The organism is Halorubrum sp. Atlit-28R (assembly GCF_003665955.1).
Taxonomy (GTDB): Archaea; Halobacteriota; Halobacteria; order Halobacteriales; family Haloferacaceae; genus Halorubrum; species Halorubrum tropicale.
On record NZ_QPLS01000013.1, the window covers coordinates 1 to 102,160 of the forward strand.

The 102,160-nt window shown below is 69.9% G+C and carries 112 protein-coding genes, 2 tRNA genes and 1 pseudogene; 55 read left to right on the plus strand and 60 right to left on the minus strand.

The genetic code is table 11. From position 1 onward, the window contains the following. The first annotated feature begins 247 nt into the window (after positions 1-247). A complete protein-coding gene (locus tag DVK06_RS19065) occupies positions 248-3,718 on the plus strand; it encodes a hypothetical protein (protein ID WP_199718723.1) in 3,471 nt (1,156 codons plus the stop codon). Between the two features lie 8 nt (positions 3,719-3,726). Here the strand turns inward: DVK06_RS19065 and DVK06_RS15210 are convergent, their stop codons facing one another. The 5 genes from DVK06_RS15210 to DVK06_RS15225 all read right to left on the minus strand — a co-directional run bounded on the left by DVK06_RS15210 (position 3,727) and on the right by DVK06_RS15225 (position 6,483). After that, positions 3,727-5,115 (minus strand): transposase, encoded by a 1,389-nt coding sequence (locus DVK06_RS15210; protein ID WP_199718724.1) that lies wholly within the window; start codon positions 5,113-5,115, stop codon positions 3,727-3,729. Between the two features lie 249 nt (positions 5,116-5,364). Further along, the gene (locus DVK06_RS19070) at positions 5,365-5,607 is read right to left on the minus strand and encodes a hypothetical protein (RefSeq protein ID WP_199718725.1); all 243 of its coding nucleotides are present in this window, start codon (positions 5,605-5,607) and stop codon (positions 5,365-5,367) included. Between the two features lie 13 nt (positions 5,608-5,620). Beyond that, positions 5,621-5,920: a type II toxin-antitoxin system RelE/ParE family toxin gene (locus DVK06_RS15215; RefSeq protein WP_121600915.1), complete on the minus strand. Its 300-nt coding sequence runs from the start codon at positions 5,918-5,920 to the stop codon at positions 5,621-5,623. Positions 5,921-5,930: 10 nt separating this feature from the next. Further along, positions 5,931-6,203, minus strand: a complete 273-nt coding sequence (locus tag DVK06_RS15220) for a ribbon-helix-helix domain-containing protein (RefSeq protein WP_121600916.1) — start codon at positions 6,201-6,203, stop codon at positions 5,931-5,933. Positions 6,204-6,261: 58 nt separating this feature from the next. Then, on the minus strand, positions 6,262-6,483 hold the full coding sequence (locus DVK06_RS15225) for a hypothetical protein (protein ID WP_233561761.1): 222 nt from the start codon (positions 6,481-6,483) through the stop codon (positions 6,262-6,264). A 175-nt stretch (positions 6,484-6,658) separates the two neighbouring features. On the opposite strand from DVK06_RS15225, the gene DVK06_RS18495 reads away from it, so the two are divergent. The 4 genes from DVK06_RS18495 (at position 6,659) to DVK06_RS15245 (ending at position 9,646) form a co-directional block, all read left to right on the plus strand. Next, positions 6,659-7,009, plus strand: coding sequence for a hypothetical protein (locus tag DVK06_RS18495; protein ID WP_147438123.1), 351 nt, complete (start codon positions 6,659-6,661; stop codon positions 7,007-7,009). A gap of 134 nt (positions 7,010-7,143) precedes the next feature. Further along, positions 7,144-8,001 carry a hypothetical protein gene (locus DVK06_RS15235; protein ID WP_121600919.1) on the plus strand — a complete coding sequence of 286 codons (858 nt, stop codon included), beginning with the start codon at positions 7,144-7,146 and terminating at the stop codon, positions 7,999-8,001. After that, on the plus strand, positions 7,998-8,738 hold the full coding sequence (locus tag DVK06_RS15240; RefSeq protein ID WP_121600920.1) for a hypothetical protein: 741 nt from the start codon (positions 7,998-8,000) through the stop codon (positions 8,736-8,738). Before DVK06_RS15235 ends, DVK06_RS15240 begins: the two co-directional genes overlap by 4 nt. Continuing rightward, the gene (locus DVK06_RS15245; RefSeq protein ID WP_199718726.1) at positions 8,735-9,646 is read left to right on the plus strand and encodes a hypothetical protein; all 912 of its coding nucleotides are present in this window, start codon (positions 8,735-8,737) and stop codon (positions 9,644-9,646) included. Before DVK06_RS15240 ends, DVK06_RS15245 begins: the two co-directional genes overlap by 4 nt. 112 nt (positions 9,647-9,758) lie before the next feature. Here the strand turns inward: DVK06_RS15245 and DVK06_RS19630 are convergent, their stop codons facing one another. Both DVK06_RS19630 and DVK06_RS15250 read right to left on the minus strand, forming a co-directional pair. Next, positions 9,759-9,884 (minus strand): hypothetical protein, encoded by a 126-nt coding sequence (locus DVK06_RS19630; protein ID WP_255410381.1) that lies wholly within the window; start codon positions 9,882-9,884, stop codon positions 9,759-9,761. Next, positions 9,871-10,101, minus strand: a complete 231-nt coding sequence (locus DVK06_RS15250) for a ribbon-helix-helix domain-containing protein (protein WP_233561762.1) — start codon at positions 10,099-10,101, stop codon at positions 9,871-9,873. The genes DVK06_RS19630 and DVK06_RS15250 overlap by 14 nt, the downstream gene beginning before the upstream one ends. Positions 10,102-10,303: 202 nt before the next feature. Here DVK06_RS15250 and DVK06_RS15255 point away from each other — a divergent pair, with 202 nt between their 5' ends. Together DVK06_RS15255 and DVK06_RS15260 are read left to right on the plus strand one after the other, a co-directional pair. Beyond that, complete coding sequence (locus tag DVK06_RS15255) at positions 10,304-10,594, plus strand: UPF0175 family protein (protein WP_121600923.1); 291 nt, start codon at positions 10,304-10,306, stop codon at positions 10,592-10,594. Next, positions 10,591-11,096, plus strand: a pseudogene (locus DVK06_RS15260) (DUF3368 domain-containing protein). Before DVK06_RS15255 ends, DVK06_RS15260 begins: the two are co-directional and overlap by 4 nt. A gap of 160 nt (positions 11,097-11,256) precedes the next feature. Here DVK06_RS15260 and DVK06_RS15265 read toward each other — a convergent pair. From DVK06_RS15265 to DVK06_RS15275, 3 genes are all read right to left on the minus strand, one after another. Further along, complete coding sequence (locus DVK06_RS15265; RefSeq protein ID WP_121600924.1) at positions 11,257-11,535, minus strand: hypothetical protein; 279 nt, start codon at positions 11,533-11,535, stop codon at positions 11,257-11,259. Then, on the minus strand, positions 11,513-12,115 hold the full coding sequence (locus tag DVK06_RS15270) for a hypothetical protein (protein WP_121600925.1): 603 nt from the start codon (positions 12,113-12,115) through the stop codon (positions 11,513-11,515). The genes DVK06_RS15265 and DVK06_RS15270 overlap by 23 nt, the downstream gene beginning before the upstream one ends. A gap of 99 nt (positions 12,116-12,214) precedes the next feature. Continuing rightward, entirely contained in the window at positions 12,215-13,927 is a 1,713-nt protein-coding gene (locus DVK06_RS15275) for an L-lactate permease (protein WP_121600926.1), read from the minus strand. Positions 13,928-14,169: 242 nt separating this feature from the next. Here DVK06_RS15275 and DVK06_RS19075 point away from each other — a divergent pair, with 242 nt between their 5' ends. After that, complete coding sequence (locus tag DVK06_RS19075; protein WP_167551902.1) at positions 14,170-14,319, plus strand: hypothetical protein; 150 nt, start codon at positions 14,170-14,172, stop codon at positions 14,317-14,319. A 58-nt stretch (positions 14,320-14,377) separates the two neighbouring features. On the opposite strand, the gene DVK06_RS15280 is transcribed toward DVK06_RS19075, so the two are convergent. The 3 genes from DVK06_RS15280 to DVK06_RS15290 all read right to left on the minus strand — a co-directional run bounded on the left by DVK06_RS15280 (position 14,378) and on the right by DVK06_RS15290 (position 18,736). Beyond that, on the minus strand, positions 14,378-15,544 hold the full coding sequence (locus tag DVK06_RS15280) for an ABC transporter ATP-binding protein (RefSeq protein WP_121600927.1): 1,167 nt from the start codon (positions 15,542-15,544) through the stop codon (positions 14,378-14,380). Between the two features lie 161 nt (positions 15,545-15,705). After that, positions 15,706-17,967 carry a phosphoribosylformylglycinamidine synthase subunit PurL gene (gene purL, locus DVK06_RS15285; protein ID WP_121600928.1) on the minus strand — a complete coding sequence of 754 codons (2,262 nt, stop codon included), beginning with the start codon at positions 17,965-17,967 and terminating at the stop codon, positions 15,706-15,708. 391 nt (positions 17,968-18,358) lie between these two features. Next, the gene (locus DVK06_RS15290) at positions 18,359-18,736 is read right to left on the minus strand and encodes a hypothetical protein (protein ID WP_121600929.1); all 378 of its coding nucleotides are present in this window, start codon (positions 18,734-18,736) and stop codon (positions 18,359-18,361) included. 127 nt (positions 18,737-18,863) lie between these two features. On the opposite strand from DVK06_RS15290, the gene DVK06_RS15295 reads away from it, so the two are divergent. The 8 genes from DVK06_RS15295 (at position 18,864) to DVK06_RS15330 (ending at position 26,630) form a co-directional block, all read left to right on the plus strand. Beyond that, positions 18,864-19,913: an MBL fold metallo-hydrolase gene (locus DVK06_RS15295; protein WP_121600930.1), complete on the plus strand. Its 1,050-nt coding sequence runs from the start codon at positions 18,864-18,866 to the stop codon at positions 19,911-19,913. 164 nt (positions 19,914-20,077) lie between these two features. After that, positions 20,078-21,025 (plus strand): DUF4129 domain-containing protein, encoded by a 948-nt coding sequence (locus DVK06_RS15300; protein ID WP_121600931.1) that lies wholly within the window; start codon positions 20,078-20,080, stop codon positions 21,023-21,025. A gap of 52 nt (positions 21,026-21,077) precedes the next feature. After that, positions 21,078-21,629: a hypothetical protein gene (locus DVK06_RS15305; protein WP_053771788.1), complete on the plus strand. Its 552-nt coding sequence runs from the start codon at positions 21,078-21,080 to the stop codon at positions 21,627-21,629. Then, complete coding sequence (locus tag DVK06_RS15310; protein ID WP_121600932.1) at positions 21,626-23,131, plus strand: DUF58 domain-containing protein; 1,506 nt, start codon at positions 21,626-21,628, stop codon at positions 23,129-23,131. The genes DVK06_RS15305 and DVK06_RS15310 overlap by 4 nt, the downstream gene beginning before the upstream one ends. Further along, positions 23,071-23,676 (plus strand): hypothetical protein, encoded by a 606-nt coding sequence (locus DVK06_RS15315; RefSeq protein WP_121600933.1) that lies wholly within the window; start codon positions 23,071-23,073, stop codon positions 23,674-23,676. The genes DVK06_RS15310 and DVK06_RS15315 overlap by 61 nt, the downstream gene beginning before the upstream one ends. A gap of 56 nt (positions 23,677-23,732) precedes the next feature. Further along, entirely contained in the window at positions 23,733-24,428 is a 696-nt protein-coding gene (locus tag DVK06_RS15320) for a phosphoribosyltransferase (RefSeq protein WP_053771791.1), read from the plus strand. 12 nt (positions 24,429-24,440) lie between these two features. Further along, positions 24,441-25,079: an HD domain-containing protein gene (locus DVK06_RS15325; protein WP_121600934.1), complete on the plus strand. Its 639-nt coding sequence runs from the start codon at positions 24,441-24,443 to the stop codon at positions 25,077-25,079. A 153-nt stretch (positions 25,080-25,232) separates the two neighbouring features. Further along, a complete protein-coding gene (locus tag DVK06_RS15330; protein ID WP_121600935.1) occupies positions 25,233-26,630 on the plus strand; it encodes an FAD-dependent oxidoreductase in 1,398 nt (465 codons plus the stop codon). Positions 26,631-26,679: 49 nt separating this feature from the next. On the opposite strand, the gene DVK06_RS15335 is transcribed toward DVK06_RS15330, so the two are convergent. Beyond that, positions 26,680-28,104 carry an HD domain-containing protein gene (locus tag DVK06_RS15335; protein WP_121600936.1) on the minus strand — a complete coding sequence of 475 codons (1,425 nt, stop codon included), beginning with the start codon at positions 28,102-28,104 and terminating at the stop codon, positions 26,680-26,682. A 131-nt stretch (positions 28,105-28,235) separates the two neighbouring features. On the opposite strand from DVK06_RS15335, the gene DVK06_RS19080 reads away from it, so the two are divergent. From DVK06_RS19080 to mtnP, 3 genes are all read left to right on the plus strand, one after another. Then, positions 28,236-28,397 (plus strand): hypothetical protein, encoded by a 162-nt coding sequence (locus DVK06_RS19080; RefSeq protein ID WP_199241335.1) that lies wholly within the window; start codon positions 28,236-28,238, stop codon positions 28,395-28,397. Then, complete coding sequence (locus DVK06_RS15340; RefSeq protein ID WP_053771795.1) at positions 28,394-29,392, plus strand: YeiH family protein; 999 nt, start codon at positions 28,394-28,396, stop codon at positions 29,390-29,392. The genes DVK06_RS19080 and DVK06_RS15340 overlap by 4 nt, the downstream gene beginning before the upstream one ends. A gap of 67 nt (positions 29,393-29,459) precedes the next feature. After that, on the plus strand, positions 29,460-30,326 hold the full coding sequence (gene mtnP / locus DVK06_RS15345) for an S-methyl-5'-thioadenosine phosphorylase (RefSeq protein WP_121600937.1): 867 nt from the start codon (positions 29,460-29,462) through the stop codon (positions 30,324-30,326). Positions 30,327-30,380: 54 nt separating this feature from the next. Here mtnP and DVK06_RS15350 read toward each other — a convergent pair whose 3' ends face one another. Genes DVK06_RS15350 through DVK06_RS15360 form a run of 3 tightly spaced genes read right to left on the minus strand, consistent with a single transcriptional unit; the run spans position 30,381 to position 35,430 of the window. Continuing rightward, positions 30,381-31,385, minus strand: coding sequence for a ScpA family protein (locus tag DVK06_RS15350; protein ID WP_121600938.1), 1,005 nt, complete (start codon positions 31,383-31,385; stop codon positions 30,381-30,383). Further along, positions 31,378-34,962 (minus strand): chromosome segregation protein SMC, encoded by a 3,585-nt coding sequence (gene smc, locus DVK06_RS15355; protein ID WP_121600939.1) that lies wholly within the window; start codon positions 34,960-34,962, stop codon positions 31,378-31,380. Before smc ends, DVK06_RS15350 begins: the two co-directional genes overlap by 8 nt. 18 nt (positions 34,963-34,980) lie before the next feature. Next, a complete protein-coding gene (locus DVK06_RS15360) occupies positions 34,981-35,430 on the minus strand; it encodes a bZIP transcription factor (RefSeq protein WP_121600940.1) in 450 nt (149 codons plus the stop codon). A 178-nt stretch (positions 35,431-35,608) separates the two neighbouring features. Here DVK06_RS15360 and DVK06_RS15365 point away from each other — a divergent pair, with 178 nt between their 5' ends. The 3 genes from DVK06_RS15365 (at position 35,609) to ftsZ (ending at position 37,821) form a co-directional block, all read left to right on the plus strand. After that, positions 35,609-36,187 carry a zinc ribbon domain-containing protein gene (locus DVK06_RS15365; protein WP_121600941.1) on the plus strand — a complete coding sequence of 193 codons (579 nt, stop codon included), beginning with the start codon at positions 35,609-35,611 and terminating at the stop codon, positions 36,185-36,187. A 214-nt stretch (positions 36,188-36,401) separates the two neighbouring features. Next, positions 36,402-36,581, plus strand: coding sequence for a ribbon-helix-helix domain-containing protein (locus DVK06_RS15370; protein ID WP_006111915.1), 180 nt, complete (start codon positions 36,402-36,404; stop codon positions 36,579-36,581). A 4-nt stretch (positions 36,582-36,585) separates the two neighbouring features. After that, complete coding sequence (ftsZ, locus tag DVK06_RS15375) at positions 36,586-37,821, plus strand: cell division protein FtsZ (protein ID WP_053771802.1); 1,236 nt, start codon at positions 36,586-36,588, stop codon at positions 37,819-37,821. A 65-nt stretch (positions 37,822-37,886) separates the two neighbouring features. Here the strand turns inward: ftsZ and DVK06_RS15380 are convergent, their stop codons facing one another. Next, on the minus strand, positions 37,887-38,864 hold the full coding sequence (locus DVK06_RS15380) for a TIGR00269 family protein (protein ID WP_121600942.1): 978 nt from the start codon (positions 38,862-38,864) through the stop codon (positions 37,887-37,889). A gap of 201 nt (positions 38,865-39,065) precedes the next feature. Here DVK06_RS15380 and DVK06_RS15385 point away from each other — a divergent pair, with 201 nt between their 5' ends. Next, the gene (locus DVK06_RS15385; RefSeq protein ID WP_121600943.1) at positions 39,066-39,584 is read left to right on the plus strand and encodes a DUF4442 domain-containing protein; all 519 of its coding nucleotides are present in this window, start codon (positions 39,066-39,068) and stop codon (positions 39,582-39,584) included. 21 nt (positions 39,585-39,605) lie between these two features. Here DVK06_RS15385 and DVK06_RS15390 read toward each other — a convergent pair whose 3' ends face one another. From DVK06_RS15390 to DVK06_RS15405, 4 genes are all read right to left on the minus strand, one after another. Then, positions 39,606-40,556, minus strand: coding sequence for an alpha/beta fold hydrolase (locus tag DVK06_RS15390; protein WP_121600944.1), 951 nt, complete (start codon positions 40,554-40,556; stop codon positions 39,606-39,608). 81 nt (positions 40,557-40,637) lie between these two features. Next, positions 40,638-41,804, minus strand: coding sequence for a methylmalonyl Co-A mutase-associated GTPase MeaB (gene meaB / locus DVK06_RS15395; protein WP_121600945.1), 1,167 nt, complete (start codon positions 41,802-41,804; stop codon positions 40,638-40,640). Continuing rightward, a complete protein-coding gene (locus DVK06_RS15400) occupies positions 41,805-42,224 on the minus strand; it encodes a cobalamin B12-binding domain-containing protein (RefSeq protein WP_121600946.1) in 420 nt (139 codons plus the stop codon). It lies immediately after the preceding gene. A gap of 90 nt (positions 42,225-42,314) precedes the next feature. Continuing rightward, complete coding sequence (locus DVK06_RS15405) at positions 42,315-43,367, minus strand: sodium:calcium antiporter (RefSeq protein WP_121600947.1); 1,053 nt, start codon at positions 43,365-43,367, stop codon at positions 42,315-42,317. Positions 43,368-43,512: 145 nt separating this feature from the next. Here DVK06_RS15405 and DVK06_RS15410 point away from each other — a divergent pair, with 145 nt between their 5' ends. Next, on the plus strand, positions 43,513-43,806 hold the full coding sequence (locus DVK06_RS15410) for a hypothetical protein (protein WP_121600948.1): 294 nt from the start codon (positions 43,513-43,515) through the stop codon (positions 43,804-43,806). Between the two features lie 30 nt (positions 43,807-43,836). Here DVK06_RS15410 and DVK06_RS15415 read toward each other — a convergent pair whose 3' ends face one another. From DVK06_RS15415 to DVK06_RS15430, 4 genes are all read right to left on the minus strand, one after another. Further along, positions 43,837-46,017 (minus strand): (Fe-S)-binding protein, encoded by a 2,181-nt coding sequence (locus DVK06_RS15415; RefSeq protein ID WP_121600949.1) that lies wholly within the window; start codon positions 46,015-46,017, stop codon positions 43,837-43,839. A 110-nt stretch (positions 46,018-46,127) separates the two neighbouring features. Continuing rightward, positions 46,128-46,841 carry an energy-coupling factor transporter transmembrane protein EcfT gene (locus DVK06_RS15420; RefSeq protein WP_121600950.1) on the minus strand — a complete coding sequence of 238 codons (714 nt, stop codon included), beginning with the start codon at positions 46,839-46,841 and terminating at the stop codon, positions 46,128-46,130. Further along, a complete protein-coding gene (locus DVK06_RS15425; protein ID WP_121600951.1) occupies positions 46,838-47,590 on the minus strand; it encodes an energy-coupling factor ABC transporter ATP-binding protein in 753 nt (250 codons plus the stop codon). Before DVK06_RS15425 ends, DVK06_RS15420 begins: the two co-directional genes overlap by 4 nt. A gap of 10 nt (positions 47,591-47,600) precedes the next feature. Beyond that, positions 47,601-48,182 (minus strand): biotin transporter BioY, encoded by a 582-nt coding sequence (locus tag DVK06_RS15430; protein WP_053771813.1) that lies wholly within the window; start codon positions 48,180-48,182, stop codon positions 47,601-47,603. 146 nt (positions 48,183-48,328) lie between these two features. Here DVK06_RS15430 and DVK06_RS15435 point away from each other — a divergent pair, with 146 nt between their 5' ends. Together DVK06_RS15435 and DVK06_RS15440 are read left to right on the plus strand one after the other, a co-directional pair. Then, positions 48,329-48,544, plus strand: coding sequence for a type II toxin-antitoxin system ParD family antitoxin (locus DVK06_RS15435; protein ID WP_121600952.1), 216 nt, complete (start codon positions 48,329-48,331; stop codon positions 48,542-48,544). Further along, complete coding sequence (locus tag DVK06_RS15440; RefSeq protein WP_121600953.1) at positions 48,537-49,256, plus strand: queuosine precursor transporter; 720 nt, start codon at positions 48,537-48,539, stop codon at positions 49,254-49,256. The genes DVK06_RS15435 and DVK06_RS15440 overlap by 8 nt, the downstream gene beginning before the upstream one ends. A gap of 39 nt (positions 49,257-49,295) precedes the next feature. Here DVK06_RS15440 and DVK06_RS15445 read toward each other — a convergent pair whose 3' ends face one another. After that, positions 49,296-50,342, minus strand: a complete 1,047-nt coding sequence (locus tag DVK06_RS15445; protein ID WP_121600954.1) for a hypothetical protein — start codon at positions 50,340-50,342, stop codon at positions 49,296-49,298. Positions 50,343-50,487: 145 nt separating this feature from the next. On the opposite strand from DVK06_RS15445, the gene DVK06_RS15450 reads away from it, so the two are divergent. Beyond that, entirely contained in the window at positions 50,488-51,219 is a 732-nt protein-coding gene (locus DVK06_RS15450; RefSeq protein ID WP_121600955.1) for a DUF5781 family protein, read from the plus strand. 102 nt (positions 51,220-51,321) lie between these two features. Here the strand turns inward: DVK06_RS15450 and DVK06_RS15455 are convergent, their stop codons facing one another. Beyond that, entirely contained in the window at positions 51,322-52,749 is a 1,428-nt protein-coding gene (locus DVK06_RS15455; protein WP_121600956.1) for a hemolysin family protein, read from the minus strand. Positions 52,750-52,933: 184 nt separating this feature from the next. Between DVK06_RS15455 and DVK06_RS15460 the strand changes: the two genes are divergently transcribed. From DVK06_RS15460 to DVK06_RS15470, 3 genes are all read left to right on the plus strand, one after another. Then, complete coding sequence (locus tag DVK06_RS15460; RefSeq protein WP_121600957.1) at positions 52,934-53,194, plus strand: glutathione S-transferase N-terminal domain-containing protein; 261 nt, start codon at positions 52,934-52,936, stop codon at positions 53,192-53,194. A gap of 1 nt (position 53,195) precedes the next feature. Next, positions 53,196-53,705, plus strand: coding sequence for a redoxin domain-containing protein (locus DVK06_RS15465; RefSeq protein ID WP_053771820.1), 510 nt, complete (start codon positions 53,196-53,198; stop codon positions 53,703-53,705). A 79-nt stretch (positions 53,706-53,784) separates the two neighbouring features. Beyond that, positions 53,785-54,414 carry an L-threonylcarbamoyladenylate synthase gene (locus DVK06_RS15470; RefSeq protein WP_199718734.1) on the plus strand — a complete coding sequence of 210 codons (630 nt, stop codon included), beginning with the start codon at positions 53,785-53,787 and terminating at the stop codon, positions 54,412-54,414. 27 nt (positions 54,415-54,441) lie between these two features. Here DVK06_RS15470 and DVK06_RS15475 read toward each other — a convergent pair whose 3' ends face one another. The 4 genes from DVK06_RS15475 to DVK06_RS15490 all read right to left on the minus strand — a co-directional run bounded on the left by DVK06_RS15475 (position 54,442) and on the right by DVK06_RS15490 (position 57,747). After that, complete coding sequence (locus tag DVK06_RS15475) at positions 54,442-54,708, minus strand: HAH_0734 family protein (RefSeq protein WP_053771822.1); 267 nt, start codon at positions 54,706-54,708, stop codon at positions 54,442-54,444. An 89-nt stretch (positions 54,709-54,797) separates the two neighbouring features. Next, a complete protein-coding gene (locus DVK06_RS15480) occupies positions 54,798-55,541 on the minus strand; it encodes a creatininase family protein (protein WP_121600958.1) in 744 nt (247 codons plus the stop codon). Between the two features lie 75 nt (positions 55,542-55,616). Then, positions 55,617-57,437 (minus strand): ribosome biogenesis/translation initiation ATPase RLI, encoded by a 1,821-nt coding sequence (locus DVK06_RS15485; protein WP_121600959.1) that lies wholly within the window; start codon positions 57,435-57,437, stop codon positions 55,617-55,619. 1 nt (position 57,438) lies between these two features. Continuing rightward, positions 57,439-57,747 carry a hypothetical protein gene (locus DVK06_RS15490; RefSeq protein WP_053771825.1) on the minus strand — a complete coding sequence of 103 codons (309 nt, stop codon included), beginning with the start codon at positions 57,745-57,747 and terminating at the stop codon, positions 57,439-57,441. Between the two features lie 282 nt (positions 57,748-58,029). On the opposite strand from DVK06_RS15490, the gene DVK06_RS15495 reads away from it, so the two are divergent. Beyond that, positions 58,030-58,311, plus strand: coding sequence for a helix-turn-helix domain-containing protein (locus DVK06_RS15495; protein ID WP_008443026.1), 282 nt, complete (start codon positions 58,030-58,032; stop codon positions 58,309-58,311). A gap of 104 nt (positions 58,312-58,415) precedes the next feature. On the opposite strand, the gene DVK06_RS15500 is transcribed toward DVK06_RS15495, so the two are convergent. After that, positions 58,416-58,694 (minus strand): hypothetical protein, encoded by a 279-nt coding sequence (locus tag DVK06_RS15500; RefSeq protein WP_053771968.1) that lies wholly within the window; start codon positions 58,692-58,694, stop codon positions 58,416-58,418. 169 nt (positions 58,695-58,863) lie between these two features. Here DVK06_RS15500 and DVK06_RS15505 point away from each other — a divergent pair, with 169 nt between their 5' ends. Next, complete coding sequence (locus DVK06_RS15505) at positions 58,864-59,838, plus strand: C-terminal binding protein (protein ID WP_121600960.1); 975 nt, start codon at positions 58,864-58,866, stop codon at positions 59,836-59,838. A 30-nt stretch (positions 59,839-59,868) separates the two neighbouring features. Here the strand turns inward: DVK06_RS15505 and DVK06_RS15510 are convergent, their stop codons facing one another. Continuing rightward, a complete protein-coding gene (locus tag DVK06_RS15510; RefSeq protein ID WP_121600961.1) occupies positions 59,869-60,708 on the minus strand; it encodes a DUF6663 family protein in 840 nt (279 codons plus the stop codon). A gap of 120 nt (positions 60,709-60,828) precedes the next feature. Between DVK06_RS15510 and DVK06_RS15515 the strand changes: the two genes are divergently transcribed. Then, on the plus strand, positions 60,829-61,518 hold the full coding sequence (locus tag DVK06_RS15515; protein WP_121600962.1) for a methyltransferase domain-containing protein: 690 nt from the start codon (positions 60,829-60,831) through the stop codon (positions 61,516-61,518). Between the two features lie 67 nt (positions 61,519-61,585). On the opposite strand, the gene DVK06_RS15520 is transcribed toward DVK06_RS15515, so the two are convergent. After that, positions 61,586-62,032 (minus strand): type IV pilin, encoded by a 447-nt coding sequence (locus tag DVK06_RS15520; RefSeq protein ID WP_053771829.1) that lies wholly within the window; start codon positions 62,030-62,032, stop codon positions 61,586-61,588. A gap of 75 nt (positions 62,033-62,107) precedes the next feature. Beyond that, positions 62,108-63,448: a hypothetical protein gene (locus DVK06_RS15525; RefSeq protein ID WP_121600963.1), complete on the minus strand. Its 1,341-nt coding sequence runs from the start codon at positions 63,446-63,448 to the stop codon at positions 62,108-62,110. Between the two features lie 178 nt (positions 63,449-63,626). Here DVK06_RS15525 and DVK06_RS15530 point away from each other — a divergent pair, with 178 nt between their 5' ends. The 8 genes from DVK06_RS15530 (at position 63,627) to DVK06_RS15560 (ending at position 71,244) form a co-directional block, all read left to right on the plus strand. Continuing rightward, on the plus strand, positions 63,627-64,925 hold the full coding sequence (locus DVK06_RS15530) for a hypothetical protein (RefSeq protein WP_121600964.1): 1,299 nt from the start codon (positions 63,627-63,629) through the stop codon (positions 64,923-64,925). Positions 64,926-65,071: 146 nt separating this feature from the next. Further along, on the plus strand, positions 65,072-65,860 hold the full coding sequence (locus DVK06_RS15535) for an electron transfer flavoprotein subunit beta/FixA family protein (RefSeq protein ID WP_053771832.1): 789 nt from the start codon (positions 65,072-65,074) through the stop codon (positions 65,858-65,860). Continuing rightward, complete coding sequence (locus DVK06_RS15540) at positions 65,857-66,804, plus strand: electron transfer flavoprotein subunit alpha/FixB family protein (protein WP_121600965.1); 948 nt, start codon at positions 65,857-65,859, stop codon at positions 66,802-66,804. Before DVK06_RS15535 ends, DVK06_RS15540 begins: the two co-directional genes overlap by 4 nt. Before the next feature lie 81 nt (positions 66,805-66,885). Then, positions 66,886-67,809 carry a DUF5995 family protein gene (locus tag DVK06_RS15545; RefSeq protein WP_121600966.1) on the plus strand — a complete coding sequence of 308 codons (924 nt, stop codon included), beginning with the start codon at positions 66,886-66,888 and terminating at the stop codon, positions 67,807-67,809. Positions 67,810-67,905: 96 nt separating this feature from the next. After that, positions 67,906-68,889, plus strand: coding sequence for a replication factor C small subunit (locus DVK06_RS15550; RefSeq protein ID WP_053771835.1), 984 nt, complete (start codon positions 67,906-67,908; stop codon positions 68,887-68,889). 124 nt (positions 68,890-69,013) lie between these two features. Then, the gene (locus DVK06_RS15555) at positions 69,014-69,547 is read left to right on the plus strand and encodes a metallophosphoesterase (protein ID WP_121600967.1); all 534 of its coding nucleotides are present in this window, start codon (positions 69,014-69,016) and stop codon (positions 69,545-69,547) included. A gap of 393 nt (positions 69,548-69,940) precedes the next feature. Then, the gene (locus tag DVK06_RS19635; RefSeq protein WP_255410387.1) at positions 69,941-70,069 is read left to right on the plus strand and encodes a hypothetical protein; all 129 of its coding nucleotides are present in this window, start codon (positions 69,941-69,943) and stop codon (positions 70,067-70,069) included. Next, entirely contained in the window at positions 70,069-71,244 is a 1,176-nt protein-coding gene (locus DVK06_RS15560) for an inorganic phosphate transporter (RefSeq protein ID WP_053771839.1), read from the plus strand. The genes DVK06_RS19635 and DVK06_RS15560 overlap by 1 nt, the downstream gene beginning before the upstream one ends. 28 nt (positions 71,245-71,272) lie before the next feature. On the opposite strand, the gene DVK06_RS15565 is transcribed toward DVK06_RS15560, so the two are convergent. The 3 genes from DVK06_RS15565 to DVK06_RS15575 form a co-directional block, all read right to left on the minus strand. Next, complete coding sequence (locus DVK06_RS15565; RefSeq protein ID WP_121600968.1) at positions 71,273-72,430, minus strand: aminomethyltransferase family protein; 1,158 nt, start codon at positions 72,428-72,430, stop codon at positions 71,273-71,275. 47 nt (positions 72,431-72,477) lie between these two features. Beyond that, positions 72,478-72,777, minus strand: coding sequence for a DUF6432 family protein (locus tag DVK06_RS15570; RefSeq protein WP_121600969.1), 300 nt, complete (start codon positions 72,775-72,777; stop codon positions 72,478-72,480). A gap of 67 nt (positions 72,778-72,844) precedes the next feature. Beyond that, positions 72,845-73,366, minus strand: a complete 522-nt coding sequence (locus DVK06_RS15575) for an archaemetzincin family Zn-dependent metalloprotease (RefSeq protein WP_053771842.1) — start codon at positions 73,364-73,366, stop codon at positions 72,845-72,847. Positions 73,367-73,405: 39 nt separating this feature from the next. On the opposite strand from DVK06_RS15575, the gene DVK06_RS15580 reads away from it, so the two are divergent. The 3 genes from DVK06_RS15580 (at position 73,406) to DVK06_RS15590 (ending at position 75,555) form a co-directional block, all read left to right on the plus strand. After that, the gene (locus DVK06_RS15580) at positions 73,406-73,873 is read left to right on the plus strand and encodes a UPF0146 family protein (protein ID WP_053771843.1); all 468 of its coding nucleotides are present in this window, start codon (positions 73,406-73,408) and stop codon (positions 73,871-73,873) included. A 119-nt stretch (positions 73,874-73,992) separates the two neighbouring features. Continuing rightward, positions 73,993-74,856 (plus strand): TIGR01548 family HAD-type hydrolase, encoded by an 864-nt coding sequence (locus DVK06_RS15585; RefSeq protein WP_121600970.1) that lies wholly within the window; start codon positions 73,993-73,995, stop codon positions 74,854-74,856. Positions 74,857-75,096: 240 nt separating this feature from the next. Next, a complete protein-coding gene (locus DVK06_RS15590; protein ID WP_121600971.1) occupies positions 75,097-75,555 on the plus strand; it encodes an OsmC family protein in 459 nt (152 codons plus the stop codon). 72 nt (positions 75,556-75,627) lie between these two features. On the opposite strand, the gene DVK06_RS15595 is transcribed toward DVK06_RS15590, so the two are convergent. The 3 genes from DVK06_RS15595 to DVK06_RS15605 form a co-directional block, all read right to left on the minus strand. Beyond that, a tRNA-Ile gene (locus tag DVK06_RS15595) sits at positions 75,628-75,703 on the minus strand. 44 nt (positions 75,704-75,747) lie between these two features. Then, entirely contained in the window at positions 75,748-76,212 is a 465-nt protein-coding gene (locus DVK06_RS15600) for a group I intron-associated PD-(D/E)XK endonuclease (RefSeq protein WP_121600972.1), read from the minus strand. 49 nt (positions 76,213-76,261) lie between these two features. Next, positions 76,262-76,370: transfer RNA gene (locus tag DVK06_RS15605), tRNA-Asn, on the minus strand. Positions 76,371-76,530: 160 nt separating this feature from the next. Between DVK06_RS15605 and cca the strand changes: the two genes are divergently transcribed. Then, positions 76,531-77,961 carry a CCA tRNA nucleotidyltransferase gene (cca, locus tag DVK06_RS15610; protein ID WP_121600973.1) on the plus strand — a complete coding sequence of 477 codons (1,431 nt, stop codon included), beginning with the start codon at positions 76,531-76,533 and terminating at the stop codon, positions 77,959-77,961. A 58-nt stretch (positions 77,962-78,019) separates the two neighbouring features. On the opposite strand, the gene DVK06_RS15615 is transcribed toward cca, so the two are convergent. The 4 genes from DVK06_RS15615 to DVK06_RS15630 all read right to left on the minus strand — a co-directional run bounded on the left by DVK06_RS15615 (position 78,020) and on the right by DVK06_RS15630 (position 80,349). After that, complete coding sequence (locus tag DVK06_RS15615) at positions 78,020-78,334, minus strand: hypothetical protein (RefSeq protein ID WP_121600974.1); 315 nt, start codon at positions 78,332-78,334, stop codon at positions 78,020-78,022. Positions 78,335-78,402: 68 nt separating this feature from the next. Continuing rightward, positions 78,403-78,762, minus strand: coding sequence for a CrcB family protein (locus DVK06_RS15620; protein WP_121600975.1), 360 nt, complete (start codon positions 78,760-78,762; stop codon positions 78,403-78,405). After that, a complete protein-coding gene (locus DVK06_RS15625; protein ID WP_121600976.1) occupies positions 78,759-79,151 on the minus strand; it encodes a CrcB family protein in 393 nt (130 codons plus the stop codon). Before DVK06_RS15625 ends, DVK06_RS15620 begins: the two co-directional genes overlap by 4 nt. A 49-nt stretch (positions 79,152-79,200) precedes the next feature. Next, a complete protein-coding gene (locus DVK06_RS15630; protein ID WP_394345526.1) occupies positions 79,201-80,349 on the minus strand; it encodes an ATP-binding protein in 1,149 nt (382 codons plus the stop codon). An 80-nt stretch (positions 80,350-80,429) separates the two neighbouring features. Here DVK06_RS15630 and DVK06_RS15635 point away from each other — a divergent pair, with 80 nt between their 5' ends. Then, a complete protein-coding gene (locus DVK06_RS15635; RefSeq protein ID WP_121600993.1) occupies positions 80,430-80,906 on the plus strand; it encodes a carboxypeptidase regulatory-like domain-containing protein in 477 nt (158 codons plus the stop codon). A gap of 28 nt (positions 80,907-80,934) precedes the next feature. On the opposite strand, the gene DVK06_RS15640 is transcribed toward DVK06_RS15635, so the two are convergent. The 4 genes from DVK06_RS15640 to DVK06_RS15655 all read right to left on the minus strand — a co-directional run bounded on the left by DVK06_RS15640 (position 80,935) and on the right by DVK06_RS15655 (position 83,530). Continuing rightward, positions 80,935-81,702 (minus strand): protein-L-isoaspartate O-methyltransferase, encoded by a 768-nt coding sequence (locus DVK06_RS15640; RefSeq protein ID WP_053771849.1) that lies wholly within the window; start codon positions 81,700-81,702, stop codon positions 80,935-80,937. Positions 81,703-81,751: 49 nt separating this feature from the next. Next, positions 81,752-82,384: a protein-L-isoaspartate(D-aspartate) O-methyltransferase gene (locus DVK06_RS15645; RefSeq protein ID WP_121600977.1), complete on the minus strand. Its 633-nt coding sequence runs from the start codon at positions 82,382-82,384 to the stop codon at positions 81,752-81,754. A 145-nt stretch (positions 82,385-82,529) separates the two neighbouring features. Further along, positions 82,530-82,943, minus strand: a complete 414-nt coding sequence (gene hsp14 / locus DVK06_RS15650) for an archaeal heat shock protein Hsp14 (RefSeq protein ID WP_121600978.1) — start codon at positions 82,941-82,943, stop codon at positions 82,530-82,532. Positions 82,944-83,041: 98 nt separating this feature from the next. Beyond that, positions 83,042-83,530 (minus strand): Hsp20/alpha crystallin family protein, encoded by a 489-nt coding sequence (locus DVK06_RS15655; protein ID WP_053771852.1) that lies wholly within the window; start codon positions 83,528-83,530, stop codon positions 83,042-83,044. 95 nt (positions 83,531-83,625) lie between these two features. On the opposite strand from DVK06_RS15655, the gene DVK06_RS15660 reads away from it, so the two are divergent. The 3 genes from DVK06_RS15660 (at position 83,626) to cysS (ending at position 88,239) form a co-directional block, all read left to right on the plus strand. Then, on the plus strand, positions 83,626-85,011 hold the full coding sequence (locus tag DVK06_RS15660) for a deoxyribodipyrimidine photo-lyase (RefSeq protein WP_121600979.1): 1,386 nt from the start codon (positions 83,626-83,628) through the stop codon (positions 85,009-85,011). 69 nt (positions 85,012-85,080) lie between these two features. Continuing rightward, the gene (gene ilvA, locus DVK06_RS15665) at positions 85,081-86,343 is read left to right on the plus strand and encodes a threonine ammonia-lyase (RefSeq protein WP_121600980.1); all 1,263 of its coding nucleotides are present in this window, start codon (positions 85,081-85,083) and stop codon (positions 86,341-86,343) included. Between the two features lie 408 nt (positions 86,344-86,751). Beyond that, the gene (gene cysS, locus DVK06_RS15670; protein ID WP_121600981.1) at positions 86,752-88,239 is read left to right on the plus strand and encodes a cysteine--tRNA ligase; all 1,488 of its coding nucleotides are present in this window, start codon (positions 86,752-86,754) and stop codon (positions 88,237-88,239) included. A gap of 32 nt (positions 88,240-88,271) precedes the next feature. On the opposite strand, the gene DVK06_RS15675 is transcribed toward cysS, so the two are convergent. The 6 genes from DVK06_RS15675 to DVK06_RS15700 form a co-directional block, all read right to left on the minus strand. After that, positions 88,272-88,553 (minus strand): hypothetical protein, encoded by a 282-nt coding sequence (locus DVK06_RS15675; RefSeq protein WP_053771856.1) that lies wholly within the window; start codon positions 88,551-88,553, stop codon positions 88,272-88,274. A 55-nt stretch (positions 88,554-88,608) separates the two neighbouring features. Beyond that, a complete protein-coding gene (locus DVK06_RS15680) occupies positions 88,609-88,884 on the minus strand; it encodes a winged helix-turn-helix domain-containing protein (protein ID WP_053771857.1) in 276 nt (91 codons plus the stop codon). A 103-nt stretch (positions 88,885-88,987) separates the two neighbouring features. Next, a complete protein-coding gene (locus DVK06_RS15685) occupies positions 88,988-89,476 on the minus strand; it encodes a fasciclin domain-containing protein (protein ID WP_121600982.1) in 489 nt (162 codons plus the stop codon). Positions 89,477-89,689: 213 nt separating this feature from the next. Further along, positions 89,690-90,496, minus strand: a complete 807-nt coding sequence (gene pheA, locus DVK06_RS15690; protein WP_053771859.1) for a prephenate dehydratase — start codon at positions 90,494-90,496, stop codon at positions 89,690-89,692. 89 nt (positions 90,497-90,585) lie between these two features. Continuing rightward, on the minus strand, positions 90,586-91,797 hold the full coding sequence (locus tag DVK06_RS15695) for a DR2241 family protein (protein ID WP_053771860.1): 1,212 nt from the start codon (positions 91,795-91,797) through the stop codon (positions 90,586-90,588). 2 nt (positions 91,798-91,799) lie between these two features. Further along, positions 91,800-92,669, minus strand: a complete 870-nt coding sequence (locus DVK06_RS15700) for a CbiX/SirB N-terminal domain-containing protein (protein WP_121600983.1) — start codon at positions 92,667-92,669, stop codon at positions 91,800-91,802. A gap of 127 nt (positions 92,670-92,796) precedes the next feature. Here DVK06_RS15700 and DVK06_RS15705 point away from each other — a divergent pair, with 127 nt between their 5' ends. The 5 genes from DVK06_RS15705 to DVK06_RS15725 all read left to right on the plus strand — a co-directional run bounded on the left by DVK06_RS15705 (position 92,797) and on the right by DVK06_RS15725 (position 96,812). After that, a complete protein-coding gene (locus tag DVK06_RS15705) occupies positions 92,797-93,339 on the plus strand; it encodes a hypothetical protein (RefSeq protein WP_121600984.1) in 543 nt (180 codons plus the stop codon). 132 nt (positions 93,340-93,471) lie between these two features. Beyond that, entirely contained in the window at positions 93,472-93,996 is a 525-nt protein-coding gene (locus DVK06_RS15710) for a copper resistance protein CopD (RefSeq protein ID WP_121600985.1), read from the plus strand. A 215-nt stretch (positions 93,997-94,211) separates the two neighbouring features. Beyond that, the gene (gene thsB, locus DVK06_RS15715; RefSeq protein ID WP_121600994.1) at positions 94,212-95,858 is read left to right on the plus strand and encodes a thermosome subunit beta; all 1,647 of its coding nucleotides are present in this window, start codon (positions 94,212-94,214) and stop codon (positions 95,856-95,858) included. A gap of 261 nt (positions 95,859-96,119) precedes the next feature. Further along, positions 96,120-96,374 (plus strand): glutathione S-transferase N-terminal domain-containing protein, encoded by a 255-nt coding sequence (locus DVK06_RS15720; protein ID WP_053771866.1) that lies wholly within the window; start codon positions 96,120-96,122, stop codon positions 96,372-96,374. A gap of 78 nt (positions 96,375-96,452) precedes the next feature. After that, positions 96,453-96,812 carry a DUF192 domain-containing protein gene (locus tag DVK06_RS15725; protein WP_121600986.1) on the plus strand — a complete coding sequence of 120 codons (360 nt, stop codon included), beginning with the start codon at positions 96,453-96,455 and terminating at the stop codon, positions 96,810-96,812. Between the two features lie 18 nt (positions 96,813-96,830). Here the strand turns inward: DVK06_RS15725 and DVK06_RS15730 are convergent, their stop codons facing one another. The 3 genes from DVK06_RS15730 to DVK06_RS19085 form a co-directional block, all read right to left on the minus strand. Then, a complete protein-coding gene (locus DVK06_RS15730) occupies positions 96,831-98,357 on the minus strand; it encodes an ATP-binding protein (protein ID WP_121600987.1) in 1,527 nt (508 codons plus the stop codon). 87 nt (positions 98,358-98,444) lie between these two features. Continuing rightward, positions 98,445-101,042, minus strand: coding sequence for a DNA topoisomerase (locus DVK06_RS15735; protein ID WP_121600988.1), 2,598 nt, complete (start codon positions 101,040-101,042; stop codon positions 98,445-98,447). Between the two features lie 103 nt (positions 101,043-101,145). Next, the gene (locus tag DVK06_RS19085) at positions 101,146-101,313 is read right to left on the minus strand and encodes a hypothetical protein (RefSeq protein WP_199718736.1); all 168 of its coding nucleotides are present in this window, start codon (positions 101,311-101,313) and stop codon (positions 101,146-101,148) included. A gap of 341 nt (positions 101,314-101,654) precedes the next feature. Here DVK06_RS19085 and DVK06_RS18500 point away from each other — a divergent pair, with 341 nt between their 5' ends. Beyond that, positions 101,655-101,906 (plus strand): hypothetical protein, encoded by a 252-nt coding sequence (locus DVK06_RS18500; protein ID WP_147438124.1) that lies wholly within the window; start codon positions 101,655-101,657, stop codon positions 101,904-101,906. A gap of 11 nt (positions 101,907-101,917) precedes the next feature. Here DVK06_RS18500 and DVK06_RS15745 read toward each other — a convergent pair. Next, positions 101,918-102,160: zinc ribbon domain-containing protein (locus DVK06_RS15745; protein WP_147438125.1), on the minus strand; the 243-nt coding region annotated here is incomplete at its 5' end.

The following is a 102,160-nucleotide window of genomic DNA, read 5'->3' on the forward strand; positions in this document are numbered from 1 at the left end:
CGTTGAGTCGGCTTGTTTCCATCAACATTGTCAAGCGCCTCTTGGAGTTCTTCGACGGAGATCTCGTTGAGGTGATCCATTACAGGCAACATATCTCTCTGAGTAAAAAGTTCTACCGACTACTATAGACTCTGAGACCCTGCCTGCCCTTTTCGACTCTGAAGATCTCGCAGAACGAGTTAATGATTTTCAGGATGGTGGGGATTTCCTTGATTCGGATGACGTACTTACATCGATTGATAGTGATATGCTGGATCCGGACCTCGACATCTCTGAGGAGGAGCTGGCCAATCAGTTTCTGAATATACTCCAGCAGAAAATAGCCGAAGATGATGACTTGGCATTCAAACTTCTCATTGCATACAATCAGAGAATATTCGATTACGCCCTTCGGCTTGAGGAAACCCAAGAAGAAATCCTATTTTCTCTTGAGAAAGTAGCAGGTCGAAATCAAAATGAGCGGTCATATACTGCTTTCACACCAATCGAGAAAAGATTTGGGCGTGGTACCACTGGAGGGCGAAAACACACTAGTTCATTTTACAACAGGGAGGATGAATTTGAGAAGATAACTAACTTTGTAAATTCAGAATATCAAGCACTGATTGTCGGTGGCTCATCTGGAATTGGAAAAACACGGTTAGCCTTTGAGGCGGCGTTGCGGATACAATCCTCAAAACCGAGTTGGACTATTTACGCGGTAAACCCACTAGCTGATATCGAACGCGGTCTGTCTGAGATTGATTTTGACGAGGAAGAGAATCTTTTGTTCTTACTGGATGATGCTCGGGATTCGGAAAAGATAGAGCTTCTGTGCCGTATTGTGGAGGAAAAAGAGAACGAGATCAAGCTACTCTTTACAGAACAGCCTTGGTTCGTAGCAACCAGGCAGAAGGAGACTACGCGCTCTGGCTTAGCAACAGAACAGATGAACTTGGGGCCAATGAGTGCGAATGCCATCCAAGACCTCCTACAAAACGAATACGGAATTCGAAATCCCAATACTTGGCGCTGGGTCACTAGTAACAGTGAGGGAAACGCTCTACTCGTACATCAATTAGCCAAATGGCTGCTCTCTGAGGAATCGGATGGTTCCGGCCCCTCGTCGCAAGAGGACATATTTTCACTAGCCTTTGACCAAAACTTTGACGACCTAGAGCGATACGCATCACACACCAGTCTTGACCGATCTACTCTGGAGCAGTATATCGGCTACCTTGCCGCTGTTGGACAACTCAACACGAATAATGATGGCCTCATGGAGGAGTTCGTTGATGTACTGCCACTAAATGAATCCGAAGAGAAACGATACCGCCGAATTGTGAGCTCTGCCGGTGTCGTTGAAGAGAAGAATGGTCGCCTACAGATTCAGCCGCTTGCCCTTAGAACACATATATCCTATAAGACATTCTTTAGCGGACCCGCATTTGATTTCAAAGAGGACATCTATAATCCGTTCTCTAATTACTTTGAAAAACCGTTAGTCGATACTCTAATTCGAATAGCAGGGAGATATGACTGCCGAGAAGCCGAACAGATTCTAGATGGAGTTGTAGGAGAGTATATTGAATCTACAGATGAAATTCCAATCACGGAGAGAGCTCAGATCTTATCCTACTTTGAGAATATAGGTCATAATCAGCCCGATCTCGCTCTGGAGCTTGTCACTGCATTTTTAGATGAAGAAGTTTCTGACGACGCAGACCAGACAGATGGGATTTGGATGCCAGGTCTGCTAGAGGATCCAACTCCAGCGGGGAATTTCCTACTTCGGTGTACGAAAATACTATGGAATACCTTGTTGAGAAGGCCAGAAGATAGCGTCTCCCTCCTAATGGTGATTGCCCGAGATTATCCTGGCTCAGCGGTTAGAAACAAAGTTTTCCAATATATACGGCAGGAAATTGAACCAAGTAGAGAGAAACATCCTGAAGCTCAGCTTGAATTGCTCTCTGTACTCGAAGATCATCTACAATCAGATTTGGATGTTGAACTCAAGAATGAGCTAGTTGATGTTATTGGTAACCTTTCGCGCGAGCAAACGGAAGACCATTTCCAAGATCCAGCAGAGAGTGACAGGTTCTTGTTCCAACGAGGCCCAGTACCTCTTTCCGAACAACGGAAGCAGATTCGAGTTGAAGCAGTCAAGATTCTGTTCAAACTTGTCTGGGATTCAGATTCACAGCATCTCAGGAAGAATGCAGCTGGAAAGGTATCTCGTTTCTGCACTTCTCAAGCTCGATATAAGGGGAGAACTGGAGAGCTGATTAACCGCGACGAGCTGGTTCTTATCTACCGCTACGCCACGGCTTATGCTTCGTTCAGTAGAGACTTAGATAGCCTCCAGCAGCTCGACTCCCTAACCACTCGAAATATAGAAGACTTAGAGGTTGAAGCAAGCGCAGTTGCGCTCCAAGAAGCATATTTGAAAAATGAACTTTACCAGCAAATGCGGCGGATGAATCCACGAGTTCGTGGATTGCAGGAACAAGAAGCTCGTATAACAGGGTATATTGAAACGATTGACTCGCCGTGGGATGCCGAAATTGAGCTGTTTGAGGAGGTATTAACTCATTCGAGTTCGACATATAATCAGTTCTTCCGATTGCTTGGCAAGCTGAAGCCCGAGATGGGCGATCAAATTCTTGATCAAGATTCTGACGCACTAGAGCCATGTAGAGTATCAATCATTACCGGTATGAGTATCTCCTCTCCGGATAAAGCGAAAAGAATTGCCGAAGAAGCGGCTGACGACAACAATGTAGTTGAAGCGTGCGCTGCAATTCGGCAGTTATTGGTTTCTGACCGGACATTTGCTGTTGATATCTATGAAGGATTATTGAATGATACGGCACCCCATACAGAGGAGGAAGCTATTCAGCTTGTAAGATGTATCCATGGTGAGTGGCAAGATCACTCTGAGTGGACCGAGAGTAAATTAGTGGAGATTCTTACTGATTCAACAGAGGTCACTCCAGAACTGCTTGAGTTTGTCCTGCGTGTACTTCCATCGCATGATGAAGAGGAACTGCAGACCGTATCGGAATCCTTGTTGACTGAAATATTGTCTGTAGCAGAGACGTTCCAAAGTTTGGATGAACCATATGAACTAAGAATGGTTCTATCGGAGGCAGCGGAGCGTAATCCAAGGGCCTTCGTTGATTTCTGCCGCGAAAGAGTTGATCGTCGGGAAAAGAGGATAGGGTTGTTCCCCCGTGATTTTTCAATCGATGCAGAACGGATGCGTGACGGCACGCAATACTCAGAGGCTGTAGACACGGTAGTTGAGCTGATTGTTGACCCCGACGAGTGGAGTGCCTACGGTGGCCTCTTCGCTGTCTTCCCGACTGCAGACGTCGTAGAACGACTCATTGAAAACATAGAGGATTACTCTGAGGAAGAGGTCATCAGAATTCTGCATTACTGCGATTCTGCTCCGCTAAATGACCATATTGATCGGCTTTTGAGAGTATGTATGGATAGAGGGATAGACAATATTCGTCGGAACGATCGTGCTCAGTCAGCAATTCATGCCGTGATTATTAATTCGACGGGTGTTCAGGTTGGCCCGACTACTGAGGAATCATACTCACGCCAGTTTGAACTTGTTCGAAGATGGAAAGACGACGAGAGTCTTAGTCCGAGAGTCCGTCGGTTTGCCCGTAATCTTGAGGATGACCTTTATGATATGGTGGAAGCAGACACAGATCCCCTCTAAAATTGCTATCAATCGGCGTCTGACGAGGCCCAGTCAGCATCGGCTATATCCCCAAATATCTGCTTGGTCTCTGGTGGTTCGGTCGGAATTCGAAGGTCGTGCGGGTCGTCCTCGGTGGCCTGCATCAGCTCACCAGCGGTGACTTGCTTCCCCTCGCTCAGGTCTTCATCCGTCTCCTCGGCGCGGAGGATGTTCGTCACCGTCCAGATGTTGAATAGGTGGGCCGCGAAGTTGAAGTAGAACGCCCGAAGCGCCGGGTTCTTCGACCCCGACTTGGTCAAGAAGTCGTGTTTGATTTTCCGGAAGTCCGTTTCGATGCCCCACCGACGGCGGTACGCCTCTCCCAACTCTTCCGGGGGGACTTCCTCCGGGTGGAGGTTCGTGTAGAAGTACGTGTAGTCGTCCATCGGCTCATCAGCCTCTGAATGCCGCAGTTTCACCGTCTTGTCCGACTCCAGCCCCACGGCGTAGTAGCTATCCTCATCGAGGTCGCCCACGCCGTAGGGGTAGTACGATGACCGCAGATCGGCGCGCGCCATCCCGTTCAGGAAGTGCTTGATGGTCTTCCCCGACTTGCGGCCCTGCATCACCAGCTCCAATCCCTGCTCGGTGATGGTCGAGATCGTGTCTGAGTTGTAGAACTCCGTCCCGGCGTCAAGGTAGACGCGGCCAATATCGAGGTGTTGCCGGCTCAGACGGAGCATCCGGCGGATGTACTTCGGTGCCTTCGACTTGTCTCTGACCGGGAGCACGACCAGAATCAGCGGCGTGTCGGTTCCGACGACAGCGAGCGTGATGAACTTCCACGCCCACGAGTAGTTCCGGCCCGGCTTCGTTCCGCGAATGTACTCGTCGCTCTCGTAGTCGCCGTAGAACGGCCAGTCTGTGATGTCGATAGCCACCTCTGCATCCTCGGGGAAGTAGTCGTGTCGAGCGGCGATCCCGAACAGTTCCTCGTTCGCTTCCCGGAACATCCGCATGACTGACTCCCGTGAGGACTTCCGCAGGTGGTACGTGAGGTTCTGCCCGGACGGGATGTCATCGTCGTCGTAGAACGGTTTGTACTTGAGGTTGTTCGCGGCTTCGTTGACGAACTTCCCACTGTTCGCGGCGGCGATGAGCACCCGGAGCGACGCGTCCTTCGTCACCTCGGTACTGCTGTCGCGCTTCAGCCGAATGTACTTGAACGTCTTCGAGCGGAGTTCCCGAGCGATCACCTGGACTGGAGGGAACCCTTCGCCGTCCGTGACTATCGTGTCCGGCGTCGGGTCGCGGAACCAGTGCTCCAGCTTCGTGTCCTGTAACTGCCGAACCAGCGTTTCAGTCTCACTCGCGTAGTAGTGCCGCGTTTCTTTGTCCATCCGTCCCGGCATCCGGTTCAACGTCGGCTGACTCACCGAATCCTCGATGCCCAACGACTCCCGGATGTCAGCGTCGTTGATGGCGCGGGCTACGCCCGACTGGTTGAGTGCCGAGAGGTCGAAGAACAGATACAGCCGCGTCGCGTCCTCTCCGTCCAGATTCTCGGTGAGGTTCTCATTAGTCGGTTTCGACCAGTAGTAGGGGCGGAGGCGAACTTTCCCGAGTGCCTTTGCGAGCCGATGCTCAGGCGTCTCCAGATCATCGTACCGATTTCGTTTCTCGGACTAATTGTAGACGCGGTAGGCCTCTGATTTGATGGCTTCCCACAGAGGCGGAGTGATGTTCTTGGCCGGATTTCGGGTCAGGAGAGCCGTGTACGCCCACGGATCATCTCGGGGGTCGTCGGGTAACTCCCTCTCGGCTTCTCTGTACCGGCTTGAAATCTCCGCCTTCTCCTGCCACCGCTCGTGGATTTTACCTTTCGGCTCGGGGTCACGGTCGGCATTCTCGTCTTTCTCCTTTGCCACAGTTTGTCACCACCTACTTATCGTCTCGCCACGATCCCCACACCTCTCGATACTTCCCGAGTTCACGGTACTCCTTCTTCCGCTCGAAGGCGTCGATGGCATATATCACCTCGTTGTCCTTGTCCCAGTCGATCAGGACACGGAAGTCACCAACACGAAGCTTGTAGCCAGGATGATTCTTCAGCCGATCAAGAAAGTGGTTCGGGAAGTCGCCGATGTCCTCCAACTTGTTGATGATCCGCTCTGCGTCCTGCGTTTCGAACTGCTCCAACGTTTCGACCAACGTCTCCGTCAGAACGACTTCGTGGGCCACCCTTCAGCCCTCAGTCGTCGATTCCGAGGCGTTCTCGGGCCTCGTCCGTGGACATCGTCCGTCCCGCTGCGACATCCGCGTAGCCCTCTGAAACGCTTTCCTGCGCGCCGGGCGTCAGAATCGGCTCCGTGGTATCGCGCAGTACCTCACGGATGAACTCCGAGCGGTTGGTGTACTCCAACTCCTCGGCCAGCTCGTCGATTTCTTCAAGAAGCCGCTTCGGCACCTTCACGTTGAGTTTGACCATGTCCCCATCGCCGTTGTCTCCCGCGTCAGTGCTCATACCGCGTGGTACGCAGGTGGTATATTTTAGTCTTTATGCGATTTCTTCAATATCCGCCTCAGTCGTCCTCGCAGACGACCTCTCGCAACTCTTCGAGCAGGTCAGCTCGGTGTTCTTCGAGGATGGTTACATCGTCGTCGATTCGGTCAATCTTGTTCCGAATCCGGCTGGCTACTCTGTATCGATAATCGTCTGAAACGTCTGCTTCGCCCTTGACTATCTCCCGTTCACGATCCGTCAGGAGTCCGCGTTCTGCCATATCCGCATCTTGCTTCGCCATACACATTACTCCATGTGGTCTACCCTACTTTGTGTACTGAATAGGGTAACGTTACCTGATAGAGTAATCTTTAAGTTTTGGTGTACAGTATGGGGTAATGTGAAGCGCGGGACACCGGTCAGAAGATGGCCGGGGCGTGGTTGGAACACGCCCGACCGCGCTTCCGCAAGGAAGCATGAAGGAATCCGACACCGACGGACTTCAAACCTCCGTCACGACCGCTGAAGAGGGCGAAAAGAACAAACAAGGCAACGGCGGCATGGCTCGTCGCCAGTTCCTCGGCGCTGCTGCTGTCGCAGTCGGTGTCACCGGTTCTGTCGGAGACGCCGAAGCCGTCGAACCAGAGACGGTGGAAGAGGAACTGAAGGGGACGGTAGAGTGGAAAGCGGCTGGTGTCTGGGAAGACCACCTCATCCCAGCTCGAACCGCACTCACCAAGGCCGACGCTGTGGACATCACAGAAGCGAAGACAGAGCTTCGTGAGGCGCTACAGAAGCTCGAAGCGATAGAAGTGGACGATGAGTAGTGATCTCCGCGTGACGGCCCGCATCCACCGCACAGAGGACGGTGAGAAATACACGGAGTATCGAGTTGGCGGCGTTCCGTACCCCTCTGCCGAGGCGGTCGAAGCGGCGCTTGAGGCTCATTGATTCCACAAGCATGATTGAAGACATCGAACGCGACGTTTTCGTGCGAATTCGCACCGACCTACTGGTAGTCGGTGACAGCATCATGACCGACCGGCACCACGCCTCGAACGGCAACTACGAGGACAACGACCCGCAGAACCAGATTGGCGGTATTATCCCGGCGTTCAGCCTCTCCGGCTGGCTTCGCCACGGGATGGAGAGGGTCGTTCAGGAGCGTGGCAGTACTGCCTGCCACCCCGGCGAGTCCAACGCGAACTTCCGGAAGGACGACGTCTACAACCGGGATCTCGACGCCGGGTACCACGAGAAAGGTGCGTGCCTTCAGGACGACGACGATACCGGCTGCGTGATTCTTGACCTCTTCGGTGGGTTCGGAAATCGCCCCGGAAAGGTGATGCGTCGCCCGATCAAGTTCTCGCCGGTCCGCTCAAGCGTGGACTACACGCGGGGGCAGGCCGAAGGCCACTACCGACGGCTCAACCGGAACATCGTCTCCCGAAACGAGGAAGACAACCGGGAGCCGCTCCGGAACACCGAACTCGATGCCGTCGGGAACCTTGACGGCTCGTGGCACCTCTCCTTCCGGGAGACAAAACCCGAGTTCGTGGCGCTGCTCGCCGAAGCCATCGAGTTCCTCGATGACCACCAAACAGACTTCCTTCACCAGCTCGGCGGCGCTCGGAACTTCGGCGGCGGGATCGTGGACTGCGAGCTGGTGAACCCGCTCTACGAGGAACACGAACTCCGTCGTGTCTTCGACCGGGGGAAGGGCAACACGAACAAAATGGACGACAAAGACGAGAAGTGGGAGAACGAGTACCTCCCGGAGTTTCAGGAGGCGCTCGCAGAGCGCGTGGAGGCAGTATGAGCGGCGAGATGCTCGCGGCCTTCCGGCACGACGCACACAAGTTCACTGGCGAGAGCCACGACGACGCTCGTGAGGAGTTCGCTGGCGTCGCCGTGAACCAGACGGTTCCGAAGGGCGCGGACGGCGATGCGGCGGCGCTCTCACGGCCTCAGCAGAAGCAAGAGCAAACGGTCCCAACCCACAACGATCACTACCGCCTCTCGCTGCTGACCGGTGAGACCGCCTACGACCCTGGTGAGTTCTCTCGGGAGACCATCGGAAGCGAGGTGTCGGACCTCACCGGCATCGAGGACGCACAGACTGCGCACAAACGGTGGCTCGCATCGGACGTGGCAGCCGCGTTCAACGAGTCGGTGTATCACCCGTACACCTCGCTGAAGTTCCACACGCTGCTCGTGGCGGCTCTCTTGGACAACTACCGAGCCGACCACGAGTTCGGAAACCTTCGGCTCATCGTCGATTCGGCGGGCGACGTCGTTCCGTTCCGAACAGTCTTCGACGGCGACCGCTTCGCGCTCCGGATCGACGTGAACGCAGACGGGAACCCGTCGGCACGGCTCGGGAGTCGCCCGTGGCGGTCGTGGGCGTCAGCATGGAACCGCCTGACTGCGCACCCGCTCGAAACCGACCAGGACAAGTACGACATGACGCTCGATGCCAACCTTCGACGGGTACAGTCGTGGAGTACAGCACTCCAATACGTCGAAGACTTCGAGAATTGGAGGCCCGACCGATGACGGCGATTCAGCAGGTCCTGTGGGAACTGCGGATGGACTATATCGGCCACCCGTACTACGTGAGCGGGAACGCCATCCTTCACGCCCTCGGCCAACGCCTCGATCCCGAGACGCACGCGGCGCTCTCAGCCAGTCACGGCGTGTTCGTCCCCGGCCAGTTCGGGACTTTTCCCGAGGAACACACCCAATCCGGCATCCGTCCGTACCTCGGGAGCGGCCTGCCCGACGTGGATGCCTACAACGACCTGTTCCTCCAACGTGAGGCCACACACCCGTGGCTGTTGGATACACGGGCACGGGACGCGCTGAACACGCACGACCTCCGCGTTCAGGGCGGTCATCCGGCACTCGCCCACGAGACCATCATGGGCCGCCGGGAAGACCAGCGGAAACAGCAACAGACGACGAAGTGGTACGTTCACGCCTACCTCCACGCCGATGACCCGGCGGCACTCCCGCTCGGCGAGGACGCGCTTGAGGGCCTTCAGTTCGGAGGTAAGCGGAACTACGGCTACGGCGAGGTTCAGCTGAAGGACACGCAGATGGTGGACCTCGATGGCCTTGACTACTCACGGCTCGAAGGCGCGGAGACGTACCTAATCGAACTCGTGACGCCATTCGTGGTGGAGACGGAGTATCCCGACGCGGACGACCGCTCTATCCCGTGGTGGTGGGCGGAGAACCGCGATGAACTCCGGCTCCGGGAGGAGAAGATCCTCGAACAACGCGAGGTATTCAGGTTGGAGACGGTGGACCACGGACAGGTCGTGAAGTACCTCGGAGACCGTCCGGTGGAGACTGCGAAGAACGGTCTCTGCCGAGTCGGGTCGCACTCCCGATACGGCTTCGGAGAACTGCGGCTGAAGCCCCTCGGCGAACAGTATCAGGAATCAGAGGAAAAGAACTGATTACACTCGTGAGTCAATCCATGAACGACGATGAATCGCCCGACAAATATTCGCGGCGCGGGCTGAATAAAGAAATCGTATTACCAACAACTGATATACTCGGGAAGGTCCACTACTCGTCGGTCGCGATGTCGTCGAACTTCGAGACGATCCGACGCTGTATCGGCGTGTCGAGTCCGTTGAAGACCTGCGCGGCAGGCCGCCGGAATTCCCACGTCCAGTCGTTACTCCTCGTCATCGATCATTTCGGCGACCTCGGCGCGAGAGACGGCCTCACTCACACCCTTCCGCATCGCGTACTCCTCGACCGCGATGCTCGCCAGCATATCACGTGACGCACCCGGGTGCTCCGTCGCGTCCCGGATCGCGTGCCGGAGGAACTCGCTCCGAGAGGTGTAGCCCTCTTCTCTCCAGGCCGCGTCGATCTCCGCTAACTGGCGCTCGGTGACGCGCACGTTGATCGTCGTCTCGGGGTCGTCGATACCGCTATCGTTCGTACCCGTTTCAGATATACGTGTGTATTATCTCCGCGGTCATATAGGTCCTCTCTACCTGGAGACTGTCGCCCTCGATGTTTGGACAGCCAATCCACGCTCCGACTAAGGACGGGGGAGTCCCGCCGAGACCTATGAATACATCGTACACATAGCAAACAGTGTGCCCACCATCTCCGCCCGCGTCTCTGACGACCTCGAAGCCGAACTTGAGGCGTACCTCGAGTCCGAGCGTCTCGACCGGAGTACGGCAGTCAGGAAACTCCCTGCTGAGGGGCTCGACGAGTGGTGCCGGGAACGCGCGCTCGACTGGTTCGCGGATGGTAAGGTATCGCTTGCCAGGGCCGCCGGGCTCGCGGAGCTGTCGGTCTGGGAGTTCGCGCGGCTCGTCAGGGAATCTGACCGCCCGCGGGTTTCGTCCGCTCACCTCGAAGCCGACCTCGACAACCTGTGACCTGGATCTTCGACGCGACCTCACTAATCTACCTCGCGAGGGCGGAACGGCTGGGCGTCGTCGAGAAACTTTCGGACCCGCAGCTCGTCCTCGAATGGGTGTATCACGAGGTCGTGACCGAGGGGGTCGAAGCGGGTTACAACGACGCGCGCTGGATCGAGCGGGCGGTCAAGGGCGGGAACCTCGACGTCGTCGAGGTCAACTTCGACGGCTCCACGGTCGCGACACGGCTTGAGCGTCATTCAGGGCTGAGCAACGCCGATGTCGCGGTGCTCGCGTGTGCCGACGCGCGCGACGGCGTCGCGGTAATGGACGAGGCCGCGGGTCGCTCGGCGGCTGCGGTCGGGGGGTCGAGACGCGCGGGACCGCGCACGTCCTCCTCTCGGCGGTGAAACGCGGAAAGTTGTCCGCCGAGGCGATCGACGCGATGATCGACCGTGGCTGGTACGTCGCGCCGGACGTGTACACCAGGAACGTCGGGAAGTTGGAGTCGTTCGAGTAACGACTATTACGGCTCGTGAGAGAGGCTTCGATATGGTATCGCCCCTCCGGCTATCAGAGGAACAAAAAGAACGAATGCGGCGCGGCCGAGTCAGTTCCAGGGTCGCAACCGACGAGGCGGACATCGATGAGATACTCTACGACTGAGTTCGGGCGTCGATCTACTCCTCGCTGTTATTTTCCTCGTTGATCTCACCTTCGGCCCGCAACGTCTCGTCCGCGAACTCCCGGATTCGCTTCTTCTCCTCGGCGCTCACGTCGACCGCCTGCGCGCTCTCGATCTGGCCGTTCACGACCGCGTTCTGTTGCGGGCCCCATACTTCCGGCGGTTGCGTGTTAATATACTCGGCCCACCGGATCACCTGCTCGTAGCGGGGCGGTCGCTCGGGACCGTCATCGCTTCCGGCCGAGCCCTCTTTAGGTGTTTGTGAGTCGCTCATAGCGGTCTTCGACGTCGAGTCGTTCGACCCACATTTCGAGCCGGTCGCGGGAAAGCGTTTCTTCGAAAACGGTGTAGAGGTGCGCGGCGTCTTCAAGGTCGGTCCGACCGCCGAGCGAGAGCTTGTACGCGATCTGGAGTTCGAGCGGCCCGATGGGGACCGTCTCGCCGCCGACGTGCGCGTCGATCGCGTTCGCAAGCGACGCGCGGTCGAACTCGTCGTTCGGGAACTTCACTTCGAGGTGTGGCGTCATCTCGCCGTCCGGCGCGACCCAGATGTTCGTCCCGCTGGCGAGGTTCCCGTATGTGTCCGAGAGCGGCATCGCCGGTCCCCAGTACCCCTCACGCTCCAGTTCGGCGACGAGGTCGTCGATCCGTTCCGACGAGCAGCGCTCGATGAACACGTCGACGTCCTCGGTCGAACGCGACCGCCCGGCGAGTATCGCGACGTAGCCCGCGACGAAGACGTGGTCGATGTCGAGGCGCGAGAGCACCCGAGAGAATCTGACCGCGAGCTCGTCAAGGCGATTGGGCTCGCGGTCGACGACGAGTCCGCGGTCGGTGAGGTCGACGCCGCCCATACACAGTCGTCGATGCGACCGCGGATAAAATTCCGCTTCGATCTGACGGCTCTCAGAAACCGAGCCCGAAACGCCCGGTTCCGAACCGACCCCGCGAGCTCAGAACAGCCCGGGGACGAGGACGTAGCTCAGGAGCATCCCGAACAGCCCGGCGAACAGCGCGAACAGCGCCATCGGGACGATGGCCTTGCGGAGCAGGTCGCCCTCGCGACCGGTGATACCGACGACGCCGCAGATCGCGGCGACGTTCAGCACCGAGACCATGTTGCCGAGGCCGCCGCCGACGTTCTGGAGGCTGACGACGACCGTCCGCGAGAGCTCGACCGTCTCGGCGGCGTTGTACTGGAGCACGCTGAAGAGGATGTTTGAGGAGGTGTTGCTCCCGGTCATGAACGAGCCGATGGCGCCGATCCACGGCGAGATCAGCGGGAGCAGGCCGCCCGCGCCGATGGCGAGCGCCCGGCTGAGCGCCTCCATCATGCCGAGGAGGTCCGCGGTGTTCGTCTGCGACTGGATCATCACCTGCGTCATCGACACCGCGATGATCAGCGTGAGCGCGGCGGGCGCGACCTGCTCGACCGAGCGCCGCCACGCGGCGCCCATCTCGTCGAGGTCCATCTTGTGGAGGAGTCCCGTGAGGACGGCGATGGGGATGAACGGCATCGTCCCCGGGAGGTAGAGATACTGGAGCGTGTAGCCGAGCTCCGTGCCGAGGATCGAGTCGATGCTGACGGAGAAGCTCTGGATCCACGCGAGCACCTCGGTCCCGGCGACGGTGAGGTCGGGCCACCGCGTGACGAGGAGCGCGAGGGCGACGAGCAGGTACGGCGTCCACGCGAGCAGCACCGACATCTCCTTTTTCGGCTGGTCGCGGGAGATCTCGTCGAGGTCCAGCCCGCCGAGCCAGGTGTCGCTCCACCGCGAGTCGCTCGGGAAGTCCCACTCGCGGTCGGGGACGAGGACGTCGTTGTTTGCGAGCAGGAGCCCGACGCCGAGGACGACGAACCCGGCCGCGATGTCGGGGAGCGCGGGGCCGACGACCCACGCGATGGCCAGCTGCGTCCCGCCCGTGACGGCGCCGAGCAGGAGCGCGAACGGCGCGATGGGGAGCGTATCGCGGACGGCGCCGCCCACGCTTCGCCCGCCGTCGGCGTCGCCGAACCAGTACGTCAGGAAGAACACGCCGAGCAGGCCCCAGAACACGTAGGTCACCCCCGTGACGACGCCGGACCACGCGGAGACCATCGAGAGGAACTCGCCGACGCTCATCGAGCCCGACAGCGCCGGCTCGATGACGGCACCGGTGCCGCCGATGACCGGGGTCCCGGCCGCGCCGAAGGGCGGGTTCGGCGCGTTGAAGAAGAGGCCGAACACCGCGGCCGCAAGCGGCGGGAAGCCGAGCCCGATGAAAAGCGGCGCGGCGAGCGCGCCGGGGGTGCCGAACCCGGCCGCGCCCTCGATGATCGTCATGAAGCCGAGGCCGATGAGCAGGACCTGGATGCGTCTGTCCTCCTCGATCTGGCCGAAGTACCAGCGGATGGTGGCGATGGCGCCGCTCCCCTCGAGGTAGTTCATCAGGAGGATGGCACCGAAGACGATGAGGATGATGTCGACCGCCTGGAGCGCGCCGTAGACGGCCGACGCGACCAGCCAGTCGAGCTCCATGCCCCAGTACGTCAGTCCGATCCCGCCCGCGAGCAGCCACCCGACGCCCATCGCGCGGGCGGCCGACCACCGCAGTCCGGCGAGCAGGACGAACGCGACGGCGATCGGAATGACGCCGACGAACGCTAGCGTGAGGACGGTTGTCATAGTTGTGTCAGTTGACCGTATATTACCGTCCCGCAACGAACCATATGTAAGTTTCTTTTCTGACGATATTACCGAGCTGATCGGGGCACGAGAGCGTCCTCCGTGGCCGAACGGGCGGTACATATCGCGTCGAGAAACCGCGTACGGGGGGCGGCCCGGGACGGCGGGTGCGCCCGGCTCCGGGCGGGTCGACGCCATCGGCTTCAGGTGGGCTTATGTATCCCCCGACCGGAGTCGCGGGCATGGACGACCACTCGCACGAGCCCGACCCGGACGCGCGCGTGACCGCCCCGATGCAGGAGTTCGGGACCCGTGAGGTCGGTATCGGCGCGGCCGTCACCGTGATCGGCCTGCTGATCGCGTACGCCGTTCCGTTCCTCGCCACCTTCTGAGCGCCGCCGGCGCTCTTCGGGCACAGTTACCGACACGAGATCGCCGCCGGCGGCGCGCTCAGCGCGGGTACCAGGCGAGCGGGTGGTCCGCGGTGAGCTCTAGGGAGACCGGCTCGTCGAGGTCGAACTCCTCGACGTGGTTGTGGAGGCAGTGGACCGCTTCGCCGGAGTCGAGCTCGACCCGGTAGACGAACGAGGGGCCGACGTACTGCCGCGAGGTGACGACGCCGTCGGCGAGCTCGGGGCTCGCCGGCGTCGCGCGGAGGTCGTCGGGGCGGACCAAGACGTCGACGGGCGCCCCGTCGTAGACGGTGTCGTACCCCTCCAGCGTGACGGCGTCGAAGCGGCCGATACCGGTGTCGACCTTCCCGTCGCGGAGCTCGCCCTCGAGGAACGACGCCCGGCCGAGGAAGGAGGCGACGAACTTCGATTCGGGGCGCTCGAAGACGGACTCGGGGCGGCCGACCTGCTCGATCTGCCCGTCGTTCATCACGGCGACGCGGTCGGAGATGGAGAGCGCCTCCTCCTGGTCGTGGGTGACCGAGACGGCGGTGACGCCCGCCTCCTTCAGGATGCGGCGCACCTCCTCGCGCATCTCCACCCGGAGGCGCACGTCGAGGTTCGAGAACGGCTCGTCTAAGAGGAGCACCTCGGGCTCGGGGGCCAGCGAGCGGGCCAGCGCCACGCGCTGCTTCTGCCCGCCCGAGAGCTGGTCCGGCGTCTTCTCGCCGTGGTCGGTCATTTCGACCAGTTCCAAGAGCTCGTCGACGCGCGCTTCGCTCTCGGCGGCGTCGGCGTCCGACAGCCCGAACGCGATGTTCTCGCGGACGGTGAGGTGGGGGAAGAGCGCGAAGTTCTGGAAGACGATGCCCACGTCGCGCCGCTCCGGCGGGACGAACGACCCGTCGCCGGCGACGACCTCGTCGCCGAGCGTGATGTGGCCCTCCGTGGGCTCTTCGAGCCCCGCGATGGTGCGCAGCGTCGTCGTCTTCCCGCACCCGGACGGCCCGAGGAACGTCAGCAGCTCGCCCGACCGGACGTCGAGCGAGACGTCCTCGACCGCGGTCTCCGGGCCGAACGCCTTCGTCACGTCCGACAGCGACAGGACGTGGTCGGCGTCGTCACCGGCCGACTGCCGGTCGTCCGAGTCGTCGCGGGGTCGCTCGCTCGTCGCGTCGTCCGACTCGACCGAGCGCGTCGTGCCGACTGGTTCCGTGGATGCCATCGGTGAGGGGCGGGCGCCGGGCCGACCGGCGTCCCGCGGTTGCCGCCACATACTTTAGGAGTGCCTAAAAGCGTATCGCTCGCTCTCGCGGCGTCGAAATCGGGCGGTCGCGGGGACGGACCGCGGACGGTCGAAGCCCCCGCGTGCCGCGTCTCGCCGGTTCAGGCCAGTTCGCGGTCGATCACGTCGCGGCGGTCCCGTATCGCGTCGGCGGAGAGCGCGACGGACTCGTCGCCGACCGAAAGCGAGAGCGTCCCGTCCGTCGTCACCTCGCCGAGCCGGAAGACGGGGAGGTCGCCGGCCTCGGCCGCGACGCCCTCGGGGTCGGTGGTCTGGACGAGGAGGCGGCCGGGCGTCTCGTCGAAGGCCGCGACGCGGTCGGGGAGGGTCGCGTCGACGCCGGCGTCGTCGGTCACCAGCTCGGCGAGCGCGACCGCGAGCCCGCCCTCACTCACGTCGTGGGCCGCGAGCGTCGACTCGTGGCGGGCGGCCGCCGCCAGCGACGCGACGAAGCCGGCGAGGTCGTCGGCGCCGCCGGAGTCGTCGGGCAGCGCCGGGAACCGGTCGCTCCCGCCGGCGTGCGCGAGGTACTCGGACCCGCCGAGCGCGTCGCCGGCGGCGCCGACGAGCAGCAGCTCGGAGTCGGCCGCGCGGTCGGCGTCGAGCGCGGCCGGCGGCGCGTCGTAGCCGCGCGTCGTCCCCAGCACCGCGAGCGTCGGGGTCGGCGGGATCGGGCCCTCGACGCTGTCGTTGTACAGCGAGACGTTCCCGCCGACGACCGGGGCGTCGAGCGCGGCGCAGGCGTCGGCGAGCCCGTCGACGATCCCCTCGAACGCGCCGTACACGTCCGGCTTCTCCGGGTTACCGCCGTTGAGGCAGTCGACCGCGGCGAGCGGGACCGCGCCGGTCGCGGCGAGGTTCGTCGCGTTCTCTAGGGCGACGGCGCGGGCGCCCTCGTACGGCGCGGCCGCGGTCCACTTCGGGTTCGCGCCGGAGGCGAGCGCGAGGCCGACGCCGTCGCCGGACTCGTCCGCGCCGCCGTCGGCCCCGTCCTCCGCTTCCGTCTCCCGGATCGCGAGCAGCGCGGCGTCGTCGCCGGGCTTCAGGGCCGTGCGCGTGCCGACCTCGTGGTCGTACTGGCGGTACACCCAGCGCTTGCTCGCGGTCGAGGGGGCCGACAGGACGGCGGCGACCGCCTCGTCGAGCGGCGGCGCGTCGTCCGGCAGGTCGCGCTCGGGCTCGCTCGGCGGCGCGCTCGGCAGGTCGTTCATCGGCGCGCCGTCCGCGAGGAACTCGGCCGGCGCGTCGACGACGACCTCCGGCTCCCCGTCGCCGTCCGCGTCGCCCGCGAACTCGCAGACGTAGTTCCCCTCGGTCACCTCGCCGATGACGGAGCAGCCGAGGTCGAACCGCTCGGCGAGCGCGGCGACGCGGTCGACGTCGTCCGGGTCCACCTCGTAGCACATCCGCTCCTGGCTCTCGGCGAGCAGGATCTCGGTGGCGTTCATGTTCGGCTCGCGCTGGTGGACCCGGTCGAGCTCGATGCGGGCGCCGAGGCCGCCCTTCGCGACGAGCTCGGAGGAGGCGCCGCCGAGCCCGGCCGCCCCGAGGTCGCGGGCCGAGCGGACGAGGTCCTCGTCGAGCAGCGCCTCGTTGCACTCGATCAGCCGCTTCTCGGCGTAGGGGTCGCCGACCTGGACCGCGGGGCGGTCCTCGGTCTCCGCGTCCTCGGCGAGGTCCTCGCTCGCGAAGGAGGCGCCGCCGAGCCCGTCGCGGCCGGTGCCGTTGCCGACGAGGACCAGCTTGTTGCCCGGCTCCTGCGCGGTGGCCGTGACGAGCCGCTCCTCGTTCGTCAGCCCGACGCAGGCGACGTTGACGAGGGGGTTCCCCTCGTAGCCGCCGTGGAAGGCGACGCTGCCGCCGACCGTGGGGACGCCGATACAGTTGCCGTAGTGGGAGATGCCCTCGACGACGCCCTCGAAGAGGTACCGCGAGCGCTCGCGGTCGAAGCCGCCGAAATACAGCGAGTCGAGGAGGCCGACCGGGTACGCGCCCATGCTCATCGTGTCGCGGACGATGCCGCCGACGCCCGTCGCCGCGCCGTCGAACGGGTCGACGAAGGAGGGGTGGTTGTGGCTCTCGACGCCGAACGTGACGTATGTGTCGCCGTAGTCGTCGGCGGCGCGCTCGGCCGCGGGGGCGTCGGCCGCGTCGGGCTCGGGCAGCGCGAGGACCGCGGCGTCGTCGCCGGGGCCGACCACGACTTGGTCGCCCTCGCTGTCGAACGCCGACAGCAGGGGCCGCGAGGAGCGGTACGCGCAGTGCTCGCTCCAGAGGTTCTCGAACAACGCGGCCTCGGCCGCCGTCGGCTCCCGACCGAGCTCCGCGGTCACGAGCTCGTGGTCCGCATCGGACAGACTCATTCACTTACGTGGTCACCGAGCCGGGTCTAATGCTTTTCTATACGCACGTTCGTGTTGATACTCTACCGAGAACCCACACAAATTGCGGTGCTGTGCGGCGGCGCGTGCCTGCGAGCGGCCGGAGCGAAGCGGAGGCCGCGAGGCGGCGCGCGCGAGGTCGCCGGCGCGACGCGCCGGCTGCCAGAGAATCTCCGATTCTCGCTGGACGCGGTGAGGGAGGGCGACCGCAGGGAGCCCCGAGCGAACCGCGAGGCCGGGGAGGTGTGAGGCGCGGGGCTGTGCGGTCGGGGGAGACTCAAAGGGGCAGCCGTGCGCCTGGATCTTTGGCGGTGTTCGCCGCCGACCCGCTCGCAATCAGGTATAAACGAACGGTCCGGAACGGTACGACAATTTATAGAAAGACGGTCGCTGCGGCGAAGACGACCACCGTTCCGGCCGCGCCGAGCGCCATCGCCTTCGCGTTGAGGCGGACCGCCTTCTTGCGGTCGGCGGCGAGCGCCTCCTCGTTTTGAATCTCGTTCGCCCCGTCGCCCACGTCGAAGACGCCCATCCCCGCGAAGCCGATACAGAAGCGCTCGCGGTACTGTAACGCGCCCATCGCGGCGCCGTACAGCGGGACCACGGCGGCGATCAGCGCCCACCGCGGCCACGCGAGCGAGACGACCGCCGCGACGTACGCCGCCGCGGCCAGCAGCGACCCGACGCCGAGGAGCAGCCGCCGTCGCTGTTGGGTCGGTCCGATGTTACACACGCCCGGTTGATACTCCATATCACCGGAACGGGCGGGAGAAGCAAAGCCCCAACGGTCGCGTCCGCGGACGGACGGGAGGGCGGCGAGCGGCGGTCGGTCGCGCCGCGGTAGAAACCGTGAAATGCCCGGCAGCCGACGGAGTCGTGTGAAACGGATCCAGCTCGGCAACACCGTCTTCGAGGGCGAAAACGACGTGTACCTGCTCGACGGCGAGACGACGGCGCTCGTCGACACCGGCGTCGCGCTCCCGGGCGTGCGCGGGGAGTTGGTCGACGGCCTCGCCGAGCACGGCCGCTCGTTCGCCGACGTGGACGCGGTCGTGCTCACCCACTGGCACCCGGACCACGCGGGGCTCGCGGGCGAGGTACAGGCCGCGGGCGGCGCCGACGTGTACGTCCACGAGGCGGACGCCGGCCTCGTCGACGGGACCGAGACGCCGCTGTTCGCCGACCGCGACCTCCAGCGCGAGACGTTCGAGCGCTGGGGGATGCCCGCGGCCGACCGCGAGCGCCTGACGGGGTTCTTCGACGCGGTCAGCGCGGACCTCTCCGGCGACCCCGCGGACGTGACGACGTTCGGCGACGGCGACGTGATCGAGGCCGGCGGCGTCGAGCTCGAAGTCCTCCACCTGCCGGGCCACACCGCGGGCCTCTCCGGGTTCGCGTTCGACCCCCGAACTGTCCCCGACCACGAGCCCGTGGCGGGAGACGACGCGACGGAGGAGGTGTTCACCGGGGACGCGCTGCTCCCGAAGTACACACCGAACGTCGGCGGCGCGGACGTGCGCGTCGAGGGGGCGCTCGCCGCCTACGCCGAGAGCCTCGCGCGGCTCGTCGCGCGCGACTTCGACGCCGCCCACCCCGGTCATCGCTGGCGGATCGACGATCCGGGGCGCCGCGCGGCGACGATCCTCGACCACCACCGCCACCGGACCCGCCGGGTGATCGACGTGCTCGACGAGTCGGGCCCCGCGACCGCGTGGGAGGTGTCGGCGGCGCTGTTCGGCTCGCTGGAGGACATCCACGTGCTCCACGGCCCCGGCGAGGCGTTCTCGCACCTCGATCACCTGGCGGCCGCCGGCGTCGTCGAGCGCGACGGGACCGCGTACCGCCTGGTCGACCCCGAGCCCGACGTGGACGCGCTGTTCCCGACGACGCCGCTCGACGACCTCGTCGACGGGAGCGAGGACGCGTAGGGGAGCGGTCCGAGGGCCGACCGAGTCGCCCGCACGGAGGCGCCGGTGACGCCAGCCTGGACCGATGACGCCAGCCCGGCCGATGAGGCCAGCCCGAAGCGGCGAGCCACAGCCCGGGTGGCCGACGCCGTAAGCTATTCCCGGCGGCCGGCGTATTCGGGGACGTGAAGCGGGACGCCCTCGTCGCGGTCGCGGTCGCCCTCCTCGCCCTCGTCGCGCTCGGCGTCGCTGCCGCGACGCTGAACACCGCCGTCGACACGGGTAGCGGCGGGTTCGGCGGGGGCGGCGGCGAGGCCCCGAGCGTCGGATCGGACACCGGCGACCCAGGCGTGCTCTCCTCGTCGGGCGAGGCCGGCGAGTTCTCCGCGTCGGGGCTCTGTTTCCCGTCGCTGCGGGAGCCGCCGGCCGTGTTAGCGCTGCTCGTCGGACTGGCGCTGCTCGCCGCGATCACCTACCGCGACACCGCGTCGCCGTTCGCGAGCGTCGCCGTCGCGAGCGTGATTGGCGCCCCCGTCGGCGTCCTCTTCTGGGTGCTGTCGACGTGCCGCTCGGTCGCGGAGAGCGTCACCGTCTCGCTCGGCCTCGGCGGCAACGGGACGAGCATCCTACCGGCCGGCGCCGTCGGCGGCGCAGGCGTCGGCAGCGGCGAGGGCGCGGCGTCGGCGCCGCAGATCCTGTTCGCGCTCGTCGTGGTGGTCGCGGTGATCGCCAGCGTCGCCGCGCTGCTCCTCGCTGGCGGCGACGACGAGGCGGACGGGGACGCGGCCGCGCGGGCCGAGGAGCCGGCCGAGGAGCCGCCGAACCTCGACGCGATCGGTCGGACCGCCGGCGAGGCCGCCGACCGGATCGAGTCGTCGGACGCGGACAACGAGGTGTACCGCGCGTGGCGGGACATGACGGACGTGCTCGACGTCGACCGGCCCGCCTCCTCGACGCCCGCCGAGTTCGCGACCGCCGCGGTCGACGCCGGCGTCGACGAGGAGCCGGTGACCGCGCTCACCGAGGTGTTCGAGCGCGTGCGGTACGGCGGCGAGGACGCGACCGACGACCGCGAGCGCCGCGCCGTCGAGGCGCTGCGCCGGATCGAGGAGCGACACGGGGGCGACTCGTGACGCGCGACCGGTCCGCGACCGCGGCCGCCGGACCCGACGGGGGTGAGCCGTAGTGCGACCGCTCGCGATCGTCGGCGTGGCGGCGGTCGCCGTCGGCGTCCTCGCGGCGCTCGACCGCGGCGTCGCGGCGGCCATCTCCCCCACCTCGGCCGTGGTGACGCTGCTCGGCGTCCTCGGCGTGGTCCAGGGGGTGCGGTACGCGAACGCGCGCCGCGACCGGCGGCGGCTGCTGACCGACCCCGGCGAACCGGAGCGGCGCGCGCCCGCCGCGGTGCCCGGGACGGACCTCGACGAGCGGATCGCGCGGGTCGTCAGCCCGGCGCCGGGGGGCTACCGGGACCGGCGGGACCTCCGCGACCGGATCCGGGAGGTCGCGGTCGACGCCGTGGCCCGCGACCGGAACTGCCCGCCAGAGGCCGCGGCGGCGGCCGTCGACGACGGGACGTGGACGGACGACCCCACCGCGGCCGCCTTCTTCGACACCCGGAGCGGGTACCCGGTCCGCGTCCGCCTGTCGGCCGGGATCCGGGGGCGTTCGAACTACTGGTACGGGCTCCGGGCCGCGGTCGACGAGATCGAACGGATCGAGGGGGGTGCGGGGTGAGCGACCCGCGAGGCGCCGAGGTGGCGGCCGGCTCGGACGCGGCCGCGAGCGGCGGGAGCGAGACGAGCGGTCCGGAACGGGACGACCGACCCGGGCCGACGGCCGACCGTGTCGACGAGTCGGAGTCCGACGCGCCAAAGTCCGAAGACGAGGCGGCCGAAGAAACTGGCGAGGCGATCGGAGACGCTTCCGCGGCGGCCGGACGGCCGGCCGCGGCGCCGACCGACCGCGAGCGCCGGCGCGAGGTCGCGACCGACCGCTGGCTGGGGATCGCCGGGGCGGCGCTGGCCCTCGTCGGCCTGGGCGTGCTCGTCCGCCAGTCGTCGCTGGTGCTCGCCGGCGCGGTCGGGGTCGGCTACGCCGTGTACGCCCGGGCCGGGGAGGCCCCGACGCCGACGCTCGCGGTCACCCGGACGGTGAGCGACGAGGCCCCGGCGCCCGGCGACGAGGTGCGCGTGACGGTCCGCGCGGAGAACGTCGGGGAGGCGCCGCTCCCGGACCTCCGCCTCGTCGACGGCGTCCCGCCGGGGCTGGCCGTCGCCGAGGGCCCCGCGCGGGTCGCCACGGCGCTGCGGCCCGGGGCCGCGGTGACGTTCGAGTACACGGTGCGCGCGGCCCGGGGCGACCACGAGTGGGAGCCGATGACCGCGGTCACGCGCGACGCCGCGGGCGCCCGCGAGCGAGCGACGGCCCTCGACGCGCCGACCGCAATCGCCTGTACCCCCGAACTGGCCGCCGGCGGGGACCTCCCCCTCCGCGGGCTGACGACCGTCCACCACGGGCGGGTCCCGACCGACGTGGGCGGCGCCGGCGTCGAGTTCCACGCGACCCGGGAGTACCGCCGGGGCGACCCGCTCAAGCGGATCGACTGGAACCGCCGGGCGCGGACGGGCGAGCTGTCGACCGTCGAACTGCGCGAGGAGCGCTCGGCCACCGTCGTGCTGCTCGTCGACGCCCGCGAGTCCGCGTACGCCGCGTCCGACCCCGACGCCGAGACCGCGGTGGAGGCGAGCGTCGCGGCCGCCGGCCAGGCGTTCTCGGCGCTCCTCGACGGCGGCGACCGGGTCGGCATCGCGGCGCTGTCGCCGCTGGACTGCTGGCTCCCGCCCGGCAGCGGGACCGTCCACGCCGCTCGCGGGCGGGAGACGCTGGCGACCGCCCCGGCGCTGGCGCCGACGCCGAGCGACGAGCGGTTCTACCGGTCGCTGTGGCTCCGGCGGTTCCGGCGGCGGCTCCCGGCCGACGCGCAGGTGCTGTTCTTCACGCCGCTCGTCGACGACACCGCGGCGACGCTCGCCCGCCGGATCGACGCGCACGGGCACCTCGTGACGGTCCTCTCGCCGGACCCCACCGCGACCGGAACGGTCGGCCAGCGGCTGACGACCTTCGAGCGGCGCCAGCGGCTGCGGTCGCTCCGGTCGGGAGGGATCCGCGCGGTGGAGTGGGGCGACGACTCCTTCCCGGTCGCCGTCGCGGCCGCGACGAGGCGGTGGTCGCGATGAGCGGCGACGGTTCGGCGGCCCGACCGACCGGTGACGACGCGCACGGCGACTTCCACGAGACGGACGCGCGGTCGCCGACGGTCGCGGTCGTCGCGAGCCTCGCGGCCGCGGGTGTCGCCGCGACCGCGGGGCTAGTCGCGAGTCCGGTCGGCGGCGCGCTGCTCGGCGTCGCCGCGCTCGGGTTCCTCGGCGGTTCGCTCCGGCGGTCGACGCGGGTCCTCACGTGGGGCGCAGCCGTCGGCGTGGTCGGGCTCGCGGTCGCCGGGTACCGCGGCGCGACCGCCGAGCCGCTGCTCGTCGCCGCCGTCGGGCTGGCGGTCGCGTGGGACGTGGCCGACCACGGCGTCGGCCTCGGCGAACAGGTCGGCCGGGGCGCGCGGGTCCGGCGCAACGTCGCGGTCCACGCGGGGCTGAGCCTGCTCGTCGGCGCGCTCGCGGCCGGGCTCGTCTACGGCGTCTCCCTCGCGGTCGGCGGCGGCCAGCCCGTGGCCGCGCTCGCGCTGCTTTTGGCCGGCGGTATCGCGCTGATCTCGGCGCTGCGGTGAGGCCCGCGACGCCGGAGCTAAACCCTTATCAGCGCGCGGGTGGCAGGTACGGTCGTATGAGCGACCTCCCGGACGACTTCGACTGCACGCTCACCAACTGGGAGTACATCTACGGGCTCTGCCGCAACGTCTCCGACGCGGTGAAGCGGGCCGACTTCGAGCCGGACATGGTGGTCGCGCTGGCCCGCGGCGGCTGGTTCGCGGGCCGCTGCGTCTGCGACTTCCTCGGGCTCAACGACCTCACGAGCCTCAAGATGGAACACTACGTGGGCACCGCCGAGAAGAGCGGCGAGCCCCAGATCCGTTACCCGATGCCGGAAGGGAGCGTCGAGGGGAAGAACGTCCTCATCATCGACGACATCGCCGACACGGGCGGCTCGATCCGCCGCGCCGAGGAGTACGTCGACGACCGGAACGCGGCCGAGATCCGCACCGCGACGCTCCAGCTCCTGGGCACCTCCGAGTTCCAGCCCGACTTCGTGGGCGAGCGGCTCGAACAGTGGACGTGGGTCGTCTACCCGTGGAACTTCCTCGAAGACATGATCGACCTCACCGAGGGCGCGATGGAGCGCGCCGACGAGTCGGCGTTCTCGCGGGAGGACCTGCGTCACTACTTGGAGGAGTACCACGGCATCGGCCGGATCGAGATGGAGGTCGCCCAGCCCGACCGCCTCGACGAGGTCATCGACGAGATGGTCCGCCGGGACGTGGCCGAGCCCGTCGGCGACGACAGCTGGGCGCTCGCCGAGTAGCGGCCCGGAGCGATGGCCGACGAACAGCGCGACGCGGACGCTGAACGGGCGTTCGACGCCGTCCTCGCCGCCTACGACCTGAAAGACGAGCGGCGCACGGGCTGGCAGCTCCGCGGGGTCGACGCGCCCGAGTCGGTCGCCGCCCACTCGTGGGGGGTCGCCTACCTCGTCGTGACCCTCGGCGATCGGTTTCGCGAGGACCTCCCGGGCGTCGACCTCGACCGCGCGCTCCGGCTCGCCGTCGTCCACGACGTCGCGGAGGCGGAGACGGGCGACGTGGCGACCCGGGCCGACTCGACCGCGGACGCGGTCGACCGCGAGGCGAAGGCGGCGGCGGAGCGCGAGGCGATGTCGGACCTCGCCGGCCCGCTCCCCGAACGCGTTGCCGACGCCTGGGAGGCGTACGAGGCCCGCGAGTCGCCGGAAGCGGTCCTCGTCAAGGAGTGCGACCTGCTCGACGTCTGTCTCCAGGCCCTGCTGTACGAGCGGGACGACCGGTACGACCCGGAGCGGGGCGAGCCCGACGCGTTCCGCGAGTACGACGGTCTCGACGAGTTCTTCGCGACGGCCGAGCCGCGGCTCCGGACCGAGGCCGGGAGGGAACTGTTCGCGGCGGTCCGCGAGCGGTACCGCGCCGCGCGCGACGGGTAACTCGGGAGGGGCCCGAACCGCGGCGCCGACAGCTGTTCGACGATCGTCGTTTTCGAGATAGACGTTCGTAGGGGCTCTACCCCGCGATTTCGCGCGAGGATGGTAAAAGGGTTAACGGGGGAGGGCGTCTCGCGAGGTGAGCTTTCACCACGCATGTCTGACACCGATCTCGTAATCGTCGGCGGCGGGATAAGCGGGGCGTCGCTTCTGTACACGGTGGCGAAGTTCACCGACGTCGAGGACGTCACGCTGATCGAGAAGGAACGGGAGATCGCGGCGATCAACTCACACCGGACGAACAACTCCCAGACCCTCCACTTCGGGGACATCGAGACGAACTACACCCTGGAGAAGGCCGAGGAGGTCAAGGAGGGCGCCGAGCTGCTCGCGGGGTACCTCGAAGGGGCGGACCCCGACCGCGAGATGCACAGCAAGCGGAGCAAGATGGTCCTCGGCGTGGGCGACGAGGAGGTCGCCAAGCTGGAGGAGCGCTACCGCGAGGAGGGGTTCGGCGACCTGTTCCCGAAGCTCCGCGAGATCGGCCGCGAGGAGATCGCCGAGCTGGAGCCGAAAGTCATCGAGGGGCGCGACCCCGGTACCGAGCTGAAGGCGCTCCAGACGCCCGACGGCTACGTCGTCGACTACGGCGCGGTCGCCGAGTCGTTCGTCGAGGCCGCCCGCGAGGAGGACGGCGTCTCCGTCCACCTCGGGACGACCGTGACCGGCGTCGACGAGCGGGGCGACGGCTTCCGCGTCGACACCGACGACGGCGCGTTCGACGCCGAGGCGGTCGTCGTCGCCGCCGGCTCGCACAGCCTCCAGTTCGCCAAGGAGATGGGGTACGGCGAGGGGATGTCGCTTTTGCCCGTCGCGGGGAGCTTCTTCCTCGCCGACGACCTGCTGAACGGGAAGGTGTACACGCTCCAAATGAAGAAGCTCCCGTTCGCGGCGGTCCACGGCGACGCCGACGTCCACGACGGGAGCGTCACCCGGTTCGGCCCGACGGCGAAGCTCGTGCCCGCCTTGGAGCGCGGCCACCTCTCGACGGTGAGCGACTTCGTCGACGTGTTCGGGTTCAACCCCGACTCCGTGCTGAGCTACGTCAACATCCTCTCGGACAGGATCCTCTTCCCGTACGTCGTCCGCAACCTCGTGTACGACCTCCCCGGCGTCGGGAAGCGCGCGTTCCTGCCGAACGTCCGGAAGGTCGTGCCGAGCGTCGACGTCGACGACATCGACCGCGCGAAGGGGTACGGCGGCGTGCGCCCCCAGATCGTCGACACCGAGAGCAGGGAACTGGACATGGGCGAAGCGAAGATCGTCGAGGACGGCATCCTGTTCAACATCACGCCCTCCCCGGGCGCGTCGACCGCGCTGAAGAACGCGATGACCGACGTCGAGACCGTCCTCGGCTTCTTCGAGGGCGACTACGAGTTCGACGAGGCCGCCTTCCGCGACGCGACCATCGAGAACTTCCCGCGGGCCGACGGGGAGTCCGACGCCGAGGCCGACGACGCCGAGGGCCCCGTTCCCGCCGAAGCCGACGACTGATCCGACCGGCCCCCGATCCGAACCTTTCTCCGAACGATCGAACGCCGACTCACGCCGCCTCGTCCGCCGCGACCTCCCGCTCGAACGCCTCTCGGAGCACGCGGATCGCCCGCCGCTTCGTCCCGTCGGGGACGAAGACGAAGGGGATCGGCACGTCGAACGCTCTGTCGCCGTAGAGCCCCCAGTCCGCGACCGACCGCGTCGTGCCGCCGTACGCGATGGGGATGTCCTCCAGCTCGTCGGGGTCGTATGCGGGGACGTACGAGCGGTCGATCCACACCTCGTGGACCGGCACGTCGAGGGCGTCGGCGAGGAGCCGCTCCAAGCGGTCGTCGCCGGCCGTGAGCCACGCGGTGAACTCGTCGAGCGGGTCGCCGTCCACCGGGAGGTCGTCGCCGAGGTCGCCGCCGATCCGGTCGGCGAGCGCGATCCGGTGTTTCCAGCAGGTGGCGGGGAAGCGCCGCCCGCGGAAGCGGTCGTACATCGACGCGAGCGTCGAGTCGGGGTGCTCGCGGGCCGCGACCCGGAGCCGTTCGAGCACCGCGTTGTCGTCGAGTTCGCGGTCGATGATGCCGTCCACCGTCACGGGGCTCTCGCCGGTGACGCGCTCGTACTCGCCGAGCATCGCCTGGAGCAGCCGGTTCGCGTACACCGACTTGTGGTGCTGGGTGACCCACATGTACAGCGCGATCCGGCCTTCGAGGTAGTTGCCGATGGTCGACAGCGCCTTCTCCGAGAGGGCGAGGCCCGCTTCCGGGTGGGCGGTGTAGGCGTCGACCATGCGCTCGACGTCGAAGCTCAACACGCCCGCGCCGGTCATCTCGTTGTCGCGAGTGATGTAGTCCAGCCGGTCCACGTCGACGGGAGAGTGGAGCAGCTGCGCGCCGACCCCGTACTGCCACGGCTCGCCCCGCTCGTACGCGAGGCTGTACCCGAGGACGTACGCGCACACCTCGAATGGGTCCACGTCGAACGCGCGGAGGGCGTCGCCGTACTCCTCGACGATAACCACGCAGCCGAGCAGCTCGTGGGGGTTCGCCGAGCGGAGCGGCGCGCCGCCGACGCCGGCCCGGTCGAAGGCGTCGACGAGGCCGGTCTCCGCGACGCGCTCCCGGAGGACGCCCTCGTCGAGGAACCCCTCGGAGAGGTGCGAGAACGGCGGGTGCCCCACGTCGTGGAGCAGGCAGGCGCACGACAGTGTCCGCTGTATCTCCTCTAGCTCCTCAACGGCCGCGTCGCGGGTGAAGTACGACTGGCGGCGGAGGTTCTCGAAGACGGTCCGCCCGAGGTGGTAGACGCCGAGCGAGTGCTCGAACCGGGTGTGGTTCGCGCCCGGGTACACCAAGTGGGTCGCAGAGAGCTGGCGGACGTACCGCAGCCGCTGGAACGGTCGCGTGTCGACGACGCCCTCGACGAGCGCGTCCGGCAGCTCGATGTAGCCGTGGACGGAGTCTTTGATCTGCGTGGTGGGCATCGATTGTGGTCACCACACCCTCCTGCGCCGTGCCTCTTTCGGTCGCCGGTCGAGCGACGGCCGTCCGGCTCCCACCCTCGGAGAACGCCCCGAGTCACACGGCATAAATGCGAGCGCGCCGAGCCACGGGTATGGTATCGGACGCCGCCGACGGGACGGACGCGGGAGCGGGCGACGCCGGCGCGGCCGGCCCCTCGCTCGTCGACCGCTGGACCGCGCTCGACCGCGGCTGGCAGGCGCTCGCGCTGGGGCTCGGGATCGTCGCCGCGCACCTCGTCGGCCAGGCGCTGTGACGGGGGTCGTCGAGGCGGTCCGGGCGTACCTGCCCGGCCTCGCGCTACTCGCGGGGGGCGCGGTCGCGGCGACGCTCGTCGCGGACGCGGTGCCCGGCCTCCAGCCGCTCGTCGTCGCCGTCGCGCTCGGCGTCGGGGTCGGGAACACCGTCGGGATCCCCGCGGTCGCAGAGCCGGGCGTCGGCGTCGACAAGCTGTTCCTGGAGACCGGGATCGTGCTGCTCGGCGCCGCGGTCGCGGTCGAGGAGTTCCTGGCCGCCGGCCCGCGGGTCCTCGGCCTCGTGGTGGCGGTCGTCGCCGGCGGGCTCCTGTTCGCCGAGGCCGTCGCGCGCGGCCTCTTCCGGATCGGGTCGCCCACCTCGTCGCTCCTGGCCGCGGGCGCGAGCGTCTGCGGCGTCTCCGCGGTCGTCGCGATCGGGAGGGTGCTGGACGCGCGCGGCGCCGCGATCACCTTCGCGGCCGCGACGATCCTGCTGTTCGACGCCGCGACCCTCGTCGCGTTCCCGCTCGCGGGCGAGTGGCTCGGCCTCACGGGCCGACAGTTCGGCGTCTGGGCGGGGGTGAGCATGTTTTCGACCGGCCCCGTCGCGGCCGCGGGGTTCGCCTACTCCCCCGAGGCGGGCCAGTGGGCGACGGTGACGAAGCTGGCGCGGAACTCGCTGCTGGGCGGGGTCGCGGTCGCGTACTCGGTCGCGTACACGGCGCGCTCCGCGGCCGATCCGGGCGTGCGGCGGCTGTGGGCGGAGTTCCCGAAGTTCCTGCTCGGCTTCCTGATCGTCGCGGCGGTCGCAAACAGCGGGCTGCTCTCGCCGGCCGCGCTGGCGTCGATCGGGCGGGTCTCGGACGCGCTGTTCGCGCTGGCGTTCGTCGGCCTCGGGCTCTCGATCCGGATCGGCGACATGCGCGCGGTGGGCGCCGCGCCCGTGGGCGCGGTGCTGGTCCACCTGCTCGCCGTGAGCGCGGTCGCGCTCGCGGCGGTGCGCTGGCTGCTGTGAGCCGCGTCGACGGGCCGGCGTCGGACGGGTTCACGTCATATAAGTAGCGAGCGGGCGCACTCAGGGTATGGGCACCATCGGATTCATCGGCGGCAGCGGCATCTACGAGGCGCTCCCGCTCGACGACGTGCGCGAGGTCGAGTTCGACACGCCGTACGGCGAGCCGAGCGACGCGGTGACGATCGGCGAGTTCGGCGACACGGGCCGCGAGGTCGCGTTCCTCCCGCGTCACGGCTCGAACCACGGCGTCTCGCCGACCGACCTCCCGTACCGCGCCAACATGTACGCGCTGAAGCAGGCCGGCGTCACACACGTCTTCGCGTCCAACGCGGTCGGGAGCCTGAAAGAGGAGCTAGAGCCGGGGACGCTCGTCGTCCCGGACCAGATCTACGACCGGACGAAACACCGGGACCTCTCCTTCTACGGCGACGGCGTCGTCGTCCACCAGCCGTTCGCGGACCCGTACAGTCCAGAGCTCGTCGACCACCTCACCGAGGCCGCGGAGTCGGCCGCGCCGGAGGATACCGGCGTGGTGAAGGGCGGCACCTACGTCTGCATCGAGGGGCCGCAGTACTCGACGCGCGCGGAGTCGGAGTTCTACAAGTCGCAGGGGTGGGACCTCGTCGGCATGACCGCGATCCCGGAGGCGAAGCTGGCCCGGGAGGCCGAGATCGCGTACGCGACGATCGCCGGCGTCACCGACTACGACGTCTGGAAAGCGGACAGCGAGGTGACGCTCGAAGAGGTGCTCGAAAACGCCGAGAAGAATCAGAAAGCGATCAAGGCCGCCGTCGAGGAGGCGGTGCGGACGCTCCCCGAGGACCTGGAGTGCGAGGCGCACACCGCGCTCGAAGGCACTGTCAACACGCCGACAGAGGCGATCCCGGAGGAGACGACGGAGCGCGTGGAGCCGCTGCTGGGCGACTACCTGTAAGACACCGACCGCGGGGCGTGTAACACGCGTCGGTTCGGTCCCGGTCCGACCGAGTCAGTCCGCGATCGCTTCCGATTCGCCGGTCATCGCCGCCGGGTCCTTCACCCACAGGTCGCCGAACAGGTCGTCCTGCTGGAGCCGGACCGAGCCGCGGTGGGCCATGAACAGCAGCGCGAGGTACGTCATGAACGGGCGGCCGCCGGCGGTCTCGATCTCCGCGAACAGCACCTCCGTGCGCCCGCGGTCGAAGCGGGTGCGGAGGGCGTTGTCGATCTCCACGATGACCTCCTCGATGTCCTCGTCGTGGGTGCGGTCGGTCGCCTCTCCGGCAGTCGGCTCCCCGTCCTGTCGGAACTCGTCGTCCGCGTGGTAGTCGAGCGTCTGCGTGCCGCGGGCGTGGCCGTGCGGCGACTCCGAGGTGTCGTACTCGCGGGAGTCCTTCCACCAGGAGCCGCGCTCGGCCTCGCGGAGCTCGCGGACCAGCTCGTCGAGCGTCTCCGGCGAGCCCCGGGTGTTCTTGCGGTCGAGCCGGCGGTCGATCTCCGCTTCCAGCTTGTCGACCGGGTCGAACCCGTCCGCGGCCGGGTCGGGCGCGCCGCCCTCCATCGCGGCCTCCCACGGCTCCGGCTCGGGCTCCTCGTCCTCGTCGTCGTCCGCCAGCATGCCGTCGCTTTTCATGCGCAGCAGGACGCTGGCGTAGAACAGCGCCCGCCCCGTCGTCCGGAGGTCCGTCTCGTCGAGCTTCTCGAGAAAGGCGTCCGTCACCCGGACGATGTCGATGTCCCACGGCTCGATCTCGCCCTCCTCGGCCAGTTGGACGAGCAGCTCGACGGGCTCGACCTCGTCCTCGTCGGTCTCGTCCGGGGGCGAGATGTCGGTCACGTCCGACCCGGGGTCGGCCGCCGTCGACGCGGGTCGGTCCGCCGAGTCGGAACTGTCGGAGAACTCGGAACCGGCGTCCGACGCGGCCGCGTCGCCGCCCGGGGCGTCGTCGGCGAACGGGTCGGCGCCGTCGCGCTCGCTCGTCAGGTCGAGGTCGGGGACGCCGTCGTCAGTCATCCGCGCTCACCTCCTCCTCGTCCGCGTCGTCGCCGAACTGCATCCCGGTCACCGCCGAGAGGTTGTCGCCCTGCATCGTGACGCCGATGGCGCGGTCGGAGCGCTCCAACAGCGCCGAGCGGTGGCCGACGACGACGAACTGGGCGTCCTCGGCCAGCTCCTCGATCATCTCGCCGACGCGCTCGGCGTTGACCGCGTCGAGGAAGGCGTCGATCTCGTCGAGCGCGTAGAACGGCGCGGGGTTGTGCCGCTGGACGGCGAAGATGAAGGAGAGCGCGGTCAGCGACTTCTCGCCGCCGCTCATCGCGTCGAGCCGCTGGACCGGCTTGTCCGCGGGCTGGGCCTTCATCGTCAACCCCTCCTCGAAGGGGTCTTCGGGGTTCTCCAAGACGAGCTCGCCCGTCCCGGCCGAGAGCCGCGCGAAGATGTCCCGGAAGTGGTCGTTGATCGACTCGAACGTCTGCATGAACGTCTCCTTCTTGGCCGCCTCGTACCCCTCGATTCGCTCCTCGATGGCGTCGCGCTCCTCGACGAGCACGTCCCGGCGCTCCTGAAGTTCGTCGAGCGCCGCCTGGACCTCGTCGTACTCGTCTATCGCGAGCATGTTCACGGGCTCTAACGCCTCCATCTCCCTCTCGATCGCCTCGATCCGCGACTCCACCTCGTCGAGGTCGGGGATCTCGTCGGCGTCGTAGTCGCCGACCTGCGACTCCAGCTCGTCGATCTCCCACTCCAAGCGGTCGCGGCGGTCCGTGAGGTCCGACAGGTCCGACTCCGCTTCGGAGACGAGCGAGCGCTGTTCGTCTCGCTTCCGGGTCGCCTCGCGGATCTCCTCGCGGAGCTCCTCGCGCTCTTCTTTCAGCTCCGTGAGCTCCGCTTCGAGGTCGGCGATCGCCTCCTTCTTCTCGGCCAGCTCCGCCTCCTTCTCCTCGATGGCGGCCTCGTGGTCGGCGATCGCCTCCTCGGCCTCCGCCTTCGCGTTCTGCGCCTCCTCGACGTCGTCGTGGAGGTCGTCCAAGGCGTCCTCGGCGTACCCCTTCTCCAACTCCAGCTCGTTGATCCGCCCGTCGAGCGAGTCCATCCGGTCTTCGAGCTCGTCGATCTCCGCGCGGATCTCGTCGGCGCGCTCGGAGAGCTCCGGGATCTTCGAGTCGGCGAGCTCGGTCTCGATGTCGTCGATCTCGGCTTCGAGATCGTCGATCGCCGCGTCCGTCTCCGCGAGCTCCTCGTCTAACGCCGTCATCTGCTCGTCGACGGACTCGCGTTCCGCCTCCAACTCCTCGAGTTCGTCCTCCAACTCCTCGATCCGGGCTTCCGCCTCGGCGAGGTCGTCCTCGGCGCGCTCGACGTCGGCCTCCAGCGACCGGACGCGCTCGGCCGCGTCGGCCTTCCGGTCGCGCGCGTCCGCGATGTCGTCGTCGAGCGCGTCGATCTCCGACTGGACCGACTGCCGCTCGTCTTCGAGCTCGGATATCTCCGTCGCGAGCCGCTCAAGTTTGCCGCCGCCGGACTTCGTGAACGAGTAGCGGGAGCCGCCGCCGGAGCCGCCCGTCATCGCCCCCGACTTCTCGACGAGGTCGCCGTCGAGGGTGACCATCCGGTAGTCGCCCATCAGGTCGCGGGCGGTCGCCATGTCCTCGACGACGAGCGTCGAGCCGAGCACGTACGAGAAGATCGACTCGTACTCCGCGTCGTAGTCGACGAGGTTCCGCGCGAAGTCGACGACGCCCGGCACCGACGGCTTCCGCGGGAGGCTCCGGTCGTCCATCTTCGTGATCGGGAGGAACGTCGCCCGGCCCGCGTTGCGCCGTTTCAGGTAGTCGATACAGGTCGAGCCGACGCCGTCGTCGTCGACGACGACGTTCGCCAGCCGCCCGCCGGCGGCGGTCTCGCAGGCCTCGGCGTACTCGGCCGCGACCGAGCCGAGCTCGCCGACCGCGCCGTGGACGCCGTCGATGCCGCCGTTCTTCACCTCGGTGACCGCCCGCGGCCAGGAGGCGTCGCCGCGCTCGTCGGCGGCCGCCTCCAGCTTGGCGTACTCGTTCTGCTTCTCCCGGAGGGTGTCTTCGATCTCCCCCAGTCGCTCCTCCGTCTCGGCCTTCTCGGCGAACAGGTCCGCGACCGCGTCCTCGATGGTCGCCTCGTTCTTCTCGGCCTTGTCGAGCTCGCCTTTCAGCTCGGAGATCCGCGCCTTGTGCTCCGGGATCGACTCGCGGGCGTCCTCCAGCTCCTCGCGCGCCTCGCTCACCGCGTTCGAGCGGCGGCGGGCCTCGTCGAGCAGCCGGTCCTTCTCGCGTTGCGTCTCGTTTTTCTCCTCGCGGAGCGACTCGACCGCCTCCTTCTTCTCCGCCAGCTCGGCCTTCAGCTCGTCGAACTCCGTGTCGGCGCCCTCGATCTCGGCCTCGACGTCCGCGAGCTCGGACCGCTTCGTCGCCAGCTCCGACTTCACCGACGCCTTCTCCACCTTCGTCTCGCGGATCTCCGCGTCGAGCTCCTCGATCTTCTCCTCTTTCCGGTCGATCTGGACGAACGCCTGCCGGCGGTCGTTCTCCGCCGACTCCGCGCGCGACTCGGCCGACTCGATCCGGTCTTCCAGCCGCGAGACCTCGCCTTTGATCTCTTCGATCTCCGAGCGGATCTCGATCTGTTCCTCCTCGCCCTTCGTCTCGATCTCGTGGTTGAGGTCCGCGAGGTCCTCTTCGAGGCGGGTGAGCTTCCCCTGCCTGGCGTCGAGCTCCTCGCGGAGCTCGGCGAGGTCGGCCTCCGCCGCGTCGATGTCGCCCTCCACGTCCGCGAGCGCCTCGCGCTTCTCTTCGAGCTCCGAGGCCTTCCGGAACCCGCGGTACTCCGCTAACTCGTCGCGGAGCTCCTGGTACTGGAGGGCGGTCTCGCGCTCGTCGGCGAGCTGGTCGAGCCGGTCCTCCTTCTCGCCGATGCGGAGGTCGGCCTCGCCGATCCGGTCCTCGACCGTGTCCAGCTCCTCGTAGGCGGCCTCCTTCTTCTCGTCGAACTCCGCGACGCCCGCGATCTCGTCGACGATCCCCCGCCGCTGGTAGGGAGTCATGTTGATGATCTCGGTGACGTCGCCCTGCATCACCACGTTGTACCCCTCCGGCGTCACGCCCGCGCTCGCGAGCAGGTCCTGGACGTCCGAGAGGTTCACCGACCGCCCGTTGAGGTAGTAGTACGAGTAGTAGTTGTCCTCGGTCTCCTTCACGCGGCGCTTGATCGTGATCTCGGAGACGTCGCCGACGTTCTCCGTGCCGGCCGCGGAGACGACCTGCGAGCGGTCGAGGGTGCCGTCCTCGTTGGAGAGCACGACCGTGACGGAGGCCTCGTTCGGGCCGTCCGCGGCCTCGCCGTCGTCGTGGCCGGGGTTGTAGATGAGGTCGGTGAGCTTCTTGGCGCGGATCCCGCGGGTGCGGGCGAGGCCGAGCGCGAACAGCACGCCGTCGATGATGTTCGACTTCCCGGAGCCGTTCGGCCCGGTGACGACGGTGAAGTCCTCGTAGAAAGGGATCCGCGTCGTACGCCCGAAGCTCTTGAACCCGTCCAGAACGACTTCAGTGATGTGCATGGGGTCGGAGGCGACCGCTTACGCGACGATGATGTCGTCGCCTTCGCTCGACTCGCCCTCGTCGTCCTCGGCGCTCTCCTCGGCGTCGGGGGTCGTCGCCGACTGCTCGGGGACGATGACGTCGTCTCCCTCGGCCGCGTCGGCGGGGGCCGCCTCGTCCGCGCCGTCGGACGACTCCTCGACGGACTCGAAGACGTCGACGTGGTCGTCGGAGTGCGTCGTCCGCTCGCCGCCGGCCCCGGCCCGCCCGGCGTCGTCGGCAGCGGGCTCGTCGTCCGTCGCGTCGCCGGCCGCGCTCGCCTCGGAGCCGGCCGCCGCGCCCGCGGCGTCGGCCTCGACCGCGACCGACCGATCGTCTTCCAGCTGTCGGACGCGCTCTTTCATCTCGACGAGCTCCTCGGTGAGCCCGTTGACCGCCGCCTGTAGCTCCGCGACCTGCCGTTCGAGGTCCTCGACGCGGTTACTCATATACACACGCATGCTCGCGCGACGCGTATAAATCTGCGTCAGACACACGTGTGACCAAACTACACGATTCGGCGGGCGGTCGCTCGATTCGGCCGGCGAGCGGCGAACGTTTCGACGCCGTGAAACGTGTCAGACGCCGGGGGAAGATACTTGTACTGACCGAGGATACACGTTCGGTATGAGCAAGATCACCTTCCGGGCGGACGACGACCTCGTCGACCGGCTGGAAGCGTGTGACGCCTCCAAGAGCGAGGTGATGCGGGAGGCGCTCCGGACCCACCTCGACGGGACGGGAGACGAGCCCGACGCGTCGGACGCGTCGGCCGGGAGCGTCGACGACGCCCTCGCGGACCGCGTCGACGACCTGATCGCGGAGCGGCTCGACGCCGCGCTCGACGGTGCCGCGGCACCGGCGTACGCGGCCGGAACGCCGGGCGACATCAACGTAAACGTCACCCTCGACGCGCCGGGGACCGAGTCCGACGACCGGGACGACGACGTGCGTGTAACCCGTGAGACGGCCGGCGACGCGGAGCCGGCGGCGCGTAAGACGGACCCGGGCGCGAAGACGCGCGAGAACGCCTGCGGCGGCTGCGGAGATATCGTCCCGTCCGAACACGTGTACTGCCCGAACTGCGGCGAAAAGCAGTCGCACAGGGCCTTCTGCGAGTGCGGCGACGAGCTCCGGACCGACTGGGCGTTCTGCCCCGGGTGCGGGCGTCGGACGCCGGCGGCGGACGTGTTGAACGATCAGTAGCCGGCGTAAGACCTCGCGCATACGCTGAGGCCCGTTCACCGGCAGTTTGTCTTACAACCTCCGATAGTTTTATAATGGTAGACTCGGAGATACGAGTTGCGTAAGACGGTCGTCTTACAGTGTCCGTCCGGTCGGGGTGATACCCCGGTTTCGGGCGGTCTCGCGCTGTAAGACACACGCGTCGCGTGGTCGCCGTCTTACCGGGGGAATACCAATGGAGCGTGTGACACTACGAATCCCGAAACAGCAGATCGACGAGGTCGAACAGATGGTGGAGACGGGCGAGTTCCCGAACCGGAGCGAGGCGATCCGGTCGGCCGTCCGCGACATGTTGAACGAACAGGACGGCGAGCGCGACGAGCGCGGCCGCAACCGCAGCTGGGCGAAGGTGTAGACTGATGCAAGATCTCGTTCAGGACGCCCTCGACAACGCGGAAGCGGAGAAGCGCGACATGGACGTCGACATGGACGACGACGAGTTCGGTGACCCCCGAATCGTCATCGTCGGTGCCGGCGGCGCCGGGAACAACACGGTCAACCGACTGTACAACATCGGCGTCGACGGCGCCGACACCGTCGCCATCAACACGGACAAACAGCACCTCAAGATGATCGAGGCCGACACCAAGATCCTCGTGGGCAAGTCGCTCACGCAGGGGCTCGGCGCCGGCGGCGACCCCAAGATGGGCGAGCGCGCCACCGAGATGGCCCAGGGCACGATCAAAGAGGTGCTCGGCGACGCGGACCTCGTCTTCGTCACCGCCGGCATGGGCGGCGGCACGGGCACCGGCGCGGCGCCGGTGGTCTCGAAGATCGCCAAAGAGCAGGGCGCCATCGTCGTCGGGATGGTCTCGACGCCGTTCAATGTCGAGCGCGCCCGCACGGTGAAGGCCGAGGAGGGCCTCGAAGACCTCCGCAACGAGGCCGACTCGATCATCGTCCTCGACAACAACCGCCTGCTCGACTACGTTCCGAACCTGCCGATCGGGAAGGCGTTCTCCGTGATGGACCAGATCATCGCGGAGACGGTGAAGGGGATCTCGGAGACGATCACCCAGCCGAGCCTCATCAACCTCGACTACGCGGACATGTCGACGATCATGAACCAGGGCGGCGTGGCGGTCATGCTCGTCGGCGAGACGCAGGACAAGAACAAGACCCAAGAGGTGGTCAACGACGCGATGAACCACCCGCTCTTGGACGTCGACTACCGCGGCGCCTCGGGCGGGCTCGTCCACATCACGGGCGGCCCCGACCTCACGCTGAAGGAGGCCGAGGGGATCGCGAACAACATCACCGAGCGGCTGGAGGCGAGCGCCAACGTGATCTGGGGCGCCCGCATCCAGGAGGAGTACAAGGGCAAGGTGCGCGTCATGGCGATCATGACGGGCGTCCAGAGCGCGCAGGTGCTCGGTCCCTCCACTCAGAAGCAGGCGGACAAGTCCCGCGCGGCCGTCAACGGCGAGGAACTCGGCGACTCGCGCTCGCGCGCCGCCGAGGCGAACGGAAGCCCGAGCGCCGCGGGCGACAGGGGCGAAGCGGCGGTCTCCGGCGGCACCGACCGCGGCGCGTGGGAGTCCGACGGCGGCAGCGACCCCATCGAGAAGAACAACGGCCTCGACGTCATCCGCTGAGCCGCACCCCGGAGGACAGACGGCTAACCGCTTTTTTTGACTCGGTTCGGCGAAGAGGCGTCCGGTCAGACCGCTTCGAGCGACTCCAGCAGCCGGCACTTCCGACAGACGCTGCGGCTCGTCTGCGAGCCGCAGCGCTCGCACTCGCCGAGGTCGGGGTTCTCGCCGTCGCCGTCCCCGTCGCGGTAGGCGTCGGCCGCGAGCGCGGACAGCTCCTCGTAGCCGGCCATGATCGAGTGGCGCGCGCCGGGGTGGTTCTCCTCTAACGCGTGGATCGTCGACTGGATCTCGCCGCGGTACGCCTCCTCGGCGTGGGGGCACTCGGCCATGTGGGTCGGGAGGTCGCGGACGTGGCAGTACAGAGCGATCTCCTTCTCCGGCACGTCGCGGAGGGGCTTGGCGCGCGGGACGAAGGCGTCGGTCTCGGCGCGCTCGTCGAAGGGGCCGAGCGAGGCGTCGAAGTGCTTCGCGACCTGTCGCACGTCGCCCTCGAGGAAGTTCATCATCGCCGTCTGCGCCTCGTCGTCGAGGTTGTGACCGGTGAGCAGCTTGTCGGCGTCGAACTCGGCGGCGTACGTTTCGAGGAGGTCGCGGCGGAACACGCCGCAGTACGCGCAGGCCGCCATGTTCTCCGGGTCGTCCTCGACCACGTCGTCCATCCGCACGTCGAACTCCTCCTCGTACGACACCAGCTCGTGGCGCATCGAGAGGTCGTCGGCCAATTCGACGCAGGCGTCGACGCTCGCGTCGCGGTACCCCTCGATGCCCTCGTGGATCGTCAGGGCGAGCATCTCCACGCGAGGGTCCTTCCCGAACACGTCGTCGAGGATCTGGGTCAGGGCGACGCTGTCTTTCCCGCCGGAGAGGCCGATCACCCAGCGGTCGGGGTCGTCGGGCGTCGCGTCCGGGTCGAGGAGACCGTCCTCGCGGACCCGACGCTTCACGCGCTTCTCGACCGACAGCCGGAGGTGCTCGCCGCAGAGGTGCGCCCCGGAGTAGGCGGCGTGGTGGATCGCGTCGGCTCCGCACTTGTCGCACTCCATCGGTGTCCGGTTGCGCTCGCGCGGGGATACCCGTTTCGGGCCGCCTACGCGAGGCGGGCCGCGGAACCGGGACGGACCGAGGGCGAGCGCTCGCGGGCACGCGCGATGAGACCCGCGTAAACGAGCGGTAAACGTCGACAACCCCGGGCGCGTTGTCGCCCGTTCCGACACCGGTTTGTCGCCGGCCCGTCGCGGATCGCCGTGAGCGATTCCCCGACCGGCGTCGACCGCGACCCCGACCCGCGACCCTTACGCGAGGACCCCCCGGCGGAGAGCCGTCGGACGCGGCTCTGGCGCCTCGGGTTCAACCTCATGCCCGCGTACCGGGGGACGGGCGCCCGCGTGGACCACATCGCTGCCGACTGGCGCTACGTCCGGATCCGCGTCCCGCTCAACTGGCGCACCCGGAACGCGGTCGGGACGGTCTTCGGCGGCAGCATCTACGGCGCGATCGACCCGGTGTACATGATGATGCTGCGGCGAGTCCTCGGCGACCGCTTCACGGTCTGGGACAAGTCGGCCGCGCTGGAGTTCATCGAGCCCGGCCGCGACACGCTGTACGCGGAGTTCGACCTCCCCACCCGGGAGACGGAGGCGATCCGCGAGGCGCTCGGGCCGGGCGAGTCGACCGACCGCGAGTACCTCGTCTCGCTCGTCGACGAGGAGGGAGAGGTCCACGCGGCCTGCGAGAAGACGCTGTACGTGCGCCGCGACGAGTAGCCGACCGGGACCGTCGCCGGGCTACGCCGTCGCGCCGGCGACGAGCGCTTCCTCGACCGTCTCGACGAACCGGTCCGGGTGTTCGACGTGCGGGAGCAGCCGCGCGCGGTCGAAGACGACGAGGCGGGCGTCGGCCGCGTCGGCGAGCTCGCGGCCCTCGGTGAGCGGGCTGACCGTCGCCTCGCGCCCCCAGACGATCGTCGGCGGCACGTCGAGGTCGGCGAGCGCGGCCGCGAGGTCGACCTCGCTGCTGAGCGTCCCCGAGACGAACGACGCGGGCGCGAACCGGGCGTTCTCGACGTGGGTGGTCCGCCACTCGTAGTCGGTCCACTCGGCGCTCGGGTTCGCGGGGTCGTCGTAGCCGTGGTCGGCGTTGAAGTAGCGGATCGACGGCTTCGCCGTGATGGCGTTGAACAGCGCCCGTCCGACGAGGGGGGCGCGGAGCAGTTCGCGGAGCCACCCCTTCGCCGGGCTCGGGCCCGCGGTCGCCGTCGGACAGACGGCGACGAAGCCGCGCAGCTCGACGCCGTCCTCGCCGTCGCCGTCGGTCGCCGCGACCGCGTACGCGGCCGACAGCGAGGAGGCGACCACCGCGGGCTCGTCGAACGCGGCGAGAAAGTCGTGGACGAAGTCCTCGTACAGCGCCGCGGAGTAGCGGAGCGGCGGGCGGTCGGACCGACCGTACCCGGGGAAGTCGGGCGCGATAACGTGGTAGTCGGCGGCGAGGTCGCCGAACACCGCGCGCCACTCGCCGGATGAGCCGGCGGCGTTGATCCCGTGGAGCAGGACGAGGTCCGGGTCGTCCGGGTCGCCCGCCTCGGTGTACGCGACGTCCATCCCGCGCCAGCGGAAGACGCCGTCGTCGCCGTCGAGCGGGGACTCTAGGTCGCCCTCGTAGCGGAGGCCGGTGTTGAGCGCGGCGAGCGCGCCGACGCCGAGGACGGCGCTGCCGAGGAGGTTCCTGAGCTTCATGGAATACTGTTGGTTCGCTGGCGACTTATACTCGTGGGACGCGGCCCGGCGGACCGCGGCCGCGACGGCGGGGCGTCGCAGTCAGTCGTCGCGGTCCCGGTCGGCCGCCTCCTCGACGCAGTCGGCGATCGGTCCGACGATCGCCTCCGCGACCGCGTACGGGTCGGTCTCGCGGTCGCGGACCCGCTCCGCGAGGCGGTCGATCCCGCCGTGCCGCTCGATCTCGGCGGTCGCGAGCCCCCCCACGTCCGCCCGCACGAGCGTGCGGACCTCCGCGGCGTACCGCCGGCGCTCGGTCGCCTCGATCTCGCCGGACTCGCGGAGGTACGCCGCGTGCGCGTCGAACGCCTCGATCAGCGCCTCGACCCCTTCGCCGGTGTTCGCGACGGTCTCTAACACGTCCGGCGTCCACGACTCGTCGCCCCCCGAGTCGTCCGCGTCGGGCTCGTCGCTCCCGGAACCGCCCGACCGGGCGCCGTCGCGCTGTCCCGCGGCGCCGCCGGTCGAGGCCATCGAGGCCGCGCCGTGGTGGCCGGCGTCGCGGGCCGTCGTCGTCCCCTCGCGGCGGTGGACCATCTCCTCCAGCTCGGCGACGGTCCGCTGGGCGCCGTCCATGTCGGCCTTGTTCACGACGAACACGTCGCCGATCTCTAAGATGCCGGCCTTCAGCGTCTGGACGTCGTCGCCGGAGCCGGGCTGGACCAGGACGGCGACCGTGTCGGCGGTCCGGACCACGTCGACCTCGTTCTGCCCGGCGCCGACGGTCTCTAAGACGACCACGTCCTTCCCGAAGGCGTCGAGCGCCTTCACGGCGTCCGCGGTCGCGGTCGAGAGGCCGCCGAGCTGGCCGCGGGCGCTCATCGAGCGGAAGAACACGTCCATGTCGCCGACGTTCGACCCCATCCGGATCCGGTCGCCGAGGACGGCCCCGCCGGTGTACGGCGAGGAGGGGTCGACCGCGATCACGCCGACCGTGTCGCCGCGGTCGCGGTAGGCGGCCGCCAGCTTGTCGACGAGGGTCGACTTCCCGGCGCCCGGCGAGCCGGTGACCCCGATCACGTCCGCCCCGCCGGTGTGCTCGTGGAGCGCGGAGACGATCGCCCGGTACCCGGGCGTTCGGTTCTCGATCTTGGTGATGACCCGGGCGAGCGCGCGGTGGCTCCCCGAGAGGAGGTCCTCGACGAGCGCGGCGTCCGCGTCGGTGAGCGACGGCGCGTCCGCGAACGCCGGTGCGTCCGGCCCGGCCATCTACGCGCGCTCCGGGACGTTGCTCCGGATGAACTCGATCGTCTCCTCCATCGGGGTCCCGGGTCCGAACACCTCGGCGACGCCCAGTTCCTTCAGGTCGTCCTCGTCCTCGTCCGGGATGATCCCGCCGACGAGGACGAGGGTGTCGTCGAACGCGTCGTACTGCTTCAGTCCCTCGATCACCTTCGGGACCAGCGTGTTGTGCGCGCCGGAGAGGATCGAGATCCCGAGGACGTCGACGTCCTCTTGGACCGCCGCCTGGACGATGTCCTCCGGCGCCCGGTGGAGCCCGGAGTAGACGACCTCGAAGCCGGCGTCGCGGAACGCCCGCGCGATGACGTGTGCGCCCCGGTCGTGACCGTCGAGCCCGACCTTCGCGACCAGACACCGCACCGCACGTTCCTGCTGTTCGGCGCTCATGTCCCACACTGGGTCGCGTGCGGGTTTGATTCTAACGGACGATTGGGAAGGTTCCGGCGCCGAGGTGGCCCCGGTCGAGTCACCGACCGGTCACCCGACGATCGTCCGGAGCGTCGACTCGGTCAGGAGCGTGGTGACGCCGACCGCCTCGGTCGTCATCCACGCGAGGAAGATCAGGTACATCGCGAGGAACACGTACCCCTCCTCGGTGGTGATCTCGAAGTCCGTCGCGGCCATCACCACGACGACGAGGGTGGTGTAAAACAGGAACAGCATGAGCGGGACGGACGTGAGGAACCCGATCGAGACGCCGCCGGCGAGGACGACGCCGATCGGCAGCGCGGCGACGAGGTTGAACGTGTTCGTCCCGAAGACGTTGGCGACCGCGGCGCGCTTGTCGCCGGCCTGCCCCATCTTCACGCCGACGAGGAGGTCGGGGAACGAACTCATCACCGACAGCACGGTGACGGACATCAGGAACGGGGGCGCGTCGAGCGCGTCGGAGACCTCGAGCGTCATCCCGATCATCGACTCGACGCCGACGAGCACGACGGCAAGCCCGGCCGCGAACAGGCCGAGCTGCTTCGGAACGTTCGTCGACTCGGTCCGCTCCATGTCCGACGCGCCGCTCTTGCCCCCGACGAGCAGGATCACGTACACGCCGTACAACACTAACAGTCCGACGCCCATCTGCGGGGTGATCCGGGCGAGTTCCCGTCCGTCGGTGCCGAGGACGCCCAAGGCGATCACGCCGAAGAGCGCGAGGACGGCGACCATGTAGAAGATGGCGTCGCGGTAGACGATCCCCTGCGTCGTCGTCGTGTCGCCGCTCGTGATCGCGACGGCGGCCGGGATGACCAAGATGTTGAACACCGCCGTCCCGATGAGCGCCCCGGCGCCGACGCCGAACTCGCCGAGGACCAGCACCGAGATGACGATGATCGCGAGCTCGGGGAACGAGGTCGCGGCCGCGACGATCAGCCCGCCCTGGATCGCCTGCGAGACGCCGTAGTGGTCGCTGATCTTCGAGGTCGTCGACTCGACGACGTTCGCGCCCTTCCAGGTCAGCAGGAACCCGACGAGACCGATCGGGACCCAGACGAACAGCGACTGGTCGCCGATGAGCTCCCCGAGTAGCGTCACGGATACACTCTGTTCGCGGACCCGATTAGTGGTTCCGGAAGCGACCGGGGGAGGAGGGCCGGCGGCGCGCTCGGAGCCGTCGCGTCTCGAAACCGTCGAATTCGGGACGTAATTTTAAGTACCCGTACCGGGAGAACCCGGACGAATGCCGCCATCCACGACCGACGGGCCGCCGGCGCCGACAACCTCCCACGAGGAGGCGTGGGTGGCTCACGCCGCGCTGATAGAGGCCGCGCGGAACGCGACCGACGACGAGCCGTATCACCGCCCGATCGAGTCGATAGAGCGCGGCGCGCCCCTCGACGACGAGGGCGTCGCGCTCCTCAGGGACGCGCTCGTCGACTACCTCGGCGACGCGCCGGTCCGCGACCGCGCCCCCGGGCGCGCCCTGTTACGCCGCACCGACGACGCGACCGGCGCGCGGTCGCCGCGGGCCTGAGCCGCCGCGGAGAGGGCGCCGTTCGAGGCCTCACGACCCCGTTTCCACCGCCTCGATCAGCAGCTCCGCGACGTCGACGATCTCCACGTCGTCCTCGAAGTTCCCCGTCTTCCGCCCGTCCTCGAACATCGTCGTACACATCGGGCAGGCGACGACGAACTTCTCTATCGCCGCCCCCGCGTCGGTGTCCTCGACCGCCTCCCGGAGGCGCTCCTCGCTCGGCTTGACTTCCTCGTCGTGTTCGGTCCAGAGGCCGCCGCCGCCGCCGCCACAGCAGAACGAGTCGTCCCGCGAGCGGGGCATCTCGTAGAGGTCGGCGCCGGTCGCCCTGATGAGTTCCCGAGGCGCCTCGTACTCGTCGTTGTACCGGCCGAGGTGGCAGGGGTCGTGATAGGTGACGGTGTAGTCTAACTCGTCGCCGGCGAGGTCGAGCCGACCGTCCGCGACTAACTCCTCGACCACCTGCGTCCAGTGGAACACGTCGACCGCGCCGTCCGCGTTCCACGGCTCCTCGCGGTCGAACGGCATCATCGGGTCGTCCGCGAACTCCGCGAAGTCGACCTCGGGATACTCGTTTTTGATGGTGTTGTACGAGTGCGGGTCGGTACAGACGATGTTCTCGAACTCGCAGTCAGCGAACGTCTCGACGTGGTGACCGGCGAGTTCGAGGTAGAGGAACTCCTCGCCGATCCGCCGGATGTCGTTGCCGTCCGTCTTCTCGTCGTCGAACAGGATGCCGAACGACACGTCGGCCTCGTCGAAGAGACGCGCGAGCGCGCGGGCGACCTTCTTGTTCCGGTCGTCGAAGCTCGGGTAGTCGCCGACGTACCAGAGGTACTCGACCTCGGTCTCGCGGGCGTCGGGCACGTCGACGGCGTCGTCGAGGTCGTCGGTCCAGTCGCCGCGGGCCGACTGCGACTCGCCGAAGGTGTTCCCCTTCCCCATCACGTCCTGGAACACGTCCTGGAGGTTCGAGTCGACCGCGCCCTCGTCGACGAGCTGGCGGTTCATCTTCGTGAAGGAGGTGAGGTGTTCGATGTCGACGGGGCAGGCGTCCATACACGCCATACAGGACATACACGACTCCATCGACTCGGCGTCGATGACGCCGCCCTCGTCGGCGACGATGGGGACGGTCCCCCCGTCAGAGGCGGCGGTCCCGCCGTCGGTCGCCACCGGCCCGTCCCCGCGCCCGGCCACCGGGTCGTCGCTCACCGACTCGCGGTACGACTTCAGGTCGAGGATGACGTTCCGCGGGTCGAGGTTCCGCCCGACGGTGTCGGCGGGGCAGGCGTCTGTACACCGCCCGCACTTGGTACAGGCGTCGCCGTCGAGCAGCTCCTTCCACGTGAAGTCCTCTAACGACTCGGCGTTGGTGTGATCGAGGTCCGCGGGGACGTTCGGGAGCCGCGCGCCCGCCTTCTCGTCGCGGGCGACGACGTTCGCGAACGAGGAGATCATGTGGAACGGCTTCGCGTAGGGGATCCACGCGACGAACGCGAACGCGAGCAGCGAGTGGCTCCACCAGAGGGCGCCGTATATCGCCTCCGCGCCCGCGGCCGTGAGCCCGGCCGCCTCCAGCCCGGTCGCGAGCGCCATCCCGACGAAGCTCACGGTCTCGGTCGCCCGCTGCGGCTGGCCGACCATGCTCACGCCCTCGACGAGGAAGCCGCCGACGCCGAGGAGGAGCAGCGTCCAGACGAACGCGTCGTCTTCGAGGGAGGTGTGTTTGCCCCACAGCCGGCCCTCGCGCTGCCGGTAGCGGCGGTACGCGGCCATGCCGACGCCGACGACGAACAGCAGGCCGAACGCGTCGACGGCGAACTGGTATGCGAGGTAGAAGTCGCCGACCCAGAACGACTCGCCGGTGAGCGGGCGGTAGAGGTCGATGTCGATGCCGAGGATCGTCGTCGCGACGAGTAAGACGAGGAACCCCCACAGCACGAACGTGTGCATCACGCCGGTGTACAGGTCCCCGTCGAACTGGTTCTCGTTCGCGAGGACGGTCTTCGTCGCGGCGGCGACCCGGCCGGGCAGGTCCGACAGCCGGTCCCGCGGGTCGGCGCTACCGCGCGCGTACGCCGCGAACCGCGCGTACACGCCGTACAGAAAGACGAGGACCGCGACGGCGGCGAGCCAGTAGAACGCCGCCTTCCCCACCGGACCGATCGTCCAGAAGGTCTCTCGGGTGGCCGCCTGTAGGGGAGTCATGATCGATCACCGGGATACCGTGAGGTTAAAACTTGCCACAACCGGGCGGCCGTCGCTCGGCGTTCCCCGGTTTCGAGCGCTCGGCGACGCGCCGCCGGTGCCCTGCCGCCTCACGCGACCCGCAGGACGGCGGCCGCGAACAGGCATCCGGCGAGCGCCAGCGCCGGGGCGTCGACGCGGCGGAACGCCAGCCGCGGGAGGGTCGGGTTCCACGCGAAACAGCGGGCGACGAGCGCCGTGCCGAGCCGGTCGGCCCGGGAGAGCGCGCGGTCGATCCCCGCGACGGCGACGATCCGCATCCGGTCGCGGACGGGGCGCTCGTCGCCGAGGCGCGCCCGCATGGCGTCGCGCGCCGCGAACAGGTCGCGCCGCAGGAGCGGCAGGAACCGGAAGACGAGTGCGACGCCCGCGCCGAGGAAGACGCCCGGGCGCCCCGGAATCGTCCGCTGAACCGCCGCGCGGGACTCCCGGACCGGCGTCGACCGGACGTACGCGGCCGCGACGACCAGGATGAGGAGGACGCGGTAGCTCGCGAGCGCCGTGCCGGCCGCGCGCTCGACCCGAAACCACGGCGCGCCGAGGGTCGCGCCGGCGACGAGCGGCGCGACGAGGAGGAACGGCAGCGCGACCCGGTACGCCCAGAGGTCGCGGGCGCCGCCGTCGGCCGCGAGGAGGCAGGCGGCGGCGAGGGGGGTGAGGACGGCGAGCCCGCGCGGCGTGGTGTGCGCGTACGCCGCCGCCGCGAAGGCGACCTGCACGAGCAGCTTCGAGCGCGGGTCGAGGCGGTGGCCGATCGAGTCGCCGGGGACGTACGACAGCGTCATCCGTCGCTCGGGCGGGGCTCGGCGGGGTCGGCCTCGGGGACGCGCACGTCGAGCCCGGGGAGCGCCGCGGCCGCCTCGGCCGGCGGCGCGTCGACCGCGACGCGGCCGTCCGCCAGGCCGACCACGCGGTCGGCGACGCCGAACACGTCCCGGAGGTCGTGGGTGACGACGACGACCCCGGTCCCCTCGCGGCGGAGCGCGCGGAGCCGCTCGACGACCGAGCGCCGCGCCGGCTCGTCGAGGCCGGTGAACGGCTCGTCCAAGACGAGGTGGTCTGGCTCCATCGCCAGCGCGCCGGCGATCGCGACCCGCTCGCGCTCGCCGCCTGACAGCGACGCGATCCGGTCGGTCTCGCGGCCGGCCATGTTGACGGCGTCGAGCGCGGCCTCGACGCGGCGGTCTATCTCCGCGTGCGAGAGGCCGAGGTTCTCCGGCCCGAAGGCCACGTCGGCGCCGACGGTCGCCGCGACGAACTGGTCGCGGGGGTCCTGAAACACCATCCCGACCGCGGTCCGGGCCGCGACGAGGTCGGTCTCGACCGGGGTCCCGTTGACCGCCACGCGGCCGGCGTCGGGGTCGACGAGCCCGTTGAACGTCCGGACCAGCGTCGTCTTCCCGGAGCCGTTCGCGCCCGCGACGATCAGGAACTGGCCGTCGGGGACCGAGAGTGAGACGTCGTCGACTGCCGTGACGCCGCCCTCGTCACCGGAGCCGCCGTACCGACAGGTGACCTCCCGGACCTCGATCACGGCGGGCCCCTCACCGCGCCGCGATCGCGTCCGACCGGACGATGCCGATCGCCGCGGCCATCTTCGCGCCCTCCGCCGGGAGGAAGACCACGGCGCCCTGGATCACGGACTCGGCGAGGGTGAGGTCGAGCGTCAGGTAGAGGCCGGCGACCCCCATCGCGTAGACGACGACCGTCCCCGCGGTCATGGCGGCCACGAGGAGCGGGGCGGAGACGGCGTCGAGGTCGCGGAGAGCGGCGCCGCGGTGGGCGATCGCCCCCACGAGCCCCGCCGCGAGCGGGTACGACCAGAGGTAGCCGCCGGTCGCGCCCACGAGCTCGCCGAAGCCCGCCGCGCCGCCGGAGAACACCGGCGCGCCGAGCGCCCCGGCCGCGAGGTAGAGGACCAGGGCGGCGGCGCCCCAGACGGGGCCGAGGAAGATCCCGGCGAGGAACACGCCGAGCACCTGGAGCGTGACGGGCGCGGGCGACACCGGGAACGGGAACGATACGTACGCGAACGCGCCGACGAGCGCCGCGAACAGCGCGGCGCGCGCGAGGTTCGTCGCCGCCTCGTCGCCGACGAGGTCGACGGACTCCGTGTTCGTTGCCATGGCTGAACGGACTCGTAAACCTACTTCAACGTAGCGGTTTACGAGTTCGACGCCGCCCGCTCGCCCCCGAGTCCGACTACCGTGAGAGCCCCCGGATAATCCTCGGATAATAACGTTCATCCCCGCCCGGCGTCCACGAGACGAGTATGCCCAAGATAAGCGTCGAGATCCCGGCGGAGCTGCTCGCCGACCTCGACGAGCACGTCGGCGACGACGGGAAGTTCGTGAACCGCAGCGACGCGGTGCGCGCGTCGATCCGCAAGACCCTCGACCTGCTCGACGAGATCGACGCCCGCCACGACCGACTCGACGGCGACCGCACGTCGACCGCGGCCGAGACGAGCGGAGGGACCGATGAGTAGCCGGACCGCGACCGGTGGGAGCGGGCCGTTCCGGACCGACCCCCTCGACCGGTCGGCGGTCGCGGCGGTCGGGCTGATCACGCTGTTCACCGTCGCGCTCGCGACCGCGCAGCTCACGGCCGCGAAGGTGCTGGCGCTGCCGCTCCCGGTCGCGTTACCGGTCGTCGGGCCGGAGATCCTGCTGCCCGGCGCGGCGCTGGCGTACGCGCTCACGTTCCTGGCGTCGGACTGCTACGCGGAGCTGTACGGGCGGCGGGCGACGCAGGTGGTCGTCAACGTCGCGTTCCTCGCGAACTTCCTCGTGTTGGCGCTCGTGTGGTCGACGCTCGCGGCGCCCGGGGTCGACCCCGAGGTGTCGGCCGCCTTCCAGACCGCGCTCGGGCCCGCGGCGAACATCGTCGCCGGGAGCCTGCTGGCGTACGTCGTCAGCCAGAACTGGGACGTGTTCGTCTTCCACGCGATCCGCGACCGCACCGGCGAGCGCATGCTGTGGCTCCGCAACCTCGCGTCGACGGCGTCGAGCCAGGCGATAGACACCGTCATCTTCGTCGGCGTCGCCTTCTACGCCGCGCCGCTCCTGCTCGGCGTCGGACCGGTGTTCGACCCGCCGACGCTGCTCGCGCTCGGCCTCGGCCAGTACATCCTGAAGCTCGGGATCGCGGTCCTCGACACGCCGGTCGTCTACCTGATCGTCGGCACGGTCCGGGACTGACCGCGTCGCTCGGTTCCCGGTGGCCCTTTCTCGCGGCCGTCAACCGACCGCGAGCGCCCGCGCCGCCCGGTCCGGGAGGTCGACCGGCACCTGCTCGAAGGAGTCGCCCGCGTCGCGGGTGACGAAGAGCCCGCGGTTCGAGAGCGCCCATATCTCCCCCGCGGCCCGACCGGCGGCCAGCACCGCCCGGTAGGTGCCCTCGCCCGTCGGGAACCCGCGGTCGTCGAGGCGCTCGAACGCGCCGGGACCGCGCTCCGAGCCCGCCGCTCCTCCCTCCTCGCCGCGCCGGTAGCGGTAGAGGTAGCTCTCGCCGCGGCGGTGGGCGGCCGTCGCGCCCGCGGCCGCGCTGACCAGCGCGGTGTCGGGGTCGCCCGGGTCGACCGCGAGCCCCCAGGCGTACCCGTGGTCGAGGCCGGCCTCGGGGACGCGCCACGAGTCGCCGCGGTCGTCGCTCTCGGCGAAGCCGTCGCCGGCCGCGGCGTAGACGCGGTCGGGCGCGTCCGGATGGGTCGCCATCGCGTGCGTGTCCCGCCGGGCGCCGGCCGGGCGGTCGGTCCACGTCGCGCCGCCGTCCGCGGTCACGGCGAGCGCGCCCGCCTCGATGCCGACGAGCCACCGCTCGGGGTCGGCCGGGCAGGGCTCGATCCACCGCACGTGGTGGGTGTCAGGCCGGGGCGGGAACGACCACTCCGACGCCGAGGGGAGGTCGGTCAGGCCGCCGACCGGATCGGCCGTCTCGCCGCCGTCGGCGGAGCGGTACGTCCGCGAGGGCTCCGTCCCGATCCACACGACTGCGGGGTCGTGCGGGCTCGTCGCGACCGCGGTCACCGCGTCGGGACCGGACCCCTCGGGGCCGAGCGTCGCCTCGGCCGCGCGGGCGAACCGCTCGCCGCCGTCGACGGAGCGGAACAGCCCCGCGCCGAACGTCCCCGCGAGGACGCGCGGTCGTCCGGGGTCGTCGGCCCCGGCCTCGCGGCGCGCGACGGAGAGGCACTCGACGCGCTGGCCGGAGAGGCGCGTCTCGACCGCGCCGGTCGCGGGGTCGACGATCCGGAGGCCGTCGTCGTAGGCCGCGTAGATCCGCATGGGTCGGGGTTCGGCCAGGAGGCCAAAAAGCGTACGCCGGCGCATCCCGGCGGCGAGGCTTCGGCGCGTCGCCCCCGGACGCGGGCGGAACCGGGGTTCGACGAGCGCAAGAGACTTATCGCCGCCGCCCGTGTCAACTGTACGCATGGATCTTCGCGTCCAGGGGGACGTACCCCCCGACCCGTTTCTCGGCGCCGCGGACCTCTTCGAGACCGAGCGCTCCGTGGAGGCGCCGGTCCGCGTCGTGGTCCGCGAGGACCCGGACGAGCGGACCTGGGCCGGCCACTACGACGACCACCACGTGCTGAACGTCTCCCGGCGGGCCGCCACGAGCGCGATGGCGCGCGAGCTGGCGATCCACGAGCTCGCGCACATGGCCCGGTACGAGGAGGGCCACCCCTCGCACCTCCAGTCGACTGAGGAGGCGCTGTACCTCGGGCTCTCCGGCGAGACCGTGGAGCGCCGCAAGCTCGCGCATTGCTACCAGATCGCGAACCACATGAAAGACATCTACGCCGACGACATCACGCTCTCGGTCGCGCCCGCGGGCAAGCTGCTCGGGTTCCTTGAATCCACGCTGGCGGCCGCGGTCGCGGACCGCCCCGACGTGTCGCGCACCGGCTCGCCGCCGGTGACGGCGGGCGCCGACCCCGAGATAACGGCCGTCAACGCGGCGTTCGCGCTGGCGCTGGTCGAGCGCCACGGCATCGCGGGCCCCGACCACCGCATCTACGATCTCGCGCGCGCCGCCGGGAGCGACACCGACGCCGTCGACGTCGACGCGTTCAAGGAGCGCTTCCTCGACCTCGGCCACGACCCCTCCGAGAGCGACTACCGGAAGGCGCTCGTCGCCGCCGCGCGCGCCTACGCGGTCTGAACGGGGTAGCGCGTCGCTCGCGGGCGACGCTGCGGGGACGATGGTCGGTATCGGCAGTCGTCGACGGTCGATTCGAGTCCGGAAGGCGTCGGCGGCGCCGTCTCACTCCGCGTCGTTCTGGACCGGATCGCCCTCGCCGTCGGCCTCCGCCGCGTTCTCGTCGGTCGAGTCCGCGGCCTCGACGGGCGCGCTCGACTCCTCCGCCTCGGCGGCGCCGCCGTCGAGGACGGTCACGCGGGCGGACATGATCCGGGTGTTGTCGACGCGCTCGATGCGGATCCGGACGCCGTCGAACTCGATCTCCTCGCCCTCCTCGACGAGCCGCCCCGCGCGGTTGAACACGAAGCCGGCGAGCGTCTCGAACTCCTCGCCCTCGGGCAGTTCGATCCCGAGTATCTCGTTGACCTCGTCGATGTTGACTTGTCCTTGGACGACCGCGACGTCGTCGTCGACGAACTCCACGGGCGCCGACTCGTCGCCTTCGAGGATCTCGCCGACGATCTCCTCGGCCACGTCCTCCAGCGTGATGATCCCCTCCGTGGTGCCGAACTCGTCGATGACGGTGACCATCTGGAGGCGGTTCTCCTGCATCTCCGCGAGCAGCTCGTCGGCGTTCTTCGACTCGGGGACGTGGAGCGTCGGCTTGACGACCCGCTCCAGAGAGGGCGTCCCCTCGGAGTAGCGCAGCTCGCGGACCAGGTCGCGCACCGTGACGACGCCGACGATGTTGTCGAGGTTCCCCTCGTAGACGGGGACGCGCTCGTGGTCGGCCTGGATACACGTCTCGATCGCCTCCTCGACGGTGTCCTCCTTCGCGACCGCCGTGACGTCGAGCCGCGGCGTCATCACCTCCTTGGCGATGGTGTTGTTGAACCGGAAGATGCGGTCGAGCATCTCGCGCTCCTCCTCGTCGATGACGCCCTCGCGCTCGCCCGTCTCGATGATGTCCTGGATCTCGTCGCGGGTGACGTACGACGACTCGATCGCCGAGCGACCGCCGGTGATCTTGTTGACGACCCGGGTCAGGTAGTCGAACAGGACCACGAGCGGGAGGAGGACGTACTCGGAGAGCTTCAGCGGGCGGGCGATGCGGAGCGCCCACGACTCGGTGTTCTCGACGGCGTACGACTTCGGCGCGCTCTCGCCGAACAGCAGGACGAGCGCCGTGATCCCGAAGGTGGCGATGGTGACGGCCTGCCCCTGCCCGAAGCCGAGGTAGACGAGCAGTCCGGTGGAGATGGAGGACATCGCGATGTTGACGATGTTGTTGCCGACGAGGATCGTGATGAGGAGGCGGTGCGGGTCGGTCTTCAGCGCCTTCACCGTCTCCGATCCCGGCACCCCGTCTTCGACGAGGCTGTCGATGCGGTGCTGCGGCAGGGAGAACATCGCGATCTCCGACGAGGAGAAGAACGCCGACAGCGCGATCAACACCAGGATCGTGAGCGCGCCGAGCGCGGCGACGACGGTGTCGCCGGGCATCTGTATCTGGAGGAGACCGGCCGTCAGCGTACTCGACCACAAGCCCATATTCGTTTGTCATCCGTCGGCCCACGATTAAAGGGTTCCCTTCGGTGAGCCCCGCGTCGGGGCGGCTGAGTGCCGGCGGGGCGGCTGAGTGCCGCCGAGGCGCGTGCCGCCGCCGACCGGGGCCCTCGTCGACGGGGGTGCCGCCGCCGACACGGTTACCCGTCTCGCGGGCGAATCGCGGGACATGAGCGAGCCACAGATCACCCTGTACCGGCTTCAGGCGTGTCCGTTCTGCGAGCGGGTCGTCCGGACGTTGAACGAGCTCGACGTAGCGTACCGCTCCCGCTACGTCGAGCCGATGCACTCCGAGCGCAACGTCGTCAAGCGCGTCTCCGGCGCCCGGAGCGTGCCGGCGATCGTCGACCGCGAGACCGGCGTCACCATGTCCGAGAGCGCGAACATCGTCGAGTACCTGAAGGGGACGTACGGCGAGGAGGGGGCTTGAGATGCCGGATTTCGACGTCGTCTCCCTGCCCGAGACCGACCACGTCGCCGAGGGCGACACGGCGCCGGACTTCACCCGCCCGCTCGTGAACGGCGAGTACTGGGAGGACCGCGCGCTCGCCGACGTCGTCGACGGGCCGACGCTCCTCCTCTTCCATCCCATGGACGGCACCTTCCAGGGGACGTACCTCTACAACACGGTCGACGACCACGGGTGGAGCGACGACCTCGACGTGCTCGGCGTCTCCATCTCGACGCCGTACGCCCACAAGCGCCTGCTCGCCGAGCGCGGCGACGGCGTCCGGATCTTCTCCGACCCGGGTGCGAGCGTCGTCGAGGAGTACGGCCTCGCGCACGAGATCGACGGCATGAGCGGGATCACGGAGAGCCGTCCCGCCGTCTTCCTGCTCGACGCCGACCGCACCGTGGAGTACGCGTGGGTCGCGAGCGAACACCCCGAGTTCCCCGACGCCGAGGCGATCGGCGACGCGGTCGCCGACCTCGTCGACTGACCGGACCCGGGACCGCGGCCCGGCGCGCGGACCGCACACACTCGTCACGCTTTTTCAACTCGCCGCCGAACGGTCGCGCGTGACCGCCGACATGAGCGACGACGGACCGGACCGATCCGAGGAGCTGCGCGCGGCGGCCGCCGCCGTCGACCGCGGCGACCTCGTCGTCTACCCGACCGAGACGGTGTACGGGTTGGGCGCCGACGCGCTGGACCCCGAGGCCGTCGAGCGCGTCTTCGACCTGAAGGGCCGCGACCGGTCGAACCCCCTCTCGCTCGGCGTCGCGAGCGTCGACGACGCGCTCCGCCACACCCGCCCGACGGAGGTGGCCGTCGCCTTCGCGCGGGCGTTCCTCCCGGGGCCGGTGACGGTCGTCGTCGAGCGCGGCGACCGGGTGCCCGACGCGCTCACCGCCGGGCGCGACCGCGTCGGGATCCGCGTGCCGGACCACGACCTCGCGCGGGCGCTGCTGGCCGAGACGGGCCCCCTCACCGCGACGAGCGCGAACGTCTCCGGGACGGGCAGCGTCACGCACCCGAGCGACCTCTCCGACCGGATCCGCGAGGGGGTCGACGCCGTGATCGACGGCGGCGAGACGCCGGGGACGGAGAGCACGGTCGTCGACCCCGAGGCGGGAACGATCCACCGCCGCGGGGCGATGGCCGGCGCCATCGAGGCGTGGCTGGCGGACCCGCCGGTGGACGGGTGAGTCGGCGAGAAGAGCCGTTCGCGGCGCTCAGACGGAGAGGTCGCCCTTCGCCTTGATCACGTCGAGGTCCTCGGCGTCGACCGTCTCGACGTCGAGCCAGTGGGGGACGTACTCGCGTTTGTCGTACGCCTCGCGCTCGTCTTCCGTGCCGACGGTACACCAGAGCTGCGGCTCGTCCGGGCCGTGCCAGCCGCCCTGAACGTTGATGCCGAAACAGACCAGCTCCTCGCCGTCGTGCTCGATCACCGCGTCCTTCCGGATGTCGGGGTCGCCGCGGATGATGAGGTGGTGCATGTGCCGGGGTTCGCGTGTTCCGGGCTTAATCGCTTCGATACCGCGGATCGAACGGCGGCGGCGACCCCGCGGACCGCGGGGGTGGCCCCCTACCAGCCCCGGTCGAGGTCCTCGACGAGCGCGCCGAGGATCTCCCGGGTCGTCGCGGCGACGATGGGTTCGAGCGCGTCCGGGTCGCTGTTCGTCGGGTCGCCGAGCCCGCCCAGCTCCGTCACCTCGTCGAAGTACTCGTAGCTCCGAGTGCTGGGCAGCTCCGCAGCCTCCTGCGGCTCTTTCTTTGCGGTCCGCACGAGGTCTGGGCGGTACAGCTCGACGAAGCTCGTCTCGTGGTCGCCGGCGTGGCCCCAGCCCTCGCCGTACGCCTCCGTCAGGTCCGCCTCCGCGAAGTCCGTCCAGTGGACGAAGTGGACGGTGAGGTCGGTGTCGCGACCGAGGCGGTCGGCGGCGATCGACAGCGGCCCGCGGTTCCCGCCGTGGCAGTTCAGAATTAGCAGCCGGTCGGCGCCGTGTTCGGCCACCGACTCGCCGATCTCACGGACCACGTCGACGTACGTCTCCGTCGAGAGCGTGACCGTCCCGGGGAACCGCATGTGGTGTTCCGACTGCCCGTACGGCAGCGTCGGGAGCCGAAGCAGGTCGAGGTCGAACTCGTCGGCGGCGTCGACGAGCTCGGCCGTGAGGTGGTCCGCGCGGAGCGTGTCCGTCGACACCGGGAGGTGCGGGCCGTGCTGCTCGATGCTGCCGGCCGGGAGCACCGCGAAGTCGGCGTCGTCGATCGCGGCGCCGGCGTCCTCCCACGTCATGCCGAACAGGTCGTCGTCCGTCTCGGGCATGGCGGAGGATCCGGCGTCGGGCGACGAAAAGCTCGGGGTAGCGGCGAGAGCGAACCGGTCGTCCGAGCGACTGCCTCAGCCCGAGTAGTAGTACTCGCCGTCGCGCTTCTGCTGGCTGTCGAGCTGCGACCCCGGCTTGTTGATCCGGGGACGGCCGGTGCGCTCGTCGCGCCGGAAGGTGATCTCGAGGTCGGCGAGGAACTCGTTCATCCCGTCGCGCATGTCCTGCGGCGGCGCGGCGCGCCCGCGTTCGGCCGGCTCGCCGTCGAACACCATCAGGCGGTCCGCGAGGAGGTCGATCATGTAGATGTCGTGGTCGATCACCATCACGGTCGCGTCGTGGTTCTCGGCGTACCGGCGGATCGCGGTCGTCGCCCGCACGCGCTGCTCGACGTCGAGGTGGGCGGAGGGCTCGTCGAGCAGGTAGAGGTCGGCGTCGTCGGAGAGGCACGCCGCGATGGCGACGCGCTGGCGCTCCCCGCCGGAGAGGTCCGAGAGGTTCTGCTCCATCACGCGCTCCAACTGGAGCGGCTGGGCGATCTCGGTGTTCCAGTAGGAGGAGCCGAACTCGTCGGTGATAGAGGAGAGGAACGCGTCGACCCGCATGTGCTGGTCGATGTCGATGTACTGCGGCTTGTAGGAGATGTCGAGCGCGAAGTCGAGGTCGCCCTCGTCGGGCTCCAGATCGCCCGTGAGCAGCTGCGCGAGCGTGGACTTCCCGATCCCGTTCGGGCCGACGACGCCGAGCACCTCGGAGCGGTTGATCGCGCCGCCCTCGACGCGGAGCTCGAACTCGCCGTCGCCGTACGACTTCCGCAGGTCCGGGTACTCGATCAGCGTCTCGCTCCGGGAGGCGACCCGCGGCGCGTGCTCCTCGAAGGTGATCGCGGAGGGCCGGATCCGCATGTTCTCGTTGTCGAGGTACCCCTTCAGGTACTCGTTGATCCCCTTCCGGACCGACTTCGGGTCGGTGATGACCCCGTACGCGCCCGGCTCACCGTACGCGACGTGGAGCGTGTCGGCGAGCAGGTCGAGGATCGCGAGGTCGTGCTCGACGACGAGCATCGAGCGGTCGGCGGCGTCGTCGTCCGCGAGCTCGCGGATGAGCCGGGCGACGATCATCCGCTGGCCGATGTCGAGGTACGGCGTGATCTCGTCGAGAAAGTAGAAGTCCGCGTCGCGGGCGAGGCAGGCCGCGATGGCGACGCGCTGGAGCTCGCCGCCGGAGATTGAGTCGATGTCCTGGTCCATCACCGGGCGGATGTTGAGGCGGTCGACGAGGTCGTCGAGCGCGCCCCGCTCATCGGTCCGCTCCAACAGCTCGCGGGTGTTCCCGTCGAACTGGTTGGGGATCTGGTCGACGTACTGCGGCTTGCGCGCGACCGTCACGTCGCCCGCCTTCAGCGATTCGAGGTAGTTCTGGAGGCCGGTGCCGCGGAAGCGGTCGAGGACGCGCTCCCAGTCGCCGTCGGCGGCGTGGTCGCCGAGGTTCGGGACCATCTCGCCGGCGAGCGCGTGGACCGCGGTCGACTTCCCGATCCCGTTCGGCCCGAGGATGCCGGTGACGCTGCCGGGCTCCGGCGTCGGGAGGCCGTACAGCGAGAAGGCGTTGTCCCCGTAGCGGTGGACCGGGTCGTCGTCGAGCTCGGAGGGGAGGTTGATGATCTCGATGGCGTCGAACGGGCACGACTGGACGCAGATACCGCAGGTCTCGCCCAGACAGATCTCCTCGGAGATGTGGATCTGGTCCGGGTCGCCCTCCTCGGCGTCCGGGCCGCGCTCCGTGATACACTCCTTGCCCGTCCGGTTTGGCGGGCAGTCCTTCATACACTCGTAGTTGCAGCGGTCGGGCTGGCACCGATCGAGGTCCACGACCGCGATACTGTCGTCGGCCATCTCAGACCCCCAGGTCGACGGCCGAGGTCAGCAAGACGGTGTAGCTGATGAACCAGAGGGTGAACGTGAGAAACGCCACGTAGAGGTTGTCTTTGATCCCGAGGTCGCCGACGCCGACCGCCTTGAATATCGGGTACTGGGCGATGACGAACGCGCCGAGCACGAATACCGCGGTGGTGCTCGCGGCGGACGCCGGGTCGGTGCCGACGTAGACGGCCGAGACGACGCCGGCCGCGATCCCGGCGAGACTGCAGATGGTCGTGACGACCACGCCGCGCGCGTGGTCGGACAGGCCCGAATCGTCGCTCATGGCTTCGGATCCGCGAGCGCCCGTGAAAAGCCGTTCGTTCCCGCCGTCGCTCGCGACCGGGACGGGCCGCCCTCGGGACGCGACGCTCGGGCACCGCCGCGCGTCGCCGCGGCCGAGGCGCGCGCGAGCCGAATCGCTGACTGACTGGTCAGTCCAGCGGGAAATTAGCGGCTTATTTTGCTGATTTGTGACGCGAGATGCGGCCGATTTCGCCGGTAAACGGCGCTGAGACGGGGTTGCTCCATCAACATTTATGAACGTGTGCGGTTTCGAATCGTAACGATGGAAGGAACTCAAACGGAGGGGCTCGACGACCTCCCACCGAGCGCCAAACTCGTCTTCAAGGTGCTCGAGTACAACGGACCGCTGACCCAGAAGGGGATCGTCCAAGAGTCGATGCTGTCGGCCCGCACCGTCCGGTACGCGCTCGAACGGCTCGAAGGGATCGGCGTTGTCGACGAGGACGTCTACTTCGCGGACGCCAGACAGAACCTCTACAAGCTCACGGAGCCGGCCCAGGAGTTCACCGCCGACGAGGGCGAGGCCTCCTGTACCGCCGACTGACCCGCGGCGGTCGACTCCCCGTCCCGTCCGTATTCTCACCCTCTCTCGGCGACGCCGAGCGACGCGTCCCGCGCGCCACGGACCGCCCCGCACGGCGTCCCCCGCTACTCCGGCGGCTCCGCCCCGCCCTCGCGCGCGCCGCGGACCGCCGCCGCGACCGTGAGGACGACCGCCACCGCCAGCGCCGACGTCGCCGCCAGCACGAACGCGAGCAGGAGGAACCAGACGTCGGGCCCGAACAGCGGGTACTCGCGCGTGTCGATCACCGGCCCGAGCAGTTCGAGCGTCCGGACGAGGTACAGCGAGAGCGCGAGCAGCGCGCCGGCGGCCGCCCCGATCCGGACGTTGCGATAGAACGACAGCGACTCCAACAGGACCAGCATCGGGGGCTTCGAACTGTCCTCGCTCACGGGGGGACGTACGGCCGGCCGCCGCAAAGAGCCATCGGAACGCGGCGCCCGGTGCGGCGATCTGTCACGATCGAATCGGACGGAAGAGGGCCTGACAGCGTTAGTGACAGCCGTCAAGTGGGTCGGCGGTGAATGACCGCGCATGCCCAGAGTCGTGCTGTCGGCGTTCCCGATGATAGACCCGGAGACGTACCGCGAGGTACTCGCCGACGCGGTCGACGAGCCGGTCGATGTCGAGGTCGCGGAACTGGGGTCGACCGAGCGGCTGATCGACGCGGCGGCCGACGCCGACGCGGTCGTTACCGACATCAACACCCCCGTCACCGAGGCGGCGCTCGACGCCACGGACCCGCGGGTCGTCGTCCGCTCGGCCGTCGGCGTCGACAACGTCGACGTGGCGGCGGCCGCGGAGCGCGGGGTGACCGTCACCCGGGTGCCGGACTACTGTACCGACGAGGTGGCGACCCACTCCGTCTCGCTGCTCCTCGCCTGCCTGCGCTCGCTCAAGCCGTACGACGACGCGGTCGCGGAGGGCGGGTGGAGCTGGGAGGCGGGCGTCCCGACCCGGCGGGTGAGCGCGTCGACGATCGGCCTGCTCTCGTTCGGTCCGATCGCCCGCCGGGCGGCCGAACAGCTCTCCGGGTTCGGCGCCGACCTGATCGCGCACGACCCGTTCGTCGACGCCGAGGAGATGGCCGACCACGGCGTCGAGAAGGTCGAGTTCGAGGCGCTGTTCGACCGCGCCGACCACGTCGGCGTCTACGCCCCCCTGACCGACGCGACGCGGGGGATCGTCGACGCGGACGCGCTGGGGCGCCTGAGCGAGGACTCGGTGGTCGTCAACGTGAGCCGCGGCCCGGTCGTCGACGCCGACGCCCTCCTCGACGCGCTGGAGCGGGACGGAATAAAGGCCGCCGGCCTCGACGTGCTCGCCGAGGAGCCGCCGGAGGACGACCCGCTCGTCGGCCGTGACGACACGGTGGTCACGCCGCACGCGGCGTGGTACAGCGAGGAGGCGAAAGACGACCTGAACCGGAGCGGCGCCGCCGACGTGGCGGCGGTCCTCAACGGCGAGACGCCGGACGGTCGGGTCGACCCCGAGGCGGACTGGCTGTAGCGCCGCGGGAGTCCGGGGAGACGCGCCGGCCTACAGGCGGTCGAGGGCGTCGAAGTCGTCGTCATCGTCGAGCGGGTCGTCGTCCGACCCGTTCGACTCCCCCGGGGCGTCGTCCGCGGCGTCGGAGACGAGCGAGTCGCCGTCGTCGCCGCCCGGGTAGCTCGCGTCGAGCCCCGCCGCCAGCCCGGCCCCGAGGTCGTAGGTGTCACGGACCGTCTGCGCGAGGACGCCGTCGCGGTCGAAGACGACGTAGACGGCGACGAACTCGTGGGCCGCGGGGCGCAACACGAACACCTCCCGCGGACCGTCGTCGTCGCGCGACTCGTTCACGCGCGCGACGAGCGGTTCGATCGGGAGCCGACCCGTGCGGACCTCGTCGAAGGTGTCGCTGCCGGGCGCGTCCGCGAAGAGGTATAACGCGCCGTTGGGGTCGCCGTCGTTCGACCGGGTGGTGATCGAGCCGACGGGCTCGCCCTCGGCGCGGATCTGCCGCCAGGTCTCGACGGCCGCCTCGAACATCCCCTCGACGTCGTCGGCGAAGCGGAAGCGGGTCTCGCGGACGACTTCGACGTCGCGGAAGCGCGCGGAGCCGTCAGTCCACGCCAGCGTCGCGTCGACGACGAAGCCGGGCCGGAGCGCGTCGACGGCCTCGCCGAGGTCGCCCTCATATCCCTCCGCGGTGGCGTAGAGGGGGTCGTAACGATCCTCGGCGTCGGGGGCCGTCGGGTCGACCGGCTCGTCGGCGAGCTCGACGAGGACGAACTCCTCGGCGTCGGCCGCGCCGGGGTCGCTCCCGTCCGACTCGTCGGCGATGTCCGGCCGCCGGCGCCGGTCGTGGACGCGGAACCGGCCGCTCGTCGTCGGGTCCATACCGAGCGGTGGGGCGGCGGGCGGAAAAGCCGGTCGGAAGCGGCGCGGCCCGCTCGTCCGCGGCCGATCCCGCTCGCGGATCCGTGTCGTTATGGGGCCGCCGGCCCAAGGAACCGGTAAATGGGGATCCTCGAGGACAAGTCGAACGCCCGGCTCTTCTACAAGTACCTCTCGAAGGTGTACGACCAGATTAACAGCTTCAACTGGAACGAGGAGATGCGCGCGGAGGCGCTCTCGTGGCTGGAATTCGGCGACGACCCGACGGTGCTCGACGTGGGGTGCGGGACCGGCTTCGGCACGGAGGGACTGCTCGAACACGCCGACGACGTCCACGGGCTCGACCAGAGCATCCACCAGATGGAGAAGGCGTTCGAGAAGTTCGGGAAGCGCGACCGCGTGAACTTCTACCGCGGCGACGCCGAGCGGCTCCCGTTCCGCGACGACGCATTCGACGTGGTCTGGTCGTCCGGCTCCATCGAGTACTGGCCGAACCCCGTCGAGGGGCTGCGCGAGCTCCGGCGCGTCGCGAAGCCGGGTGGGCAGGTGCTCGTCGTCGGCCCCGACTACCCGCACAACCCGATCCTCCAGCGGGTGGCCGACGCGATCATGCTGTTCTACGACGCCGACGAGGCCGACCGGATGTTCGAGGCGGCCGGCTACGAGGAGTTCGAACACCACATCCAGCAGGCGACGCCGCAGAGCCCCCGCGCCATCACGACCGTCGCCCGCGTCCCCGACGACGGCGAATCGGGCGACGAGTCGGCCGCGGCCGCTCCCGACGCGGACCCCTCGGCGCCCGGCGCCGAGTAGCGGTCGGATCCCTCGGCGCTCGACGCCGAACCGGGACGCCGGTGCGAAGGCGTCCGAGACGCGCGTTCTACCCCGGCTCGACGACCGTCTCCAGCGTCGCGACCGGGCGGCCGGCGGCCGTGATCTCGACGGTGACTCGTCGGCCCGGTTCGAGCGTCGGGTCGTTGGTGTCAGCGACGCGGAACGCCGCCGTCTCGCCGACGCGCAGCGTGTCGTCGCCCGCGGAGTTGAACGGGCCGGTCGGACCGGGGTGGAAGCCGGCGGCCGAAAAGAACGGGAGCGGCGGCTGCTCGTCGAGCGGTTCGCCGTCGACGCTGACGCGGACCCGGACGGCCGCGACGTCGATCGGGTCGCCGCCGCGGTGGTCGATCGCGACCCGATCGTCGGTCGCCGACAGCGACAGCACCGCCGACGGCGGCACCGTCGCGCTCGGCCCGCCGAGCGCGGCGGCCGCGACGCCGCCGGCCAGCACGACCGTGATCGCGATGAGCAGCACGCCCGCGACGGGCGCCATCCCTCGGGCGCGGCGAGCAACTGGTGACACGGGGGCGGTGGGGCGGTTTCGGGTAAAAGCGTCGGCCCCGGGCGGTCACTCGTTGCCGACCGGCCGCGGCGTCGGGAGGGGTTCGATGCCGTCGAGGACGACGACGCGGGGCTCGTCGACGACCGTGATGCGGTACGGCTCGGCGGGCGAGAGCGTCCGGACGACGCCGTTCTCGTCGGTCGCGCCGATCGCCCGGCTGTCGCCGCCGCCGACGGACTTGGTGACGGTGACGCCGGAGACCGGTTCGCCGGTCTCGTCGTCGAGGACGGTCACGGTCACCGGCCCGCCGGGGTAGGTCCGCTCGACGGTGACGTTGAACCCGTCGCCGGCGGCCGCGACCGGCTCGGTGTCGGGGAACGCGGCCAGGTCGACGCGCTGGTGTTCGACGAACACCTGCTCGGTGCCGCCGCTGACGAACGTGCGGAGGACGCCGAACTCGTGCGGGATGGTGATCCGCTGGACCGCGCCCGCGCCGAACGCGTCGGGCTCGCGCAGCGCAGCCGTCTCGGGGTACGACGCCTCGGTGATCGCTATCGCCGCGTCGTTCGAGATGTCGCCGCCGCCGCGGTCCCAGCGGTCGGTCCGGAAGACCTCGCGGACGTACTCGCCGTCGACGACGGTCGCGAGCACGACGGCGTCCTCGCTCGACGCGACGTAGATGTCGTTCGGGGAGGACTGGCCGCGAGCGGTCGCGAGCGCGTGGTCGCGGACCGGCCCCTCGTACACCTGGAGCGCCACCTGAAGCTCGTCGAGCCGGCCGGGCGAGCTGAACCCGTCCGTCGACTCGGCGAGCGCGTCGATGGCCTCGAGCCGCTCGTCGTACTCGCGGGCGGTCGCCGCCACCCGGACGAGCTCGTCGACCAGCTCGCGGTCGCTCATCTCGCCGGCGGCGTGCGCGCTGAAGGCGTCCGCCTGGCGGCTGGACAGCGCCACCTCCGCGCGCTCGACGCGGTTGATCTCGACGAGGATCTGCTGTTGGCGCTCGACGCCGGCCTCGGCGCCCTCGATCCGGTCGACGACGGCCGCGGTCTCGACGGCCGCGTCGGCGTCGGCGGTCGCGAACCCGAGCGCCGAGCCGAGGTCGGGGCCGCGGGCGTACGTGCCGACCCGCGTCTCCGCCCCGGGCGGCGTCGAGAGCGTGCGGAGCGTCAGGTTCGTCGTTTCGAGCTGCGGCGCCGGCTGGTCGGCGGCGGCCATCGGGTCCGCTGACGACATCGAACTACCGGGCGACGCCGGAGCGGCGGGGAGGTCCGGAGCGGCGGGCGGAGCCGAATCGGCGGACTCCACCGAGTCGACGGACGGGGAGACGGCGCCGGGCGCGGTGACGCCGGCGACCGGGGCCACGATCAACAGGACCGCGACCGCGGCGATCGGGAGGGCTCTCATCGCCCGACGGTTCGGCCCGGGACACAAAAAGTCCACCCACTGCGGCCGGCCGCCCGGAACGACCGACCCGCGTCGCCGTCGAGCGGCGCGCGAGCGCGAGCGGCGACTCGGCCGGGCGTCCTGTCAAAAAACAGCGTATGGAAAGCGTTTTGCCCGGCGCGCGAGTGGCCCGTGACGTATGCGGAACCCCGCTCTTCGCGCGCTCTTGGTCGCCGTCGTCGCGCTCGCGCTGGTCGCGAGCGCCGGCGTCGCGGTCGACGGCGCGGTCACGGCCCCCTCCCCCCTCGACGCTGCCGAGAACCCGACCCGCGCGTCGGCCGCCGCCGACGGCTCAGGCGTCGCCGGCGCCGTCGGGGACCGCTCGACGGCCGCTCGCCAGCAGACCGACGACGCCATCACGTCCCCCTCTACGACGCGGATCCGAATCGGTCTGAACCCCGACCGCAGCGCCGACTGGACCGTCGCGGTCCGGTACTCGCTGGCGGACGCGAACGAGACGGCGGCGTTCAGGACCGCCGGCGACCGCTTCGAGGACGGCGAGGTCGGCCCCGACGCCGCCCTGTTCGAGGGGTTCCGCCGCGAGGCGAGCCGCAACGTCGACCGCTCGATGGCGATCGAGGACGTCGAGCGCGAGGTCGAGGTGTACGAGGACCCGAGCGAGTACGAGGTCGCGACGGAGGACGCGGTCGCGGTCGGCGAGTTGCGGCTCACGTTCACCTGGACGGCGTTCCTCGAACGGGACGGCGAGAGCCTCGTCCTCGGGGACGCGCTGACGACGCCGGACAACGAGACGTGGCTCCGCAGCCTGGAGGCGAGTCAGACGCTGGAGGTGGCGACGCCGGAGGGGTACACCGTCACCGGAACGCCGAGCAGCGCCGTGACCCAGCTCTCGGACGGCGACGTGATCATCGAGGGGCCCCAGACCTTCGAGGAGGGCGAGCCCGTGGCGATCGTCTACGGCCCCGCCGGAGCGGGCCCCCCGTGGACGATGCTGATGGCCGCGATCGTGCTCGCCGCGGCCCTCGTCGCCGGGAGCGTCGTCGGGTACCGCCGGATCAACCCCGGGAGAGACGGGCCGGGCGAGTCGGCGGCGAACGGCGGCGAGGACGTGGCGACCGGCGGCGGGCCGGGTCCGGGCGGCGTCGGGAGCGCCGGTCGGGAACCGGAGGCGGACGACGACGGCGCCGACGCGGGCGACGAGGGGGACGACGGCGACGACGGCGACGACGGGGAGGACCTCTCGCTGCTCTCGGACGAGGAGCGCGTCGAGCGCCTCCTCGACGCCAACGGCGGTCGGATGCGGCAGGCCGACATCGTCGCCGAGACCGGGTGGTCGGACGCGAAGGTGTCGCAGCTGCTCTCGGCGATGGCCGACGAGGGCCGCGTCGAGAAGCTCCGCCTCGGCCGCGAGAACCTCATCTCGCTGCCCGACGACGAGGACGGCGGAGGGGCCGACGGCGACCGCGCCGACGAGTAGCCCGCCGATCGCGGCAGTGGTGGCGGGCAGCGGGGCGGTCGCCGCGGCGTCGGCCGTCGCCCAGAGTCGGACGAACCGAGGAAAACCGCTGGTCCGCCGTCGCTCGTTCCGAAAACCATTACAGGACGAGCGACTGAGTAACGATCATGAAGGTTCTGGTGACCGTCAAGGAGGTCGCGGAGGCCGACGACGACTTCGCGATCGAGGGGACCGATATCGCCGAGTCCGACCTCGAGTACGACCTGAACGAGTGGGACGACTACGCCGTCGAGGCCGCCGTCCAGCTCGCCGAGGCCGGGATCGCGGACGAGGTCGTGACCGTCACCGTCGGCCCGGAGCGCGCCGAGGAGACGATCCGGATGGCGCTCGCGAAGGGCGCCGACCGCGCGGTCCGCGTCTGGGACGACGCGCTCGCCGGCGGGTTCGCCGACGTGGCCTCGAAGGTCGACCTGTTCGAGGCGGTCGTCGAAGAGGAGGAGCCGGACCTGATCCTCGGCGGCGTCCAGGCCGCTGACACCGGCTTCGGCGCGACCGGCGTCGCGCTCGCGGAGCGGATCGGCTTCGAGCACGCCGCGGTCGTCAACCACCTCGACGTCGACGCCGACGCGGGCGTGGCGCACGTCCACCGGGAGCTCGAGGGCGGCGTCGAGGAGCTGACCGACGTGGACCTCCCGGCGGTGCTGACGGTCCAGACCGGGCTCAACGAGCCTCGGTACGCGAGCCTCCGCGGGATCCGACAGGCCCAGCGCAAGGAGATCGCCCCGAAGGACCTGTCCGACCTCGGACTGAGCGCCGAGGACGTAGAGAGTGCGCTGACGGTCACCGAGATGTACGAGCCGGAGAGCGAGTCCGACGCGGAGATCATCGAGGGCGACGCCGGCGAGTCCGCGGGTCGCCTTGCCGAGGTCCTGCGGGACAAGGGGGTGGGCGCGTGATGAGCGTGCTCGTCGCCGCCGAACACCGCCGCGGCGCGCTCCGGGACGTGACCTACGAGGCGATCACGGCCGGACGGGAGCTCGCCGACGCGCGCGACGCCGACCTCCACGTGGCCGTCATCGGCGGCGACGTCGACGGCTTCGCGGAGGACCTCAACCGCGAGGGCGTCGACGCGATCCACGCCGTCGACGACGGCGAGGAGTTCGACCACAACGCCTACCAGGCGGCCGTCTCGACGCTCGCGGACCGGCTCGACGCCGGCGCGGTGGTGCTGCCGAACTCCGTCAACGGCCTCGACTACGCGCCGGCGCTCGCGGAGGACCTCGGCGTCCCCGTCGTGACCGACGCCGTCGGGATCGACTACGACGACGGGCTCACCGTCACCCGCGAGATGTACGGCTCGAAGGTGGAGACGACCGTCGACGTGGCCGGCGACCGCTTCGTCATCACGGTCCGCGGCGGCGAGTGGCCGCCGGCGGAGGGGGTCGGCGACGCGACCGTCGAGGCGGCCGACGTCGACATCCCCGAGTCGGGCGCCCGCGTCACGGGCTTCGAGGAGGTCGGCGGCGGCGACGTCGACATCGCGGACGCCGACGTGCTCGTCTCGGTCGGCCGCGGCATCGAGGAGGAAGAGAACCTCGAACTCGTCGAGGAGCTCGCCGACGCGCTCGGCGCGACCCTCTCGGCCTCGCGGCCGATCGTCGACAACGGCTGGCTGCCGAAGAACCGCCAGGTCGGCCAGTCGGGGAAGGTCGTCACGCCGGACGTGTACATCGCGGTCGGCATCTCCGGCGCGGTTCAACACGTCGCCGGCATGAAGGGCTCGGACACGATCGTCGCCATCAACACCGACCCGAACGCGCCGATCTTCGACATCGCCGACTACGGGATCGTTGGCGACCTCTTCGACGTGGTGCCCGAGCTGGTCGACGAGTTCGCGTAGTCGGCGCCGACCCCCTCGCAGCAACGTTCTTTGGCTCCGACCGAGTACCGGGCGGTCAGACGGCTCGGCCGTCCGTCAGTCATGACTCCGATCCGCGCCGCCGTCCCGACGACCGAGGAGGCGAGAGCGCTGCTCGTCGGGCTCCGCCGAGCGGTCGACGGCGAGCGGGACGCGATCGCCGCGGACCTAGCGGACGACGAGCCGGACGCGGCGCTGCTCGACCTCGTCGCGGCGCCGTTCGCGTCCGTCGCCGACGTCGACGAGCGGCTGGCGAAGACCGAGTCATACCTCCGGGAGCGGGGCGACCGCCGCGCGGTGTTCCTCACGGTGTACAGCCGGATGACGGCGACCGTGCGGACCGCCATCGACGACGGCGCCTTCGTCGATCCGGAGTGGACCGCGGCGTACCTCGTCGCCTTCGCGGAGCGCTACCGCCGGGCGCTGGTCGCGTTCGAGCGGCGGGCGTTCGGCTCGCTCCCGCGGCCGTGGCTGCTCGCCTTCGCCGCCGCGGCCCGCGGGGAGACGCTCGTCGCGCAGGACGCCCTGCTCGGCATCAACGCGCACATCGCCTACGACCTCACGTACGCCCTCGGCGACGTGGGGATCGACCCCGACCGCGGCGCCAAGCTCGAGGACCACGACCGCATCAACGCGGTGTTGGCCCGGCTCGTTCAGACCGCCCAGGACGCCCTCGTCGATGCGTACGGGGCGCTCGGAATTGCCGGGATCGACGCGGCGTTCGACCCCCTCGACGACCGGCTGGCGCTGTTCGGACTGACGGCGACCCGCGAGTTCGCGTGGCGGAACGCCGTGTTACGCGCGGACCTCCCGGCGCGGCTCGCCGAGCGGTACGTCGACTGGCGGACGGAGACCGTCGCGACGGGCGCCGCGGCGGTCGTGCTCGCGCCCGAGTTCGACACCGAGGCGGGCAGGCGACTGCGGGACGCGGAGACCGAGGGCGACGCCGCGGGCGCGTTCCGCGAGGCGTTCGGACGGCTGACGTAGGGGACGAGGACGGGCATCGGACGAGGGGCCGGGGACGCGCGTCGGCGCGGCCGGCTCTCGGTTCGTTTATGACCCCGCCGGCCCTCGGATCCGGTAATGAGCGAGGCCGACGAGCAGGCGGCTGCGACCGCGACTGGGCGGGAGATCTGGATCGAGAAGTACCGGCCGCAGTCGCTCGACGACATCCACGGCCAAGAGGAGATCGTCGAGCGCCTCCAGAGCTACATCGCGCAGGACGACGTCCCCCACCTGCTCTTTTCGGGGCCTGCGGGCGTCGGGAAGACCACCGCCGCCACCGCCATCGCCCGCGAGATATACGGCGAGGACAACTGGCGCGGCAACTTCCTGGAGCTGAACGCCTCCGACCAGCGCGGGATCGACGTCGTCCGCGACCGGATCAAGGGGTTCGCGCGCTCGTCGTTCGGCGGCGACTTCCGGATCGTGTTCCTCGACGAGGCGGACAGCCTCACCGACGACGCCCAGTCGGCGCTGCGCCGGACGATGGAGCAGTTCTCCGACAACACCCGCTTCATCCTCTCGTGTAACTACTCGTCGAAGATCATCGACCCGATCCAGTCGCGCTGCGCCGTCTTCCGGTTCTCGCCGCTCTCCGACGAGGCGGTCGGCGGGATGGTCCGCGAGATCGCGGCCGCCGAGGACATCGAGGTGACCGACGCGGGCGTCGACGCCCTCGTGTACGCGGCCGACGGCGACATGCGCCGCGCGATCAACTCGCTCCAGGCGGCGGCGACGACCGGCGACGTGGTCGACGAGGAGGCGGTGTACGCGATCACGGCGACCGCCCGGCCGGAGGAGATCGAGTCGATGGTGACCGACGCGCTGGAGGGCGACTTCGCGCGGGCGCGGTCGACGCTCGACACGCTGCTCACGGAGACGGGGATGGCCGGCGGCGACGTGATCGACCAGCTCCACCGCTCCGTCTGGGAGTTCGACCTGAGCGAGCGCGAGGCGGTGCGGCTGATGGAGCGTGTCGGCGAGGCCGACTACCGGATCGCGGAGGGCGCCAACGAGCAGGTCCAACTGGAGTCGCTGCTCGCGGCGCTCTCGTTGGACGAGTAGGCTGTTTTCGGACCTCTGCTCGTCGTTCTGTACCCTGCTAGCCACAGATCGACGGAGAACACCGCCAAAGCCCCGGCCGGGAGGCGGGCGCGAGTTTTAACCCACGCTGGCGCGGACGGACGGTATGCTCGTCGTCGTCTCCGACACGCACGCACGCGAGGGGTCGAGGCTTCAGGGGCGGACCGCCGAGGCGGTCCGCGAGGCCGAGCTGGTGGTCCACGCGGGCGACTTCTACCGCGAACCGGTGTTGGACGCCTTCCGGTCGGCCGCCGCGAGCCTCCGCGCCGTCTACGGCAACAACGACGACGCCGCGATCCGCGACCGCGTGCCCGAGGTGCGGACGGTCGAGTACGCCGGGGTCCGGTTCGCGGTCACCCACCGCCACCGCAGCGGCGACACGGGGCTCGTCATGCTCGGTCGCGGCCGCGACGCGGACGTCGTGATCTGCGGCCACAGCCACCGGCCGCGGTTCGACGACTCGGGCGGGCTGCCGATACTGAACCCGGGGAGCCACGCGCAGCCGCGCGGGAACCGCCCGGCGCACGCGGAGCTGACGCCGGTCGACGGAGAGAGCGGAAACGGGCTGGACGGGCGGCTGGTGACGCCGGACGGCGAGGTCTTCGAGACGTTCCGCATCGAGGGCGGGAGCGCTGAGTAACGGACGCGAGAAGCGGGCGCGTGAAGCCGTCGTGCGCGTCGGCGGGGACCGATCGCGACGCCCCGCGTGCGGCCGGACCGGCCGACGGTCGCGTGCACGGTGGAGGACCCGAGTCGGTGCGGGTGGGAACGCTGGCGGGCGGACCGCGCCCGGGGGAGGGGTTCTGGGCAGGGAGGGAGGCAGCGAGTCCGACCGACCGGCGCGTCGGCCGGCGTCTCCGGGCGTGTGAGGGCCGAAGCGGGGGTCGCGTTTCCACCTACGAGCGGCGCGATCATATAGGTGTCCGAGGCGCAAACGAGCGTTTTAGTCACCGAAACGCGGCGGCCGCGGCCGACCTCAGGCGGTCGTCGGCTCGCCCGAAACGCATAACACCGTCCCGACGGATTCACGTCTATGCTCCCGGTCCAGCCGCTGTTCGTGCTTCTGTTGGTGGGTCTTCTCGGGCTGTTCTTCTTCGGGTTCCTCCTCGTTCGGCGCACGGTGAGGGGGCTGAACGAGGGCTACAACGACGGGCGGAGCTGATGGTCGTCGTCACCGCCGCGACGCTCGTCGTCGCCGCCGCGGCCAGCCTCTTCATGGCGTGGTCGATCGGCGCGGGCTCGTCGGGGTCGACCCCGTTCGCCCCCGCGGTCGGCGCGAACGCCATCTCCGTGATGCGGGCCGGCCTGATCGTCGGCGTCCTCGGGCTGCTCGGCGCGACGCTCCAGGGGGCGAACGTGACGGAGGCGGTCGGCACCGAGCTGATCGGCGGCGTGACGCTCACGGCCGCGGCGGCCATCGTCGCGCTCGTTACGGCCGCCGCGCTCGTCGCCGTCGGCGTGTTCGCGGGCTATCCGATCGCGACGGCGTTCACCGTCACCGGCGCGGTCGTCGGCGTCGGCCTCGCGATGGGGGGCGACCCGGCGTGGCCGAAGTACGCCGAGATCGCGACGCTGTGGGTGCTCACCCCGTTCGTCGGCGGCGGCGTCGCCTTCGGCGTCGCCCGGCTGCTCATCGGCGAGTCGCTGCCCGAGCGGCCGCTGACCGCGGCGCTCGCCGGGCTCGTGGGCGCGCTCCTCGCGAACGTCGGGTTCGCGCTGCTCGGGCCGGCCGGCGAACAGGCGTCGGTGGCGGGCGTCCTCGGGGCGGATCTCGGGATCGGCGGCGCGGGGGCGCCCGCGGTGACCCTCGGGATCGCCGCGCTGGTCGCGGTCGCCGTGTACGCCGACCTCGGCCGCGACCGCGAGGGCGCCCAGCGGCGGTTCCTCTTGGCGATGGGCGGCCTCGTCGCGTTCTCGGCCGGCGGGTCGCAGGTGGGGCTCGCGATCGGCCCCCTCGTCCCGATCTTCAGCGAGGTCGGGGTCCCGCTGTGGGCGCTGCTCGTCGGCGGGGGCGCCGGGCTGCTGGCCGGGTCGTGGACGGGCGCGCCGCGGATGATCAAGGCGCTCGCGCAGGACTACGCCTCGATGGGGCCGCGGCGGTCGATCTCCGCGCTGATCCCGTCGTTCGCGATCGCGCAGACCGCCGTCGCCTTCGGGATCCCCGTCTCGTTCAACGAGATCATCGTCTCCGCGATCGTCGGCGCGGGCTACGCCGCGGGCGACGCGGGCGTCAGCCGGAAGAAGATGGGGTACACGGTCCTCGCGTGGGTCGGGTCGCTCGTCGGCGCGTTCGCGCTCGGGTTTAGCCTCTACGCGGCGGTCGACTTCGTCGTCTGAGCCGCGGCGGGCGCCGTCAGCGGGACGCTCAGGCGCGCAGATCGGGGTACGTCGGCAGCCTCGCGGACGCCGCGCTCCCGTCGACGAACGGGAGGTCGACCGCGGCGGCCGAGACCTCCTCGCCGTCGACGCGGACGGTGACCGGGCCGAGGCCGGCGTCGAACGCGACGAGCGCGAGGGCGACCGGGACCTCGGTCGCGGGGCCGACCGCGGCCCGGGTCACCTCGCCTATCGCCTCGTCGCCGTCGAAGACGGCCGCGCCGGGGTCGGGGAGCGCGGCGTCGATCCCCTCGGGGTCGGCGTTCGCGTCGACGCCGGCGACCGCCTCGGCGGCGCCGTCGAGTTCGAGGCCGACCAGCCGGCGGCTCGGTCGCCCCTGGTTCTCCACGCGCGAGACGACCTCCTGGCCGACGTAACACCCCTTCTCGAAGTCGAGCGCGTTCCGGAGGCCGAGCACGTTCGGGACGGTGCCGGCCAGCTCGTGCTCGAAGAGGGGCGTCCCGGCCTCGGTCGCGAGCGCGTCCCACGTCCGGTAGCCGAACGGCGCGGCGTTGAGCCCGCGGTTGATCAGGGTGTCGAACACCTCGCCCGCGTCGGCGGCGGCGCAGACGATCTCGTACCCCTCCTCGCCGAGCGGGGCGTCCGTCGCGATCACCGTGACGCCGGCGTCGACCATCGACCCGCGGACGAAGGTGAGGGGGTCCTCTGGCGCGCCCGGTCCGCCGAGGACGGAGGCCACCTTCTCCGTCGACTTCGGGCCGTGGACGCCGAACACGCCGAACTCGTCGGAGACGTCGTCGATCGCCACGTCCTGGATGAACACGTTCTCCGCCCAGTCGGCGGCGACCGACTCGGCCCGCTCCGGGGGGAGGAAGACGAGCAGTCGCTCGTCGGCGTTGTACACGTACATGTCCGTCTCGATCCCGCCCTGCGGGTCGAGCAGCAGGGCGTAGGTCCCCTCGCCGTCCGCGGTCGGGACGCGGTTCGAGACGGCGTTGTCCACGAACTCGACGCGGTCGTCGCCTCTGACGGCGAGGACGCCGTACCCCATCTCGATCACGCCGGCGACGTTGCGGACCGCCTTGCCGACGCGGACGGGCTTCCCGTAGTGGTCGACGACCTCTCGGCCGCCGCGGTCGCGGTACACGGCGCCGTGCGCGTCGTGGGTGCCGGAGACGAGCGTCATGGCCGGAGGGACGCGAGCGAGAGCCAAAAGGTCGCCGTCTCCGGCGGCTACAGTCCGAGGCGGTCGCGGATCGCGTCGACGAGCCCCGCCGACGGGTCGTCGTCCGGCGCCTCGGGGTCCGGAACGACCTTCTCGTGGGCGTACACCCGGACGTGCTCGTCCGACTCCACGGTGATGAGCGAGTCCTCCTTCAGCGCCGAGAGGGCCTCCTCGACGGCGTCGATGTCGGCGTCGACGGCCGCGCGAAGTTCGAGGACCGTCATCCCCTCGTCGCCGCGGTCGACGAGCGCGTCGAGCAGCGCGACCTCGACGTCCGGCCGGTCGCGGTATTCCGGCTTTGCGGCCATACGTGTCCCTTGTGCGGGGCGGACTTTACGTCTACCGGCGGTCGGCGAGCGAGCGGCGGCCGCGCGCTCAGCGTATGAGCCGAGAACAGGTGCCGCAGAGGTTCTCCTCTTTCACGTCGACCTCGCGGACGGTGGGCGAAAACGACATCACGCACTTGCTGTTGTCGCAGTGCTCCAAGCCGAGCGTGTGCCCGATCTCGTGGACCACCTCCTTGCGGACGCGGTCGCCGAAGACGTCGACGGCGGGTTTAGTCGAGACGCCGCCGTCCGAGGAGGTGCGGAGCCGGTGGGTGGAGATGACGGAGCCGCTGCCGTTGAGGTACGCGAGGCCGAAGACGTAGTTCCGGCGCCGGTAGTAGAGGTCCTCGGGCGTGATGCCGATGTTCTTCTCGCCGCCGCCGACCCGGGTGACCGTCTCGATGAGGTCCTCGGCGCGGTACTGGTCGCGGTCGGCGTCGAACGCGGAGTCCGGGATCGCCTGGTCGTCGTGGACCGTCACGTCACAGTCGTACACGGAACGCAGCGCAGCGGAGGCCTCCCGTTTCACTCGGGGCGTGACCTCCCCGACCGGGACGATGTCCACGAGCATGGAACCGCTTTTGACCGCCGCGGTCATAAAGGCCGCGCCGTGGGGTCACCGCCGCCGTCCGAACGGGCGCTCGTCGCCGCACTCGACCCGTACGAGCGGCTGATCGAGGTCGGCGTCGGGCGGCGTCCGGACGTCGCCCTCGCGCTCGCGGACCGGGGCCGAGCGGTCGTCGCCGTCGACGTCACTGTGAGCGAGTCGGCGCGGGAGGCGGCGACGGCGGCACAGTCGGGCGAGGGGTCGCTCCGCGTCGCCGCCGCGGACGTGACGGCGTTGGCGGCCGACGACGGACGGGCGATCCGCGACGCGATCGGCTCCGAGTCGGTCGGAGACGGGGTCGACGCCGTGTACGCGCGGAACTTGCCCGCCGAGATCCAGCGCCCGACCGTCGCGCTGGCCGAGCGGCTCGACGCCGCCTGCCTGTTCACCACGCTCGGGTTCGAGGAGCCGGTCGTCGACGTCCGGCGGCGGTCGCGAGAGGCGGGGACCGTCGTGTACGTCGCCCGGTGACGCCGCGGCCCGGCGACCGCTCCGTCGCGACGCTCGAACCGGCGGTCGGGGCGTCCCTCGAACCGGCGACGCCGGCCGCGAACCCGAACGTTCATTCCGCCCCCAAACGGCCTTGCGGTATGCAGGTCGACGCAGTGGTCCTCGACATCGACGGGGTGTTGGTGGACGTGGCGGACACCTACCGTCGGGCGATCCTCGAGTCGGTCGACCGTGTCTGCGGCAAGCCGATCGACCGCGACGCGGTCCAGGCGTTCAAGGACGCCGGCGGCTTCAACAACGACTGGGAGCTGACCGACGCGGCCGCGCTGTTCGTGTTGGCCCGCCGGGAGGGGCTCCGGATGGACGTCGAGGAGTTCACCGACCGCGTCCGCGAGCTCGGCGGCGGCCTCGACGCCGCCAAGGAGGTCGTCGGCGACCTCCCGCGGGTCGCGCAGGCCCGCGTCCGCGATCAGTGGGACCGGGACGCGCTCCGCGAGACGTTCCAGGCGCTGTACCTCGGCGCGGAGCTGTACCGCGAGCTGGAGGGCGGCGAGCCGCCGGTCGAGACGGACGGGTACATCCACGACGAGCCGACGCTCGTCGCCCCCGAGACGATCGCCGAGCTCAGCGATCGGTTCGACGTCGGCGTCCTCACCGGTCGGCCGGCGGCGGAGGCCGACATCGCCCTGGATCGCGTCGGCCTCGACGTGCCCGAGGACCGGCGGTTCACGATGGACGACTGGGAGGAGGGGAAGCCGCACCCGCGGGCGCTCGTCGAGCTCGCCGAGCGGTTCGACGCCGAGCGCGTCGCGTTCGCGGGCGACACCCTCGACGACGTGCGGACCGCGCGCAACGCCGACGAGACCGACGAGACGCGCGTGTACTACGGGATCGGCGTCCTCACCGGCGGGCTCACCGGCGACGCGGGCCGCGAGAAGTTCGCCGAGAACGGCGCCGACGCCGTCGTCGAGGACGTGAACGAACTGGTTGAGCTGGTGGAGTGACCGACGGCGCGTCGCGGCCGTACCGCGCGGGCGACCGAGCCAATCGGATTCCTTCGGCCGACGCGGTCGCGGAACTCGCCGGTACCGGAGACGCGTCGCGGCGGCGGCTGACGGCGAGCCGGCCGGGATTGACACTCTCGACGCCCGTATGCTGCCTCGACGCGAGACGCGGGCCACGGCCACCGGCACGAACCGGACCGGTTTTGACGGTTTATGACCCCTCGCCCGCTAGCGCGGTCGATGAGTGACGCCAACGCGACGCAGCGGATGGAAGTCAGCGGCGAGAGCGACGGCGAATCCGCGTTCGTCGCCCGGGCCCGCGACCACGAGCTGGTGATGGACGACCCCGAGTCGACGGGCGGCGACGACGCCGGCGCGATGCCGATCGAGCACCTGCTCGCGGCCTGGAGCGGGTGCCTCGACGCGACGGTCCGCGCCGTGGCGCCGGACTTCGACCTCGACGTCCGGGGCGTGGAAGTCGAGGTGGCCGGCGAGTTCGACCCGCGCAAACACCTCGGTCACGCCGAGGAGCCCCGAGCGGGCTATCAGGGCGTCGAGGCGAGCGTCGACGTGGACTTCGCCGGCGACGTGGCCGACGACACCCTCGCCGAGTTGACCGCCGCGGTCGAAGAGCAGTGTCCGGTGAGCGACAACCTCGCGAACGAGACCGCGACCGACGTGACGCTCCAGCGGGAGTAGGCGGGACCGTTCGGGGGGCGGATTTCGGCGATGGTCGTTTCGGAGACCGGTCGGTAACGAGGCTGGAACTGATGGGCCTTGCCGGATTTGAACCGGCGATCACTCCGTTATGAGCGGAGTGCTTTGAGCCAGACTAAGCTAAAGGCCCGCGTCGATTTCGGGTACACGAGCGACGTTCTTTAGATTACCGCATTACCCCGACCCGAGGTCGTCGAGAACCGTCTCAAGCCGATACTCCGCGTGCCAGTTGACGTTCGCGCGGTTGTCGTTGGCGGCGGGTTCGTACCGGATCGCGGTCGTCGTCGATCCGGCCTCCTCGATCGCGATCAGGTAGACATCCTCTTCTCTGACGTTCAAAGCGGCGAAGTAGTCGATCTCCCCCTCGTATCCCGAGCGCTCGTACCCGTCGCTTTTTGTACGGACGCTTCTGGTTCTGAACTCCACCGCACCGTCGCGTTTACTGTCGTACGCGGTTTTGACTTGGATCCGGTGGAAGTCGCCGCCGACCTCGGCCACGAGGTCGTACGGCTCGTTGTCGAACGCCGGCGTGAGCACGGAGACGTCCCGAGCGACCAGTTCCGCGATGACGATCGCTTCCGTCGCCTGTCCGCGCTTCTGTGGTTCCTCGAGTCGGTCGTACTGGGCGAGACGCGACATACGAACGGCTGCGTCGCTATCGTACAAAACGAGCGGCCGAACGAAGGGACGCCGAAGCCAGGACTCGAACCTGGGACCGCCTCGTGACTGTGACGGCCGGGGGAGGTTCCGCCGAACGTCGTAACAGCGAGGCGCTCTACCAACTGAGCTACTTCGGCTCACCTCCGGGTACTCGCGTCGTTTTGATATGGCTTTCGTTTCCGCCCGACGGAAGGGGATCAGCGGGACACAGGGGTGCGAAACGATACCGCGGAGGACAGGTCTCGCGGGCGCCGATCCGACCGACACGTTTTCGGCCGGACCGCGAGACCGTTCGGTATGGACGAGTTGGAGGCGGTGCTGTCGCGGGTCCGCGAGCGGGTCCTGCCGGAGCCGGCGGAGCGCGAGCGCCTGCGGGAGACGGCCGCGACGCTGACCGACCGGACCCGCGAGGCCATCGCCGACCTCCCCGTCGACGCCGACGTGGTCCAGGTCGGGTCGACCGCGCGCGGCACGTGGGTCGCCGGCGACCGCGACATCGACCTGTTCGTCCGGTTCGACGCGGACCTCGACCGCGCCGAACTGGAGGAGTACGGCCTCGAGGTCGGCCACGCGGTCCTCCCCGACGGCCACGAGGAGTACGCCGAACACCCGTACGTGAAGGGGAGCTACGAGGGGTTCGACGTCGACCTCGTCCCCTGTCACGACGTGGAGAGCGCCGGCGAGCTGGTCTCCGCGGTCGACCGCACGCCGTTCCACGACGCCTACCTCTCCGCGCGGCTCGACGACGACCTCGCGGCGGACGTGGTGCTGGCGAAGGCGTTCCTGAAGGGGATCGGCGCGTACGGGAGCGACCTCCGCACCGAGGGGTTCTCGGGGTACCTCACGGAGCTGCTCGTGTTGGAGCTGGGCGGGTTCGTCCCGCTGGTGGAGTCGGCGCGGAGCTGGCACCCGCCGGTGGAGTTCGACCCCGAGGGGCACGCCGAGCGGACGTTCGAGGACCCGCTGGTCGTCGTCGACCCGACGGACCCGACGCGGAACGTCGCCGCGGTGCTGTCGGCGACGAACCTCGCGCGGTTCCAGCACTACGCCCGGGAGCTGCTCGCGGCCCCGAGCGAGGAACTCTTCGAGCCGGACGAGCCGGAGCCGCTGGACCCGAAGGCGGTGCGCGCCCACCTCGACCGGCGGGGGACGACGCCGGTCGCGGTGGTCTTCGACGCGCCCGACGTGGTCGACGACCAGCTGTGGCCCCAGCTCCGGCGGTCGCTGGACGGGATCGTCGGCGGGCTGAACGACCGCGGCTTCGACGTCCTCCGAGCGCGGGCCATGACGGACGCCGCGAGGGCGACAGGGGACGTTGGGCGGCACGGCGCGGAGAGGACGGTCGGACGCGACGGGTCCGACGGGGCGACCCGGGCCGCGCTGTACGCCGAGCTGGAGGTGACCGAGCGGCCGGCCGTCGAGCGCCACGACGGGCCGCCAGTCGCGGTCCGGAAGCACGCCGCGAGCTTCTACGAGTCGTACGTCGACGACGTCGACCCGGACACCTACGGCCCGTTCATCGACGGGGACCGATACGTCGTCGAGCGGGAGCGGGAGTTCGCCACCGTCCGGGAGTACTTGGAGAGCGACGCCGCGAGCGACGTGGCGCTCGGCGCGCAGGTGGAGCCGGCGTTCGACGACCGCGACGTGCTGGTCGGCGAGGCGGTCGCGACGCTCGCGCCCGCGTTCGGGCGGCCGCTCCGGGAGTTCTACGAGCCGCGGCCGTGAAGTCAGCGGGACGGGTCGTGCGGGGTAGCGACCCGGAACGCCGACGGGCGGGCGGGGATCAGCCGGCGACGCGGTCGAGGAGCCAGTAGACGGCGGCGGCGGCGGCGGCGACGATCAGCGCGAGCGCCGAGAGGAGCCCGGCGGCGGCGGGGAAGGACAGCCAGAACGCGGCGTAGAAGGCGAGCGCGAACGCGAACAGGCCGACGACCAGCAGTCCGCGGGAGGGGTTCTGCGCGGCGGCGACGAAGGCGCGCTGGGCGATCGAGAGGTCGCCGAACTCGGGGACGTCTTCGGCGTCCACGGCGTCGGAGAACGGCCCAGAGTCGGCCGAGTCTGTCGACTCGCCGTCGACGGAGCGGTCGGTGTCGGTCACGGACGCGGGTACGGGCCGAGGGATGCTGTACCTATCGCTTGCGGGCGGACGCCGGGCGTCGACGCCCGTCAGAGGAGCCGCCCGGCGAGGAGCGAGCCGAGGAGAAACGCGGCCAGCGCGGCCGCGAGGTTCGACCCCGCGACGGCCGCGGCGGCGCGGGCCCCCGTCTCGCTCGCGGTCCGGACCGTCCCGACGGCGAACGAGGAGAACGTCGTGAACGCGCCGCAGAAGCCGACGCCGAGGAGCAGCGCCGCCGTCGACCCGACCGGGGCGGCGGAGACGGCTCCGAGCGCGAAGCTCCCGAGCGCGTTGACGAGGAGGACCGATTGGCGCCCCTCGACGCGGAGTCCGACCGCGTGCCGGGACGCGGCGCCGAGCGCGCCGCCGACGCCGACGAGCGCCGTCGCGAGGAGCGACGCGACGGTCATCGGCCGTCTCGACCCCCCACGGCGATCCCGAGCGCGGCCGCGGCGAAGCCGGTCGCGTAGCTGGCGGCGACGTACCACGCGCCGGCAGGCGTCCCGAGCGCGACCGCGTCGGCGACGAACGTGCTGTACGTCGTGAACGACGACAGCGCGCCGGTTCCGACGAACAGCCTGACTCGGTCGCTCGACGCGCGGGTCAGGAGGAGCCCGAGCGCGAACGATCCGGCGACGTTCGCGACGAGCGTTCCCGCGCCGGTCGGAGCGCCGCCGCCCGCGGCGGCGGTGGCCGCAGCGACGGCCTCGCCCGCGCCGAGGTCGACCGCGTGCCTGGCGACCGCGCCGAGGAAGCCGCCGGCCGCGACGAGCAGGAATCCGTACGGCGTCCGTTCCATGAGCGTCGGTGTGTCCGCGGGGGCTTGTGCGTTCCGAGCCGCCTCGGCGCTACTCGGCGTCCGACGGCCGGCTGGCGCGGGGGCTCTCTCCCCCGTGCGGCGTGCGCCGTTCGCGGATCCGGACCGTGTGGGCCGTCTCCGTCGCGTCGTCGACGACGAGCGCCTCGCCGACGCCCTCGGGGAGCCGCGCGGCGAGGTCGCCGGCGAGGTACGTCGCTTCCGCCTCGGCGAGCCGGTCGACGTCGCGCGCGGCCGTGAGCCGGTGGGAGACGAGGAGGTCGGACTGGGAGACGGCGACGCTCGGCAGCGCGGCCGGCCGCTGGGTCGCACAGACCAGCGAGACGCCGGGCGCGCGGCCCCGCGTGAGGAGCGTCCGGAGCGCGGGCTCGGCGACCCCGTCGAAGAACGCGTGCGCCTCGTCGACGAGCAGCCACGGCAGCCGTCGGAGGCGCCCGTCGATCCGCGCGTCGTAGAGGCCGCGAGCGACCGCGCGAACGGCGGCCGCCGCTGCGGCGTCGGGCACGCCGGCGAGGTCGAGGACGGCGGGGTCGCCGTCGGCCGCGAGCGACGTGACCGAGCGCGCGTCGGCATCGAAGACGCCCCACGAGTCCGCCAACCGGAGGTGGTTCGCCGCGGCGCGCCGCGTCTCCGCCGGCGCGTCGGCCGCGGCGACCGCCTCCTGAAGCGCCGCGAGCGAAGGCGAAGACCCGCCGTCGACCCCGTCGGCGACGACGCGCCAGACGAGGCTTCCCGGCCCGCTCTCGGGGTCGAGACCGAGTAAGTCCGGCCACGTCGACGGCGGTATCGAGCCCGGGCGGACCGCGGGGTCGACGACCTGTCCCCCGGCCGCTTCGAGGCCCCCAAAGACGCCCATCGGGTCGACGACGACCGGCGCGACGCCGTCGGCGGCGGCGAGCTCCTCCGCGAGGACGCCGAGCGTGTACGACTTCCCGGTTCCGCGCTTCCCGAAGACGACGCCCGCGTGCGGGCGGTCGAGGTCGACCCCGACGGGTGCGCCCGCGCTCCCGTCGCGAGCGAGGAAGGATCCGATCCGGGCGGTGTGGGACGGGAGGTCGCCGTCACGATCGATCGCGTCGCCGCAGTCGGAGTCGCGGTCGCTCGCGTCGCCGAGGTCGCGGCCGGGGTTGCTCGCGTCGTCGCCGTCGGGCTCCGGGCCGTCGCGGCCGAGTACGTACACGCGGACGGCTGGCCTCGGTATGAGATAAAAACGGTCGGGCGGCCGACCTTTTATACCGGATGCCGCGGCCAGCGGGGGGTATGCCCGATCGAACACACGACTCGCGCACCGCGAACCGCCGGACGTTCAGCACCGACACCCGCGCGATCGAGGGGCTCCCGGTCCGCCTCGTCATCGCGCTCGTCGTCGGCGTCGCCAGCCTCAGCGTGATGATGGGGATGATCGGCGACATCGACGGGTTGGCCGCGACGGAGCTCGACGCGCAGCCGCAGCCGGAGGTGACCACGCCCGGGGAGCAGTCGATCGACGTCGCGGTCGTCGACCCGGACGGCTCCCGCGTCGCCGACGCGACGGTGATCGTCCGCGGCGGCTCCGCGCGGATCGACGGCGTCGTCACTGCGGAGACGAACGGCGAGGGGATCGCGACCGTCGACGTCGACCCCGAGTTGGGGCCGAACCAGGCCGACGGGACGCTCACCATCGACGTCAAGCCGCCGGCGGAGGGCGACTACGTCGACGAGCGGGGGAACACCGAGGTGCTCGTCGTCGAGGAGTGACGCCGCGGCGGCGCGCTGCGAGAGGCGGTCAGAGCTGATCGTCCCAGTCGATCCAGTCCTGCTCCCAGCCGTGTCGGCGCTGCCGGCCGCGCTCGGCGCGCTCGGCGTCCTCGCGGCGGGTCCGGTTGCGTTCCGTTCCCGGCTGTTCGCCGTCGACGAGCATCGGCTGGAGCCGTGCCGGGCCGTGGGTCGCGACCGTCTCGAACCCCGGCGGCGCCGGGTCGTCCCCGTCCTCCGGGGCGGTCGACGGCTCGATCGCCGCGACGGTCTGGACGCCCGCGCCGCGCGGGTAAACGATCCGGCCCCCGGACGCCAGCTGTTCGCGGAGGGGTCGCGGCGGCTCGACCACGGCGGCTTCGAGGAGGATCCGGTCGTAGGGCGCGTAGGCGGGGAGCCCGTCGGCGCCGTCCGCGCGGTCGACGAGGACGGCGCCGTAGCCGGCCGCGTCGAGGTTCGACCGCGCGGCGTGGACGGCGGCGCGGTCGATGTCGACCGCGTGGACGCGCCGCGCGCCGGCGATCGCCGCGAGCAGCGCGACCGAGTAGCCGATCCCCGCGCCGACGACGAGGACCGAGTCGCCCTCGTCGGCGTCGAGCGCGGTGAGCAGTCGGACCAGCGTCGCGAGCGAGAGCGAGTGAGGGTCGTCGCCGTCGACGGCGCCCCCGCGGGGCGAGTCGTCGACGAAGGGGTCGCGGGGGACGCGCTGAAGAGCGGTCAGCACGGGCGGCTCGATCGGCTCGCCGATCTGGTGTTCGAGCCCCTCGATCATGTCCGCCCGGAGCGACGCGTCGTCCATGCGCCGTCTCGGGACTCGGTCCTCTAAAACTGTGCGTTCGGCCGCCCGCCTACCGCATCGGGACGAACCGCACGCCGCCGTGGTCCTCGCGGTCGATCCCGTCCTCGCGGGGGGTGAGCCGGACGAGCCGCTGGCGACCGCGCTCGCTGACGGGCGCGACGACGCGGCCGTCCGTCCGGACGCGGTCGACGACGGCGTCCGGGACCGCCTCCGGCGCCGCGCAGGTGAGGTACGCGGCGTCGAACGGGGCCGCGTCGGCGAACGCCTCGCGCCCGTCGCCGGCCGACACGGTCACCTCGTACCCGAGGCGGTCGAGGCGGTCGCGGGCGCCGGCCGCCAGCTCCGGGACGCGCTCGGCCGAGAAGACGTTCCCCGGGCCGACGACCTCGGCGACGACCGCGGCGTGGTAGCCGCAGCCGGTCCCCACCTCGAAGACGCGGTCGCCGCGCTCGACGTCGAGCAGGTCGGTCATCATCGCGACCATGTGCGGCGCGCTGACCGTCTGCCCGTGACCGATCGGGAGCGGTCGGTCGGCGTACGCCGACCCGCGCACCGACTCCGGAACGAACTCGTGTCGCGGGACGGCGCCGATCGCCGACAGCGTCCGCTCGCTCGCGTCGAGGCGGTCGCGGAGCGCGTTCACCAGGTCGCGCCTGGCGGCCGCGTGGTCGGCGTCGTTCATATGGAGAGTTACCACGGGGTCCGTGGAGAAAGCATCGGCCGGAAAGAGCGGGGGTCGGCTCGACCGCGACGCATCGAGTCGTTCGGTTCGCGTCGAGCACGGGTCAGTTCGCGTCGAGCACGGGTCAGTTCGCGTCGAGCATGGGTCAGTTCACGTCGATCCGGTGGCCCTCGTCCGCGTCGACGGCGTCGAGCGGGACCGTCACCGTGAGCACGCCGTGGCGGTACGTCGCGGTCGCGTCCTCGAGGACCGCGGTCGCGGGGAGTTCGATCGTCCGAGTGACGGACTCGTGACGGCGCTCGCGGCGGAGGTAGCGTCGGTCCCCGTCCTCGCGTTCCGTGTCGCGCTCGCCGGAGATAGTCAGCCGATCGCCGCTGGCGCGAACGTCGATCTCCTCGCGGTCGAAGCCCGGGAGGTCGGCCATCACGACGAACTCGTCGTCGTACTCGGCGACGTCGATGTCGGCGGCGCGGAGGTCGCGGCCCCAGGTCCGCTCGCCGGCGAAGGGCGTGCGGCCGAGGAACTGCTCGATCTCGTCGAAGGGATTCGTCGTGTTCATAAAGACAGAAAGGCGCCGTGAGATATTAAACACAGAGTGAGGCGTGCTATCCCACGACCGCGCCGGCGTCTCGGTTAGCGGCGGCGGCGCGCTCGCGCTCAGTTGACGTCGATCGTGTGCCCGCGGTCGTCGTCGGGCGAGCGCTTGGGGAGCGTGACGGTGAGCACGCCGGCGTCGAAGGCGGCCGTCGCCGCGTCGGCCTCGACCGGTTCGGGGACCGGGACGCGGCGCGAGACGGACCGGAGGCGGCGCTCGCGCCGGTGGTAGCGGACCTCGTCGCCCTCGTCCGCGTCGTCCGCGTCGTCGCCCTCGGCGGCGAACTCGGCGGACTCCTCCCGGGAGCCGGCGATCACGAGCGCGTCGTCGCGCAGCTCGACGTCCACGTCGTCGGCGTCGAACCCGGGGAGGTCGGCGACGACGGTGATCGACTCGTCGTCCTCGATCACGTCGACGTCCACCTCGCGGGCCCCGGGGAACCGCGGGACCTCGGGCCCGGCCCCCTCCAGCGTGCCGCCGAGTTCCTCGAACTCGCGGCCCATCCGTTCGAGCAGGTCCTCGATCTCGTCGAAGGGATCGCGTCGTGTCATACGGGACAGGATTCGAGGCGGAGCGCCTTGAACGTACTGGCGGCGGGACCGGGCCCGGGCGACAGACACTATCCGCTGGCGCCCCTGGCGATCGTATGCGCCTGTTCTGGCACCGAGGCGACGCGCGGACGCGGGACAACGCCGGCCTCGCGGCGGCGGCCCGCGAAGGAACGGTCGTTCCCGTCTTCGTGTACGACGCGGACCTGCTCGCGACGGTCGGCGCGCGTCAGCGCGCCTTCTTCCTCCGGCACGTGAAGCGCTTAGAGGAGCGGTATCGAGAACTCGGGAGCGACCTCGTCGTCCGCGCGGGCGACCCGGACGATGTCCTCGTCGACCTCGCCGACGAGCACGACGCCGAGGCAGTCGTCTACAACGAGCACTACCGGCCGGCCCGCCGGAACCGACAGCGCGCGGTCGAGGACGCGCTCGCCGGCGCGGGCGTCGCGATGGACTCCCGGACGGACCTCGTGTTGGTCGACCCCGGGCGCCTGGAGGAGCGGTACCCGAACCACAGCCAGTTCCACGGCGACTGGGAGGCCGTGCCGAAGCGCGGGCCGTACGCGGAGCCCGACCCGGACGCGCTGGCCGACGTGCGCGACGGGAAGACGGTCCCCGAGCCCGACGCCGACATCGACCTCCCGGGCGCCGGGTACGAGGCCGCGCGCGAGCGGTTCGACGAGTTCCTCGACTACGGGATCACCTCCTACAACGACACCCGCGACGACCTCTCGCGGGCGGTCGAGGCGCCGACGCACGCGGTCTCCAGGATGTCGCCGTACCTCGCCACGGGGGCGATCGGGATCCGCGAGGTGTGGGCGGGCGCGAGCGACGTCTACGACGCCGTGACGGGCGGCGAGCGCCGCAACGTCGACAAGTACCGCTACGAGCTGTCGTGGCGCGAGCAGATGTACCACCTGCTGTACTACACCCCCGACCTCGCCGTCTCGAACTACAAGTCGTTCCCCAACGAGGTCGCGTGGCGAGAGTCGGACGCGGACTTCGAGGCGTGGACCCGCGGCGAGACCGGCTACCCGCTCGTCGACGCCGGGATGCGACAGCTGAACGAGGAGGGGTACGTCCACAACCGCCCGCGGCAGGTGGTCGCGAGCTTCCTGACGAAGCACCTCCTGATCGACTGGCGGCGCGGGGCGCGCTACTTCACGAAGCAGCTGATCGACCACGACTACGCCTCGAACCACGGCGCCTGGCAGTGGACCGCCTCCACCGGCACCGACTCCGTCGACGTGCGCATCTTCGACCCGGTGAGCCAGATGTCGAAGTACGACGACGGCGCCCGGTACGTGAAGGCGTACGTCCCTGAGCTGTCGGACGTGCCGGCCGGGAAGGTCGTCGACTGGCCGACCCTCTCGCGGGCGGAGCGCGAGGAACTGGCGCCCGACTACCCGCACCCGATCGTCGACCGGAACGAGGGGTACGAGCGGGCCCAGCGCGTCTTCGAGGAGGCGCTCGGGAAGCGATAGGTGCGGCCGGGGCGGAAACGGCGTTCCGTATCCGAGTTCTTTTCACGGGAACCGGCGAACACCGCGCCCATGTCCCCCGTCACGGTCGACGACGTCGAGGCCGCGGCCGAGCGGCTCGCCGGCACCGACATCGCCCAGCGCACGCCCGTCGAGCGGAGCCGGTCGCTGAGCGAGCGGTGCGGGGCCGACGTGCGGCTGAAGATGGAGCACCTCCAGCGCACCGGCTCGTTCAAGACGCGCGGCGCGTACAACGCGATCTCGCGGGCGGTCGACGGCTCCGGCGAGGGGGCCGACGAGCCCGCGGTCGAGCGCGTCGTGGCCGCGAGCGCGAGCAACCACGCGCAGGGGGTGGCGCTGGCGGCGTCCGACGCCGGGATCGACGCGACGATCGTGATGCCGGAGTCGGCGCCGGCGGCGAAGATCGAGGCCACCCGCGCGTACGGCGCCGAGGTCGTCCTCCGCGGGAGCGCGTTCCCCGAGGCGATGGCCCACGCCCAGACGCTGACCGACGACCCCGGGACGCGGTTCGTCCACGCCTTCGACGACCCGGACGTGGTCGCCGGCCAGGGGACGCTCGGCTTAGAGGTGCTCGACCAGGTGCCCGCCGCCGACACCGTCCTCGTCCCGGTCGGCGGCGGCGGGCTCGCGGGCGGCGTCGCGACCGCGGTGACGGCGCGCTCGCCCGAGACGCGCGTGATCGGCGTTCAGACCGAGGGCGCGTCGACCCTCTCGGAGAGCCTCGCGGCGGGCGAACTCGTCACGCGCGACGAGCCGGACACCATCGCGGACGGCATCGCGACCGGCGGGCTGAGCGACCTCACCCTCGGCCTGCTGGACGAGCACCTCGACGGCGCCCTCGTCGTGAGCGACGACGACGTGGCGAGCGCGATCCTCCTGCTCTTGGAGCGCGCGAAACAGCTGGTCGAGGGCGCGGGCGCGACCGCCGCGGCCGCCCTGTTGAACGAGGACGCGGTCGACGAGCTCGACCTCGCCGGCGAGACCGTCGTCCCGCTGCTCTGCGGCGGTAACATCGACGTGACGACGCTGAAGGAGGTGGTGACCCACGCGCTCGTCGACCGCGACCAGCTGATCGAGCTGTCCGTCCGCATCGACGACACCCCCGGGACGATGGGGGAGATAGCGACCCTGATCGGCGGCGAGCGCGCCAACATCCGGACGGTGCGCCACGAGCGCAGCCGCCCGGACCTGCCCGTGGGCGACGCCGACCTCGTGTTCGAGGTGGAGACGAACGGGCCCGCCCACGTCGACCGCGTCCTAAGCGCGGTGCGCGAGGCGGGCTACGAGGTCGAGTGGACGACGCGCGAGGCGTGAGAAGCGAGGTCGGGTGTTTATAAACTGGACTGCGGTGGCGCGCGCCTCCGAGCGGCCGCCCCCGGCGGCCGCGAGGAGCGCGTGCGAGGGAGTCGGCCGACCGGAGCGAAGCGGAGGGAGGCCGACGAGGTTGGGGAGGTGAGAGGCGCGGTTGCGGTGCGGGGTGGGACTCGAAGGGGCGGCCGGGAGGCGGGCGCGGGCGACGCAAGCACCGCAGGGAGCGAACGGGGTGAGCGACCGAGGAGCACAGCGAGCGCGCGCCCGCCTCCCGGCCGGGGCTTCGGCGGTGTTCGCCTCGGCGACCATGTACCGCCGAACGACCGGAACTTTGGCGGCGTCTGTCGCCGATTCGTCCGCGTCTCGCTCGATCCGACGATTTGAAACGCGCACCCCGGCAACCACGTCGTAATGAGTCTCGTCGTCACCGACACCCTGGAAGGCGAGCGCGTCGAGTTCACGGCCGACGGCGACGTCACGCTGTACGTCTGCGGCCTGACGGTGTCGGACGACCCGCACCTCGGCCACGCCCGCCTGTGGTTCCACGCCGACGTGCTCCACCGCTGGCTCGAACACGAGGGGTACGACGTGCGCCACGTCGAGAACGTCACCGACGTGAACGAGAAGATCACGGCCCGCGTCGGCGAGCGCGACGAGTGGGCCGCCGAACGCGACGTGGCCGAGACGTTCACGGCGAGCGTCTTCGACGCGATGCGCGGGCTGAACCTCAAGCGGGCCGAGGTGTACCCGCGCGTCACCGAACACGTCCCGGAGATAATCGACCTGACGGAGACCCTGATACAGAAGGGGTACGCCTACGAGTCGAACGGCTCCGTCTACTTCGACGTGACGCGCTTCGACGGGTACGGGAAGCTCTCGAACCAGAACCTCGACGCGCTCGAAGCGCAGGGCGAACCGGACGAGCGCTCGGAGAAGCGCAACCCCGCGGACTTCGCGCTGTGGAAGGCCGACGGCGTCAACGAGACCGCGGCGCGGGAGCACGCCAAACACGACCACGGCGCCGAGACGCCCGACGGCGAGACGTGGGACTCCCCGTGGGGCGAGGGGCGCCCGGGGTGGCACGTCGAGTGCTCGGCGATGTCGACGACGCACCTCGGCGACACGCTCGACGTCCACATGGGCGGGCGCGACCTCGTCTTCCCGCATCACGAGAACGAGATCGCGCAGTCGGAGGCGGCCACCGGCGAGGCGTTCGCGCGCCACTGGCTCCACGTCGGCCTCCTGGAGATGGACGGCGAGAAGATGTCCTCCTCCATCGGCAACTTCTGGACCGTCCCGGACGCCCTCGAGGAGCTCGGCGTCAACGTGGTCCGGACCTTCTACGCCGGCGCGGCCTACCGCTCCGAGCAGGCGCTCACCGAGGAGACGATCGCCGAGGCCGAGGAGCGCTGGGAGCGCCTCTCGCGCACCTACGACCGCGCCGTCGAGGCGCTCGACTCGACCGACTCCCGCGCGAAGGCCGCGGACGACGACCTCCGCGAGGCGGTCGCGACCGCGCGCGAGGGGTTCGCGGCCGCGATGAACGACGACCTCAACCTCCGGGAGGCGACCGCGGCGCTCCTCGATCTCACCGACGCGGTGAACCGCCACGTCGACGGGGTCGACGAGGCCGAGGACGCCTACGATTACCGCGGCCTCCGCGAGGCCGTGGCGGCGTTCGAGGACCTCGGCGGCGACGTGCTCGGGCTCCAGTTCGAGACGGAGAGCGGCGGCGACGTGGATCTGGCGGGCGAGCTGGTCGAGCTCGTGCTCGACGTGCGCGAGGCCGAGCGCGAGGCGGGCAACTACGAGCGTGCGGACGAACTACGGGACGCCCTCCGCGAGGTCGGCGTCGAGATAGAGGACGGGCCGGACGGCGCGACGTACCGGTTCGAGTAGCGGGCGGAGCGGAGCTCGCTCGGACAGGGCAGTCAGTCCCAGGTCACGTAGACGAGGAACGCGATGCCGACGAACTCGAGGACCTGGAGGTACATCATCGCGCGGACCGCGGGCGTCGACATCTGCGGCGGGTTCAGGTAGTAGAACAGCGCCAGCGCGTTCTCCGCCAAGAGGAAGGCGGCGAACACCGCCGACCCGAGCGTGTGCTTCGACCGCACTTCGAGGTAGCTGCGCCCCCAGATGCCGAGGAGGACGAGCAACAGCAGGATGTTGACCCCCGCGGCGACTCGCGCCACGTCGAGCGTCAGGGTCATTCCGCGTCGCCTCCGATTCCACGATCAGTCGCCGCGTTCCAGGTTCGGGTCATGCTCACTCCAGTTGGTCGATGATGGATTCGACGGTCTCCCAGTTGTCTCGGGTGCGCTCGGTCGGTAGGTACACCGCGCCGTAGGTCTGTTCCGTGCTCTCGACCACGTCGTTCTCTTCGAGCACGTCGAGGTGGTGTCGCACGGTCTTGTACGCCAGGTCGAGGTCCTCTGCGAGCTGGTTTGCGTTCCGCGGGCGCTCGTCGAGCGCGCGGAGCAGGCGGGCCCGGTTGGGACCCCCCCGCGTTCCGGCCAGCACCTGCCAGAGAACCGGCTCCATCGACAGTACCGATCGGCGGAGCGGCCTATAAACGCGTGGATACCAGCACCGCGAGGGCGGAGGACGGGAGCGTCGGCGGGGACCATCTGGCGGCTCGGGGCCGCTACGGTTGTAACACGCCGTCGATGACGTGGATGATGCCGTTCGAGGCCTCGATGTCCGTGTCGACGATATCGGCTTGGTCGCCGTTGAGATCGGCCCCGTCGACGTCGACCTTCGCGCCGTTCAGCGTCGGCACCCGGCTCGCGTTGACGATCGAGTTCGCCTTCCGGCGGCCCGGCACGACGTGGGAGGTGAGCACGTCGCCGAGCCCGTCGACGTCGCCGACGTTGTCGACCGTGATTCCAGCGGCGTTGAACGCCTCGTCCGTCGGGGCGAACGCCGTGAGCTGTCTGTTCCCGCTCAGCGTGTCGACGAGCCCGGCCTCCTGGACCGCGGCGACGAGCACGTCGAACCCGTCGGCCGCGACGGCCACGTCGACGATCGTTTCCCCCTCGCTCGGCGGCTTGGCGGCGGCCGCTCCGACGCCGCCGACCAGCGTCGCCGTTCCCGCGCCGAGGCCCTTCAGTACCGTCCGTCTGTTCGCGTTCATGGGAGACACCCGGCCGGGAGAACGTTTCAGTATGTATTCAATAATTTGGAGAAAGTAACCCGCATCCGGCACGAAAGCGACCCGAATCTTCGACGGTATTGCCGGTAGGGGGCGGCGACCGGACCGGGGCGGGGTCGCTCGGGGGCGGGGTCGCTCGGGGGCGGGGTCGCTCGGGGGCGGCGTCGTTCGGGGGCGGCGAGCGGGCGCCGGGGCTCAGTCCAGCACGTGTTCGGTGTCGTACGAGCCGAGCACCTTGACCCAGCCCTTGTCGGCGATGGCCTCGACGTCCCCGACCGCCTTCGCCATGTGGTCCTCGTAGAGGCCGGCGTCCACGTCGAAGTGGAACAGGTAGTCGCCGAGGCGCTCGCCGCTCGGGCGCGACTCGATCCGGGAGAGGTTGAGGTTGCGGTCCGCGAACGCCTCCAGCAGTTCGAGGAGGAGCCCCGGGTAGTTCGCGTTCGGGTAGACGATCAGCGTCGTCTTGCCGCCGGCGTCGGAGCGCGCGGAGTCGGGCGCGACGACGAGGAACCGGGTCGCGTTGGAGGTCTGATCCTGGATGTCCGCGGCGAGGATGGAGAGGTCGTCGCCGGCGTTGTCCGGGTGGCCGATGCCGGCGACGCGGGCGTCCTCGCGGGCGCGCTCGACGCCGCGGGCGGTGGAGGCGACCGCCTCGAGGCCGGCGTCCGGGTACTCGGCCTCCAGCCAGTTGCGGCACTGCGCGAGCGCCTGCGAGTGGCTCGCGACGACCTCGAAGGCGTCGTCCTGCGCGAGGAGGGCGTGCCGGATCGGCGTGACGACCTCGCGGGTGACCGACACGTCGTACTCCGCGAGCGCGTCGAGGCTCTCCGTGACCGACCCCTCGATGCTGTTCTCGATGGGGACGACGCCGCGCTCGAACTCGCCGTCGGCGACGGCGTCGACGATGGCGGTGACCGATTCGCGGAACGACACCTCGGCGGCGACGGCGCGCGCGGCGCGGTGCGAGTACGTGCCGGCGGGGCCCAGGGTGACGGCGTTCATCACCCCACCGTACCGGGGGCGGTGAGAAAAGCCTGCGGGGCGCGGCGATGTTTCGGGTGCGTCCGGTCGGATTCGAGCCGCGGGGCAGGTCACTCCTCGTCCGGGTCGGTCGGCACGCCGCCGAGGTTCCCCTCGTCGTCGAACAGCTTCGCGCGGAGGAACCGCGTCCGGAAGCGGTTCGCGCCCTCCTTCGTGTCCGCCTCGCGGATCTCGTCGATCCGGCCGTCCGCGACGGCGTCGATAACCTCCTCGACCTGCTCCTTCTCGCTCGGGGTCAGCTCGAACTCGTAGGTCCGCGGCTGCTCGCTCTCCAGCCGCGTCCACTTCCGCGCGGCCGACACCACCACGGAGCAGGGCTCGCGGCAGGGGAAGGCGCCGTCGCCGCCGTCGACGTCGAGGTCCGTCTCGTCGTCGTACTCCCACTCGCGGCGCTTGAGGCACTGCGAGTCGTCGCAACAGGCCTCCGCGACCCAGTTGACGTGCTCGTACCCCTCGCCGCGGTCCCACGTCTTCACGACGCCGTAGATGCCCGACTGGCGCTCCATCGTCTCCCGCCAGTGGTTCACGTCGAGTTCGCCCTCGCGCTCGCGGTGCCAGTTGGCGACCGTCGCGGGGTATATCGTCTCGACCGTCTCGTAGAGCTCGCGGGGGCCGAGGTCGGGGAAGACCCAGCCGCCCGCGAGCGACGGCGCCGTCTTGAGGGGGCGGTACCGCCCCCTCTCGTCGAAGGTGACCAGGTCGCGCGCGTCGAGCGGGTCGTCGTACGCGTCGAGCTCGTCGACCGGGACGCCCGCGTCGTCGGCGTGACGCACGTCGTAGCGGCGCTCGCCGCGGTCGGTGAGCGTCGCGGTAATCTTCAGTTCGCCCCAGGCGCGCTCGATCCCGGCCGCGAGCGCCGCGTACCGGGTCGCGACGGTCTCGCCGTCGGCGTCCTCGATCCAGCGGAGGAAGGCCCGCCGGGGGCCGAACTCGCCGACGACGCGCTCGAAGACGTACCAGTCGGTGACGGCGGGCGCGCGCTCGGCGAGCGCCTCGTGGAGGTCGCGCTCGCTCATCCCGGTCGGCCGGCTCCCGTCGGCGAGGACGTACTCGTCGGGCGAGCCGCCGGGCAGCTCCTCGTCGGTGCCCTCGGTGCCGCGCGCGACGCTGAACCCCTCGAACCGCAGGGGCTCGCCGGGGTCCAGCTCGTCGAGCGCGTCGAGGACCGCGTCGAACGCGTCGCTCGGGAGGTCGATCTCGGGGACTCCGGGGTCGTCGCCGCCCGCCTCGCCGCCGTCGGTCGCGGAGGTGGAGTCGGCCACGGTCAGTCCCCCGTGGCGACGCGGGTCGTCTCGCGCACGTCGTCGAGCGCGCTCCCGAGGTCGGCGCCGGCGTCGGCCGCGCGCTCCAAGACCACGTCGGCCATGAGCGGCTCCGTGCCGACCGCGCCGGCGTACCAGATCCGGGTGCCGTCGACCGTCTCGGGCACGTCGTACCCCTCGGTGTGGTCCTCGCAGAGGCCCACGTCCTCCGGGATGTCCTCCTGGGTGTGGTAGCCGTCGGCGATGAAGAGGGGGACCAGGACCACGTCGTCGCTCTCGAAGTGCTCGGGGAGGTCGTCGACCTCGGGGTCCTCGTCCATGTACAGCGCCTTCACCTCGTCGAAGCGGTCGCGCTCGGCGATCCGGTCGGCGTGGTACTCGATCGCCTTCGCGGAGTTCTCGTTGCGCTCGGTGCCGTGGCCGACGACCGCCAGGCCGAACCCCTCGCCCACGTCGGGGTCGTCCGTCACGGACTCGGCGCGCCGGACGATCACGTCGGTCATCGCGCGGTGGGTCCCCACCGGCCCGCAGTAGTGGACCTCGCGGTCGATGTCTTCGGCGACGAGCGTCGCCTGGTCCGCGGAGAGGCCGTCGGAGCCCCACTCGGAGACGTCCCAGCCGTCGAGCCGGAGCTCGCGCGGGATCACCTGCTCGGTGAAGTAGCCCTCCGAGACGAACAGCGGGACGACGTATATCTCGTCGCCCTCGACGGTGCGGAGCACCTCTCGGAAGTGCGGTTCCTCCTTCCAGAACCCGGTGCGGACCTCGTCGAAGGCACCGGTGGCGCGGATCGTGTCGGCGTGGTCGTACGTCGGCGCGCTCGACTCGGGGTTGAGGTGGGAGCCGTGCGCGACGATGACGAGCGACTGCATACCCGTGCTGGGGCCGCGCCGCTATTAGGGACTTCGGAGGCTGCGGAACGACGGGAACGACGGTCGGTCGCCGGGGGCGCCCCGCCCGACCGAAACGATCTTGCCCGCCCGCCGCGCAGCCCCGCGCATGTCGCTGGCAGCCGAGACGCGGGAGGCGGTCAGAGCGCGCCCGTTCGTCCGCGACGCGCTCCGCGCCGGACTGGTGAACCACAGCGCCGCGGCGTCGTGGCTCGCGGCGCGCGCCGACCTCGACGGCGACCCCGACGCGATCGCGGCCGCGCTCCGCCGCTTCCGGGAAGACCTGCCGGCCTACGAGACCGAGGCCCGGACCGCGAGCGTTTCCATGCGGAGCGGAGTGAGCATCGCCGACGACGCGACCGAGGCGAACGACGGCGCGGAGGGCGACGGGGCAGACGCCGATCCCCTCCTCCGCGTCGGTGACGCGGCGGTCGTCGAGGGCGGCGACCGCACCGCGATCCTGGCGACCGGCGACGTCGACGCCGCGGCGCTGGCGGACGCGCTGGGGCGGCTCGGCGCCGCGGACGTGGAGGTGGCGGCCGCGGGCGTGGCCGGCGACGCGCTCGTCTGCGTCGTCTCCCGGCGCGACGGCGCGAGCGCGGTCCGGGTCGTCGAGGCGACGCTGGAGGCGGTGCCCGTGGACGAGGAGTGAATTCGGCGGACGAGGGATGGATTCGGTCGACGAGAGGCGAGCCCGACCGACGGGACGCGAGGCCGGGCCGCGGCGACCGAACCGATCCTGTCCGGGACGGCCTTTTTGCCGCTCTCGCTCCCAGCCGATCGCGTGTTGCTCGCGACCGCCTTCGTCTTCCACGTGCTCTCCGGCGCCCTGTGGACCGGCGCGACGCTGTACGTCGTCTACGCGACCCTGCCGCGGGCGACCGACGGGACGCTCGGCCGCGCCGCGTTCGTCGACGCCGCCCACCGGCTCCTCATGGTCACGCGGTGGACCGGCGTCGTCCTCCCGGTCACCGGCGCGTACATGATCTGGCGGTTGTACACGCCGCTCGGGACCCTCGCGACGACCGGCCGGGGGTGGGCCGTCCTCGCGATGCTGTCGCTGTGGGGCGCGATGAACGGGCTCGTCGAACTGGGCGTCCTCCGGATGCGCCGCGAGGTCGACCCCGACCTCGGGTGGGGCCGGTACATGGCCGAGGGATTCCCGGTCGACGCCCTCGCCGGGGTCGGCGGCGTCCCGGGGTCCGCCCGGCTGGCCTCCGTCGCCCGCCCCTACCTGCTCGCGAGCGCGGGGCTGGCCGTCCTGTTGCTCGTCGACGCCGCGCTCCTGGCCGGCGGGATACCGGGATAACGGTCCCGCGGAACGCGAGTATATAAATGCCGCCGAATCGGCGCTCTCGCGCCGACAGAGGGCAATGCTAACTCTCCGCATGAATTTCGGCCCGAGGCGTCGGAGTCCGGTGTTTTCGAGCGAGTCGTTCCGTCGCAGACGGGCTGCGGGCGATAGCCCCTCAACGAGGGATTTATATAGAATCACAATCAATCAAACGCTGTATGAGTCAGCGAATGCAGCAGGGCCAGCCGATGATCATCATGGGCGAGGACGCCCAGCGCGTCCAGGACAAGGACGCTCAGGAGTACAACATCTCCGCGGCGCGCGGCGTCGCCGAGTCGGTCCGCTCGACGCTCGGACCGAAGGGGATGGACAAGATGCTCGTCAACTCGATGGGGGACGTCACCATCACGAACGACGGCGTCACCATCCTCCAGGAGATGGACATCGACAACCCGACCGCCGAGATGGTCGTGGAGGTCGCCGAGACCCAGGAGGACGAGGCCGGCGACGGGACGACCAGCGCGGTCGCCATCGCGGGCGAGCTGCTGAAGAACGCGCAGGACCTCCTCGAACAGGACATCCACCCGACGGCGGTGATCAAGGGCTTCAACCTCGCGAGCGAGTACGCCCGCGAGCAGGTCGACGAGGTCGCGACCGCCGTCGACCCCGACGACACGGAGACCCTGCGTAACGTCGCCGAGACCTCCATGACGGGCAAGGGCGCCGAGCTCGACAAGGACGTGCTCGCCGACCTCGTCGTCCGCGCGGTACAGGGCGTCACCGTCGAGGCCGACGACGGCTCCCATGTGGTCGACCTGGCCAACCTCAACATCGAGACGCGCACCGGCCGCGCGGCGGGCGAGTCGCGCCTCCTCTCCGGCGCGGCGATCGACAAGGACCCCGTCCACGAGGACATGCCGACCGACTTCGACGCGGCCGACGTCCTCCTCCTCAACGACCCGATCGAGGTCGAGGAGGCGGACGTCGACACCTCGGTCAACGTCGACTCACCGGACCAGCTCCAGAAGTTCCTCGACCAGGAGGAACAGCAGCTCCGCGAGAAGGTCGACCAGATCGTCGACTCCGGCGCCGACGTGGTCTTCTGTCAGAAGGGCATCGACGACCTCGCGCAGCACTACCTCGCGAAGGAGGGCGTGCTGGCGGTCCGCCGCACGAAGAAGTCCGACCTGACGTTCCTGAAGAACGTCCTCGGCGCGCCGATCGTCACGGACCTCGACTCGCTCACCGCCGACGACCTCGCGGTCGGCTCCGTCGAGCGCGACGACGACGAGGAGCTGTTCTACGTCGAGGGCGAGGACGCCCACGGCGTCACGCTCCTCCTGTACGGCACCACCGAACACGTCGTCGACGAGCTCGAACGCGGCATCCAGGACGCGCTCGACGTCGTCTCGACGACCGTCTCCGACGGGCGCACCCTGCCCGGCGGCGGCGCGGTCGAGGTCGAGATCGCGCGCCGCCTGCGCGACTACGCCGACTCCGTCGAGGGGCGCGAGCAGCTCGCCGTCGAGGCGTTCGCCGACTCCCTCGAACTGATCCCCCGCGTGCTCGCCGAGAACGCGGGCCTCGACGCGATCGACCTGCTGGTCGACCTGCGCGCGGCCCACGAGGCGGGCGACCGGAACGCCGGGCTCGACGTGTTCGCCGGCGAGGTCGTCGACACGGCCGACGCGGGCGTCGTCGAGACGGCACACGCGAAGGAGCAGGCGATCGCCTCCGCGGCCGAGGCGGCGAACCTGGTCCTGAAAATCGACGACATCATCTCGGCGGGCGACCTCTCGACGTCGGGCGGCGACGACGAGGGCGGCGCCCCCGGCGGCGGCATGGGCGGCATGGGCGGCATGGGCGGCGCGATGTGACGCCCGTCGGAGACGAATTCCCACTGCCCGTCAGGCACCGCCTGACGACGCCGACGTAGCCGAGGCACTTCGGAGCCTCGACGCCCGCGCCGACCGCGATCGCTCGACGACTGCCCCTCACGCGCTCCGAGTTTTCCCCGTTTTTCCACCCGCGCCGTAGCGTCCCACAGGCCCGAGTCCGCGACCGGGACGGGCCGGCCGTGCGCGCCGGACGCATCCGCGGCCGCACCTCTTTACGGGCCCGGGCCGTACGGTCGGGCGATGGCAAACCTAACGCTCTACGAGCTTGAGGGCTGTCCGTACTGCGCGAAGGTGAAGACGAAGCTGTCGGAGCTCGACTTGGAGTACGAGTCGGTGATGGTGCCGCGGTCGCACGGTGACCGGACGGAGGTCGAGGAGGTCTCCGGACAGACCGGCGTCCCGGTCCTCGTCGACGAGGACCACGGGATCGAGGGGATGTCCGAGAGCGACGACATCGTCGAGTACCTCGAAGAGACGTACGGCGGCGCGAGCTGAGGCCGGCGCGATCAGCCCGCGACGGAGCCGGCTTAGCCCGGCCCCGCAACGAGAGGCTATTTATCCGCCCGGGGCGAGGTGGCGGCCGTGCGACTCGTTCACCGTCCCGGGTCGGGGGGAGAGACCGTCCTCGCGAGCGACGTCGACGTCGCGCGCTCGACGCTCGAACAGGCCCGAGGCCTGATGTTCCGGCGTTCGATCCCGGACGACTACGGCCTGGTCTTCCCCTTCGACGAGGCCGACACGCAGTGGCTCCACATGCTGTTCGTGCCGTTCGCGATCGACGCGGTGTGGCTCGCCGACGGCGAGGTGACGGAGAAGAAGCGGCTCGCGCCGTTCGTCGGGCTGGGTCGCGGCCGCGCCGACACCGTCGTCGAACTGCCGGCGGGAGCGGCCGAGTCGGTGGCGGTCGGCGACGAGCTGCGGCTGGTCGAGTGAGCGGGAGGCGCCCGAGACCTACGCGTCGTCCTCGAAGGCGTCGAGGTCGAACACGTCCGCGTCTCCCGAACGCGGCTCCTCCGCGACGCGCAGCGACAGCTCGATCCGGCTGCCGCCGGCCTTGCTCTCGACGATGTCGAGGCTCCCGCCGCCCGCGGTGACGATCCAGTTCACGTACCAGAGCCCGAGCCCGCTCGCGTGGTCGAGCGGCGTCTCCTCGCCGGTGAGGACGGCGCGCTCCACCGGCGGGATCCCCGGGCCGTCGTCCGCGACGACGAGCGAGACCCACGACTCGCTCGGCAGCTCCGCCGCCGAGATCCGCACCCGCGGGTCGGCGGCGTCGTTGTGGCGGACCGCGTTGTCGACGAGTTCGGTGATCGCCTCGGGAAGGAATGCGATCGCGGAGACGACGATCCCCTCGGGGACGTCCACCTCGACGGCGGCGCGCTCGCGGAGGTCCGCCGGGAGCGATTCGAGCGCCGCCTCGACCGCGGCAGAGAGCGCGACCGGCCGCGGCGAGGGGCGCTGGGAGAGCAGCCGCTCAACCTTGCGCGAGGTCTCGCCGAGGCGCAGCAGCCGCTCGGCGGTGTCGACGACCCGTTCGAGCTGCCCCGTGAGCTCTGGGTCGTCGACGGCCTCGATCGCCTGACCGGTGAACCCGGTGACGACGTTGAGGTCGTTCCGGAAGTTGTGCCGCAGCACGCGGGTCAGCACCGCGAGCCGCTCCTCCCGGAGCGACGCCTCCGTGAGGTCCTCGCCGACGCCGACGGCGCCGACGACTCGGTCGCCGTCGGTGACGGGACCGACCGAGAGCCGGTAGGGGACGCGCTCGCCGGAGCGGGTGAGCAGCCGCACCTCGCAGGAGACGGTCTCGCCCGCCCGGTACACCCGCGAGAGCGACTCGCTCACGCGGCCGCGCGTCTCCTCGTCGAACAGCGAAGTGAGCGCCCGCCCCGAGAGCGACGCGGGGTCGTAGCCGGAGTCGGCCGCCAGCCGGTCGTTCCACCGCGAGAGCGTCCCCTCCTCGGTACAGCGGAACAGCGCGAGCGGGACGGTCTCGGCGAGCGCGTCGACGAGCCGGCGCTCGCCGTCGCGCTCGCTCTCGGCGGCGACCCGGTCGGTGGCGTCCGAGAGCCCGACGACGAGCCACTCGTCGCCGGCGATGGTCGCCGCGTGGAGCGCCGCGTCGACCCGCAGCCCCGGGTCGCCGAGCCGGAGGTCCCACTCGAACCGCTCGACTCGGTCGTCAGCGCCGTCCGACGCGGAAGGGTCGACGGCCGCCGCGGCGACGGCGGCGACGGACTCCCCCGAGACGGTGACCTCTGTCTCGCCCAGGTCGGGGAGGCCCATCAGCGTCAGCGTGCCGCGGTCGTGGTCGAGCAGGTCGACCGCGGGAGCGTTCGCGGCGCGGATCGCCAGCGTCTCGGGGTCACAGACGAGCGTCGGCGTCGGGACCGCCCCGACGAACGCCCGGAGGATACCGGTCGCGGCGGCGTCGCTCGACGACGACCCCTCGGCCGGAGAATCCCCGTTCCCGTCTCCCATCTAACGGTGATCGAAACACTCCGCGCATATGTGTTTATGGATTTATGAGTCGCGGCGGCCGCGCGACGGCGCTCGGCCCGAGCGGGGTCAGTCCGCCTTCGCCTGCCAGTCGCGGACGGTGTCGGCGCCGACGCCGTCGACGTCGGCCGCGAGGTCGTCCGGGTCGGCGGACTTGAGGTCGTCGACGCCGCCGACGCCGGCGTCATTGAGCTTCTCGGCGGTCTTCTCCCCGATCCCCTCGACGGTCTGCAGCTCCGAGCCCTCCTGGCGGGCCGTGAACTCGCGGTAGTTACAGATCGGGCAGCCGAGCTCCCAGGGGTCGTCGCCGGAGTGGACCCGGAGGTGCGGGAGGTCGTGTTCCTCGCAGGTCTCGTCGGTGACCTCGATCTCGCCGCGCCGCGGGAGCGGCAGCGAGTAGTCGCAGTCGGGGTAGCGCGTACAGCCGACGAGCCGCGAGCCGGACCGGAGCCGCTTGATCGCGAGCTCGCCGCCCTGTTCCTCCCCGCAGTCGGGACACGCCCCGATCACCTCGTCCTCCTGCTCGTCGGCCTCGTCCGCCTTACACTGCGGGCAGCCGTGGACGAACGTCTTCCGTCCGGCGAGCATCTTCACGTGGCGGAGGTCGTGGTCCTCGCAGCTCTCGTCGAGGAGGAGCGGCTTCCCGGTCGACGGGAGCGGGAGGGTGTACTCGCAGTCGGGGTAGCCGTCGCAGCCGACGAAGTACGACCCCCGGCGCGACTTCCGGACGAGCAGGTCCGAGCCGCACTCGGGACAGGGCCCGAGCGTCTTGTCGGCCTTCAGCGACGTCTGGAGGTGGTCGCCGACCGCCTCGCGCGACGCGGTGAGGTCGTCGAACACGCGCGAGAGCAGCTCGCGGGAGTCAGCCGTCACCTCGTCGTAGCCCTTCTCGCCCGCGGCGATGGCCGCCATGTCTTCTTCGAGCTGGGCGGTCATCTCCTCGCTCACGATGCGGTCGGCGAACTCCTCGGCGGCCTCGACGACCGCCTCGGCGAGCCGGGTCGGTCGCGGCGGGTCGCTCTCGACGTAGTTGCGGTCGTACAGCTTCTCGATCGTCCGGTGGCGGGTCGCCTTCGTCCCGAGCTGCCGCTTCTCCATCTCCTCGATGAGCCGCGACTGCCCGTACCGCCGGGGCGGCTGCGTCTCCTTGGCCTCGGTCGCCCGGTCCGACAGCGACAGCGTCTCGCCGACCTCGACGTCCGGCACGATCCGCTCGTCGCTGGAGCGGTACGGGTACACGTCGTGGTAGCCGGCCTCGAGCAGCCGCTTCCCGTTGGCCTTCAGCCGCAGCCCGCCGTCCGCGACGAGGTCGGCCGGCCCGGCCGCGTCCTCGGGGTCGCGGAGCGCGGCGAGCCCGTCCGCGTCCGCGGCGATCGGCGTCGCCTCGCCGTTCGCGAGCGCGACCACGCGCAGCCGCTCCCAGGTGGCCGGGTCGGCGCAGGTGGCGAGGAAGCGGCGGACGATCAGCTCGTACACCTCCCACTCGTCGTCGGAGAGGTCCGACGACGACGGGAGCTCGCCGGTCGGGTGGATCGGCGGGTGGTCCGTCGTCTCCTCGTCGCCCTCGGTCGGCTCGATGTCGCCGTCGCCGTCGAGCAGGCTCGCGGCGTCCGCGCCGAACGTCGAGGCCGCCGAGAGGTCCTCGATCAGTTCCTCGGGCTCAAGATCGTCCGGGTACACCGTGTTGTCGGTCCGGGGGTAGGTGACGTAGCCGGCGGTGTAGAGGTCCTCGGCGAGCGACATGGCGCGCTGCGCGGAGTAGCCGAGCGACCCCGCCGCGCGGATGAACGCGGTGGTGTTGAACGGCGTCGGCGGGTCGTCGGTCTGCGTGCGGCGGTCGACGTCGTCGACGGTCGCCGCCTCGGCCGCGGCGAGCGCCTCGGTGAGCGTGTCGGCGACCGCCTCGTCCCAGACGCGCTCGCGCTCGTTGCCCTCGTCGTTCAGGTAGAAGTAGCGCGCCTCGAACGGGTCGCCGCCCGCCTTCGCTAACTCGCCCGTCAGCTCCCAGTAGGACTCGGGGTCGAACGCCTGGATCTCCCGCTCGCGGTCGACGATGAGCTTGAGCGTCGGCCCCTGGACCCGGCCGACGGAGATGAAGTCGTCGCCCATCTGTCGGGCGGACAGCGAGAGGAAGCGGGTCAGGGCGGCGCCCCACGTCAGGTCGATGGTCTGGCGGGCCTCGCCGGCGGCCGCCAGCTCGAAGTCGAGGTCGTCGGGATTCGCGAACGCCTCTCGGACCTCGTTTTCCGTGATCGACGAGAAGCGCACGCGGTCGACGGGCACGTCCTCGTTGACCTCGCGGACGAGCTCGTACGCCTCCTTGCCGATCAGCTCGCCCTCGCGGTCGTAGTCGGTCGCGATGACGACGCGGGAGGCGTTGCGGGCGAGCCGGCGCAGCGCGGCGACGATCCCCTCCTGCGTCGGCGTCTTCGTGACGGGGGCGTCGATCAGCTCAACCGGCTCCACGTCGCGCCAGTCGTTGTACTCGGCCGGGAAGTCGACGCCGACGACGTGGCCGGAGAGCCCGATACACCGCTTGCCGCCCCACTCGTAGACGTTGACGTCGTTCATCCGCTCCGCGGTCGCGGACTCGCCGCTCAGGATGTCGGCGATGCGCCGCGCCGCGTTGTCTTTCTCCGTGATGATCAGCTCGGGGCCGCGACTCATTGCGCCGAGATAGGCCGCTCCCCCGTCTAAAGCTTTCGCGACGCGAGACTACCGGGAGGCGCGGCGGCGAACGAACGGCGAGAAGGGACCCGAGGGCGGCCGGTCACCGGGCCGCGTCGTCGGACTCGGCGAGGAACTCCGCGTCGGTCACCTCTCCGTACGGCTCCGGGGGTTCGTCGTCCGCGTCGAGTTCGCGCCGTGCGAGGTGGTTCTCGAGTTGGCGGCGCTTGTTCCTCCCTTTCCGCTCGCGGCCCGATTTCGTGTCTGGCATCGTCACCCGTGACAACTACACCCACACATATGAGTCTTGTGTCGGTGTGTAGACGAGTCAGCAGTGACGCTCAGGGGTGGCGCGTGCCTGCGAGCGGCCACAGGCCGCGAGCAGCACCGCGCGAGGGAGTCAGTCGCCGGAGCGGAGCGGAGGCGACTGACGAGGCTGGGGAGGCGTGAGGCGCTGTGCGGTCGCTGTCGGGTGGGACTCAAAGGGGCAACCGTGAGGGCGTTCGGAGGCGACGCGAGGAGCGCAGCGAGCGTCCGAACGCCTCACGGTTGGGGCTTTGGAGGCACTCACCGTCGATCCGCGGTCGATTAGTTATAAACCGGCTAACAGCGATGTCCCGCCGGAGTTCAACACCGAGTCTCTCTGGACAGGACCTCGTCAGCCGGGTCGACGAGGAACGAAACGCCACCGGCGGTGCGCCCGAGGACCACCACGTAGATACAGCCGCTGTACCCCTCGCCGAGAGGCTGGGTGACGACGGTTTCATTCTCGGACGAGTCGGGCCCGTCGTCGGGATACTCCGCTTTCACCTCCAGCCACAGCGGCTCGTCACCGCTCCCGAACGGACCTTCGACGACAGGTGAACTACCCTACCCTACTCACTCGCCGCTGATGCGGCTCGTTCCTTGAGGGTAGGGCTTCCTGCTTCCACGACGCGCTTTGCAGAAACCGTGGTGGTTCCCGTAGGGAGCGCAGTCTCCACAGGCGTTGATTCGGAGCGTCCCGCTCCTACTTGCTCGATACCGCGAGAAAGAATGTTCCACGCCGCGTTCGCATCTCTATCCGTCTCGAAACCGCAGGCAGGACAGGAATGTTCACGGACCCACAACGGCTTCTC

Bases quoted from the DNA above. Each gene is read 5' to 3' on its own strand.
- DVK06_RS15455 (WP_121600956.1), bottom strand. From the start codon at position 52,749: ATGGGCTTGTGGTCGAGTACGCTGACGGCCGGTCTCCTCCAGATACAG.
- DVK06_RS15680 (WP_053771857.1), bottom strand. From the start codon at position 88,884: ATGGAGCCGGTTCTCTGGCAGGTGCTGGCCGGAACGCGGGGGGGTCCC.
- DVK06_RS15410 (WP_121600948.1), top strand. From the start codon at position 43,513: ATGCCGCCATCCACGACCGACGGGCCGCCGGCGCCGACAACCTCCCAC.
- DVK06_RS15530 (WP_121600964.1), top strand. From the start codon at position 63,627: ATGCGGAACCCCGCTCTTCGCGCGCTCTTGGTCGCCGTCGTCGCGCTC.
- DVK06_RS15730 (WP_121600987.1), bottom strand. From the start codon at position 98,357: ATGGGAGACGGGAACGGGGATTCTCCGGCCGAGGGGTCGTCGTCGAGC.
- DVK06_RS15620 (WP_121600975.1), bottom strand. From the start codon at position 78,762: ATGACCGTCGCGTCGCTCCTCGCGACGGCGCTCGTCGGCGTCGGCGGC.
- DVK06_RS19080 (WP_199241335.1), top strand. From the start codon at position 28,236: ATGGTATCGGACGCCGCCGACGGGACGGACGCGGGAGCGGGCGACGCC.
- DVK06_RS15360 (WP_121600940.1), bottom strand. From the start codon at position 35,430: ATGAGTAACCGCGTCGAGGACCTCGAACGGCAGGTCGCGGAGCTACAG.
- DVK06_RS15585 (WP_121600970.1), top strand. From the start codon at position 73,993: ATGCAGGTCGACGCAGTGGTCCTCGACATCGACGGGGTGTTGGTGGAC.
- DVK06_RS15555 (WP_121600967.1), top strand. From the start codon at position 69,014: ATGCTCGTCGTCGTCTCCGACACGCACGCACGCGAGGGGTCGAGGCTT.
- DVK06_RS15460 (WP_121600957.1), top strand. From the start codon at position 52,934: ATGAGCGAGCCACAGATCACCCTGTACCGGCTTCAGGCGTGTCCGTTC.
- DVK06_RS15500 (WP_053771968.1), bottom strand. From the start codon at position 58,694: ATGCTGGTCCTGTTGGAGTCGCTGTCGTTCTATCGCAACGTCCGGATC.
- DVK06_RS15450 (WP_121600955.1), top strand. From the start codon at position 50,488: ATGGATCTTCGCGTCCAGGGGGACGTACCCCCCGACCCGTTTCTCGGC.
- DVK06_RS15560 (WP_053771839.1), top strand. From the start codon at position 70,069: ATGGTCGTCGTCACCGCCGCGACGCTCGTCGTCGCCGCCGCGGCCAGC.
- DVK06_RS15335 (WP_121600936.1), bottom strand. From the start codon at position 28,104: ATGCCCACCACGCAGATCAAAGACTCCGTCCACGGCTACATCGAGCTG.
- DVK06_RS15590 (WP_121600971.1), top strand. From the start codon at position 75,097: ATGAGTGACGCCAACGCGACGCAGCGGATGGAAGTCAGCGGCGAGAGC.
- DVK06_RS15480 (WP_121600958.1), bottom strand. From the start codon at position 55,541: ATGCCCGAGACGGACGACGACCTGTTCGGCATGACGTGGGAGGACGCC.
- cca (WP_121600973.1), top strand. From the start codon at position 76,531: ATGGACGAGTTGGAGGCGGTGCTGTCGCGGGTCCGCGAGCGGGTCCTG.
- DVK06_RS15475 (WP_053771822.1), bottom strand. From the start codon at position 54,708: ATGCACCACCTCATCATCCGCGGCGACCCCGACATCCGGAAGGACGCG.
- DVK06_RS15325 (WP_121600934.1), top strand. From the start codon at position 24,441: ATGGCCGACGAACAGCGCGACGCGGACGCTGAACGGGCGTTCGACGCC.
- DVK06_RS15225 (WP_233561761.1), bottom strand. From the start codon at position 6,483: ATGGCGAAGCAAGATGCGGATATGGCAGAACGCGGACTCCTGACGGAT.
- DVK06_RS15735 (WP_121600988.1), bottom strand. From the start codon at position 101,042: ATGAGTCGCGGCCCCGAGCTGATCATCACGGAGAAAGACAACGCGGCG.
- DVK06_RS15675 (WP_053771856.1), bottom strand. From the start codon at position 88,553: ATGACCCTGACGCTCGACGTGGCGCGAGTCGCCGCGGGGGTCAACATC.
- DVK06_RS15350 (WP_121600938.1), bottom strand. From the start codon at position 31,385: ATGACTGACGACGGCGTCCCCGACCTCGACCTGACGAGCGAGCGCGAC.
- DVK06_RS15700 (WP_121600983.1), bottom strand. From the start codon at position 92,669: ATGCAGTCGCTCGTCATCGTCGCGCACGGCTCCCACCTCAACCCCGAG.
- DVK06_RS15445 (WP_121600954.1), bottom strand. From the start codon at position 50,342: ATGCGGATCTACGCGGCCTACGACGACGGCCTCCGGATCGTCGACCCC.
- DVK06_RS15570 (WP_121600969.1), bottom strand. From the start codon at position 72,777: ATGGCCGCAAAGCCGGAATACCGCGACCGGCCGGACGTCGAGGTCGCG.
- DVK06_RS15270 (WP_121600925.1), bottom strand. From the start codon at position 12,115: ATGGGCGGCGTCGACCTCACCGACCGCGGACTCGTCGTCGACCGCGAG.
- DVK06_RS15525 (WP_121600963.1), bottom strand. From the start codon at position 63,448: ATGAGAGCCCTCCCGATCGCCGCGGTCGCGGTCCTGTTGATCGTGGCC.
- DVK06_RS15280 (WP_121600927.1), bottom strand. From the start codon at position 15,544: ATGGCATCCACGGAACCAGTCGGCACGACGCGCTCGGTCGAGTCGGAC.
- DVK06_RS15575 (WP_053771842.1), bottom strand. From the start codon at position 73,366: ATGCTCGTGGACATCGTCCCGGTCGGGGAGGTCACGCCCCGAGTGAAA.
- DVK06_RS15290 (WP_121600929.1), bottom strand. From the start codon at position 18,736: ATGGAGTATCAACCGGGCGTGTGTAACATCGGACCGACCCAACAGCGA.
- DVK06_RS15600 (WP_121600972.1), bottom strand. From the start codon at position 76,212: ATGTCGCGTCTCGCCCAGTACGACCGACTCGAGGAACCACAGAAGCGC.
- DVK06_RS15465 (WP_053771820.1), top strand. From the start codon at position 53,196: ATGCCGGATTTCGACGTCGTCTCCCTGCCCGAGACCGACCACGTCGCC.
- DVK06_RS15550 (WP_053771835.1), top strand. From the start codon at position 67,906: ATGAGCGAGGCCGACGAGCAGGCGGCTGCGACCGCGACTGGGCGGGAG.
- DVK06_RS15320 (WP_053771791.1), top strand. From the start codon at position 23,733: ATGAGCGACCTCCCGGACGACTTCGACTGCACGCTCACCAACTGGGAG.
- DVK06_RS15635 (WP_121600993.1), top strand. From the start codon at position 80,430: ATGCCCGATCGAACACACGACTCGCGCACCGCGAACCGCCGGACGTTC.
- DVK06_RS15640 (WP_053771849.1), bottom strand. From the start codon at position 81,702: ATGGACGACGCGTCGCTCCGGGCGGACATGATCGAGGGGCTCGAACAC.
- DVK06_RS15720 (WP_053771866.1), top strand. From the start codon at position 96,120: ATGGCAAACCTAACGCTCTACGAGCTTGAGGGCTGTCCGTACTGCGCG.
- DVK06_RS15435 (WP_121600952.1), top strand. From the start codon at position 48,329: ATGCCCAAGATAAGCGTCGAGATCCCGGCGGAGCTGCTCGCCGACCTC.
- DVK06_RS15505 (WP_121600960.1), top strand. From the start codon at position 58,864: ATGCCCAGAGTCGTGCTGTCGGCGTTCCCGATGATAGACCCGGAGACG.
- DVK06_RS15520 (WP_053771829.1), bottom strand. From the start codon at position 62,032: ATGGCGCCCGTCGCGGGCGTGCTGCTCATCGCGATCACGGTCGTGCTG.
- DVK06_RS15485 (WP_121600959.1), bottom strand. From the start codon at position 57,437: ATGGCCGACGACAGTATCGCGGTCGTGGACCTCGATCGGTGCCAGCCC.
- DVK06_RS15235 (WP_121600919.1), top strand. From the start codon at position 7,144: ATGATTGAAGACATCGAACGCGACGTTTTCGTGCGAATTCGCACCGAC.
- cysS (WP_121600981.1), top strand. From the start codon at position 86,752: ATGAGTCTCGTCGTCACCGACACCCTGGAAGGCGAGCGCGTCGAGTTC.
- DVK06_RS15645 (WP_121600977.1), bottom strand. From the start codon at position 82,384: ATGAACGACGCCGACCACGCGGCCGCCAGGCGCGACCTGGTGAACGCG.
- DVK06_RS15220 (WP_121600916.1), bottom strand. From the start codon at position 6,203: ATGAGCACTGACGCGGGAGACAACGGCGATGGGGACATGGTCAAACTC.
- DVK06_RS15390 (WP_121600944.1), bottom strand. From the start codon at position 40,556: ATGAAGCTCAGGAACCTCCTCGGCAGCGCCGTCCTCGGCGTCGGCGCG.
- DVK06_RS15510 (WP_121600961.1), bottom strand. From the start codon at position 60,708: ATGGACCCGACGACGAGCGGCCGGTTCCGCGTCCACGACCGGCGCCGG.
- DVK06_RS15365 (WP_121600941.1), top strand. From the start codon at position 35,609: ATGAGCAAGATCACCTTCCGGGCGGACGACGACCTCGTCGACCGGCTG.
- thsB (WP_121600994.1), top strand. From the start codon at position 94,212: ATGCAGCAGGGCCAGCCGATGATCATCATGGGCGAGGACGCCCAGCGC.
- DVK06_RS15495 (WP_008443026.1), top strand. From the start codon at position 58,030: ATGGAAGGAACTCAAACGGAGGGGCTCGACGACCTCCCACCGAGCGCC.
- DVK06_RS15430 (WP_053771813.1), bottom strand. From the start codon at position 48,182: ATGGCAACGAACACGGAGTCCGTCGACCTCGTCGGCGACGAGGCGGCG.
- DVK06_RS19085 (WP_199718736.1), bottom strand. From the start codon at position 101,313: ATGCCAGACACGAAATCGGGCCGCGAGCGGAAAGGGAGGAACAAGCGC.
- ilvA (WP_121600980.1), top strand. From the start codon at position 85,081: ATGTCCCCCGTCACGGTCGACGACGTCGAGGCCGCGGCCGAGCGGCTC.
- DVK06_RS15240 (WP_121600920.1), top strand. From the start codon at position 7,998: ATGAGCGGCGAGATGCTCGCGGCCTTCCGGCACGACGCACACAAGTTC.
- hsp14 (WP_121600978.1), bottom strand. From the start codon at position 82,943: ATGAACACGACGAATCCCTTCGACGAGATCGAGCAGTTCCTCGGCCGC.
- DVK06_RS15685 (WP_121600982.1), bottom strand. From the start codon at position 89,476: ATGAACGCGAACAGACGGACGGTACTGAAGGGCCTCGGCGCGGGAACG.
- DVK06_RS15490 (WP_053771825.1), bottom strand. From the start codon at position 57,747: ATGAGCGACGATTCGGGCCTGTCCGACCACGCGCGCGGCGTGGTCGTC.
- DVK06_RS19630 (WP_255410381.1), bottom strand. From the start codon at position 9,884: ATGACGAGGAGTAACGACTGGACGTGGGAATTCCGGCGGCCTGCCGCG.
- DVK06_RS18500 (WP_147438124.1), top strand. From the start codon at position 101,655: ATGTCCCGCCGGAGTTCAACACCGAGTCTCTCTGGACAGGACCTCGTC.
- DVK06_RS15370 (WP_006111915.1), top strand. From the start codon at position 36,402: ATGGAGCGTGTGACACTACGAATCCCGAAACAGCAGATCGACGAGGTC.
- ftsZ (WP_053771802.1), top strand. From the start codon at position 36,586: ATGCAAGATCTCGTTCAGGACGCCCTCGACAACGCGGAAGCGGAGAAG.
- DVK06_RS15515 (WP_121600962.1), top strand. From the start codon at position 60,829: ATGGGGATCCTCGAGGACAAGTCGAACGCCCGGCTCTTCTACAAGTAC.
- purL (WP_121600928.1), bottom strand. From the start codon at position 17,967: ATGAGTCTGTCCGATGCGGACCACGAGCTCGTGACCGCGGAGCTCGGT.
- DVK06_RS15655 (WP_053771852.1), bottom strand. From the start codon at position 83,530: ATGACACGACGCGATCCCTTCGACGAGATCGAGGACCTGCTCGAACGG.
- DVK06_RS15245 (WP_199718726.1), top strand. From the start codon at position 8,735: ATGACGGCGATTCAGCAGGTCCTGTGGGAACTGCGGATGGACTATATC.
- DVK06_RS15275 (WP_121600926.1), bottom strand. From the start codon at position 13,927: ATGACAACCGTCCTCACGCTAGCGTTCGTCGGCGTCATTCCGATCGCC.
- mtnP (WP_121600937.1), top strand. From the start codon at position 29,460: ATGGGCACCATCGGATTCATCGGCGGCAGCGGCATCTACGAGGCGCTC.
- DVK06_RS15565 (WP_121600968.1), bottom strand. From the start codon at position 72,430: ATGACGCTCGTCTCCGGCACCCACGACGCGCACGGCGCCGTGTACCGC.
- DVK06_RS15400 (WP_121600946.1), bottom strand. From the start codon at position 42,224: ATGAGCGCCGAACAGCAGGAACGTGCGGTGCGGTGTCTGGTCGCGAAG.
- DVK06_RS15265 (WP_121600924.1), bottom strand. From the start codon at position 11,535: ATGAGCGACTCACAAACACCTAAAGAGGGCTCGGCCGGAAGCGATGAC.
- DVK06_RS15380 (WP_121600942.1), bottom strand. From the start codon at position 38,864: ATGGAGTGCGACAAGTGCGGAGCCGACGCGATCCACCACGCCGCCTAC.
- DVK06_RS15535 (WP_053771832.1), top strand. From the start codon at position 65,072: ATGAAGGTTCTGGTGACCGTCAAGGAGGTCGCGGAGGCCGACGACGAC.
- DVK06_RS19075 (WP_167551902.1), top strand. From the start codon at position 14,170: ATGGACGACCACTCGCACGAGCCCGACCCGGACGCGCGCGTGACCGCC.
- DVK06_RS15415 (WP_121600949.1), bottom strand. From the start codon at position 46,017: ATGACTCCCCTACAGGCGGCCACCCGAGAGACCTTCTGGACGATCGGT.
- smc (WP_121600939.1), bottom strand. From the start codon at position 34,962: ATGCACATCACTGAAGTCGTTCTGGACGGGTTCAAGAGCTTCGGGCGT.
- DVK06_RS18495 (WP_147438123.1), top strand. From the start codon at position 6,659: ATGAAGGAATCCGACACCGACGGACTTCAAACCTCCGTCACGACCGCT.
- DVK06_RS15330 (WP_121600935.1), top strand. From the start codon at position 25,233: ATGTCTGACACCGATCTCGTAATCGTCGGCGGCGGGATAAGCGGGGCG.
- DVK06_RS15420 (WP_121600950.1), bottom strand. From the start codon at position 46,841: ATGACGCTGTCGTACGTCCCCGGCGACTCGATCGGCCACCGCCTCGAC.
- DVK06_RS15660 (WP_121600979.1), top strand. From the start codon at position 83,626: ATGCGCCTGTTCTGGCACCGAGGCGACGCGCGGACGCGGGACAACGCC.
- DVK06_RS15545 (WP_121600966.1), top strand. From the start codon at position 66,886: ATGACTCCGATCCGCGCCGCCGTCCCGACGACCGAGGAGGCGAGAGCG.
- DVK06_RS15705 (WP_121600984.1), top strand. From the start codon at position 92,797: ATGTCGCTGGCAGCCGAGACGCGGGAGGCGGTCAGAGCGCGCCCGTTC.
- DVK06_RS15440 (WP_121600953.1), top strand. From the start codon at position 48,537: ATGAGTAGCCGGACCGCGACCGGTGGGAGCGGGCCGTTCCGGACCGAC.
- DVK06_RS15625 (WP_121600976.1), bottom strand. From the start codon at position 79,151: ATGGAACGGACGCCGTACGGATTCCTGCTCGTCGCGGCCGGCGGCTTC.
- pheA (WP_053771859.1), bottom strand. From the start codon at position 90,496: ATGAACGCCGTCACCCTGGGCCCCGCCGGCACGTACTCGCACCGCGCC.
- DVK06_RS19065 (WP_199718723.1), top strand. From the start codon at position 248: ATGCTGGATCCGGACCTCGACATCTCTGAGGAGGAGCTGGCCAATCAG.
- meaB (WP_121600945.1), bottom strand. From the start codon at position 41,804: ATGGCCGGGCCGGACGCACCGGCGTTCGCGGACGCGCCGTCGCTCACC.
- DVK06_RS19635 (WP_255410387.1), top strand. From the start codon at position 69,941: ATGCTCCCGGTCCAGCCGCTGTTCGTGCTTCTGTTGGTGGGTCTTCTC.